Annotated in this window: 89 protein-coding genes and 1 pseudogene (1 of these 90 running past the window's edge); 31 read left to right on the forward strand and 59 right to left on the reverse strand. The window is 72.6% G+C overall.

Annotated elements, in window-relative coordinates; all coding sequences use genetic code 11:
- Positions 1–232 precede the first annotated feature (232 nt).
- From bfr to HD595_RS10075, 7 genes are all read right to left on the reverse strand, one after another.
- Complete coding sequence (gene bfr / locus HD595_RS10045) at positions 233–712, reverse strand: bacterioferritin (RefSeq protein WP_253767847.1); 480 nt, start codon at positions 710–712, stop codon at positions 233–235.
- A 16-nt stretch (positions 713–728) separates the two neighbouring features.
- Positions 729–905, reverse strand: coding sequence for a (2Fe-2S)-binding protein (locus HD595_RS10050; protein ID WP_175587630.1), 177 nt, complete (start codon positions 903–905; stop codon positions 729–731).
- 110 nt (positions 906–1015) lie between these two features.
- Positions 1016–1636, reverse strand: a complete 621-nt coding sequence (locus HD595_RS10055; RefSeq protein ID WP_253767849.1) for an MBL fold metallo-hydrolase — start codon at positions 1634–1636, stop codon at positions 1016–1018.
- A gap of 65 nt (positions 1637–1701) precedes the next feature.
- The gene (locus HD595_RS10060; RefSeq protein ID WP_253767851.1) at positions 1702–2787 is read right to left on the reverse strand and encodes an S-(hydroxymethyl)mycothiol dehydrogenase; all 1086 of its coding nucleotides are present in this window, start codon (positions 2785–2787) and stop codon (positions 1702–1704) included.
- Between the two features lie 15 nt (positions 2788–2802).
- Positions 2803–3858, reverse strand: a complete 1056-nt coding sequence (locus HD595_RS10065; protein WP_253767853.1) for an adenylate/guanylate cyclase domain-containing protein — start codon at positions 3856–3858, stop codon at positions 2803–2805.
- Positions 3855–4367, reverse strand: coding sequence for a PH domain-containing protein (locus HD595_RS10070; protein WP_253767855.1), 513 nt, complete (start codon positions 4365–4367; stop codon positions 3855–3857). Before HD595_RS10070 ends, HD595_RS10065 begins: the two co-directional genes overlap by 4 nt.
- 121 nt (positions 4368–4488) lie before the next feature.
- Positions 4489–5310, reverse strand: coding sequence for a biotin--[acetyl-CoA-carboxylase] ligase (locus tag HD595_RS10075; protein ID WP_253767857.1), 822 nt, complete (start codon positions 5308–5310; stop codon positions 4489–4491).
- Positions 5311–5390: 80 nt separating this feature from the next.
- Between HD595_RS10075 and HD595_RS10080 the strand changes: the two genes are divergently transcribed.
- The 3 genes from HD595_RS10080 to HD595_RS10090 all read left to right on the forward strand — a co-directional run bounded on the left by HD595_RS10080 (position 5391) and on the right by HD595_RS10090 (position 9643).
- Positions 5391–7595 carry an FdhF/YdeP family oxidoreductase gene (locus tag HD595_RS10080; RefSeq protein WP_253767859.1) on the forward strand — a complete coding sequence of 735 codons (2205 nt, stop codon included), beginning with the start codon at positions 5391–5393 and terminating at the stop codon, positions 7593–7595.
- A complete protein-coding gene (gene fdhD, locus HD595_RS10085) occupies positions 7592–8431 on the forward strand; it encodes a formate dehydrogenase accessory sulfurtransferase FdhD (protein ID WP_253767860.1) in 840 nt (279 codons plus the stop codon). The genes HD595_RS10080 and fdhD overlap by 4 nt, the downstream gene beginning before the upstream one ends.
- A gap of 102 nt (positions 8432–8533) precedes the next feature.
- Positions 8534–9643, forward strand: a complete 1110-nt coding sequence (locus HD595_RS10090) for an epoxide hydrolase family protein (RefSeq protein WP_253767861.1) — start codon at positions 8534–8536, stop codon at positions 9641–9643.
- A gap of 69 nt (positions 9644–9712) precedes the next feature.
- On the opposite strand, the gene HD595_RS10095 is transcribed toward HD595_RS10090, so the two are convergent.
- The 3 genes from HD595_RS10095 to HD595_RS10105 form a co-directional block, all read right to left on the reverse strand.
- On the reverse strand, positions 9713–12334 hold the full coding sequence (locus tag HD595_RS10095) for a phosphoenolpyruvate carboxylase (protein ID WP_253767862.1): 2622 nt from the start codon (positions 12332–12334) through the stop codon (positions 9713–9715).
- A 68-nt stretch (positions 12335–12402) separates the two neighbouring features.
- A complete protein-coding gene (locus HD595_RS10100; RefSeq protein WP_253767863.1) occupies positions 12403–13971 on the reverse strand; it encodes a hypothetical protein in 1569 nt (522 codons plus the stop codon).
- A complete protein-coding gene (locus HD595_RS10105) occupies positions 13968–14762 on the reverse strand; it encodes an ABC transporter ATP-binding protein (RefSeq protein WP_253767864.1) in 795 nt (264 codons plus the stop codon). The genes HD595_RS10100 and HD595_RS10105 overlap by 4 nt, the downstream gene beginning before the upstream one ends.
- A 36-nt stretch (positions 14763–14798) precedes the next feature.
- Between HD595_RS10105 and HD595_RS10110 the strand changes: the two genes are divergently transcribed.
- The 3 genes from HD595_RS10110 to HD595_RS10120 all read left to right on the forward strand — a co-directional run bounded on the left by HD595_RS10110 (position 14799) and on the right by HD595_RS10120 (position 17629).
- On the forward strand, positions 14799–16382 hold the full coding sequence (locus tag HD595_RS10110) for an acyl-CoA carboxylase subunit beta (protein WP_253767865.1): 1584 nt from the start codon (positions 14799–14801) through the stop codon (positions 16380–16382).
- Complete coding sequence (locus HD595_RS10115) at positions 16379–16579, forward strand: acyl-CoA carboxylase subunit epsilon (RefSeq protein WP_253767867.1); 201 nt, start codon at positions 16379–16381, stop codon at positions 16577–16579. Before HD595_RS10110 ends, HD595_RS10115 begins: the two co-directional genes overlap by 4 nt.
- A gap of 108 nt (positions 16580–16687) precedes the next feature.
- Entirely contained in the window at positions 16688–17629 is a 942-nt protein-coding gene (locus HD595_RS10120; RefSeq protein WP_253767869.1) for an NYN domain-containing protein, read from the forward strand.
- On the opposite strand, the gene HD595_RS10125 is transcribed toward HD595_RS10120, so the two are convergent.
- The 4 genes from HD595_RS10125 to HD595_RS10140 form a co-directional block, all read right to left on the reverse strand.
- On the reverse strand, positions 17587–19839 hold the full coding sequence (locus HD595_RS10125; RefSeq protein WP_253767871.1) for an MMPL family transporter: 2253 nt from the start codon (positions 19837–19839) through the stop codon (positions 17587–17589). The two genes, HD595_RS10120 and HD595_RS10125, sit on opposite strands and share 43 nt — an antisense overlap.
- 120 nt (positions 19840–19959) lie before the next feature.
- The gene (locus HD595_RS10130; RefSeq protein WP_253767873.1) at positions 19960–20229 is read right to left on the reverse strand and encodes a hypothetical protein; all 270 of its coding nucleotides are present in this window, start codon (positions 20227–20229) and stop codon (positions 19960–19962) included.
- Positions 20226–20555, reverse strand: a complete 330-nt coding sequence (locus HD595_RS10135) for an ArsR/SmtB family transcription factor (protein ID WP_253767875.1) — start codon at positions 20553–20555, stop codon at positions 20226–20228. The genes HD595_RS10130 and HD595_RS10135 overlap by 4 nt, the downstream gene beginning before the upstream one ends.
- A 44-nt stretch (positions 20556–20599) precedes the next feature.
- A complete protein-coding gene (locus tag HD595_RS10140; RefSeq protein ID WP_253767877.1) occupies positions 20600–21571 on the reverse strand; it encodes an ArsR/SmtB family transcription factor in 972 nt (323 codons plus the stop codon).
- A gap of 61 nt (positions 21572–21632) precedes the next feature.
- Here HD595_RS10140 and HD595_RS10145 point away from each other — a divergent pair, with 61 nt between their 5' ends.
- From HD595_RS10145 to HD595_RS10155, 3 genes are all read left to right on the forward strand, one after another.
- Entirely contained in the window at positions 21633–22925 is a 1293-nt protein-coding gene (locus HD595_RS10145) for an MFS transporter (protein WP_253767879.1), read from the forward strand.
- Positions 22926–23048: 123 nt separating this feature from the next.
- A complete protein-coding gene (locus HD595_RS10150) occupies positions 23049–24563 on the forward strand; it encodes a DNA-3-methyladenine glycosylase 2 family protein (protein WP_253767881.1) in 1515 nt (504 codons plus the stop codon).
- Positions 24560–25066, forward strand: a complete 507-nt coding sequence (locus HD595_RS10155; RefSeq protein ID WP_175587652.1) for a methylated-DNA--[protein]-cysteine S-methyltransferase — start codon at positions 24560–24562, stop codon at positions 25064–25066. Before HD595_RS10150 ends, HD595_RS10155 begins: the two co-directional genes overlap by 4 nt.
- Here the strand turns inward: HD595_RS10155 and HD595_RS10160 are convergent.
- Positions 25006–26217: an MFS transporter gene (locus tag HD595_RS10160; RefSeq protein WP_253767883.1), complete on the reverse strand. Its 1212-nt coding sequence runs from the start codon at positions 26215–26217 to the stop codon at positions 25006–25008. The genes HD595_RS10155 and HD595_RS10160 overlap by 61 nt on opposite strands.
- 89 nt (positions 26218–26306) lie before the next feature.
- Between HD595_RS10160 and HD595_RS10165 the strand changes: the two genes are divergently transcribed.
- Positions 26307–26738 (forward strand): MarR family winged helix-turn-helix transcriptional regulator, encoded by a 432-nt coding sequence (locus HD595_RS10165; RefSeq protein WP_175600560.1) that lies wholly within the window; start codon positions 26307–26309, stop codon positions 26736–26738.
- Between the two features lie 180 nt (positions 26739–26918).
- Here HD595_RS10165 and HD595_RS10170 read toward each other — a convergent pair whose 3' ends face one another.
- The 12 genes from HD595_RS10170 to HD595_RS10225 all read right to left on the reverse strand — a co-directional run bounded on the left by HD595_RS10170 (position 26919) and on the right by HD595_RS10225 (position 39761).
- Positions 26919–28052, reverse strand: a complete 1134-nt coding sequence (locus HD595_RS10170; RefSeq protein WP_253767885.1) for a hypothetical protein — start codon at positions 28050–28052, stop codon at positions 26919–26921.
- A complete protein-coding gene (locus HD595_RS10175; RefSeq protein ID WP_253767887.1) occupies positions 28049–28732 on the reverse strand; it encodes a hypothetical protein in 684 nt (227 codons plus the stop codon). Before HD595_RS10175 ends, HD595_RS10170 begins: the two co-directional genes overlap by 4 nt.
- A 230-nt stretch (positions 28733–28962) precedes the next feature.
- Positions 28963–31737, reverse strand: a complete 2775-nt coding sequence (locus HD595_RS10180; protein ID WP_253767889.1) for a hypothetical protein — start codon at positions 31735–31737, stop codon at positions 28963–28965.
- Between the two features lie 1109 nt (positions 31738–32846).
- Entirely contained in the window at positions 32847–33338 is a 492-nt protein-coding gene (locus tag HD595_RS10185) for an Rv3654c family TadE-like protein (RefSeq protein WP_253767891.1), read from the reverse strand.
- A 125-nt stretch (positions 33339–33463) separates the two neighbouring features.
- Complete coding sequence (locus HD595_RS10190) at positions 33464–33832, reverse strand: TadE/TadG family type IV pilus assembly protein (RefSeq protein WP_253767893.1); 369 nt, start codon at positions 33830–33832, stop codon at positions 33464–33466.
- Positions 33833–34071: 239 nt separating this feature from the next.
- The gene (locus tag HD595_RS10195; RefSeq protein ID WP_253767895.1) at positions 34072–34464 is read right to left on the reverse strand and encodes a TadE/TadG family type IV pilus assembly protein; all 393 of its coding nucleotides are present in this window, start codon (positions 34462–34464) and stop codon (positions 34072–34074) included.
- Between the two features lie 317 nt (positions 34465–34781).
- Positions 34782–35003, reverse strand: a complete 222-nt coding sequence (locus tag HD595_RS10200) for a Flp family type IVb pilin (protein WP_253767897.1) — start codon at positions 35001–35003, stop codon at positions 34782–34784.
- Positions 35003–35923 (reverse strand): type II secretion system F family protein, encoded by a 921-nt coding sequence (locus tag HD595_RS10205; protein WP_253767899.1) that lies wholly within the window; start codon positions 35921–35923, stop codon positions 35003–35005. The genes HD595_RS10200 and HD595_RS10205 overlap by 1 nt, the downstream gene beginning before the upstream one ends.
- A 320-nt stretch (positions 35924–36243) precedes the next feature.
- Positions 36244–37086: a type II secretion system F family protein gene (locus HD595_RS10210; RefSeq protein ID WP_253767901.1), complete on the reverse strand. Its 843-nt coding sequence runs from the start codon at positions 37084–37086 to the stop codon at positions 36244–36246.
- Positions 37086–38381, reverse strand: a complete 1296-nt coding sequence (locus HD595_RS10215; RefSeq protein WP_253767903.1) for a TadA family conjugal transfer-associated ATPase — start codon at positions 38379–38381, stop codon at positions 37086–37088. Before HD595_RS10215 ends, HD595_RS10210 begins: the two co-directional genes overlap by 1 nt.
- The gene (locus tag HD595_RS10220; RefSeq protein ID WP_175600551.1) at positions 38378–39094 is read right to left on the reverse strand and encodes a CpaE/TadZ family protein; all 717 of its coding nucleotides are present in this window, start codon (positions 39092–39094) and stop codon (positions 38378–38380) included. The genes HD595_RS10215 and HD595_RS10220 overlap by 4 nt, the downstream gene beginning before the upstream one ends.
- A gap of 1 nt (position 39095) precedes the next feature.
- Positions 39096–39761, reverse strand: coding sequence for a hypothetical protein (locus HD595_RS10225; RefSeq protein ID WP_253767904.1), 666 nt, complete (start codon positions 39759–39761; stop codon positions 39096–39098).
- 611 nt (positions 39762–40372) lie between these two features.
- On the opposite strand from HD595_RS10225, the gene HD595_RS10230 reads away from it, so the two are divergent.
- Positions 40373–46861 (forward strand): FtsK/SpoIIIE domain-containing protein, encoded by a 6489-nt coding sequence (locus HD595_RS10230; RefSeq protein ID WP_253767906.1) that lies wholly within the window; start codon positions 40373–40375, stop codon positions 46859–46861.
- A 72-nt stretch (positions 46862–46933) separates the two neighbouring features.
- On the opposite strand, the gene HD595_RS10235 is transcribed toward HD595_RS10230, so the two are convergent.
- Both HD595_RS10235 and HD595_RS10240 read right to left on the reverse strand, forming a co-directional pair.
- The gene (locus HD595_RS10235; RefSeq protein WP_253767908.1) at positions 46934–47854 is read right to left on the reverse strand and encodes a DUF418 domain-containing protein; all 921 of its coding nucleotides are present in this window, start codon (positions 47852–47854) and stop codon (positions 46934–46936) included.
- Positions 47855–48357: 503 nt separating this feature from the next.
- Positions 48358–49209: a TetR/AcrR family transcriptional regulator gene (locus HD595_RS10240; RefSeq protein ID WP_301309484.1), complete on the reverse strand. Its 852-nt coding sequence runs from the start codon at positions 49207–49209 to the stop codon at positions 48358–48360.
- Positions 49210–49647: 438 nt separating this feature from the next.
- Here HD595_RS10240 and HD595_RS10245 point away from each other — a divergent pair, with 438 nt between their 5' ends.
- Both HD595_RS10245 and HD595_RS10250 read left to right on the forward strand, forming a co-directional pair.
- Entirely contained in the window at positions 49648–50562 is a 915-nt protein-coding gene (locus HD595_RS10245; protein ID WP_308211116.1) for an ABC transporter ATP-binding protein, read from the forward strand.
- The gene (locus HD595_RS10250) at positions 50559–51893 is read left to right on the forward strand and encodes an FtsX-like permease family protein (RefSeq protein WP_253767912.1); all 1335 of its coding nucleotides are present in this window, start codon (positions 50559–50561) and stop codon (positions 51891–51893) included. The genes HD595_RS10245 and HD595_RS10250 overlap by 4 nt, the downstream gene beginning before the upstream one ends.
- 92 nt (positions 51894–51985) lie before the next feature.
- Here HD595_RS10250 and HD595_RS10255 read toward each other — a convergent pair whose 3' ends face one another.
- Together HD595_RS10255 and HD595_RS10260 are read right to left on the reverse strand one after the other, a co-directional pair.
- Entirely contained in the window at positions 51986–53419 is a 1434-nt protein-coding gene (locus HD595_RS10255) for a WXG100 family type VII secretion target (RefSeq protein ID WP_253767920.1), read from the reverse strand.
- A 6-nt stretch (positions 53420–53425) separates the two neighbouring features.
- Positions 53426–53818 (reverse strand): hypothetical protein, encoded by a 393-nt coding sequence (locus HD595_RS10260; protein ID WP_253767921.1) that lies wholly within the window; start codon positions 53816–53818, stop codon positions 53426–53428.
- A 128-nt stretch (positions 53819–53946) separates the two neighbouring features.
- Between HD595_RS10260 and eccB the strand changes: the two genes are divergently transcribed.
- From eccB to HD595_RS10275, 3 genes are all read left to right on the forward strand, one after another.
- On the forward strand, positions 53947–55371 hold the full coding sequence (eccB, locus tag HD595_RS10265) for a type VII secretion protein EccB (protein ID WP_253767923.1): 1425 nt from the start codon (positions 53947–53949) through the stop codon (positions 55369–55371).
- Between the two features lie 82 nt (positions 55372–55453).
- Positions 55454–55798 (forward strand): hypothetical protein, encoded by a 345-nt coding sequence (locus tag HD595_RS10270; protein WP_253767925.1) that lies wholly within the window; start codon positions 55454–55456, stop codon positions 55796–55798.
- Positions 55795–57267 (forward strand): LysM peptidoglycan-binding domain-containing protein, encoded by a 1473-nt coding sequence (locus tag HD595_RS10275; RefSeq protein ID WP_253767927.1) that lies wholly within the window; start codon positions 55795–55797, stop codon positions 57265–57267. Before HD595_RS10270 ends, HD595_RS10275 begins: the two co-directional genes overlap by 4 nt.
- Before the next feature lie 44 nt (positions 57268–57311).
- Here HD595_RS10275 and HD595_RS10280 read toward each other — a convergent pair whose 3' ends face one another.
- From HD595_RS10280 to HD595_RS10305, 6 genes are all read right to left on the reverse strand, one after another.
- The gene (locus HD595_RS10280) at positions 57312–58070 is read right to left on the reverse strand and encodes a hypothetical protein (protein WP_253767929.1); all 759 of its coding nucleotides are present in this window, start codon (positions 58068–58070) and stop codon (positions 57312–57314) included.
- Entirely contained in the window at positions 58071–59285 is a 1215-nt protein-coding gene (locus HD595_RS10285; RefSeq protein WP_253767931.1) for a hypothetical protein, read from the reverse strand.
- Between the two features lie 5 nt (positions 59286–59290).
- The gene (locus HD595_RS10290) at positions 59291–60766 is read right to left on the reverse strand and encodes a WXG100 family type VII secretion target (protein ID WP_253767933.1); all 1476 of its coding nucleotides are present in this window, start codon (positions 60764–60766) and stop codon (positions 59291–59293) included.
- Positions 60766–61170 carry a hypothetical protein gene (locus HD595_RS10295; RefSeq protein WP_253767935.1) on the reverse strand — a complete coding sequence of 135 codons (405 nt, stop codon included), beginning with the start codon at positions 61168–61170 and terminating at the stop codon, positions 60766–60768. The genes HD595_RS10290 and HD595_RS10295 overlap by 1 nt, the downstream gene beginning before the upstream one ends.
- A 75-nt stretch (positions 61171–61245) precedes the next feature.
- On the reverse strand, positions 61246–61572 hold the full coding sequence (locus tag HD595_RS10300; protein ID WP_253767937.1) for a WXG100 family type VII secretion target: 327 nt from the start codon (positions 61570–61572) through the stop codon (positions 61246–61248).
- Positions 61573–61598: 26 nt separating this feature from the next.
- Positions 61599–61979, reverse strand: coding sequence for a WXG100 family type VII secretion target (locus HD595_RS10305; RefSeq protein ID WP_253767939.1), 381 nt, complete (start codon positions 61977–61979; stop codon positions 61599–61601).
- A gap of 319 nt (positions 61980–62298) precedes the next feature.
- On the opposite strand from HD595_RS10305, the gene HD595_RS10310 reads away from it, so the two are divergent.
- Positions 62299–64020 (forward strand): hypothetical protein, encoded by a 1722-nt coding sequence (locus tag HD595_RS10310; protein WP_253781473.1) that lies wholly within the window; start codon positions 62299–62301, stop codon positions 64018–64020.
- 12 nt (positions 64021–64032) lie between these two features.
- Positions 64033–64755 (forward strand): hypothetical protein, encoded by a 723-nt coding sequence (locus HD595_RS10315; RefSeq protein WP_253767941.1) that lies wholly within the window; start codon positions 64033–64035, stop codon positions 64753–64755.
- Between the two features lie 45 nt (positions 64756–64800).
- Here the strand turns inward: HD595_RS10315 and HD595_RS10320 are convergent, their stop codons facing one another.
- Entirely contained in the window at positions 64801–65244 is a 444-nt protein-coding gene (locus HD595_RS10320; protein ID WP_253767943.1) for a YbaB/EbfC family nucleoid-associated protein, read from the reverse strand.
- Positions 65245–65305: 61 nt separating this feature from the next.
- Complete coding sequence (gene eccD, locus HD595_RS10325; RefSeq protein WP_253767944.1) at positions 65306–66691, reverse strand: type VII secretion integral membrane protein EccD; 1386 nt, start codon at positions 66689–66691, stop codon at positions 65306–65308.
- Positions 66692–66958: 267 nt separating this feature from the next.
- On the opposite strand from eccD, the gene eccCa reads away from it, so the two are divergent.
- Positions 66959–70939 (forward strand): type VII secretion protein EccCa, encoded by a 3981-nt coding sequence (eccCa, locus tag HD595_RS10330; RefSeq protein WP_253767945.1) that lies wholly within the window; start codon positions 66959–66961, stop codon positions 70937–70939.
- 10 nt (positions 70940–70949) lie between these two features.
- Complete coding sequence (locus tag HD595_RS10335) at positions 70950–73463, forward strand: WD40 repeat domain-containing protein (protein WP_253767946.1); 2514 nt, start codon at positions 70950–70952, stop codon at positions 73461–73463.
- Here HD595_RS10335 and HD595_RS10340 read toward each other — a convergent pair.
- Together HD595_RS10340 and HD595_RS10345 are read right to left on the reverse strand one after the other, a co-directional pair.
- Positions 73433–79288 (reverse strand): WXG100-like domain-containing protein, encoded by a 5856-nt coding sequence (locus HD595_RS10340; RefSeq protein ID WP_253767947.1) that lies wholly within the window; start codon positions 79286–79288, stop codon positions 73433–73435. The two genes, HD595_RS10335 and HD595_RS10340, sit on opposite strands and share 31 nt — an antisense overlap.
- Before the next feature lie 6 nt (positions 79289–79294).
- Entirely contained in the window at positions 79295–79600 is a 306-nt protein-coding gene (locus HD595_RS10345) for a hypothetical protein (RefSeq protein ID WP_253767948.1), read from the reverse strand.
- 86 nt (positions 79601–79686) lie between these two features.
- Here HD595_RS10345 and HD595_RS10350 point away from each other — a divergent pair, with 86 nt between their 5' ends.
- Together HD595_RS10350 and HD595_RS10355 are read left to right on the forward strand one after the other, a co-directional pair.
- Positions 79687–79998, forward strand: a complete 312-nt coding sequence (locus tag HD595_RS10350; protein WP_253767950.1) for a hypothetical protein — start codon at positions 79687–79689, stop codon at positions 79996–79998.
- Positions 79995–81185: a WXG100 family type VII secretion target gene (locus HD595_RS10355; protein ID WP_253767952.1), complete on the forward strand. Its 1191-nt coding sequence runs from the start codon at positions 79995–79997 to the stop codon at positions 81183–81185. The genes HD595_RS10350 and HD595_RS10355 overlap by 4 nt, the downstream gene beginning before the upstream one ends.
- 25 nt (positions 81186–81210) lie before the next feature.
- On the opposite strand, the gene HD595_RS10360 is transcribed toward HD595_RS10355, so the two are convergent.
- Positions 81211–82032, reverse strand: coding sequence for a WXG100 family type VII secretion target (locus HD595_RS10360; protein ID WP_253767954.1), 822 nt, complete (start codon positions 82030–82032; stop codon positions 81211–81213).
- Between the two features lies 1 nt (position 82033).
- Positions 82034–82357, reverse strand: a complete 324-nt coding sequence (locus HD595_RS10365) for a hypothetical protein (RefSeq protein ID WP_253767956.1) — start codon at positions 82355–82357, stop codon at positions 82034–82036.
- A gap of 123 nt (positions 82358–82480) precedes the next feature.
- Between HD595_RS10365 and HD595_RS10370 the strand changes: the two genes are divergently transcribed.
- The gene (locus HD595_RS10370; protein WP_253767959.1) at positions 82481–82903 is read left to right on the forward strand and encodes a YbaB/EbfC family nucleoid-associated protein; all 423 of its coding nucleotides are present in this window, start codon (positions 82481–82483) and stop codon (positions 82901–82903) included.
- 91 nt (positions 82904–82994) lie between these two features.
- Here HD595_RS10370 and HD595_RS10375 read toward each other — a convergent pair whose 3' ends face one another.
- From HD595_RS10375 to HD595_RS10385, 3 genes are all read right to left on the reverse strand, one after another.
- On the reverse strand, positions 82995–85211 hold the full coding sequence (locus HD595_RS10375) for a protein kinase domain-containing protein (RefSeq protein WP_253767961.1): 2217 nt from the start codon (positions 85209–85211) through the stop codon (positions 82995–82997).
- A 147-nt stretch (positions 85212–85358) separates the two neighbouring features.
- The gene (locus HD595_RS10380) at positions 85359–86525 is read right to left on the reverse strand and encodes a S8 family serine peptidase (protein ID WP_253767963.1); all 1167 of its coding nucleotides are present in this window, start codon (positions 86523–86525) and stop codon (positions 85359–85361) included.
- A gap of 119 nt (positions 86526–86644) precedes the next feature.
- Positions 86645–86917 (reverse strand): WXG100 family type VII secretion target, encoded by a 273-nt coding sequence (locus HD595_RS10385; RefSeq protein WP_175587694.1) that lies wholly within the window; start codon positions 86915–86917, stop codon positions 86645–86647.
- Between the two features lie 195 nt (positions 86918–87112).
- On the opposite strand from HD595_RS10385, the gene HD595_RS10390 reads away from it, so the two are divergent.
- Positions 87113–88867, forward strand: coding sequence for an acetyl/propionyl/methylcrotonyl-CoA carboxylase subunit alpha (locus tag HD595_RS10390; RefSeq protein WP_253767965.1), 1755 nt, complete (start codon positions 87113–87115; stop codon positions 88865–88867).
- Positions 88868–89058: 191 nt separating this feature from the next.
- Entirely contained in the window at positions 89059–90516 is a 1458-nt protein-coding gene (locus HD595_RS10395) for a hypothetical protein (protein WP_253767967.1), read from the forward strand.
- 219 nt (positions 90517–90735) lie between these two features.
- Here HD595_RS10395 and HD595_RS10400 read toward each other — a convergent pair whose 3' ends face one another.
- Positions 90736–92124 (reverse strand): alpha/beta fold hydrolase, encoded by a 1389-nt coding sequence (locus tag HD595_RS10400; protein ID WP_253767969.1) that lies wholly within the window; start codon positions 92122–92124, stop codon positions 90736–90738.
- On the opposite strand from HD595_RS10400, the gene HD595_RS10405 reads away from it, so the two are divergent.
- The gene (locus HD595_RS10405) at positions 92065–92505 is read left to right on the forward strand and encodes a MarR family winged helix-turn-helix transcriptional regulator (RefSeq protein WP_253767971.1); all 441 of its coding nucleotides are present in this window, start codon (positions 92065–92067) and stop codon (positions 92503–92505) included. The two genes, HD595_RS10400 and HD595_RS10405, sit on opposite strands and share 60 nt — an antisense overlap.
- Positions 92506–92726: 221 nt before the next feature.
- Here the strand turns inward: HD595_RS10405 and HD595_RS10410 are convergent, their stop codons facing one another.
- Complete coding sequence (locus HD595_RS10410) at positions 92727–94622, reverse strand: sensor histidine kinase (RefSeq protein WP_253767973.1); 1896 nt, start codon at positions 94620–94622, stop codon at positions 92727–92729.
- Positions 94623–94953: 331 nt separating this feature from the next.
- Positions 94954–95730, reverse strand: coding sequence for a CPBP family intramembrane glutamic endopeptidase (locus tag HD595_RS10415; RefSeq protein ID WP_253767975.1), 777 nt, complete (start codon positions 95728–95730; stop codon positions 94954–94956).
- 123 nt (positions 95731–95853) lie between these two features.
- Here HD595_RS10415 and HD595_RS10420 point away from each other — a divergent pair, with 123 nt between their 5' ends.
- Positions 95854–96939: a sensor histidine kinase gene (locus tag HD595_RS10420; protein WP_253767977.1), complete on the forward strand. Its 1086-nt coding sequence runs from the start codon at positions 95854–95856 to the stop codon at positions 96937–96939.
- Complete coding sequence (locus HD595_RS10425; protein ID WP_253767979.1) at positions 96936–97592, forward strand: response regulator; 657 nt, start codon at positions 96936–96938, stop codon at positions 97590–97592. Before HD595_RS10420 ends, HD595_RS10425 begins: the two co-directional genes overlap by 4 nt.
- Before the next feature lie 41 nt (positions 97593–97633).
- Here HD595_RS10425 and HD595_RS10430 read toward each other — a convergent pair whose 3' ends face one another.
- The 7 genes from HD595_RS10430 to HD595_RS10460 form a co-directional block, all read right to left on the reverse strand.
- Entirely contained in the window at positions 97634–98929 is a 1296-nt protein-coding gene (locus HD595_RS10430; protein ID WP_253767981.1) for a hypothetical protein, read from the reverse strand.
- Between the two features lie 173 nt (positions 98930–99102).
- Positions 99103–99738, reverse strand: coding sequence for a response regulator (locus HD595_RS10435; protein ID WP_253767982.1), 636 nt, complete (start codon positions 99736–99738; stop codon positions 99103–99105).
- Positions 99735–100847: a sensor histidine kinase gene (locus HD595_RS10440; RefSeq protein ID WP_253767984.1), complete on the reverse strand. Its 1113-nt coding sequence runs from the start codon at positions 100845–100847 to the stop codon at positions 99735–99737. The genes HD595_RS10435 and HD595_RS10440 overlap by 4 nt, the downstream gene beginning before the upstream one ends.
- A gap of 3 nt (positions 100848–100850) precedes the next feature.
- Entirely contained in the window at positions 100851–101045 is a 195-nt protein-coding gene (locus HD595_RS10445; protein WP_253767987.1) for a hypothetical protein, read from the reverse strand.
- Between the two features lie 67 nt (positions 101046–101112).
- Complete coding sequence (locus HD595_RS10450; RefSeq protein ID WP_253767988.1) at positions 101113–102117, reverse strand: LacI family DNA-binding transcriptional regulator; 1005 nt, start codon at positions 102115–102117, stop codon at positions 101113–101115.
- Complete coding sequence (locus HD595_RS10455) at positions 102114–105191, reverse strand: glycoside hydrolase family 3 protein (protein WP_253767990.1); 3078 nt, start codon at positions 105189–105191, stop codon at positions 102114–102116. Before HD595_RS10455 ends, HD595_RS10450 begins: the two co-directional genes overlap by 4 nt.
- Positions 105192–105321: 130 nt before the next feature.
- The gene (locus tag HD595_RS10460) at positions 105322–106533 is read right to left on the reverse strand and encodes an ROK family transcriptional regulator (protein WP_253767992.1); all 1212 of its coding nucleotides are present in this window, start codon (positions 106531–106533) and stop codon (positions 105322–105324) included.
- A 181-nt stretch (positions 106534–106714) separates the two neighbouring features.
- On the opposite strand from HD595_RS10460, the gene HD595_RS10465 reads away from it, so the two are divergent.
- Complete coding sequence (locus HD595_RS10465) at positions 106715–108409, forward strand: extracellular solute-binding protein (protein WP_253767994.1); 1695 nt, start codon at positions 106715–106717, stop codon at positions 108407–108409.
- Positions 108402–109406, forward strand: a complete 1005-nt coding sequence (locus HD595_RS10470; protein ID WP_420540699.1) for an ABC transporter permease — start codon at positions 108402–108404, stop codon at positions 109404–109406. The genes HD595_RS10465 and HD595_RS10470 overlap by 8 nt, the downstream gene beginning before the upstream one ends.
- Positions 109407–109440: 34 nt before the next feature.
- On the opposite strand, the pseudogene HD595_RS10475 reads toward HD595_RS10470, so the two are convergent.
- A pseudogene (locus HD595_RS10475) lies at positions 109441–110633 on the reverse strand (RNA-guided endonuclease InsQ/TnpB family protein); the annotation flags it as partial.
- Positions 110634–110781: 148 nt separating this feature from the next.
- Between HD595_RS10475 and HD595_RS10480 the strand changes: the two are divergent.
- A complete protein-coding gene (locus HD595_RS10480; RefSeq protein ID WP_253767995.1) occupies positions 110782–111678 on the forward strand; it encodes a carbohydrate ABC transporter permease in 897 nt (298 codons plus the stop codon).
- A gap of 30 nt (positions 111679–111708) precedes the next feature.
- On the opposite strand, the gene HD595_RS10485 is transcribed toward HD595_RS10480, so the two are convergent.
- Both HD595_RS10485 and HD595_RS10490 read right to left on the reverse strand, forming a co-directional pair.
- Positions 111709–114357, reverse strand: coding sequence for a cellulose binding domain-containing protein (locus HD595_RS10485; protein WP_253767997.1), 2649 nt, complete (start codon positions 114355–114357; stop codon positions 111709–111711).
- A gap of 172 nt (positions 114358–114529) precedes the next feature.
- Positions 114530–115343 carry the end of a glycoside hydrolase family 3 C-terminal domain-containing protein gene (locus tag HD595_RS10490; protein ID WP_253767999.1) on the reverse strand. The gene runs 2078 nt beyond the window's last position, so the window shows 814 of its 2892 coding nt (coding positions 2079–2892); its start codon lies beyond the right edge, outside the window; its stop codon occupies positions 114530–114532.

A 115343-nucleotide genomic window follows, 5' to 3' on the forward strand; every position in this document is an offset into this window, starting at 1 on the left:
GAGGCGGCCGGAAATGCCGCGTGGCGCGCGGGTTTCACGCCCGGGCGTGTCGCGGAGAAAAAACCGCGAAGAATGTACGGCCTTGTTCTTTCCATCCCGCCACGCTGTCCCCAGGAATCGCGTGAGCCGCTTCCGGAAACGGCGACGCCCGCCGGAGGAGCCCCGGCGGGCGCGGCGGACGACGGCGTGTCGCGTCGTGGGTACAGAGTCGTGGATACAGGGGAGTCGCGGGTCAGACGGTCGGCGGCTCGGTGTAGCGGGCGAGGTAGAGCTGCTCGCCCAGGCTGTGGATGAGCGCCAGCTCGGTCTCGAGGTAGTCGATGTGGTGCTCCTCGTCGGCCAGGATCTCCTCGAAGATGCGGGCCGAGGTGACGTCGCCCTTCTCACGCATGAGCGTGATGGCGGGACGCAGCCGCTGCACCACCGACAGCTCGACCTCCAGGTCGGCCTTGAGCTGCTCCTCGACGGTCTGGCCGATGTGCAGCGTGCCGAGCCGCTGGTAGTTGGGCAGCCCTTCGAGGAAGAGGATGCGGTCGGTCAGCCGCTCGGCGTGCCGCATCTCGTCGATCGACTCGTCGCGGGTGTGCTTGGCCAGCTTCGTGTAGCCCCAGTTCTCCTGCATCTTGGCGTGCAGGAAGTACTGGTTGATGGCGGTGAGCTCGGCCGTCAGCTGCTCGTTGAGCAGCTCGATGATCTGCTTGTCGCCCTGCATGTACGAGCCCCTCGTGCTATGCGGTCGTCAGTTCCTCAGACCGTTTCAGCATCGCACAGATTTTCCGGACACAAGAGGCACAGTCCCCACCGGCACCAGTGGTGTCGCGAACCTGGCGAGCCGTCCGCGCGCCGGCGGCGATGCAGTCGTGCACCTCGTTCTCGGTGACGGCACGACAGACACACACGTACATGCGGAGGACAGCCTCTCACTCTCTGGGCAGCCGGTAGGTTAGGCAAACCTAAATGTAGCCCACTTTGGTAAGGCTTGCCTACGTTACCTCCGCCACATCGAGGTAAGGGTTCAGTGTCCTCTGAGCAGCCATTCCTCCAGGTGAGGCGCCTCGGCGCGGATGGAGGTGGACTCGCCGTGGCCGGTGTGGACGACGGTCTCGGGCGGCAGCGTGAGCAGCCGGTCGCGGATCGAGGCGATGATGGTGTCGAACGACGAATAGGACCGGCCGGTCGCGCCGGGGCCGCCCTTGAACAGCGTGTCGCCGCTGAAGAGCACGCCGAGGTCGGGCGCGTGCAGGCAGACCGCGCCCGGCGAGTGGCCGGGGGTGTGGAGCACCTCCAGCGTGACGCCGCCCGCCTCCAGCTTCTCGCCGTCGGCCAGCGGCTCGTACGGCACCGCGTCGCCGTACACCTGCTCCCACAGCACCTGGTCGGCCGGGTGCAGCCGGATCGGCGCGCCGGTCAGGCCGGCCAGCTCCCGGGCGGCGTTGATGTGGTCGTTGTGCGCGTGCGTGCACACGATGGCCCGGACGGCGCGCCCGCCGACACGCTCGGCGATGGCCCGCGCGTCGTGGGCGGCGTCGATGACGACGACCTCGCGCGCGTCACCGGCCAGCCAGACGTTGTTGTCGACGTCCCAGGTGCCGCCGTCGAGCGAGAACGTCCCGGAAGTCACCACTTTGTCCAACACCTTGCCTCCTCTGCCGGGCTCCGCCCGGCGCCTCTGATGGATGTCCTCGCTTCGCTGCGGATCCATCAGAGGACCACCACCGATCGCAGCACCTCACCGCGTCCCATCTTGGCGAACGACTCCTCGACGTCGTCCAGCCCGATGGTCTCGGTGACGAACTTGTCGAGCGGGAGTCGCCCCTGCAGGTAGAGGTCGATGAGCATGGGGAAGTCGCGGCTCGGCAGGCAGTCGCCGTACCAGGACGACTTCAGCGCCCCGCCCCGGCCGAAGACGTCCAGCAGCGGCAGCTCCAGCTTCATCTCCGGGGTGGGCACCCCGACGAGCACCACCGTGCCCGCCAGGTCGCGGGCGTAGAACGCCTGCCGGTACGTCTCCGGGCGGCCGACCGCGTCGATGACCACGTCGGCGCCGAACCCGCCGGTGAGGTCGCGCACCGCGTCGACCGGGTCGTTCTCGCGGGAGTTGACCGTGTGGGTGGCGCCGAAGTCGCGGGCCCAGGCGAGCTTGCGGTCGTCCACGTCGATCGCGATGATCGTCGAGGCGCCGGCGAGCTGGGCGCCCAGGACGGCCGCGTCGCCGACGCCGCCGCAGCCGATGACCGCGACCGAGTCGCCGCGCGTGACGGCTCCGGTGTTGAGCGCGGCGCCGAGACCCGCCATGACGCCGCAGCCCAGCAGGCCCGCGACGGCCGCCGGGGCCTCGGGCGAGACCTTGGTGCACTGCCCGGCCGCCACCAGGGTATGGCCGAGGAACGCGCCGATGCCGAGCGCGGGCGACAGCTCGGTGCCGTCCTCCAGCGTCATCTTCTGAGTGGCGTTGTGGGTGGCGAAGCAGTACCACGGCCGGCCGCGCAGGCAGGCCCGGCACTGGCCGCACACGGCCCGCCAGTTGAGGATCACGAAGTCGCCCGGCTCGATGCCGGTGACGCCCTCGCCGACGGCCTCCACGACGCCCGCCGCCTCGTGGCCGAGCAGGAACGGGAAGTCGTCGCTGATGCCGCCCTCGCGGTAGTGGAGGTCGGTGTGGCACACTCCGCACGCCTGCACGGCGACGACGGCCTCGCCCGGCCCCGGGTCGGGCACGAGCACGTTCTCGACGGAGACTTCCCTGCCTTCACCCCGGGCGATGACGCCCCGCACTTCGTACGGCATGGCAGCCATCCTGCGTCAGGAGGATGATCGCCGCAAGAGATGGGGCCGCACCACGCCGAGACCCCGCAGGCTCCGGCGCCGCATCGGGCGCACCTCGAAGCCCGCCTCGCCCGCCGGGCCACCGGCGAGGCCCTCCGCGAGGCCCTCCGCCATGCCGGAGTCCACGACGATCGTGCCCGGCCGGGCGGCGGCGGTCAGCCGGGCGGCCAGGTTGACCGTGGTGCCGTACACGTCGCCCATCATCGGCACCACCGGCCCGTACGCCAGGCCGATGCGCAGCTCGGCCGTGCCGGCCAGGTCGAGGGCGATGGCGGCGGCCCCCGCCGGGGTGGGCGCGGTGAAGAGCACCTCGTCGCCGAGGGTCTTGACCAGCCGGGCGCCGTGGGCCGCCACGATGTCGGCCGCCCGCGCCTCGAACCCCTCCACCAGGTCGGCCAGTTCCCGCTCGTCCAGCTCCCTGGCCCGCCGGGTGAAGGCCACCAGGTCGGCGAACCCCACGGCCAGTGACACGCGGCCAAGGGCGGCATCGGGCCGCAGGTCGGCCAGGGCGAGCAGGCGGGTGCCCGCGGCGGCGAGCTGGGCCCGCCAGACGTGGACGAGGAGCTGCTCGAAGTCGGGCAGCAGCTCGCGGGCCGTGGCGACCACGCGTTCCAGGTCCTCGTCGGAGGGCTCGCCCTCCGCGGGCAGCAGGTGGCCGATGATGATCTCGGCCTGCCACTGGGCGAGCCGCGCCGTGGTCTGGCCGAGGGCGCGGGCCATGCGGATGGCCGTGGGCTCGTCCAGCAGGCCGCGGTCGAGCATCTCCCGCACCCGTCGCAGAGCGCCCACGTCGGCCTCGGAGAACGCGACCGCGTCGTCGGCGAACGTGGGGAACCCGAGCGCGCGCCAGATCCGCTCGGCCAGCCGCTGGGACACGCCGGCGTCGTGCGCGACCTGCGTGCGCGTGAGGCGGGCGGGCATCCCGGCCAGCAGCACCCCGATCTCCTCGGCCGTCGGCCGCCCGGGCCTGTCCCCGGCGGCGGGCGGCTCGTCAGCGGTCCCCGGCCTGCCGGGCCTGTCCTCGGCGGTCAACGGCCGTCGAGGTCGCCGTCGGTGGCGTCCTCCAGGAGCCGGAACAGGTCGGCCCGGACCTCCTGGATGTGCGGGATGTCGCGCAGCACGATCTGCCCCCGGTCGCCCGCGGACTCCACGGTGAGCGTGCCGCAGCCGAGCAGCCGCTCGACGAACGTCTGGTCGGAGCTGACCGTGTTGACCTTGGCCATCGGGATCTCGTCGGTCGACTTGTTGAGCACCCCGGAGCTGATCGTGAAGCGGTGCGTGGTCAGCACGTAGCCGGTGTTCTTCCACTGGAGGTACGGGACGAACGACCAGACGACCAGCAGGACGAGCGCGATCGCGCAGACGGCGATCCTGGCGTAGAAGGCGTACTCCCAGCCGCCGGGGACGAGGAGCAGCGCCGCGCCCGAGGCCGCGGCGACGAACACGAGCGCGGCGGCGGGGCCGACGAGGCGCTTCCAGTGGGGGTGGAAGGACCTGACGCGGCGTTCACCCTGCGTGAGGTGGTGGTCCGGGATGGTCATGCGCAAATCGTGCCACCTCACGGGACGCGCGGCTACGCCGTCGCGCGCGGGAGCTCCCGGCGCCAGGCGGACGGGCGTCGGAGATCCCGGCGCCAGGCGGACGGGCGTCGGAGATCCGGCGCTAGGCGGACGGGCGCAGGTGGACGACGTCGCCGGCGCTGAGCGCGTGGCTCTCGCCCCCGGCCGACAGCTCCAGCCGGCCGCTCCCGTCGACGCCGGTGGCCCGGCCGGTCAGGAAGCGGTCGCCGGGCAGCTCGACCCGCACCTCGCGGCCGATCGTGGCGCTGGACGCCTGGTAGGCGGCGCGCAGCCCGGCCTGGTCGGCGTCGCCGCCGGCCTCGGTCCAGTCGGCGTAGTGGCTCTCGACCTCGCGCAGCACGGCCCGCAGCAGCGGGTCGCGGTCGAGGCAGGCGGACTCCTGCAGGGCCAGCGACGTGGCCGTCGTCACCGGCAGCTCGTCGGCCCGCAGCGACACGTTCAGGCCCATGCCGACGACCACCGCGCCCTCCACGCGCTCGGCCAGCACCCCGGCCAGCTTGCGGTCGCCGATGAGCAGGTCGTTGGGCCACTTGAGGCGCACGTCCACCTCGCCCAGCCGGCGCACGGCCGAGGCGGCGGCCACGCCGAACAGCAGCGGCAGCCAGCCCTGCGCGGTGATCGGCGGCTGCGGCCGCAGCAGCACCGACACGATCAGGCTCGAACGGGCGGGGGCGCTCCAGGCGCGGCCGAGCCGGCCCCGGCCGGCCCGTTGTTCCTCGGCCACCAGCACCGTGCCCTCAGCCGCCCCCTGCTGGGCCAGGGCGGCGAGGTCGGCGTTGGTGGAGCCGGTGCTCTCGACGACGGTGACGCCCGTCCACAGGCTGCCCGGCCGGACGAGGGCGCGGTTGAGCGCCGCCTCCGACAGGGGCGGGCGGTCGAGATCGGAGTAGCGCGAGTCCGGCACGTGTCCATCTTCGCCGACCCGGCACCCCGCCCTGACCACCGGGGTTCCCTCCGGCGGAGGAGGAGCAAGAAGATGGAGGGGTGAGCAAGCTTCTCGATCCACGCAACTGGGCGTCCTGGCGGCCGTTCGGCCTGGGCCTGCGCAAGCCGAACAACTACCTGGAGCTGCTGAAGGCGTTCCGCGCGGTCAAGGGGCGCAGGAGGTACGCCTGGCGCATCCTGACCCAGGGCACGTGCGACGGCTGCGCGCTCGGCACCAAGGGCATGCGCGACTGGACCATGGACGAGATCCACCTGTGCAACATCAGGCTCCGCCTCCTGCCGCTCAACACCATGCCCGCCCTGGACGTCTCGCTGCTGCGCGACGTGTCGGCGCTGGCCGGGCGGCGCAGCGCGGAGCTGCGCGAGCTGGGACGCCTGCCGTATCCGATGCTGCGCCGCGCGGGCGAGCCGGGCTTCGCGCGCGTGTCGTGGGACGAGGCGCTGGCGGTCGCGGCGGCCGGGCTGCGCGACGCGCGCTTCGGCGTGTACCTGACCAGCAGGGGCGTGCCGAACGAGAACTACTACGCCGCGCAGAAGGCCGTGCGGGCGCTCGGCGGCAACAACATCGACAACGCGGCGCGCATCTGCCACTCGCCCTCGACGGTGGCGCTCAAGCAGACGGTCGGCGCGGCGGCCACCACCTGCTCCTACACCGACTGGATCGGCTCCGACCTGATCGTCTTCATCGGCTCCAACCCGTCGAACAACCAGCCGGTGGCGATGAAGTACCTCTACCACGCCAAGAAGGCCGGCACCCGGGTGGCCATGGTCAACGCCTACCGCGAGCCGGGCATGGAGCGGTACTGGGTGCCCTCCAACGCGGAGTCGGCCGTGTTCGGCACGCGGGTCACCGACGAGTTCTTCGGCGTGAACGTGGGCGGCGACATCGGCTTCCTCAACGGGGTGCTCAAGCACCTCGTCGAGCGGGGCTGGGTGGACGAGACGTTCGTGGCGGAGCGTACGACGGGGTTCGAGCGGGCGCGCGAGGCGGTCGCCGGGCAGTCGTGGGAGGAGCTGGAGGCGCTGTCGGGCGCCTCGCGCGAGGAGATGCTGCGGCTGGCCCGGCTGCTGGCCGGGGCGAGATCGGCGGTGCTGGTGTGGTCGATGGGCGTCACCCAGCACACGTTCGGCGAGGACAACGTGCGGGCCGTCGTCAATCTGGCGCTCGCCCGGGGGTTCGTGGGGCGTGAGCACTGCGGGCTGATGCCGATCCGGGGGCACAGCGGGGTGCAGGGCGGCGCCGAGATGGGCGCGTACGCCACCGGGCTGCCGGGCGGGCTGCCCGTCACCCCCGAGAACGCGGCGCGGTTCACCGAGCTGTGGGGCTTCGAGGTGCCCTCGACGCCCGGCCTGACCGCGACCGACATGATCGACGCGGCCCACGCGGGCGAGCTCGACGTGCTGGTCTCCAGCGGCGGCAACTTCCTGGAGGTGCTGCCCGACCCCGGCTACTGCCGCGAGGCGCTGCGCCGGCCGCGCCTGCGCGTCCACGTCGACATCGTGCTGTCGTCCCAGATGCTCGTGCCGTCCGAGGGCGACGTGCTGCTGCTGCCCGCGCAGACGCGGTACGAGATGACGGGTGGCGTGACCGAGACCTCGACCGAGCGCCGGATCATCTTCTCGCCGGAGGTGGAGGGGCCGCGGATCGGCGAGGCGTGGCCGGAGTGGAAGATCTTCACCGAGCTGGCGGCCCGCGCCCGGCCCGCGCTCGCGTCGAAGGTCCGCTTCACGGGCACGCCCGCGATCCGTGAGGAGATCGAGCGGGCGGTGCCGTTCTACGCGGGCATCGCGGGGCTGGGGGCGTTCGGCGACAACGTCCAGTACGGCGGGCGGCGCCTGTTCGCCGACGGCCGGTTCCAGACGCCGGACGGGCTGGCGCGGTTCTCGGCCGTGCCGCTGCCCGCGCTGGAACGTCCGGACGGCGCGTTCATGGTGGCCACCCGGCGGGGCAAGCAGTTCAACAGCATGGTCCACGAGCGGATCGACGGCTTCAACGGCGCCGCCCGCGAGGCGGTGCTGATGAGCGCCTACGACGCCGACCGGCTCGGCCTGCCCGACGGCACCCCGGTCGAGCTGCGCTCCGGCGAGCGCTCCTACCGGGGCCGGGTGCTGCGCGCGCCGATCGTGCCGGGCAATCTGCAGATCCACTGGCCGGAGGGCAACGTGCTGCTCGACGAGTCGCGGCGCTCCCCCGACGCCCGGATCCCCGACTACAACGCGATGGTGACGGTGAGCCGGGCATGAGCGAGCGCCCCGGGCCCACGGCCCGTGTCCGCGTCCGGGAGCTGACCGGCGCGAGCGCCCGCGAGCGCCGCGACGACCTGGCCACCGAGGAGCCGCTGGAGATCCGGCTGACCTCGCTCGACGGCGCCCGCCGCACGGTGGCGATCACCATGCGGACTCCGGGCCACGACTTCGAGCTGGCGGCCGGGTTCCTGCACGCGGAGGGCCTGGTGGAGCCGGGCCGCATCGCGGCCATCGGCTACTGCACCGACGAGGACGTGCCGCCCGAGGCCCGCTACAACACGGTGACGGTGCGGGTGCGCGGCCCGATCCCCGACCTGCCTACGCTGGATCGCCACTTCCTGACCTCCAGCGCGTGCGGCGTGTGCGGTTCGGCCAGCCTGGACGCGCTGCGCGACCGCTGCCGTCCCGTGCCGTCCGGTGACGTCGTGCTGACGCCCGAGGTGCTGTACGGGCTGCCGGACCGGCTGCGGGCGGCGCAGGGCGTCTTCGGCAAGACGGGCGGGCTGCACGCGGCCGGCCTGTTCACCCCGCGGGGCGAGGCGCTGGCCGTGCGGGAGGACGTGGGCCGGCACAACGCCGTGGACAAGCTGACCGGCTGGGCGGCGCTCGCCGGCCGGCTGCCGCTGGCCGGGCACGTGCTCATGGTCAGCGGCCGGGCCAGCTACGAGATCATGCAGAAGGCGCTGGCGGCGGGCGTGCCGGTGGTGTGCGCGGTGTCCGCGCCGTCGTCGCTGGCCGTGGACGTGGCCAGGGAGTTCGGGATGACGCTGGTGGGCTTCCTGCGTGGGGAGCGCTGCAACGTCTACTCGGGGCACGAACGCGTCCGCGTCTGAAGGTCCGTCGGACCGGTCTCGGAAACTAGTGGAACAAACCATTCCGTTCTGCTAATCTAGAGACAGAACAAAGCGTTCCGTTCCTTTCCGAGGAGTGACAGCATGACCGCCATCAGCGCCGAGATCCGCCCCTCCCGCGTCGAGATCCCCCAGGCCGACCTCGACGACCTGCAGACCCGCCTCGCGCTGACCCGCTTCGCCGACGAGATCCCCGGGGTCGACCAGGGTGTCGGCGTCGAGCGTGTGCGGCGGCTGGTCACCCGCTGGCGCACCGGCTTCGACTGGCGCGCCCAGGAGGCCCGCCTCAACGCCCTCCCGCAGTTCACCACCGAGATCGACGGCCAGCGGATCCACTTCCTGCACGTCCGCTCCGCGAACCCGGACGCCCTGCCGCTGATCCTCACCCACGGCTGGCCCGGCTCGATCGCCGAGTACCTCGACGCCGTCGAGCCGCTGTCGCGCCACCACCACCTGGTCATCCCGTCGCTGCCCGGCTTCGGCTTCTCCGGCCCGACCACCGAGACCGGCTGGGACAACGTCCGCGTCGCCCGCGCGTGGGCGGAGCTCATGGGCCGCCTCGGCTACGACCGCTACGGCGCGGTCGGCAACGACGCCGGCTCCATGATCTCCCCCGAGCTGGCCCGCCTCGCCCCGGACCACGTCGTGGGCGTGCACGTGACGCAGATCTTCTCCTTCCCCTCGGGCGACCCGGCCGAGTTCGCCGGGCTGAGCGAGGAGGACCAGCAGGGGCTGGCCGTGCTCGACTGGTTCTGGAAGGAGAAGGGCGCCTTCAACGTGCTGCACTCGCAGCAGCCGCAGACGCTCGCCCACGCCATCGCCGACTCGCCCGCCGGCCTGGTCGGCTGGCTGGCCCAGCTCTTCGACGAGGACCTCGACGACGACTTCGTGTTGCTGAACGCCGCCATCCACTGGTTCACCGGCACGGCCGGCTCGGCGCTGCGCCTGTACTGGGAGAACGCCCGGGCCCAGCAGAGCGGCGAGCAGGCAGCCAAGGAGCCGACGACGGTGCCGATGGCGCTGGCCATGGCCGAGGGCGACTTCAAGTCGATCCGCGCCTTCGCCGAGCGCGACCACGCCGGGATCGTCTCGTGGAAGACGCTCCCGGCCCCGGCCCACGGCCACTACACCGCCCACACCGCCACGGACGCCCTCACCTCCGACATCCACGCCTTCTTCGCCGGCCTGAGCTAGAGCGCGCGGCCTTCGAGGGCCCGGTCGCCTCGCGACCGGGCCCTCGGCGTGCCGGAGACGGTGTCGTGCTCAGCCGGTGTTCTGGAGGCCGGCGGCGACGCCGTTGACCGAGAGCAGGAGGAGCGTGGACAGGCGCTCGCGCTCGTGCTCCGACGGCGCGCCCGTGCGCAGGGCGCGCAGCGCGCGCAGTTGCAGGTGCGACAGCGCGTCCACGTACGGGTCGCGGAGCTGGACGGCCCGCGAGAGGACCTTGCGGTTCTCCAGCAGCCGCGTGTGCCCCGTCACCTCCAGCACCAGGCGCCGCGTCAGGTCGTACTCCTCCAGCACCTGGCGGGCGAAGTCGGGCCGGCCGCCCAGCTCCAGGTAGTGCTCGGCGATCGAGCGGTCGGTCTTGGCCAGCGACATCTCGGCGTTGTCGAGCAGGGCGTTGAACAGCGGCCACTCCTGGTAGGCGGCCCGCAGCTCCTCCAGCGAGCCGACCGAGGCGAGGCCGGTGCCCAGGCCGTACCAGCCGGGCAGGTTGACCCGGGTCTGCGCCCAGGCGAACACCCATGGGATGGCGCGCAGGTCGTCCAGGGAGCGCGGCGCGCCGAGCCCGCGGCGGGCCGGGCGCGAGCCGAGCCGCAGTGAGCCCAGCTCCTCCAGTGGGCTGACCAGGCTGAACCACTCGGGGAAGCCCGGCGCCTCGGTGAGCGCCCGGTACGCGGCCTCCGAGGTCGTCGCCACCCGCTCGGCCAGCGGGCGGAACCGCTCGGCGGCGGCGGCCGTGCGGGCGCCGACCACCGGCGAGGAGGCCAGCAGCACGGCGTTGGCCACCTGCTCCATGTGCCGCCGGGCGATCGCCATGTGGCCGTAGCGGGCGAAGATGACCTCGCCCTGCTCGGTGACCTTGAACCGGCCCGCGACCGAGCCGGGCGCCTGGGCGAGCACGGCCCGGTTGGCGGGCCCGCCACCGCGGCCCAGTGCGCCGCCGCGGCCGTGGAACATGCGCAGCCGCACGTCGTGCTCCGCCGCCCAGGCGGTCAGCCGCTCCTGGGCCTCGTACAGCCGGAGCGTGGCGGCGGCGGGGCCGAGCTCCTTGGCCGAGTCGGAGTAGCCGAGCATGACCTCCATGCGCCGGCCGGTGGCGGCGAGCCGGTCGCGCACCTGCGGGATGTCGAGCATGCCGGACAGCACGTCGGGCGAGTTGGCGAGGTCCTGGCCCGACTCGAACAGCGGCACCACGTCGAGCACCGGCGCCCGCGAGCCGAGCGCGTGCTCGGCCAGCTCGTGGACGGCGGCGATGTCGTCGGCGCCCCGGGTGAAGGAGACCACGTAGCGGGAGCAGGCGCGCACGCCGAACCGCTCCTGGATCCAGCCGATCACCCGGATCGTGGACAGCACCTCCTCGGTGCGCTCCGACAGCTCGCCGCCCGCCCGGATCTCCTCCAGGGCCGCGGCGTGGACCTGGGAGTGCTGGCGCACCTCCAGCTCGGCCAGGTGGAAGCCGAACGTCTCGACCTGCCAGATGAGGTGCTGCAACTCCCCGTACGCCTGGCGGGCGGCGTGGCGGGCCAGCGACTCCTGGGCCAGCCGCAGGTCGGCGAGCAGGTCGCCGGGCGACAGGTAGGCGAGATCGAGGTCGCGGCGCCGGGTGGCGGCGATGCGGGCGGCCACGAACAGCAGCCACTGCCGGTGCGGCTCGCGCGGCGAGCGGGTGGCCAGCTCGGAGACCAGCTCGGGATGGGCGTCCTCGGCCGCGGCGATGGCGCCCTTCAGCTCGGGCGAGGGCGGCGCGAACTGCGCGGTGGCGGTGAGGGTGCGGCCGATGCGGGTGGTGGCGTTCTCCAGCGCGGTCAGCACGTGCTCGGCCTGGATCTGCACGGCCTCGCGGGTGACCTTGGCGGTGACGTTGGGGTTGCCGTCGCGGTCGCCGCCGATCCAGCTCCCGTAGCGGATGAACGGCCGGGCGAGCGGCGCCCGGGTGCCCGTGCCGTCGGCCAGCGCCGCGTCGAGTGAGCGGTAGACCTGGGGCACGACGCGGAACAGCGTCTCGTCGAAGGCGGCCATGGCGGTGCGCACCTCGTCGAGCGGGTCGAGCTTGCTCGGGCGCAGGTGGGCGGTGCGCCAGAGCAGGTCGATCTCCTCCAGCAGCCGCCGCCGGCTCTCCGCGCGGTCGGAGGCGCCGCGGCCGGGGGCGTTGTACTCGGTGAGCTGGCCGCTGATGCGCTGGATCGCGGTGACGACGGCCCGCCTGCGCGCCTCCGTCGGGTGGGCGGTGAGCACCGGGTGCAGCTCCAGGCTCTCCACCAGCTCGGCGACGCGGTCGGCGCCCAGCTCGTGGACGGCCTGCGCCAGCGACTCGCGCTGGACGCCGCCCTCGGTGTCGCGCTCGCGCAGCGTGCGGATGCGGTAGTGCTCCTCGGCGAGGTTGGCCAGATGGAAGTAACAGGTGAACGCGCGGGCGATCTGGACCGCCCGCTCGATCTCCCATGCCTCGACCATGGCGGTGATCTCGTCGGCCGACACCTCGCCGCGGCGCGCGGCGATGACCGCCTTGCGCAGGCGTTCGACATCGGCCAGGAGGTCCTCGCCACCCTGCTCGGCGATGACCTGACCGAGCAGCTTGCCGAGCAGCCGCACATCGTGCCGCAGCTCGTCGGGCATCTCGGTGACGGCGGCGCTGCGACGCTCAATCCCCTGGTCAATCATGTCTCGAAGGGTATCCAGTCGCCGTCGGCGGCCGTAGTCCGGTCTCACCTAATGGACTAGACCACTGCTCACGTGGGCTTGGACACGGCGGCCACCAGCTCGGGCATCCGGGCGAACCCGATGGTCGCGCCCAGCCGGCGGCCGAGCGTCTCGACCAGCAGGCCGTACACCGGGGCGACGGCGCACAGCCAGCCGAGCCCGAGCGCGATCGGGATCGCGAGCGGCAGCGACAGGGCGAAGATCCCGGCGAACGCCCCCATGGCGGAGGCGAACGCCTGGCCGCCCTGACCGGGCGCGGCGCCGGTGAAGGCGTTCATGCGCTCGGGCACCGTGTACGGGATGACGACGCTGGTGACCGCGCCGACGCCGAGCCCGACGCCGAGCGCGCCCCACGCGGCGAGGAAGGCCAGGGGGATCGCTCCGGGATGCCCGGTGAACAGCGACGCCGCCACGGAGACGACGAGGAGCAGCGGCGTGGCGACGATGGCACCGGCCAGGTGGCGGCCGGCCAGGTCGGTGCGGAAGCCCTCCTCGGAGCCGATGGCCATGACGTTCATCCAGAGGGACGGGCCGTCGATGCCGAAGAGGTTGCCGGACTGGAGCGCGATCATGACGGCGGCCATCGAGGTGACCGCGACCGGCAGCCACGGCCCGGCCCCGCCCGGGGTGTTGCTGCTGAGCGAGAACGCGATCACGCCGCTCACGGCGATCGCGCTGAACCACAGCACCCGGAAGCGCGGCTCGCGCCGCAGGTACTTGAGCTCCTTGGCGACCACGGCCGCCAGCGGCCCGTCGGGCAGGAACCGGTCGGCCAGCCCGCCGCCCTCGCGCACGGAGGCGGCCTGGGTGGAGGCGTCGGGGGTGACCAGCGCCCGGTTCAGCGCCTTGATCCACAGCCAGGCGGCCAGCACGACGAGCAGCGCCACGACGGCCACCTCGGCCAGGCCGGTGAGCCCGCCGTCGGCCATCGCGTGGGCCAGCAGGCCCGGCGGCGTCCACCTCAGGACGCCCGCCGCGCCGCGCAGCATGGCGCCGGGGTCGCCGAGGCCGGCGTTGAGGAGCAGGTTGGGCAGTTGCGCGAGCAGCACCACGAACAGCGCGGCCACGGCCAGCAGGTCGCGACCGCGCCGGGTGCGCAGCGCGCCCGACAGCGAGGTGGTGACCAGCCGGGACAGCACCAGGCAGAGCGCGAACTGCAGGAGCACGGCCACCAGCCCGACCAGCGCGCCGCCCGGGCCGTCGGCCAGGCCGGCCAGCGCGCCCGCGACGACGGCCAGCGTGGCGACCGGCCAGGCCCCGGTGGCCGACGCGGCGAGCAGGCCGGTCGCGAGGTCGCGCGTGCGCAGCGGGAACAGCGCCAGCCGCGCCGGGTCGAGCGTGTCGTCGAGCCCGAACGCGAGCAGCGGCACCACCATCCAGCCCACCAGGATGGCGGTGTAGGCGACGATGACGACGTCGGTGGCGACGTCGCGCGGCGCGAGGCGCACGAGCGTCATGAGGCCGAAGCCGAGCACGGCGACGCCGGCGGCCATGACGAGGGTGAGGACGAAGCCGAGCTTGCGCTGGAGGTCGCCGCGCAGGGCCCCGGCGATGAGGCGGAGCTTGAGCTGCGCGAACAGCGCGGCCGTGCCGATCACCCCTCCTCCCCGGAAGCCGGTGGGCTGGCGGGCTGGGCGCCGAGCCAGGACAGGCCCGCGTCGCCGCCGGTGCGCGGGCCGCCGACGAGCCGCAGGAACGCCTCGTTGAGGCTGTGCCCGCCACGCACCTCGCCGATCGGGCCCTGGGCCACGATGCGCCCGCCGCTCATGACCGACACCCAGTCGCACAGCCGCTCGACGAGGTCCATGACGTGGCTGGAGAAGATGACGGTGGACCCGGAGGCGGTGTAGCGGCGCAGCACCTCGGTGAGCGTGCTGGCGCTGACCGGGTCGACGCCCTCGAACGGCTCGTCCAGGAAGAGCACGGCCGGGTTGTGCAGCAGCGCCGCGGCCAGGCCGATCTTCTTGCGCATGCCGGTGGAGTAGTCGACGACGAGCTTGCCCGCCGCGTCCTCCAGGTCCATGACCCGCAGCAGCTCGGCGGCGCGCCGCTCGACGTCGGCCCTGGGGATGCCGCGCAGCCGGCCGCAGTAGAGCAGCAGCTCGCGGCCGGAGAGCCGTTCGAACAGCCGCAGGCCCTCGGGCAGCACGCCGATGCGCGCCTTGACCTGGAGCTGGTCGCGCCACACGTCGAGGCCGCCCACCTCGGCTCGGCCGCCGTCGGGGCGCAGCAGCCCGGTGACCATGCTCAGGGTGGTGGTCTTGCCGGCGCCGTTGGGACCGACGAGCCCGGCGAAGCTGCCCGCCGGGACGACCAGGTCGACGCCCGCCACCGCGACCTGCGGTCCGTAGCGCTTGAGGAGAGCGTGCGTGCGAACCGCGTCCGTCATGGATCCACTCTAGGAGGAGGGATTACCCTTGCGCGCATGACTGCGGACGCCATACCAGAACTGCCGGACATCCACACCACGGCTGGGAAGATCGCCGATCTGGAGCGGCGGCTGGACGAGGCGGTGCACGCCGGTTCGGCCGCGGCGGTGGACAAGCAGCACGCGCGGGGCAAGATGACGGCCCGGGAGCGGGTGCTGGCGCTGCTGGACGAGGGCTCGTTCGTGGAGTTCGACGAGTTCGCCCGGCACCGCTCGACGATGTTCGGGCTGGAGCGGCGCAGGCCGTACGGCGACGGCGTGATCACCGGCCACGGCACCGTGGACGGGCGCCAGGTCTGCGTGTTCTCGCAGGACGTGACCGTGTTCGGCGGCTCGCTCGGCGAGGTGTACGGCGAGAAGATCGTCAAGGTGCTGGACATGGCGCTGAAGACCGGTTGCCCGATCATCGGCATCAACGAGGGCGGCGGCGCGCGCATCCAGGAGGGCGTGGTCGCGCTCGGCCTGTACGCGGAGATCTTCAAGCGGAACGTGCACGCCTCGGGCGTGATCCCGCAGATCTCGCTCATCATGGGCGCCGCGGCGGGCGGGCACGTGTACTCCCCCGCGCTGACGGACTTCATCGTGATGGTGGACCAGACCTCGCAGATGTTCATCACCGGCCCGGACGTGATCAAGACGGTGACGGGCGAGGAGGTCACGTTCGAGGAGCTGGGCGGGGCGCACACGCACAACACCAAGTCGGGCGTGGCCCACTACCAGGCCGCCGACGAGGACGACGCGCTGGAGTACGTCAAGGCGCTGCTGTCCTACCTGCCCTCGAACAACCTGGACGAGGCTCCGGCGTTCGAGGCGGCGGCCGACCTGGAGCCCGATCCGGAGCTCGACACGCTCATCCCCGACTCGGCCAACCAGCCGTACGACATGCACCGGGTGATCGAGCACGTGCTGGACGACGGGGAGTTCCTGGAGGTCCAGGCGCTGTTCGCGCCGAACATCGTCGTCGGGTACGGCCGGCTGGACGGGCAGTCGGTGGGCGTGGTGGCCAACCAGCCCATGCATTTCGCCGGATGTCTGGATATCGACGCTTCCGAGAAGGCTGCCCGTTTCATACGAACATGTGATGCATTCAATATCCCAATCCTGACATTTGTTGATGTTCCGGGATTCCTCCCGGGTACAGATCAGGAATGGAACGGAATCATCCGGCGTGGGGCGAAGCTCCTCTACGCCTACGCCGAGGCGACCGTCCCGCTCGTCACCGTGATCACCCGCAAGGCGTACGGCGGCGCGTACGACGTCATGGGCTCCAAGCACCTCGGCGCGGACATCAACCTGGCCTGGCCGACCGCGCAGATCGCGGTGATGGGCGCCCAGGGCGCGGTCAACATCCTCTACCGGCGCGAGCTGGCGGCGGCCGAGGACCCCGACTCCGAGCGTGCCCGGCTGGTCACGGAGTACGAGGACACGCTGGCCAACCCCTACATCGCGGCCGAGCGCGGTTACGTGGACGCCGTGATCAAGCCGTCGGAGACCCGCGCCCAGGTGGTGCGGGCGCTGCGGGCGCTGCGCAACAAGCGCGCCTCGCTCCCCGCCAAGAAGCATGGGAACATCCCGCTATGAAGCCGCACCTCAGGATCGTCCGGGGCGACGCCACGCCCGAGGAGATCGCCGCGCTCGTGGCCGTTCTGGCCACCCGGGCGGCGCCCGCGCGGCCGGCCGCCACGCCCGCTCCGCGATTGTGGCGAAACCCAGCTCGAAGCATGCGTAAGCCTCTGTCTCCGGGGAAGGCGGCTTGGCGGATGAGCGCCCTGCCCTAGCGAGATCCCAGGAAACGGGTGTCAACTCCCCAGGGACTTGGGACTATCTAGAAAAAAGCAGGAGTATATAGTCGGCCGATCAACTAACGCTGCGGCCTGGAGGACATCATGGCCATCCCAGACCTCATGCCGCATCCTGTGGCGGCCAAGTACGCCGTCCTCGTGGATGTCGGATATCTGTACGCCGCCGCGGGTGAAGTCCTGCTGGGGGCCAAGGAACGCAAAGAATACCGGGTGGCCGCGGACGAGCTGATCCAGAGCTTGCAGAAACACGCGATGGCCCGTATTTCCGGTGAGCTGCTGCGGATCTATTGGTATGACGCCGCCCGTGACCGCGTGCCCACCGTCGACCAGCGGGTCATCGCCCAGCTTCCCTGGGTCAAGGTACGGCTTGGCAACCTCAACGCCCGCGGCCAGCAGAAGGGCGTCGACGCGCAGATCAGGAGCGACCTGGAGGCGCTGGCCCGCCACCACGCGGTGACCGACACGATCCTGCTGGCCGGTGACGAGGACATGGTGCCCGCCGTGGAGGCCGCCCAGGCGTACGGCGTGCGCATCCACCTGTGGGGCGTCGAGCCGCCGTACGGCACCAACCAGGCCGAGCGGCTGGTCTGGGAGTCCGACACCGTCGAAGTGATCTCCGCTGATTTCCTGAGGCCGTTTTTCAGCCGCGCTCCGCAGCCCGTCCCGGTCGCCCCGCCGGTGGCCGCGCCGTCGCCCGCGCAGGTGTTCGCCGGACGGGCGCCCAGCAAGCCGCACGTCAAGCCCGGCCAGGTCGCCAAGCTGGGGCCCAGCCGGCCGCGGGTGGAGGACGTCGGCGAGCACGTGGCGCAGAAGTGGATCCTCACGCGGGGCCGCGACAACATCCGCGACCTGCTGCCCGGGCCGATCCTGCCCACGGTCATCGACACGGAGCTGCTGATCGAGGCCGAGAAGGAGCTGGGCCACTCGCTGCGGCCCTTCCCCGAGGCCCGGGTGTGGCTGCGCGACGGGTTCTGGGCCCGGGTCTACCGGGAGTTCGACCTGGGGGTCGGCGTCTCGTCGAAGTGAGCGCCGGGGAGCGGGCCGCGCCACGCCCGCTCCCCCAGCAGCGACATCGCGGCCGGCAGCAGGACACCGCGCACCACGGTGGCGTCGAGCAGGATGGCCAGGGCCATGCCGAGACCCAGCATCTTGTACTCGATGGCGGACAGGGTCACGAACACGGTGAAGACGCCCGTCATGATCAGGGCCGCGCCGCTGACGACGCCGGCGCTCGCCGCGATGCCCCCGGCCACCGCCTCCCGGGCGGAGGCGCCGCCGAACCGGCGTTCCCTGATCCGGCTGAGCACGAAGATGTGGTAGTCCATGCTCAGCCCGAACAGCACGATGAACATGAACATCGGCAGCCAGCTCACCACCCCGCCGTACGAGGTGAACCCGAGCAGCGACTCCAGGTGGCCGTCCTGGAAGACCCAGACGAGCACCCCGTACGAGGCCCCGATCGACAGCAGGTTGAGCCCGATCGAGACCAGCGAGACGGCCCAGGACCGGAACGTCACCGTCAGCAGCGCGAACGCCAGCACGAGCACGAACCCGAAGACGGCCGGGGTGCGGCCGTTGACCTGCTCGGCGAAGTCGTGCGGCATGGCGGTCTTGCCGCCGACGGCGTAGGCGACGCCGTCCACCGCGCCGAACGTCGCGGGCAGGGCGCGCTCACGCAACGCGGCCAGCGCGCGGTCGGCCACGGGGTCCGTGACCGCGCCGGCCAGCGGCACCCGCACCTCCACCGCCCGGCCGACCGGCACGGCGGTGATCGGCTCCAGGAGGAGCCCGCCGCTCGCGGCGGCCTGACGGTGCAGCCCGCCGATCGCCCGGCGCGCGGCGGCTGCGTCCACGGGCCCGCCGTCCGTACGGGCGACGACCACCCGCGCCGCGGTCGCCGCGCCCGGGAACGCGCGCTGCATGGCCGAGGCGGCGTCCACGGCGGCCGACGCGCCGGGCGGCAGGCTGGCCGTCACCGCCGCGTCCTGCAGCCGGATCCCCAGCACGGGCAGGGCCATGGCGAGCAGGACCGCGACCGTCGCCGCGCCCGTCACCACGGGCCGGCGGACGACCGTCCGCGCGATCCGCCCCCACAGGCGCGACTCCACGGCGGCGATCCGGCGCCGGCCCAGCCAGGGGACGCGGGCCAGGTCCACCCGGTCGCCGAGCACGGCGAGCAGCGCCGGGAGCACGGTCACGGAGCCGAGCACGGACAGGCCGACGACCAGCAGCGTCCCCATGGTGAGTCCCTTGAGGACGTCCACCCCGGTCAGCAGGAGCCCCAGCGCGCACACCATCACGGTGACGCCGGACGCCACGATGGCATGTCCCGAGGTGTGCGCCGTGATCCGCAGCGCCTCGCGCGCCCCTCTCCCCAGGGCCCGCTCCTCGCGGAGCCGGCGCAGGTAGAACAGCGAGTAGTCGACGCCCACGGCCATCCCGATCAGCAGCACGATGGCCGAGGCGGCGCTGTTGAACGGCACCCACAGGCTGACGACCCGCAGCAGCCCGAACGCGCCCGCCAGCGCGGTCGCCGCCAGCAGCAGCGGGATGCCCGCGGCGACCAGTGAGCCGAAGACGCCCAGCAGCACGAGCACGGTGAGCGGCAGCGAGGTCCGCTCCGCCCGCCCGAAGTCGTCCTTGATCCCCTCGTTGACGGCCGCGGACAGGCTGCGGTCGCCCGCCTGGAGGAAGCGCACGCCCGGATGCCGGGCCCCGGCCTCCGCCACGGCCCGCACGGCGGCCGCGTAGTTGTCCTCGAAGCGTTCGTCCGGACCGGCCACCTCGAAGGTGACCAGCGCCGATCCGCCGTCCCGCGAGATCCAGCGCTCGCCGTCGGCGCTCTTCGGCGAGCCGATGTCGCGCACAGCGGCCCCCGTCCGCCGCAGCCGGCTCACCAGGTCCGCCGCGGCCTCGCGCAGCTCCGGGTCGTGCGCGAACCGCCGGCCGCCCGCCTCCTTCGGCTGGATCAGCACGTTCTCCCGTACGGAGCCTTCCACCCGCTGCTCGTCGATCATGAGCTGGGCGCGGCCGGCCTCCCCCGGATCGACGGCCCGCGCGGCTTGGCCGCCGGTCAGCGCCCCCGCCAGGACCGCGAGCGCGACCAGCGCGAGCCAGCCGCCGATCGCGAGGGCGCGGTGGCGCGCCGACCAGTTCGCGACGGTCTCGACGAGGCCGGGGCGGGGCCCTGACCGCGCGGGCGGGAGAGGATGGATGGATTTGCTTTCGGGCAGCATCGGCTGCTCTCCTGTCCTTGGTGGAACGTGCCTGTGGAAACTCGCCCTGGGCGAGGTGGTTCGTCTCCCCGTGCCTGGGCCGCCGAGTTGCCGCTCGGCGGCCCAGGGTTGTTCACGGGGTCATTCGACGTCTTTGAGGATCCGCTCGATCGCGTCGGTACGGCTGCTCACTTCGGCGACCTGCCGCCCCATCTCCTCCAGCCGCCGCTCGACGGCCTGCTGCGCCGCGACCGCGCTCTCGGCCAGCGCGCGGTACTCGCTCTCGCGCGCGAGCCGCGCCTTGGCCCGCCAGGTGACGGCCACCTGGCAGAGCACTGTGATGATCACGGCGGTGAGCAGGACGAAGATGCCGATGGTGCCGATGACCTCCTGCCACTCGTGTTCGTTCACCGGGACGATCCCTTCTCGTCGGTCAGTGTCTCCACGGCCTCCGCGACGGAGTCCGGCGTCAGGTGGATCGAGAAAGGTCTCGTCTCGTAGAACTTCATCGCTTTTCCGTCTTCCGACAGTTCGAGCTGGGAGCTGACCAGGCCGGCCGCCTCCAGCTTCTTCAGGTGGACCTGGAGGAGTGCCCGGCTGATGTCCAGTTCGCGCGCGAGCCGGCTGACGTAGTTGCGCCCGCGGGTGAGTGCCGCGACGACGCGCAACCGGTGCGGGTTGGAGAGGGTGGCCAGCATCCGCACCAGGTCGTCTCCCGTCGGCGCGGGATCGGTCATGTCAACGCCCAGTGGCACATGCCAACAAAACTTAGCACGTGTTGCTACGCGCGGTGGGCGAGGAGCGCCTCGGCCACCGCGGTGCGCGCGTACAGGACGTATCTGCCGGTGCGGTGCGCCGTGCACAGCCCCGCGGCGCGCAGCGCGACGAGGTGCCGGCTCACGCCGGGCTCGGTCAGCGCGGTGCGCCGGGCGAGGTCCTGCGTGGAGGCGGGCTGGTCGAGCTCGGCCAGCAGCCGCGCCCGGGTGCGGCCGAGCACCGTGGCCAGCGCCTCCGGGGCGTCCACGGCGTTCCGCTCCCAGAGCGTGGCCACGCCGCGGGGCGGGTAGCGGACCGTCGGCTGGTACGGCGGCGTCGTGACGGAGAAGACCCTGGGCCAGGCGAACACGCACGGCACCAGCAGCAGCCCGAGCCCGCGCAGCGAGCGCACCCCGGAGACGTGGCGGTGCCGGAGGTGCAGCCGCCCGTCCTGCCAGGTGACCGAGTCGTCGAGGTCGGCCAGCATGCGGTCCGCGCCGCCCTCGGCCAGCAGCCGGGCCCGGCGCAGGACCTCGCCGTCCAGCAGCGACCTGATCCGCGGCCAGTACGGGGCGATGGCCGCCTCCCAGTAGGCGCCGACCTCCTCGGCGAGGCGTTCGAGGCCCCGGTCCGGGTCGTCGTACAGAGCTTGGACGCGCGCGGTGCGGGGGCCGCCCACGCTGTCGAGGTCGGAGCGGACGCGGTCGCCGGCGGCCCGCATCGTGGCCAGTTCCACCTCCAGGTCGGGCGTCGAGGTGGCCGGCGGGGTGCAGGTGAACCCGGCGATCGAGACGGTCGGCACGGGCACGAGGTCCGACAGCAGCCGCCAGTCGACGCCGGCCAGGCGGCGGCGCACCTGATCGGCCCAGGGGCGCAGCGCCGGGTGCGCGGCGGGGTCCTTGACCACGCGCACGCTGGCCACGACCTCGCCGATGGGCGAGACGGCGAAGCGGATGTTGGCCATGTCCTGGGCGGTGAAGGACAGCGTGAGGGGCATTGGATGAACGCCTCGCTTCATTGATAGCGCTATGCCCCGATATTTCAGCATCGTCGGAGCTATGACCTCTACCTCCTCTCGTGCTCCCGTCGCGCCCGCCGAGACGGCCTTACTGCGGCAACGCGGCTTTCGCAACCTCTACACCGCCGGCGCGGTCAGCGGGCTCGGCAGCCAGATCAGCCAGGTCGCGCTCCCCCTGCTCGCGGTCACCGCGCTCGGCGCCGGCCCCGGCGAGGTGGGGCTGCTCAGCGCGCTCGGCACGCTCACGGTGCTCGTGCTCGGGCTGCCCGCCGGCGTCTGGGTGGACCGCGCCCGGCGGCGGCGTCTCATGGTGGCCATGGACCTGACCCGGGCGGCCGTGCTGCTGTCCGTGCCGGTCGCCTGGTGGGCGGGCCTGCTCGGCATGGGCCAGCTCTACGCGGTGGCGATGCTCGTGGGGGCCGGGACGCTGGTGTTCGACCTGGCGGCCGTGAGCGTGCTGCCGGCGCTCGTCGGGCGCGACCGGCTGACGGCGGCCAACGCGCTGCTCGTGGGCACCTCGGCCGGCATGGACGTCACCGGCAAGAGCGTGGGCGGGATCCTGACGCAGGCGGTGGGCGCGCCGCTGGCGCTGCTGCTGGACGCCTTCAGCTACCTGTGGTCGGCGGCCTGGCTGCGCCACGTCCCCGAGCCGCCGTCCGGCCGGACCGCGCCGACCGGCGGCTCGGACGGCTCGGACGGTCGCGCCGCGGCGGCCGGTCGCGTCGAGGGCGTGGGCCGGCAGATCGCCGAAGGCGTGCGCTTCCTGGTCGGCAGCCCCGTCCTCGTCGGGATGTCGGTGATGGGAGCCATGGCGAACTTCGCCTTCCCCCTGTGCTCGGTGCTGCTGCCCGTCCTCCTGGTCCGGCAGCTCGGCTATCCGGAGTGGGTGCTCGGGGCGTACCTCGCGACGGGCGGCCTGGGCGGGCTGGCCGGGTCGTTCTCGGCGCACCTGTTCGGCCGCCGCCTCGGCCCCGGGCGGGCGACGCTGCTCGTCAGCCTCGCCGCCGTGCCGGCCGCGCTGGTGGTCCCGTTCCTGGACCGCGGCCCGTGGCTGTGGGCCGCGGCGGGGGCGTGGTTCGTGCTGGCGTTCCGCACGGGGGTCAACAACGTGCTGCTGGTCAGCGTGCGGCAGCGGATGATCCCCGACGGCATGCTCGGCCGGGTGAACGCCACGCTGCGCCTCGTCCTCACCGGCGCCGTCGGCCTCGGCGGGCTGCTCGCCGGGGTGCTGGGCGAGGTGTGGGGCGTGCGGGCGGCGCTCTGGACGGGCGCGGTGATCATGGCGTTGAGCTGGCTGCCGGTCGTCCTCTCGCCGCTGCGCCACCAGCGTTGATCTCGCCCCGCGGTCGGGTCCGATTCCCGCCAGTCACCCCGTACGACCTGCTGACCTGCGCTTTCACGCTGAGGTCCGATTTCCGCCAGCCGCCGGTCGGCGCCTGCGCATAACGTCGTAGGCATGTCACCACTTGAGCTCGACTTCGACTCCTGTTACCGGGCGGTCTCCGCCCGGGACGCCCGGTTCGACGGGCGTTTCTACACGGCGGTGACGACCACGCGCATCTACTGCCGGCCGATCTGCCCGGCGCGCACCCCCGCGTCCAGGAACGTCCGGTTCTACCGGCACGCCGCCTCCGCGGAGGCCGCCGGCTTCCGGCCGTGCAAGCGGTGCCGGCCCGAGCTGTCCCCCGGCGACCCCGGCTGGGACGTGCGGGGCGACCTCGTCGGCCGGGCGCTGCGCCTGATCGACGACGGCGCGGCCGACGAGCGGGGCGTGGCCGGGCTGGCCGGGCGGCTGCACATCACCGAGCGCCACCTGCACCGGCTGTTCGTCGCCGAGCTGGGCGTCGGGCCGCTGGCCGTGGCCAGGACCAAGCGGCTGCTGCTGGCCAAGCAGCTCCTCACGGAGACGGACCTGCCGGTCACGGACGTGGCGTTCGCCTCCGGGTTCGGCAGCGTGCGGCAGTTCAACGCGGCCATGCGCGAGACGTACGGGTTCACGCCGAGCGAGCTGCGCGCCACGGCCGGCGGCCCCACCCGGAGCGCCGGCCGGGCCACCGACCGGACCGCCGACCGGACCGCCGACCGGACCGCCGGCCGGACCGCCGAGTCACGGACGGACGAGGCGAGGCCGGCGCCGGTCGGGTCGCCGCTGCGGCTGCGGCTGCACCGGCGCGAGCCGTACGACGTGGAGGGCGTCTTCTCGTTCCTCACCTCGCGCGCGATCCCGGGCCTGGAGACGGTCACGTCCGGCTCCTACAGCCGGGCCGTGCCCGGCGGCGTCATCACGCTCACCCCGCGACCCGGGCACATCGCCCTTGACGTGGCGGTGGACGACACGCGGCAGCTCGCCCGGATCGTGGCCCGCTGCCGCCGCCTGCTCGACCTCGACGCCGACCCCGGCGCGATCGCCGACGCGCTCGGGCAGACCTCGCTGAAGCCCCTGGTCGAGGCCCGGCCGGGGCTGCGGGTGCCGGGGGCGTTCGACGGGTTCGAGCTGGCGGTGCGGGCCGTGGTGGGGCAGCAGATCTCCGTCGCGGGCGCCCGTACGCTGCTCGGCCGCATCGTCGCCCGCGCCGGCCGCCCGGCGGGCGGCGCGAACCCCGACGCGCCCGGCGTGCTGTTCCCCTCGGCCGGGGAGCTGCTGGAGGCCGACCTGCAAGGACTCGGCCTGACCGGGCGCCGCATCGTCACCCTCAAGGAACTGGCCACCCGCGTGGCCGACGGCTCGCTCGACCTCGACGGCGGCCAGGAGCCCGCCGAGGCCGTCACGGCCCTGCTCGACGTCCCGGGCATCGGCCCGTGGACCGCCAGCTACATCGCGCTGCGCGCGCTGCGCGATCCCGACGCCTGGCCCACCGGCGACCTGGTGCTCACCAAGCGCATGGCCGCCCTGGGCATCCCGCACGACCACATCGAGCGGTGGCGGCCCTGGCGGGCCTACGCCGCCCTGCACCTCTGGAGTTCATCATGATCGAAGCACAGGTCCTGCCCACCCCGATCGGCTCCCTCTCCCTGCTCGTACGGCAGGGCGTGCTGGTCGCGGCCGGCTTCACCGGCGAGCCCGGCGAGATGCTGGCCCGGCTCACGCCGGAGCTCCAGGCCGAGGGCATGAAGGTCGTGGACGACCTCGGCCCCATCAGCCAGGCGGTGCGCGACTACTTCGACGGCGACCTCGACGCGCTCGACGAGATCCCGGTCGAGCAGCCGGGCAGCGCGACCCGCAAGCGGCTCCACCAGGCGCTGCGCGAGGTCCGGGCGGGCACCACGGTGTCGTACGCGGAGCTGGCCGAGCGGGCCGGCCTGCCGCGGACGGCGGCCCGGGTGGCGGGCTCGGCCTGCTCCCAGAACCTCATCGCGCCGTTCGTGCCGTGCCACCGCGTCTTGCCCAGCAGCGGCGGCTACGGCGGCTACCTCTACGGCGTGCCGGTCAAGGAGTGGCTGCTCGCGCACGAGTCGGCGAACCGCGCGTCCTGACCCCGGGTCCGTACGCGCAGGGCGTGGAATCCCGCCACGGCCGCCACCGCCAGCCCGGCGACGCCGAGCAGGCCGGCGGTCCAGGCGGGAGCCACGTACCCGAGCCCGGCCTCGATCGTGAGGCCGGCCGCGAACGAGCCGATGGCGTTGCCCACGTTGAAGGCGCCGATGTTGGCGGCCGAGGCCAGCGTGGGCGCGCCGGCCGCGGCGTCCAGCACGCGGGTCTGCAGCGGCGGCACCGTGGCGAACCCCGCCACCCCGAACAGCGTGATCACCACCATGAACGCGATCTGGTTGCGCGCGACCAGCGCGATCACGACGGCCAGCACCGTGAGCAGCCCCACCGAGCCGTAGATGGCCGGCATGACGGCCCGGTCGGCGAGCCGCCCGCCGAGCAGGTTGCCCACGACGAGCCCGACCCCGAACAGCGCCATCACCACGGGCACCGCGCCGGCGGAGAACCCGCCCACATCGGTCATCATGGGCGCCACGAACGTGATCACCGCGAACACCGGGGCGAACCCGAACACGGTCATCGCCAGCGCCAGCCACACCGCGCCCGAACGGAACGTGGCCAGCTCGCGCAGCACGCCGCCCTCCGGGCGCGGCCGGCGCGGCACCAGGGCCAGCACGCCGGCGAAGCCCACCACGCCGATCACGACGACCAGCCAGAACGTGGCCCGCCAGCCGAGACTCTGGCCGACCCAGGTGCCGACCGGCACGCCGGCCACGTTGGCCAGGGTCAGGCCGGTGAACATGAGCGCGATGGCGCTGGCCCGCTTCTGCGGCGCGACGAGGTCGGCGGCCACCACGGAGCCGACGCCGAAGTAGGCGCCGTGCGCGAAGGCGGCCAGCACCCGGCCCACCATGAGCACGCCGTACGAGGGGGCGAGCGCGGAGAGCAGGTTGCCGGCGATGAACAGCACCATGAGCGCCAGCAGCATGGTCTTGCGGGGCAGCCGCCCGCCGAGCATGGTCAGCGGCGGGCCGCCGACGGCCACGCCCAGGGCGTATCCCGAGACCAGCAGACCGGCGGTCGGGATGGTGACGCCGAAGTCCGCCGCCAACTCGGGCAGCAGCCCGTTGATGATGAACTCCGTGGTCCCGATGCCGAAGGCGCTGATCGCGAGGGCGAACAGAGCGAGAGGCATAGAATACTCCTCAGACGACGTTAGTAAGCGTGGACATTATTTGCACACGCCGACTAACTCACCATACAACGATGCCTGGGAGGTGTCACATGCCGCTGCCCGACGACGCCGCCGAGGCCCGCGCCCAGGGCTGGCGCCGGCTCGCCGCGCTGCACGCGCGGATCGAGGACCGGCTGGAGAAGGCCCTGCAGAAGGAGCACGAGCTGAGTGTGAGCGAATACACCGTGCTCGACGTGCTCGCCCGGCAGGACGGCTGGCACATGCGCATGCAGCAGCTCGCCCGCGCGGTCGTGCTCAGCCAGAGCGCCACCACCAGGCTCGTCACCCGGCTGGAGAACCGCGGCCTGCTCCGCAGGTACCTGTGCGAGGACGACCGGCGCGGCATCTACTCCGAGGTGACGCCGGAGGGGCGGGAACTGCTCGCCGCGGCCGGGCCCACGCACGACACGGTGCTGAAGGAGGTGCTGGCGGAGGCGGCCGAGGTGCCCGAGCTGGCTCCCCTTGCCGCCGTCATCGCCTGACCCCGCTGATCGGAGGTGCTGCTCTGCGTGCCGCCCGAGGCCGCGCCAGGGGCCGCCCGCTCAGCGGGTGGCACCGTTGCGCGGCTCCCGGGTCGCCCGCTCAACCGGTGGAACCGTTGCGCGGCTCCCAGGTCACCCGCTCAACCGGTGGCACCCTTGCGCGGCCTTCAGGTCGCCCGCTCAGCCGGTGGCGCCGTCGTCGCGGACGCTGCTCTGCACCTCACCGACCGGCACGTCGCGCGTGACGCCGACTCGCACCGGCTGGTACTGCACGTTCACGCCCGGGTCGGCCACCTGCACCGGCCAGACCGTCGTCACCGTGAGCTGGTACACCTCGCGCGGCTGGTCGAGCGACGCGCGCAGGTAGCTCACGCCGCAGGTGTACGTGCCACCCTTGACGTACGGCTTGCCCGCCGGCCCGCAGTCCTCCGCCACCTTCGCCCGGTCGCCGGAGGTGCCCGGGTCGATGTCGATGCTCTTGAGCGTGGCCACCACGGTCGCGCTCATGACACCGGGCAGGGTCGCCGTGGCCGTTCGCCTCGTCTCGCCGACGCCGTCCAGCCACACCCAGGTGGGCAGGTTCACGAAGCTCTTCGCGTCGGGGTTCAGCCGGACCTTGGGCTCGGGCACCGTCAGCGCGGCCCGCGCGATGTCGGTCAGCTCGCGGATCGTGATGCCCTGGGGCGGCGTGGTGTTGGGCGGCACGAAGACGAACATCTCCAGGCCCGTCCAGCACGAGATACCGCGCGGGTCGTCCTCGTTGTAGGCGGGTGTCCACCAGCGCCCGGGTTTGCCGATCTTGTCCTTGAACTGCTCCAGGAAGCGCAGGAAGCTCTCCTCGCCGGCCTTGATCCGGTTGAAGTGGGTGGCCGAGTCGGACTGCTGCTTGAGCATCTCCTCCGGGGTCGGGCCCGGCTCGTACCAGCAGGGGCTGGTCAGCCGGTAGCCGTCGCGCCGGCCGGCCCTGACGCCGTTGCCGCTGAGGACGATCCGTGAGTTCTTGAGGTTGATGACACTGGTGCGGCCCTTCTGCGCGCCCGTCACCTCGGGGGAACCGCCGCCGGGGTCACGCGCGGGCGCCTTTCCGCGTACGGGTGCGGCGACGCCGTGAACACCCGCGGCGGCGACCTCGACACTGCGGACACCCGCAGTGGCGACCTGAACGTTGCGGAAACCCGTGGCGGCGACCGAGGCAGCCCCAGCACCTCGGGCGTCCGCGGCGACGGCGCCGTCGATCGCCGGGGGATTCGCGTGGGCGCCCGCTGCGGCGGTCGCCAGCAGTCCGGCGACCAGCGTCGCGATCAGTGGCTTCATCGGGTGCACCCTTCCTCACCGGTCACGAAGGTCCGGATGCGCCACACACCGCCGTCGTAGCGGTGCGCGGCGACGCCCTGCATGTACGGGGCACGCGTCCAGGCGGGCTGCCGCGGGACCGCCTTGCCGGTGCGCGTGGACACCAGGCGCACTCCTGTCTCGTCGACGCACGCGTTGACCTGCGCGCCCTTCCCCATGACGGACGCGACGCGCAGGTTGTACAGGCGGGCGACGCCGCGCAGGGTCCGCTCCTGGTCGGCGAACTCGTCCACCCACCGTCCGGCGATGTCCACGGCGTCGTACTCCAGGTTGTCGAGGTAACCGTCGTCACCGGTGACCACGGCTCGCCGCGAGGCCACGTAGTAGTCGGCGACGAGCCGCACCAGCGGGTCGGCATCGGACGGCCACTCGATGCGGACCCGCAGCGCGTCACCGATCCGCACCGTCTGGGTGCCACGCGGCACCGCCGGACTGCTCGCCGACGGCTCGCCCGAGCCTTCCGCAGTCGGCGGGGTGCTGGCGGTGTCGCTGCTGCTCGGGGCGCCCGGCTCGCCGGTCGCGGCGACGGAAGGCGCGCCCGTGCCCTCCCCCGGCGTGTACGGGCGCGCCGCCTCACCGCACCCGGCCAGCACGACGGACGCGGCCACCACCAGCGCCACGCCCCACCCGGAACGTCTCACCCACAGCACACCCGCGGCCCTCTCACCGAGCCGCGACCCCCGCCCGATCCGCGCCCCGCCAACCGTCGCGCTCAACCGGAACCCTGGCACAGCCGACGCGCCGCCAACCATCCCGATCAACCGAGACCCCCGCACGATCGGCGCGCGGCCAACCATCCCGAGCAGCCAGAACCCCAACACAGCCGCCGCGCCGCCAACCATCCCCCTCAGACGGAACCCTCCTGCGGATGTCATGCCGTCGACTCCCTCACCATGTGGATGCGCCAGGCGGGCAGCAGCTCGTCGATCAGCGCCTCGGTCTCCGGCGCCAGCCCGCCGGTGTAGGCGTACGCCCCCGATCTCCTGGTCAGCGCGTCGACCACCGCACGCAACCGCACGAAGTCGCGCGTCGCGTGCGTCGCGCGCAGCAGGTCGCGCCACAACCCCTCGTCGTCGGCGGCGAGCAGCAACGCCGCCCGTACGGCCGCCACCGCCGCCTCCGGATCCCGCTGCGCGAGCCGCAGCTCGCACAGCCGATGGGCCGCGTCGGCCACGGCGGCCGACACGTCGTACTCCAGGTCGTCGGCCGCCAGCCAGGCGTACCGGCCCGGCGGCCGCCCGCTCAGCAACGGCCCGCGCACCAGCCCGAGCGCCCGTTCGAGCAGGATGGCCCGCGCCGCCGTGTCCCGGTGCGACCGGCGCACCAGCTCGCGGAACAGCGCCCAGTCCGTACGCACCCCCGGCCCGAGGCTCAACCGGCCGGCCTCGTCCACCCGCAGGTGCGCCGCGCCCAGCCAGTCGGCCACCCGCGCGATCGTGGCGTCGCGGACCATGGCCTGCACGCCACGCGGCCACAGCACACCGCCCAGCACGACCGGGTGGACACCGCCGGGATGCGTGGCCAGATACACCAGCATCTCCGCGGCCAGCGCCATCCGGCCCTCCTCCAGCGGGCGGAGCCCGGCGATCTCGATCGGGCCGAGCATCCGCACCTCCACGTCCGGGGGCTGGAGGTCCTCCAGCGGCTCGGCGTCGGTGATCGGCTCGCCGTCGTACCGGCCGGCCGTACGGAACAGCTCGACGAGTGCCTGGTAGTGGCGGCGCGGCAGGAGCTGGGCGGTCACCTCGAACCCCAGCTCGGCGATCCTGGCCTTGCCCTCCGGGGTGATCTCCAGGGTCCAGGTGGCGTGGGGGACGTCGCCGGTCACCACGTAGCCGGCCGTGTCGTTGCGGGCCAGCAGCGCGAGCCGGCGGGCCTCCTCCTGGGTGGGGGTGACGGCCGACAGCAGGAAGTGGGCGTCGCGCCGGCGACCCGTGACGCGGCCGGTCAGCACCTCCTGGCGGGGGGCGGCGGACGCCTCCAGCTCCGGCAGCACCTCGGCCAGGCTGCCCACCGACCTCACCCGGTCGGGCGCGATCGCGGTCAGCTCCTCACCGAACCCGACGAGCGTGATCCTCATGCCGTCGGACCAGCGGTTGGTCGCCAGCTCGACGGCCAGCGCGGCGAGCGCCGCGGTGGTCTGCGGGCCGCGAATGTTGATCAGGCCCTGTGCCGCCTCCAGGTCGACGAGCACCCTGCCGCCCGCGTCAGTGCCCAGCGACACCAGCCCGGGGTACGGCGCGCCCCCCGGCCTGCCACCCACCGGACCGAATCCACCACCCGCATTGGCGACACCACCCGCCGAGCCGAGCCCGCCACCCGCATACGGCACACCACCCGATCCGCCGCTCACCGGACCCGACTCACCAGCCGCATACGGGACATGACCTGACGCACCCCGCATGGGACTCGACCCGCCAGCCGCATACGGGGCATCGCCGGACCTGCCACCCGCCGAGCCGACCCCACCGACCTCACCGACCTCCCCGGTGGCAGCGGCGACGGCCCGGGCTTTGGCTGCGGCAGAGGCGGTGACTACCGGTGCGGCTGTGGCTGCGGCTGCGGCGTCCCAGCGCTCGGCCAGCAGGCGTCCCTCGTGCGCGGCCAGCCGCCACACCTGGCCACCGTCCTGCACGGTCCACGGGGCGGGGGCGTCGCCGTCCGGAGGGTGGATCCACAGGTCGAGGTTGCGGGCGGACAGGTGCGCCGCGTACACGGTCGGCGGTGTGCGCCCCTGCGCGGCCAGTTCGGCGCCCAGCACCCGAAGACCGATGTCCAGCAGGCGCGTGCCGGGGGCGTCGGCGCCGATGCGCAGCGCGACCTCGGCGCTGGCGGCGTCGCCACGCGGGCGCGCGATGCGACGGCCGAACGCGCGCCGCCACAGCTGCTCGCGGCGCCGCCGGCCGAGCAGCGCCAGCAGCCCGGCGGCGGCCAGCGAGGCGCCGGCCAGATAGTCGACGAGGTCGAGACCCTGCTCTTCCTGCCGCTGCTGTTGTTCCGGGGCTTGGTGGTGGTGCTCGGGGCTTTGCCGCTGGGGAGCGTGGTGCTTCGGGGTCTGGTGCGTGGCCTCCTGGCGGACCTCGTCGGCGGCGCGACCCGGGCCGGTGGAGACCCGACCCGGGTGCTCGCGCAAGATCTGCGCCCGCGCCTGGTCGGCGGGGACGACGTGGGCGTGGTGGGCGTCGTCCGGCATGTCGAGGACCCAGCCCGGCCTGATCAGGTCGGCCATCCGCAGGCGGGCGCCGTCGGGCTGTTCCTTGTGCTGGTTGAGCCGGAAGATCTCGGGGTAGCGGCGGCCGTCGCCGAGGCACTTCTCGGCGATCTCCCAGAGGCTCTCGTGGTGGCGGCCGTGGGGTGGCTGCACGACGTACACCTTCTTCACGCGCGCCGTGTGCGGCTGCTCCTCGTGCTGGTCGGCGATCGGCGCGGTGAAGGCGACGACAGCCACGGGCGGCGCGGCGGGCGGCGTCATGCCGAGGCGCGCGATGGGCACGGCCACGGCTCCGGCGGTGAACAGCAGCAGGACCGCCGAGACCAGCCGGTTGGCCAACGCCTGGGTCGTCCCGGAGAACGGCACACGGGCTGGCATTCCGACCCGGCGCACCCCCGCGTACACCTCGACCATGACGCACGCGACGAGCTGCAACCAAGCAATCCACACGAACAAGACAAGAACGGCCACAATCGTCGACGGCCCGACACTGCTGGTGAGCAGGTCCAGGTCGAGCAGTTCAGGGGCGATGGGCGGCCCGGCAAACCTCAGCAGCGCGTACGGCACACCACCGACGAGCGCAACCAGAACGACCAGGGCCCCGAGCCCGGCAGCCACGTCCCCAGGGCCTCGACGGGGGGAGACCCGCGCATGCCCGGGCCCCTGACCACGCCCCTGCCCGAAGCCACGCTCCCGCCCGGACCCCTGGCTGCGCCCCTGCCCTAAGCCGCGCTCCCGCTCAAGACCCGGCTGCCTGGACTCTCCTCGCCCACTCCCGAAGCCACGCCCCTGCCCGGACCCCTGGCTGCGTTCCTGCCCGAAGCCGCGCTCCTGCTCGGGACCCAGCTGCCTAGGCCCGCCTCGTTCATGCCCTGCCGCCCCTCGCTCCTCCAGCCTTCGCGCCGCCGCCCCTTGCTCCGCTGGCCGTTCGTCCCGCTCAGCGCCTCGCCTGCCTCCGCGCGCGACCCGCCCTTCGCGGTCCCGCCGGTCGGCCTGCCGTTCCCGCTCGCGTTCGCGGCTCTCCCAAGCTTCCCGAACCCGTTCCTGCGCGGACATCCACTCCCGCGCCTCATCACCGCCGGATCCCCGAGCCTGCCTCAAGCCGCTGTCACGCGCACCCGCCCGTCCACGCGGATCCGCCACGGCCCGTTCGCCCTCGGAAAGCTCATCCGCGGAGAGCTCACCATCGGAGACCTCATCCGCGGAACGTTCCTTTCCGGGCCGCCCCCGCCCCGTTCCCCCGGAACGCCAGTCCCCCGAGTACTCGGAGGGACGCGGAGCCCGCCACGGCCCCGCGGCAGGCCGGTCACCCGCGGAGGGCTCAAAGGAGTCCCCCGATCGCCGCGAGCCAGAAGCACCCGGCGAATCACCCACCCCCCGCGCAGAGGGAGGAACCGGACCGCCGGGGAGGCGTGGCCGGTCGCCGGTGGGGTCGCGCCATGGCGGTCCGGGTGGCTCTGGCGTCGGCATCGCCTCTCCTTTCTCCGTTCAAGCGTGGGTGCTCGTCGCTCCCGCATCCATCGACCGGCGGGAATCGGTCTGGCTCATCTCGCCTCGGGCCCGGCCGACGCCTCCCCGCGCATCTCGCCGCCCTGGAACCCGAGCGCGCCCAGGAAGAACGCCCGCCAGGCGACGTTCACCCCGACCGTGACCACGGCCTGGTCGCCGCCCACCTCACACGAGGCTGAGCCCACCCCGTCACCGCCCTGGGCGGTGATCAGTTCGTCGGCGCGGGCGCAGACCTGGCCCTGGTCGAGCAGCCGCGTCTCGCCGGTCGCGCGCAGGTGGTCGATGTCGATCTTGTCCGCTCCGGCGCGGGCGGCCTGTTCGGCGATGTCGGCCGCCCGAAGCCGCGCGTTGATGGCCGCTCCCCCGTCGACCAGCAGCCCGGCGAGCATGAACACCACAACGGAGAACAGCACGGTGAACACCGACATGGACCCGCGCTCCCACCCGCCCCTCGCGGCCAGCGCTTCCGCCTGCCCGCACGGGTGACCGGTGCTCAGGTCCAGCGGTACGACGCCAAGACCCGACACACCCACCCTCCACCGCGGCAGTACGGCGCCCCCGCTTGGCACAATCGCCCACCAGCCCGACGATTCCGCTGTCGTCGGGTGGGCGGGCGCCCCCCGGCTCAGCTTCCGGCTGCGTCGAAGCGTGTTCACTCGACCCTCCTGAGCTGCTCCAGAGGCACCACGGCGGTCCCCGTCATCCGCCGCGTGGCCCCGAACCCGAGGAAGCCGAGGTCGAGCTCGCAGGTGACCTCGGCCGACACCTGGCCGCCCGCCTCGAAGCGGGACTTGCCGAGCGAGACCGCGGGCTGCGTGCAACTCCCCTGGAGCGCCGCGGTGGTGGCCTCCTCGGCCGCCCGTCCCGCCGCGTCGAGATCACGCTGCACGGAGGCGGCGCGGGCCGCGTCGCGGGCGGCGCCGTTGACCTCGCCCTGCGCCTCCACCACCCGCCCGGCCCCGGCCAGGAACATGAGGAACAGCAGGAAGACGGGCGCGAGCATGACGGTCTCCACCGCCATGGACCCGCGATCCCCCCGCCACCTCGACCTACGACCGAGCGCCCCACGTACTGGCCTACGACCTGCCGCCCCATGCACCGGCTTACAACCAGCCGCCTCATGCACCGGCTTACAACCGACCGCCCCGTGTACCGGCTCACGACCAACCGCCTCACCCCGGGCCGGGCCACCGCCGACGGCACCGCACATTCCGGCCCGGCAGCATCCCGCCGCGCCGTACGCTCCCGCCCCGTTCCCCGTCATTGGCAGTCGTCGCCCCCGTTGTCGGGACGGAAGCACTCGACCGGCCCACCCGACGTGGCCGTGATCGTGAACGTGAGCTGCGGCAGCAGCGGGATGACCTGCACCGCGTTGCCGGTCACGGTGACCCACCGCTGGTCGGGTTCGCGTTCGGACGTCGTCGCCGTCGCGCCGGCCAGCAGCCGCGGCCCGATGGCGCGTATGACGTCCGTGGCCTTGGTCGTGGCCGCCGTCTCCCAGTCGCCCGAGTCGAAGGGCGCCGAGCGCGCCACACGGGCGCCCTCGCGGGCCGCCGCCTCGGCCACCTGGCGACCGTGGAACCACAGCGCCACCTGCACGATGAGCAGCACGACGGCGAGCACGACCGGCATCAGCAGCGCCAGCTCGATCACGGTGGCACCATGCTCGCGCCCGGACCGCTTACCGAAGCGCCCGGGAGCAGCCCCGAAGCCCGGACGAGCCCTCTGGGTGCACGGGCGAGCGCCCAGGAAACGAGCACGAGTCCTCTGGGAGTACAGGCGTACGCCCCCGGAGCGCGAAAGAGCCCTCTCCGAGCCCGGGCGTTCACCCCCGGAGCACGCAGCCTGCGACTCCGGATGAGCGTCCCCGGAGCGCGGACGAAGACCCTGCGAGCCCCAGCGGGCGCCCGAAACCCGCGCACCGGCCTTACGCCAGCGCGGTCGGGAGCGGAGACGGGGGCGGGCGGCGATCATGTGTTGCCGTTGCCGCCACCGAAGCTGTTCTGGATGTCGCCCTGCTTCTGCTCCACGAGCGTCCGGATGAGCGTGGCCAGGCCGAGCGCGACGCCGGCGATGATCGCGGTGATGATCACCCATTCGACGGCCGAGGCGCCGCGGCTGGGCGCGTTGCGGGCGCGGTGGATGCGTACGCCGAGGTACGCGCGCAGGTAGACGATCCAGGGATGGTTCATCAGGACCCCAACATCTTCATAGCGGCCGGAAAACTGAGAAAGATCACGAACCCGGCGCAGAGCAGAAGCTGCGCCACGAGCATCGACTGGGAGCGCTCGCCCGCCCGGCCCTCGACCTCGGCCAGTTCGCGGCGGCGCAGAGTGGCGGCCCTGGCCGTCAGCGAGGCGCGCACCTTGGCCCCGTCGTCGGCGACCAGGCCGAGCGCGGCGGACAGGTCGCGCAGCTCGTCCACGTTGATCTCCTCGCCGAGCTGGCCGAGCGCCTGCCACGGCGTGATGCCGACGATCCGCGCGCCGCTCAGCGCCTCGCGGATGCGGGACATCGCCCAGTTGGGCTGGTCGCCGCTGATGGTGACGGCCATCATGAGCGCCTCGGGGACGCCGCGCCCGCCGGCGAGGTTCATGGAGACGAGGTCCAGGAACGCGCTGACGACGTGCCGGAAGTCGCGCCGTTTGGCCGCCGCATCGCGTTTGACCTGAAGATCGGGCAGGAAGAAGAAGACGGCTGCCGCCGCCACGGCCACCCAGAACGGGATCGTCAGCGACATCCCCCAGCCCATGAGGAACAGCCAGGCGATCAGCACGGGGAAGGCCAGCAGCCCGGCCGCGGCGAGCAGCGCCTTGGTGGCCAGGAACCCTTCGAACGACCGTCCCACCAGCGCCAGGTCGGACTTGGTGGAGCGGACCTCCCAGCCGCGCGCCCGGTACAGACGTGCCAGTCGTACGCCGAGACCCCGCCGGAAGGCGCTGACCTCCTCCTCGGCGGTCACGAGCTGAACGCGCGGCGCGCCCGTGTCCTCGCGCACGGCCTCGATCGCCAGCAGCCGCGCCACCAGGCCGGGACGGGCCGGAAACAACGCCCGTACCAGCAGGAACAGCCCGAGGCCGAACACACCGCCCGCCAGCACTCCCTCAACCACGGCCGCCTCCCGGACAACCCGACGCCACCACGGGCGCGCTCCTGACCGCGGCAACCCCCGGAGGACCCGACGTCATCACGGACACGTTCCGGACTGCGGGAACTCCCCGACGACGCGACGCCGCCACAGGCACGCTCCTGACCGCGGGAGCGTCCGGACGACCCGACGCCATCACCACCGCGCCCTCAGCCACCACCGCCAGCAGGCCCTGCGGCGCCATCACAGCCCCACCCTCCGTCACAGCAAGGCCGCCCTCCGTCACAACCGGGCCGCCCTCCGTCGCAGCCGGGCCGGCCTCCCGCCTCCCTCCGGTCAGTACGTCATCCACGGCCGCCTCCGACGAGCAGCCGCGTGGGCTTGTCGAAGCGGGCCAAGCGCCGCATCCAGGCGAACCCGGCCCCGAACAGCCCCGCCACGACCACCAGCACGGCCTGGCCCAGCAGACCGGTGTACTCGCTGACGTACGACGGGTTGAACACGACCAGCAGCCCCGCGAACACCAGCGCGGTGATCACCACGATCTGCACGCTGCGGCGGGTGGCCCGGCGCTCGGCCTCGACGCGGCGGCGCATGTCGAGCTCCTCGCGCGCCGACACCGCGAGAGCGCCCAGCACGTCGCGCAGGCCGGGGCCGCGCAGCCGCGCGTTGAGCATGAGCGCCGCCACCACCAGGTCGGCGGACGGGTCGTCGAGCTCGTCGGCGAAGAGGGCGAGCGCGTCGGGCAGGGCCATCCTGGTGTGCAGGCGGTCGATGAGGGCGCGCAGGTGGGGCCGGAGCATGGGCGCGGCGGCCCTGATGGACGACGGGATGGCCTGTTCGAGACCGGCGGCGCCGGCGATGGTGTCGCGCAGCGACTCGGTCCAGGCGGCCAGCCCTTCGAGGCGGCGCATGGCGGCGCGTTCCTCGGCGGCGCCCCCGGACAGGCCGCGCCAGGCGAACACCAGCAGCACCGTGCCCGCGGCGAACACCGGCCAGCGGGTCACCGCGAGGACCACGGCCGCGGCCACGGCGGCGATCGCGCCGCGCGTGGTCAGCATCCTGACCAGGTCGCGCCGCTGCCGGGCGGGCCGGGGCCGCATGCCGTACAGGGAGAGGACGAGCAGGTAGAGGCCGCCGCCGACGGCGGCGCCGGTGAGCAGGGCGAGCGGGTCGAGGCCGGTCATCACCACACCCCCGGGGTGTAGCCGTGGGCGATGAGCTCCTGCAGGCAGGCGATCGGGGCGTGTGGCGCCGCCGGACCGTCCGGCCCGGGGGCGAACACCTCGCTGGACAGCACGCGGCCGTCGCAGCCGTTGACCTCGCGGATGCTGGAGACGTACCGGCGCAGAGTGCCGCCGCGCTGGTAGTCGTTGCGCTTCTCCACGAACACCACGAAGTCGATGGCTCCGGCGATGAGCATGTGCGTGGCGTCGATGGGCAGGCGCTCGCTGGCCTGCAGCGCGTAGGTGGCGATGCGGTTGAACACCTCCATGCTGGAGTTGGCGTGGATGGTGGACAGGGAGCCGTCGTTGCCCTGCGTCATGGCGTTGAGCATGGTGACGATCTCGTCGCCGAGGACCTCTCCGACGATCACGCGGCTGGGGTTCATGCGCAGGGAACGGCGGACCAGCTCGGCCATGGTGATCTCGCCCTGTCCCTCGGAGTTGGGCAGGCGCTGCTCGAAGGCCACCACGTTGGGATGCAGCTCGGGGAACTGGTCGAGGCCGAGCTCCAGGGCGCGTTCGACGGTGATGAGCCGCTCCGTCGGCGGGATCTCGTTGGCCAGGGCGCGCAGCAGCGTCGTCTTGCCGGCGTTGGTCGAACCGGCGATCATGATGTTCTTGCGCGCGGCGACGGCGGCCGTGAGGAACCTGCCGATCTCGGGACTGATGGTGCCGTTGCCGACCAGGTCGCCGAGCAGCACCTTGCCCAGACGGGCGCGGCGGATCGACACGGCGGGCCTGATCGTGACGTCCATGACGGCGCTCAACCGGGAGCCGTCGGGCAGCCGCAGGTCGAGCTGCGGGTTGGCGGTGTCGAACGGCCTGCTGGACAGGCCGGAGTAGGCCGCCAGGATCTGGATCAGCTCGATGAGCTCGTCGTCGGAGTCGGCGACCGGCTCGTGCATGAGCTCCTGGCCGTCGGCGTAGCTCACGAAGACGCGGTCGCAGCCGTTGATGTCGATGTTCTCGACGTCGGGGTCGTCGAGCAGCGGCTGGAGGCGGCCGACGCCGAAGAGCGCGGCGTGGATGCCCGCCGCCAGCCCTTCCTCCTCCTCGACCGTGGGCGGCGTGCGGCCGAGGCCGATCTCGCTGCGCGCGTGCTCCTCCAGCACCTGGGAGATGAGCGCGCGGGCGAACTGGCGCTCGTCCTCGCCGGTCATCGCGGCCAGGCCGTTGGCCTGGTCGAGCCGGCGCTGGTGGGCCAGGCGGTCGCCGACCTCCTGCCGGAACCGCTTGACGAGGCTGTGGTCGATCACGGGTGGCTCACCAGCCGTCCCGCGAGGTCGCGTGCCGTACGGATGAGCAGGGAGCGGTCGAGGCGGCCGCCCCACTGGCCGCGCAGCAGCTCGGCGCCCTTGGGGTCGTGGGCGAGGCCGTGGACGAACGCCACGCTCGGCCCGACGATGCGGCGGACGTCGTCGATCGAGGAGCGGTAGTTGCGCGGGTCGGCGATCACGACGACGCCGTGGGCCTTGGTGATGGACAGGCGTTCGCGCAGGTGGGCGACGTGGTCGAGGGTGGCTCTGGTCAGCAGGAGCACGGTCTCGGCCTCGGCGAGCAGGTCGCCGAGCTGGGGATGGGCGCCGAGGCGGCCGCAGTCGGCGATCACGTCGGCGTTGGGGATGGCGGCCAGCGCCCGGCCCAGCGGGCCCCACAGCCAGGTCAGGCCGGCGGCCTGCTCACCGTGGGTGAGCCCGGCCAGGACGTCCAGCCCGCCGACGATCTTCTGGGTGTGCTGGTGGATCTGGCCCGGCTCCAGGCCGCGCCGCGCGCCGGCGGCGAGGGTGAGCAGGCCCTTGCCGGGGTTGAGCACGCCGCCGTCGGCCGCGGGGAGCCGGTAGGCGATGTCACCGCCGGCCGGGTCGCACTCGGCCAGCAGCACGGGCCGCGGCCAGACGGCGGCCAGGGCCGTGGCGGCGGTGGTGACTCCGGGCGCGCCCTTGTCGGCGGCCAGCACGATGAGCGCCACGTCAGCGCGCTCCCGGCAGCTCGGCCACGGCGATCTCGCCGCTGGAGGCGTAGCGGAGGATCTCCGGCGAGGCGGTGGCGTCGACGACGACGGTGATCAGGCCGGTGCCGCCGGTGCGGCCGGGGGTGCCGACGCTGAAGACGAGCGCCTTGTCGGCCAGCACCCGGCTCTCGGCCTGGCTCGTACGGGCGGGAACGTAGACGACCTGCACCCGGTCGCCCTGCCGCAGCCCGGCCGGCGCCTGCCCGGCCTTGAGCGCGAGCCCCACCTTGGCCTTGCCAGGGACGAGTTCGGAGCTGGCCCGCACGCCCATGGTGTTGGTGAGCAGCGTGCCCGGGAGGATGGTCACCGCGGCGAAGCTGTCGAGCACCTGCTGCCGCTGCGCCCAGCTCACGTAGTCGAGGCCGGTGTCGGCGATCTGCACCTCCTGGAGGGCGTCCGCCGTGAACCGCTGACCAGCGCCGATCTGCTGGGTGACGCGGATCGCGGAGATCCGGTCGCCGCTGCGCATGACGAGCAGCGTCGTCGCGAGCGCCCCGCCGAGGATCAGGAGCACCGCGAGGGCGGCCAGCGCAGGCTTCCGCTCACGTGGCGGGACGGGCAGCTTGCGCGAGGCCGGGCCGGACAGCCCCGCCGCGTCGACGGCGGGCTTTTCGCTGGTCCTCATGGGTGGGGGGCTCCCATTAAGTGGAATTTTCGGAATTCACGCCATTATGTGCAGCCCGGCCGCGAGGCGGGGCGGGAATGCGAGGAACCATGCTCGTTTCGCAGGTGGGGACCTGTCAACTCAACGTATTCAATGCTTATTGTTTCTACCAAGTTGACGGCCTTGGCATTTTGGGGCTATGTGTCACAACTGTCACATCAGTCCCTATATGTTCGGGCCTTTATGTCACTTTTCAGCGGGCCGCACCGAACCACCGCATCATCGTCGCTCGCTCCATCGTCGCCGCGCACACGCGACCAGGACGGGCACGCCGTGGCCGGAGACGCGTGCAGCCAGACTCGTTCGCTGCTTCTGCTTGGCTGCAAAACAGAGATGTCACCCACCGCAGGAGAAAGCAGAACCGTTCACCGGAAACCGGGGGTGAACAGCCGGCTGCGCCACCACAACACTACGCTCGGCGGCGAGAACCCCGGGCGTGTCATCCACAGGCCATTCTCCGGGGTGCCCGGTTATCCACAGCCGGCCGTTTCCATGCCATTGGCGTCAACCCAGGAGCCTAATCTCACCGCGGGCGCTACCTTGGCGCCGAGATCCGACTGAGGAGACGGCACATGCGGATCATGCTCACCGTGCTCGGCGAGCGGGGCGACCGTGACATCGTTCTCGACGGCGACGACGGAGCCACCGTCGCCGCGGTGAGCGAGGCACTCGACCAGCGGGAGCCGCTCACCAACGTGGTCCGCCTGCCCCGTTCGCGCTCCCCCTACGATCCCTCCGCTGACGCTTCTCCGTCATGGGCCGCCGAACCGGGCGGGCGAAGGACCGAGCGTGGCGCGCGCAGGGCCGACCCGGGCGCGCGCGGCTCCGTTCGCGGCACGCAGCGGCCGGAGCCCGGCGGACGGAACGCCGCGCCGGGCGGCACGCTGTGGCGCGACGGCCGGGCCCTCGACCCCCGCGCCCCCGCCATGGCCGTGCTGCGTGACGGCGACAAGGTGACGCTCGACCCCCGCCTGGCGCACGCGACCGTCATCGAGGAGCCGGGCGGGGTGGCCGAGGTGCGCGTGGTGGGCGGTCCCGCCGCCGGCGCCGTCCACCGGCTGGGCCTCGGCGTCCATGTCATCGGCTCCGACCCCATGTGCGCGCTCACCGTGGCCGACCCCTTGCTCGCGCCCGAGGCCGTCGTCCTGCGCGTGACCCCCGGCGCGATCACCGCCGAGCCGGTCCGCCGGGCCGTCCCCGACGCTCCCGCGCTCAAGCTCAAGGGCCGGTGGGCCGACGAGGTGGCCGAGATGACCGCGCGGGTCGCGCAGCGGCAGGCCGCCGAGGCCGCGTCGCAGTCGTGGCAGCCGCCCGAGCTCGACGGCCGCCCGCTCGACGGACCGGCCGACTGGCCGGAGCACGCGGTGCTGACCTGCGGGTCGTCCGTGTTCGCACTCACGGCGATCGAGCCCCAGGACGCGCATCTCGCCCCGAGACCCGAAGGCGGGGTGGCCTACAACCGGCCGCCACGGCTGCGGCGCTCCGCCGGGGAGCGCGCGTTCGAGCGGCCCGCCGAGCCGCGCCGTTCCGAGGGCATGCGGCTGCAACTGCTCGCCGCGTTCCTGCCGGCGGTCCTCGGCTGCACGCTGGCGTACGTCATGCACCAGTGGTACTTCCTGCTCATGGCCCTGATGACGCCCGTCATCATGATCGGCCAGTGGTGGAGCGACCGGCGGCACGGCCGCAAGCAGCATCGCAAGGCGCTCAAGGAGTTCCACGAGCGACTCAGGGCGTACGAGCGGGCGGTGGAGCAGGCCAGGGCCCGCGACGAGGTGACGCGCCGGTCCGACGCCCCCGACCCCGCCGAGGTGCTGCTCACGGCGACCGGCCCGCGCAGGCGGCTGTGGGAGCGCCGCATCCACGACCCCGACGCGCTCCGCCTCCGGGTCGGTCTGGCCGATCTGCCCGCCGACCTCGACCTGACCGAGGAGCAGGGCGGGCCGATCGACCCGCCGCTCTGCCGGGCCGTCCCCGTGGCGCTGGCCATGCGCCGGCTGGGCGTCGCCGGCATCACGGGCCCGCGCGACGCCGCGACGGGCCTCGCGGCCTGGCTGGTGGGCCAGGCCGCCACCCTGCACAGTCCGCGTGACCTGGCCATCGTGGTGCTGTCGGCGCGCGGCGACGGCGAACGGCGCTGGGGCTGGGTGCGCTGGCTCCCGCACTGCGCGCCCCGCGCCGGAGAGGACTGCGTGGCCCTGGTCGGCACCGACCCGGAGTCCGCCGCGCGACGCGTCGCCGAGCTGGCCGCGCTCATCGACGAGCGCCAGAACACCGCCATCCCCGAACTGGGCAAGATCCCCACCGGCTGGGACGATCTCGGCGGGCCAGAAAGACCCGTCTTCTCCACGTACGACGACCGCCCGTACGACGTGCTGGTCCTGCTCGACGGCGCCCAGGCCCTGCGCGTCCTGCCCGGCATGCCGCAGGTGCTGCGCCAGGGCCCGCGGGCCGGCGTCTACACCCTCGCCATCGACGACGACCAGCGGCTGCTGCCCGAGGAGTGCGCGACGGCGGCCGCTTGCGGCACCGACGGTTACGTACGGCTGCGCGGCGGCGGCCTCGACGTCATCGGCCCGGTCCTGGCCGACCTCGTCTCGCCCACCTGGTGCGACCGGCTGGCCCGCGCCCTGGCCCCCATCCGCGACGTGAGCCGGGACGACCCGGCCGGCAACCTGCCCGCCGCGGCACGCCTGCTCGACCTGCTCGGCCTCGCCATGCCCACCGGCCGGACCGTCGCCGCCCGCTGGCGTGGACGCGGCTCCACCAGGGCGACGATCGGCATCGGCCCGGAGGGGCCGTTCGCGGTCGACCTCGCCCTCGACGGCCCGCACGGGCTCATCGCCGGCACGACGGGCGCGGGAAAGTCCGAGCTGCTCCAGACGCTGATCTGCTCACTGGCCGTGGTCAACCGTCCCGACCAGCTGACGTTCGTGCTCATCGACTACAAGGGCGGGGCCGCGTTCAAGGAGTGCGTCCGGCTGCCGCACACGGTGGGCATGGTCAGCGACCTCGACGGCCACCTGACCCAGCGGGCGCTCGACTCGCTCGCCGCCGAGCTGCGGCGCCGCGAGCGCCTGTTCCGGGACGCCGGCGTCAACGACATCAAGGACTACACGGGCGATCCGCTGCCGCGGCTGGTGCTGATCATCGACGAGTTCGCGGCACTGGTGGCCGAGCTGCCCGACTTCGTCGACGGCCTGGTGGCCATCGCCCGCAAAGGCCGTTCGCTGGGCATCCACCTCATCCTCGCGACCCAACGCCCCGCCGGCGTCGTCACGGCCGAGATCCAGGCCAACACCTCGCTCCGCATCGCCCTCCGGGTCACGGAACCCATGGAGTCGTCGGACGTCATCGAGATGCCGGACGCCGCACACATCTCGAAGACGACACCCGGACGCTGCTACGTGAAGTCGGGGACGGGCGCGGCGACGGCCGTCCAGACAGCCAGGGTGGGCGGCCGCAGCCCCCTCCCCCGCTCTCACGCCGCTCGCCCTCTCCTCTCGGCCCCACTCCCCGAAGACGACGGCTCCTTCCTGGCGCCACCTCGCGGAAGCGACGACTTGCTCCCGGCGCCGTCCCCTGGAAGTGACGACTTGCTCTCAGCGCCGTCCCCTGGAAGTGACGACTTGCTCTCAGCGCCGCCCGCTGGAAGTGACGACTTCCTCCCAGCGTCACCGCATGCTGCAAGTGACGGCACAGGCAGGAGCGACGACAGCGGCACCGGCGCCGGCCGCACCGATGGTGGTGGCAGCACGGGCCCCGGAGGCTTCGATCCCGGCCGGGACACAGGTGGGCAGCCCGCCCCGCGCCACTCGCGTCCTCGCCCCGACGGCCATCCTTACGGCCCCCGCCCCCAGCCCGGCAACGTCGCCAACGCTCCGCAGGCCGGCCGAAGGTCGGACGGCCGTCACCACGCCCCCTACACCCACCGGTCGTACGACGCCCTCCCCGGGGAGGCTCCTGGCCTCCCCGCCGCAGATGAGAACCTCACGCAACGGCGTGGTACGGCGGATGCTGCCGGTCGCGTCATGCCCCATGGATCACCGACCGCTGACAGCCCGGCAGACCGGCGCCCGCACACCATGCCCCCGAGCACCACGCGATCAGGCGGTTCTGCTCCCGACCCGAGAGGGGCGGCATGGGGCACGTCTTCGGCTGACCAGACCATCGGCGACGCTCGCCATGGTGCGACACCGGGCATGAGGGACGCCCATGACACGTCCCCAGGATGGACACGGGACACGTCGCTTGGGTGGACGTCAGAAGACGCGTCTCCTGGCGGACGCGCACCGGAAGACATGCCCACCACGGCAGCCTCGGACGATCTTCCTGACGACCCGGCTCGCGCAGGCGGCGCATCACCCGGCTTGTCCGGCCGAGGCAACCACCCTCCGGGCGACCGGTTTCCCGGTGTCACTCCGCTGCCCCGTACGGATGGCCTGTCAGTGCGCGGCAGGGCACCGGAGCAGGGCGGCATGCCTGGACAACGCACGGCAGCAGGCGCTGACGGCGCATCAGCGCACGGCAGGGCACCAGGAGAGGAGGGCGTGCCTGCGTTCCGCAACGCACCGGGCAGAGGTGACGTAGTGGCGCGTAGCAACGCTTCCGGTACGGATGACACGCCAGAGCGTCACAGCGCGCCGGGTATGGGTGGCGCGCCGCCAAGGCGTGGCAACGCAGCAGGCAGAGATAACGCAGCAGGCAGAGATGAGGTGCCAGGGCCACGCCGGGCCGGGCATCATGAAGCTGAGGTGCCAGGGCCACGCCAGGCCGGGCATCGTGAAGCCCTGAACGCTCTCGGCCCCGCCGACCCTCGGGCACCGGGCGGAGGCAGTGGTCCGTTCGAGATGGGCGACGAGGCTCCGGGGAGCGTACGGGTCGTAGATGTGGACTGGCGCTCTCTGGGCAGGCCCTTGCCCGCGCCGCCGGAGCCTCCCGAGGAGTCGACCGTCACCGACCTGTCCATCCTGGCGGACGCCATCGTGGAGGCGACCCGGCTGATCGGGGTACGGCGGCAGCCCAGTCCATGGCTGGAGCCGTTGCCGACGCATCTGGTTCTCGACCAGGTCCGTGCCATGACCGGGCACCCTCAGGCGTACGCGGGAATGGGCACGCCGACCGGCGATCCGACCGCGCACCAGGGACGGCTGGAACGTCCAGGAGCACACACCGGACCGACCCCCCAGATCGGCCATGTGGGGATGCGCCCCCATCCGTCCGACGAGCCCGATGTGCGCACCGGACCGATCACTCAGATCGACCGTTCAGGGACACACCGGCATCCGGTCGAACATCCTGAGGCGTACGCCGGGCCGCCTGCCCGATCTGACTCCACAGGACCACGCCGAGGCCCCAATGGAGACCCCGAGGCGCACACAGACCGGGATCGCCAGACCAGTGCCATGGGGACGCATCGCGGCCCGGCAGAACATCCGGATATGTACATCGAGCCGGATTCTCGGATCGGGCATATGGGGATGCGTGCCGGATGGGGTTCGTCCGGGTTCGTGGAGGTGGAGCCGATCGCGTTCGGCGTCATCGACCGGCCATGGGCGCAGGATCGGCGGCCTCTCGCGCTCGACCTGCGTCACGGTGGTCACCTGCTCATCGCGGGGTCGGCACGTACCGGACGATCCACGGCGCTCCGGACGGTCGCGGGCGCGATCGCAGCGCAGGCGTCCCCGGCCGATGTCCACGTGCACGCGATCGACTGCGGCTCCGGGGCGCTGCTGCCGCTCGTGGCGATGCCGCACTGCGGTGCCGTGGTGACCCGCGACCAGCTCGACCGTGTCGAACGCCTTCTCGGCCGTCTCCGCGCCGAGGTCGGCCGTCGCCAGCAACTGCTCGCGGAGGCGGGGCACGCGTCCTTGGCGGAGTACCGGGCGGCGGGGCACCGGCTTCCGTGGCTGGTGTTCATGCTGGACCGCTGGGAGGGGTACGTCGCCGCGTTCGAGAGCTACGACTACGGGCGGCTGATCGACGCGGTGCTGCAGCTGCTGCGGGAAGGGCCGGCGGTGGGGTTGCGGGCGGTGGTGACGGGCGACAGGTCGTGCCTCATGGGACAGGTCTCGACGGTGTTCGACGACCGGCTGATCCTGCGGCTGGCCGATCCCGCCGACTACGGGCTCGCGGGGCTGCCGCTCAAGGGTCTCCCCTCGTCCATGCCGCCCGGGCGGGCGCTGTCGATCGGCGAGCACGGCGTCGTCGAGAGCCAGATCGCTCTTCTGACGGCCGATCCCTCCGGCCCGGCCCAGGTGGGAGCCTTGCAGGACCTCGCGCGATCGGCCTCCGGCGACGGAAGGGGCCGGGATGTGGTGACCGCCAAGCCAGGCGGTGCCGGTCGAGGGGCGTGGCTGTGGGAGGGTGAGCCTCCGCTCCGGGTGGACGCGCTGCCCATGCGCATCACCGCCGGCGAGGCCGAGGCCCTGGCTCCCGGATTCAGCCGGCCGTCGCCGCTGTGGGCGCTGGTCGGAGCGGGCGGGGACGCTCTGGCGCCGCTCGGCATCGACCTGTACGCCCAGGGGCCCGGCGCGGTGATCGCCGGACCGCCTCGCTCCGGCCGGTCCACGGTGCTGCTGACGGCCGCTCACTCGCTCATCGCGCACGGCACGCCGGTGGTCGCGATCGCGCCCAGACGCAGCCCGTTGCGCGACCTGCGGAGTGCGGTGGCGGTCCTGGACGGAAACGCCACCGATCTCCAGGAGCTGCTGGCCGCGCATGAGGAATACGTGGTGCTGGTGGACGACGCGGAGCTGATCAGCCCGGACAGCCCTCTGGGCATGGCGCTGGAGGAAGTGCTGCGGTCAGGACGCGACGGCGACCACGGGCTGATCATCGCGGGGTCCACCGGTGATCTGACGCAGGCCTATCGGGGGTTCGTGGCGGAGACCCGTAAGTCGCGGACCGGAGTGCTGTTGTCGGTGCAGAGTCCGGCGGACGGGGATCTGTTGTCGGTGCGGCTTCCGCGTGGTGCTGTGGGGGGTCCGCCGGGGCGAGGGCTTCTCGTCACGATGGGCACCATGACCCCCATCCAGGCAGCCCTCCCGGAGGGCGATGGGTGAGGCAGGGCATCCCAGGTCGGTACGGCGCCCTCCCGTCTGCTGCGGGGGCAGCATGGGCGGTGGGATTCGACGTCATCGCAGGGGTGGGCGGTGGGCCCAGGTGGCCCAGCGCCATAGCCATTCCAGGGGGCCTTGGCGGTATCTGCGTAGCCAGAGTGTGGACCACAGCCATTGGACCGTGAGGATGCCGGCGGCGATCGACACAACCCTTGCCGAGGTCCAGCCGTCAGCCGAGCCGCCGAGGAGACGGGCGGTCACCAGGACGAGGAGCGTGGCGGTCAGGTAGTTGGTCAGCGCCATGCGGCCCAGCGGTGCGAAGACCCTCTGGAGCAACGGCCGGAGCGGGGTTTTGAGCAGGAGCAGTACGCCGCACACGTACGCGCCGGCCGTCAGCAGTCCGGCGATGCCGAACCAGGGGTTGAAATGCGTGTCGTCGGCCGAGGTTTCCGTCTGCAGCCAGGCGGCGGGCACCGCTCCGGCCACGAAACCCAGGAAAAGCGCGGCCGGCCCCCACGTGGCACGCTCGATCCTGCCGATCACGCAGTACCGGGTCAGCGCCGAGCCCAGCAGGAACAGTCCGGGCACCTCCGGCACGCCGTTGTTGCCGAGGATCGGGGGCAACGCGATGAGGACGGCGGCGAGCCCCGCGACGGCCCAGCGCGGTAGCCAGGTCGAGGGCAGGAGCACCACCAGGCCGACGACGGCGTAGATGGTCAGGATGTCGCCCCGCCACAGCAGGAACATGTGGACCAGGCCGATGGCGAGCAGCGCCAGGAGGCGGCGCAGCAGGAGCACCCGCGGGCGCGGGACTGTTCGGCTCGCGGAGTCGAGCAGCAGGGAGAAGCCGACACCGAACAGGAGAGAGAAGATCGGGAAGAAGCGTTGGTCGACGAACAGACCCGGCCATTCTTCGCCGCCTGGTCCCTTCGTCGCCGCGGCCTGCGTGACCGATACGGCGTCGATCATGTGGGCGATCGGCTTGACGTTGGCCATGAGGATTCCGCACAAGGCGAACCCGCGGATGACGTCGAGTGCGGCGATGCGAGGGCGGGGCGGTGCTGGTGCGGGGTTGGGAGAGTGGCCAGGTGTCGGGGTGGCCGCGCGAGGGTGATCGGGTCGCGGGGTGGTGGCCTGAGGGTGCGACGGTGCCGGAGTGCCCGTCCCAGGGTGACCGGATCCCAGGGCGGTGGCCTGAGGGTGCGACGGTGCCGGAGTGCCCGTCCCAGGGTGACCGGATCCCAGGGCGGTGGTGCGAGGGTGCGACGGTGCCGGGGTGGCCGTCCCAGGGTGACCGGGCGCTGATCCGGGATTGGGCGAGTGGGTGGGTGAGGGGGAGGTGGCGCCGTCGGGTTCCGGTGAGAGGGGCCGAGGGGGAGGTTGCTGTGCTGAAGGGAACTCTTCGTGGGGCATGAGGACACATCCTGCGGATGTGGGCTCGGGAGCGGCACGGGTCGAAAGCAGGGTTCGCGGCGAGGAACACCGTACTTTCGGCTGGTTCAGGGACGCTCCGCCGCTGTCCCGCTGGTGTGGTCGAGGAGGACGGCGATGCCGTCGAGCATGCGGTGCAGTCCGAACTCGAAGATGTTGTCCGGTTCGGCCGCCTCGAACGCCTCCGGTCCGAATTCCGACACCATGGGCAGTCGCGCCTCCCGTATGGAGCGGTCGAAGCTCTCGCGACGGGCCGCCGTCCACTGTTCGCGGGTGTGGCGGCTTCTGCGGGCCGCCTGCGTTTCGTAGGCGAGCGGCGCGGCGGCGCTCTGCAGGTAGGTGCCGATCATGATGGCGATCTTGGTCAGCGTGGCGAAGTCCAGGTCGTGGCCGGCCAGGGCGCGCATGCGCCAGTCGGTGTACGCCATGAGGTGCGGGGCGTTGGGCGGCCGGGTGGTGGCGACGACGAGCTGCGACAGCCAGGGGTGTCGCCGGTGCAGCGCCCATTCCTGGCGCGCGGACAGCTCCAGCTTGGCGCGCCATCCGTCGGGCCCGGGCTCGGGCAGAGGGTGGTCGGCGAAGACCGTGTCCACCATGAGGTCGTTGAGCTCCTCCCGGCCGGCCACGTACCGGTAGAGCGACATCACGCCCACCCCGAGGTCGGCGGCGATGCGCCGCATCGAGACGGCGGCGACGCCCTCGCGGTGGGCGCAGGCGAGCGCTGCCCGGACGATGACGTCCCGGTCCAGGACGGCGTCGGCATTGGCGGGGGGCTGCCGGCGGGCCTCGACCGTGGCCGGGCGTTCGGCCATCCGGGCCCGATAGGCCCGCGTCCGGCAGGCGCGCGAGCAGTAGCGCCGGGGTCGCCCGCGCTCGGCGGGCCGCAGGGCCCTCCCGCACATCTCACACGTCGTCGACATGATCACCTCAGTCTCCATCACGCGGCGCCTTCCGCCGCACCCCACTCGCCACCGCACGGCGCCACCTTCCGCCGCACCGCGCTCTCCATCCGACGATGTCCTCCGCCGCACCGCGCTCGCCACCCGACGATGTCCTCCGCCGCACCGCGCTCGCCACCCGACGATGTCCTCCGCCGCACCGCGCTCTCCACCCGACGATGTCCTCCGCCGCACCCCGCTCCCGACCTGACGGTGCCCTCCGCCGCACCCCTCCTCAGCGCAGGCGACCCTTCGACGCACGGTGATTTCCGTCGCAGGCCGCTCCTCCAGTACATCGTCCCAGCTCGTATTTCGTCACAGCGCATAATCGTGACGAAATTATAGTTCATCCCTTTTCAAATGCGTCAATCGCGAATGCAGTACGGTGTATTTATGACTCGTGCAGCGTACGCACAACAAGTGACGAACAAGACCACCCACGCCCTGGAGCTCCACGACGTGACGAAACGTCACGGCGCCGGCGACACGGCCGTGACCGCGCTGGACCGGGTGTCGCTGTCGATCCCGCACGGCACCTTCACCGCCGTCATGGGACCGTCGGGATCGGGGAAGAGCACCCTGCTCCACTGCGCGGCCGGGCTCGACCGGCCCGACTCCGGGTCCGTGGTCCTCGACGGTTACGAGCTGACCGACGCCGACGAGACGGCGCTGACCCGCTTGCGGCGCGAGCGCATGGGGTTCGTCTTCCAGTCGTTCAACCTGGTGCCTACTTTGACGGTTGCGCAGAACGTGGCCCTGCCCTTGGAGTTCGCCGGCCGCCGGGTCGACGAGCGGGAGGTGCGGGGGCTGCTGTCGCGGCTCGGGCTCGGCGACCGGCTCGACCACCGGCCCGCCGAGCTGTCCGGGGGGCAGCAGCAGCGGGTGGCCATCGCGCGCGCCATGCTGTCCCGGCCGGCCGTGGTGTTCGCCGACGAGCCCACCGGAGCGCTCGACACCCAGGCCGCGCGGGACGTGCTCCACATCCTGCGCGAGGCGGTCGACGCGAGCGGGCAGACGATCGTGATGGTGACGCACGACCCGGTCGCCGGCGCCTACGCCGACGCGGTCGTGTTCTTCAGCGACGGCCGCATCGTGGACAGCATGACCCGGCCCGACCCCGCCTCGGTGGCGGCGCGCATGGCCCGCCTGTCCGCGCCCGTGCGGCCAAGCGGGCACGCCCCGCCCTCGGCCGTGCGGCCAAGCGGGCACGTCCCGTCCTCGGCCGTACGGCAGAGCGGGCAGGCCCCGTCGTCGTCCGTACGGACGAGCGGGCACGCCCCCTCCGCGCCCGCCCCGCAGAACGGGCGCGCCCGGCACGGGGGTGACGGCCGATGAGGTGGCGGCTGGCCTGGGCCACGGTACGCGCGCATCGCACCTCCTCGCTCGCCTCGGCCGCCGTCATGGCGGCCGGCACCGCCCTGCTCACCGCGTTCGCGAGCCTGCTGGAGACCGGCCTGGCGACCGGCCGGGACAGCGGGTTCCTCATCATGCTGCCGGCGATCCTGGGCGGCTGGACGGTGGCGATCGTGGCGTTCGGGGTGGTCTCCACCGTGTCGCTGACGATCCAGCATCGCGAGCAGGAGCTGGCGTTGCTGCGGTCGATCGCGGCGAGCCCCCGGCAGATCCGGCAGAACGTGGTCGTGGAGACGCTCATCACGGCCGTGCCGGCGGCCGTGGCGGGCCTGCTGCCCGGGTTCGGGCTGGGGGCCGTCGTCCTCGGCCGGCTGGTGGGCAGCGGGCTGGTGGGCCCCGGGACGCGCCTGGCGACGGGCTGGCTGTGCGTGGTGACGGGCACGGGCGCCTCCCTGCTGGCGGCGCTCGCGGGGGCGCTGATCTCCAGCCGGCGCGCCGCCTCGATCCCGCCCGTGCGGGCGCTGGCCGCGGCGGCTCCCACCGAATCCGGCCGGGCGCTGGCCAGGGGCCGGGTGGTGGCCGGGATCGTCCTGCTCGCGACCGGGCTGAGCCTGTCGGCGGGGACGCTGTTCATGGACGACGGGCCGCTGCTGTCGAGCACCGCGGGCCCGGCGGGAGTCGCGGTCGCGGTCGGGCTGGCGCTGCTCAGCCCGGCGGCGCTGCGGCCGGTCCGCCGGTTGTCGGACGCCCGGCTCGGGGCGACCGCGCGGCTGGCCGCGCGCAACGTCCATGCCCGCGCCAAACAGAGCGGCAGCGTGGCCTCCCCACTGATCCTCCTCGTCGGCATCGCCGGCGGAACCCTGTACATGCAGACCACCGAGGACAGCGTCCCCCACGCCGCCGGGGACGTGAGCCCGCAGCTCGCCTCGGTGAACTACCTGGTCGTCGCCATGATCATCGCCTTCTCGGCGATCGTGGTGGTGAACACGCTGATCGCGGCCACCCGGCGGCGCGGCCGCGAGTTCGGGCTGCTGCGGCTGTCGGCCGCCACCCGTGGGCAGGTGCTGGCCATGGTCGCGGTCGAGGCGGCGATGACGGCGGCGCCGGCCGTCGTGCTCGGCACGGCCGCCGCCGCGGCGACCACCGTCCCCTACAGCCTGGTCAAGACCGGCTCCCCGCTCCCCTCCGGGCCGCCCTGGATGTACGCCGTCATCGTCGCGGGAGCGTTGCTGCTCGTCATGGTGGCGGTGATCCCGACCGCCGTGGCGGCGCTGCGCACCCGGCCGGTCGACGCCCTGACCGCGGCTGCTTGAGCACGCCACCGGAGGCAGCCGAGCCGATCACCCATGGAGGAAACGGAAGAAGGCGTGGGGACGGTCCGCAGTCCCCACGCCGGGCCCCTGGGCTACGCCAGGGTGCTGTCGACCGCCCCGTCGTAGGCTCCGCCCGTCCAGTTGTCGTCGTCGATGTTGATCCAGTACTCGCTCTGCCGGTCCGTGCCCTGCTCGCCTCCGCCACCGCCCATGTGCGGGGCGATGGGGACGCCCGACGACATGCCCGTCGCGCTGGAACCCCGGGCGGAGAGCTGCTGGGCGTTGCCGGCCATCGAGCCCTCGCCGCGGCCCGTCGTGGAGACGCCGTCCGCCGTCGAGCCTCCGTGGCTGTTGTACACGCCGTACGGGGTCGAGGTGCCGTTCGGGTTGGTGGTGCTGTGCGGGCTGGACGTGGTGGGCGAGGTGTAGTTGGTGGGGTTCCAGCCGGAGGTGGTGGCGTCGGGGACGGTGGGCCGGTGGTAGTCGGCGAGCTGCGTCGCCGTGGAGCCGCCCGGCATGGTGATGCCCTTGCTCGGGTCCGTGATGCCCTTGCTGGGGTCGGTCATGTGGGTTCCCGGCGTGCTGCCGCCCTGCGAGGGGTCCGTGACACCGCCGCCGGGCATGTTGACGCCGCCGGAGGTGTCGCTCCCGCCGCCGGGCATGTTGACGCCGCCCGTGCCGCCGGGACCGCCCGTGCCGTCACCCGACGTGGAACCGCCGGGACCGCCCGGCATGCCGGGGACCTTGACGTCGCCGGAGCCGCCGTCGCGCTTGCTCGGGTCGTCCCAGTTCGTGCCGCCCGTGCCGCCCGTGTCGTAGCCGTTGACGCCGCTGCCGGGGAAGTTCCCGCCGGTGTAATCGGTGGGCACGGCGTGGTTGTTCTTGAACGGGTTGTCGAAGTTGACGTCCTTGATCCCGTCGGCGCCCGGCGGCGTCGGGTCCTTGATGTCAGGCAGGTCCTTCTGGACGAAGTCCGGGAAGCGGGCGTACGCCTCGTACAGGTCCTTGTTGAAGGCGGCGAGGTGCTTGCCGGCCAGCTCGTCCTGCGAGCCGCCCTCCCACCCCTTGTCGATCGTGCGGTACACACCGCCGACGGAGTCGTCCCAGCTGCCCATGTCGCCGACCGGGTTGCTCCAGGTAGCGGTCCCGTTCTCGACGAAGTCCTTGTGCTCGCGGACGCGGTCGGCGAGGGTCTGCATCGGCTTGGCCATGCCCTCCATGCCGCCGGAGAGGTTCACGATGGTGTCGTGGAGCTGGCGCAGCGCCTTCTGCGCGTCCACGGACGCCTTGCCCTTCCAGATCCTGGCCAGCTCGGCGCTGACCTCGTCGATCACGTCCAGTGTCTGCGTCAGCCGCTCCGCGGCGTCGCTGTACGCGGTGGCGGCGCCCTGGAAGTCCTCGGTCATGAGCGACGAGATGAAGTTCTTGACCTCGGCGACGCTCCTGCCGTCGTCGTCGACGCTGAAGTTGTCGCACTGGGTCTTGATCCAGTGGGTCGCCTTGGGGCTCTTCGTGGGGTCAGCCATGTGCGATCACGCGTTCCATGAGCTCAGGTCGTTGGCCTTGTCGTAGATCCCGCCGCCGACCTTGATGAGGTCGATGGCGATGCGGAGCTTCTCGTTGACCTGCCCGTAGATGTCGGTGAGCTGCTCCTGGCCCCTCTGCGCCGTCTCGACGAACACCTTGCCGCCGTCCCAGCGCTTGATCCCCTGGACCTGCGAGCGCAGGTTCTCCAGGCTGGCCTTGGCCTGCACGTCCTGCACGCCGCCGTGCTTCATGCCGGTCAGTGCGGTGAGTTCGGCGGTGAGCTGGTCGGCGAGTTCCTGGAACTTCTTCTTGGGATCCTCGGGATGCTCGAGAAGCTCGTGATCGGCATCAAGTCCGGGCCACTTCTGGCCGCAATGCCGGTGATCCCTTGCAGGCACGACACCCTCCCCAATGGCTCTTGATCCGCAACTTTACTCGCATGGCTATCGTGCCGTACAGAAGTTGACATATCCCCCATGCCGCTCAGCCGTAACATTACGCGGGAGCCGGACCGGAACGGAGTGGCATGCAGACCCGCAAGGATCTCTACCAGGCGCATCGGTTCATGACCCAGCGCCTCGGAATGGCCCTGTTGCAGGGCGAGCCCGACCTGCCCGAATCACCCATGCGGCGGCACAACGTCGCGACGTTCGCGGGCGTGCTCATCGCGATCCTCATCGCGGCGGGCTTCGGCATCTACGGCATGCTGAAGCCGGGTGGGGCCACCAAGCTCACCGATCCCGGGCAGCTCCTCGTCGAGGAGGAGACCGGCGCGACCTACGTCTACAGCCAGCAGGAGGGCCGACTGCTGCCGGTGGCCAACTACGCCTCGGCGCGCCTGCTGCTGGACAGCGACCAGATCAAGGTGCGCAACGTGTCGTCGGAGTCGCTGGCGGGCTTCTCGCGCGGGCCGATGGTGGGCATCGCGGAGGCGCCGGACTCGCTGCCCAAGCCGCAGCGGATGGTCAAGACGCCGTGGTCGGCCTGCGTGACCGAGGGACAGGACGCCGCCGGGACCCGCCGGTCGTACGTGACGCTGGTGGGTGGCACCGAGGTCGGCGGCGTGTCACCCGACGCCACCGACGCCCTGCTCGTCAACGACGGCAGGCAGAACTGGGTGCTGTGGGCCAACCAGCGGATGGCGGTCGACAACGTCGACCGGCTCACCGACCAGGCGCCCCGCCGGGTCCCCCTCTCGTGGATCAACGCCATCCCCGAGGGCAGCCGGTTCGCCCCGCCCGTCATCACCGGACGCGGCAAGCGGCTCCCCGGCACGAACTTCCGGGTCGGGCAGGTCCTGAAGGTGGACGCCCTGGCGGGCACCCCGGCCCGCTGGTACGTGCTGCTCTCGGACGGCCTCGCGCCCATCACCCAGACCCAGGCGACCCTGCTCATCCAGGACCCCGCCAGCCATGCCGCGTACGGCCGCAACCGCGTGCGGGAGATCCCGATCGACGCGGCGAGCGCCAACGCCACCAAGCAGTCCGCCCAGACCATCAGGGGCGGCGGCATGCCGGAGACCATGCCGCGCTTCCAGGCGCCGGCGGCGTCGGCCCCGCTGTGCATGGTGTACGCCGACCTGCTCAAGGGCTCGGTCAAGGGCCGGCTGACGGTCGGCAGCACGGTGCAGATCAGGGCGCCGAAGTCGGCCGGCGCCGCCGACAAGTTCGACCAGGTGGTGCTGCCGCCGGGCGGCGCCGCGGTGGCCGGTCTGCTGCCGGGCGAGGGCCAGCTCCCGTCGGTCACCCAGTTCTACCTGATCAGCGATCAGGGCAGGAAGTTCCGGCTGGTGACGCCCGACGTCGTGACGAAACTGGGCTACAGCGCGGCGGATGTCGCCCCCCTGCCGCCCCATCTGCTGCGGCTGATCCCGGACGGGCCGGCGCTGGACCCGGCCGCCGCCGGCACTCCGCTGACCGGAACCCCGGGGCTGCGCTCCTCGGGGCCGTGAACTGCGCATTTCATGGACGGTAAATACAGGTAAACGCTAGTATTCGAGGGTTTGGTGTTCCTTTAAGTGGTTTGGGGGGCATATGGGGGACGCTGCCAACGGGTACGACGTCATACCGACAAATCTGACCAAGGCCGTGCAGTCCTGCGCCGACCAGAGGCAGCCCGTCAAGGACTGCATCGCCGGCTTCGGGCCCGCGAGGCTCACCAAGAGAGACTTCTCCCAAGCCCCACAGGCTGACGAGCTGGCCGCCTCCTACGTGGACGGCACGCAGGAGATGAATTTCGAGGACAAGCGGTACGACTCCGTCGTCGCCTACCTGAACGACCTGCATGACGCGCTGCAGTGGCTGGCCGACTCCCTGGACGCGTCGGCGTACAACTACACGTTCGCCGACCTGGCCAACCAGGGCAAGGCGACGCCATGACCGAAGGTCACATCAACCCGCTGCAGTGGAACTGGACGAGGTGGCCGTTCGACTTCGACCTGGGCTCGGTCCTCAACCCCGAGCCGCTGGTCGCCACGATCAAGGCGATGTGGTTCTCCATCCCCTCGCTGGTCGGCGCCGACGACGCCGAGGGGCGGCTGCGGCACGCGGCCGAGGCGCACGAGCTCATGGCCGAGCGGCTCCGCAAGATCTTCGAGGTCCTCGACACCCGGGCCCAGGGCCAGAGCGACGGCTACATGGACCGGATCATCAAGGAGTGGAAGGGCAAGGCCGCCGACGAGTTCCGCAAGGTCTGGGGCGAGGTCGTCAAGCAGGAGAACCGGCAGGCGGTCGCGACCAGCGCGACCGGCATCGCGAAGATCCTGCGGGCGGTCGCCGACTCCTCGGCGATGACCAGGACGGCCCTGATCGAGCTGCTCAAGGCCGCGGCCATCTGGGCCGGCGCGTTCATGGCCCTCAGGTGGCTCGCCCGCACGTGGGGCCCCGCCCTCGCCGCTCAGTTCGCCGTCTACGCCGCGTACCTGCGCACCACCCGCCTGGTCGGCATGGCCCTCCAGGTGCTGATCAGGTTCCTGACGATGCTGCGCACCTGCGCGCTGGCGCTGCGCAACCTGCCCGTCGTGGGCCGGCTGCTCCTGCGCATCACGCCGGGAGCGGCCCGGCTGCGCTCGCTGAAGGCCGCGGCCGCGTTGACCAGGGTCGAGGTGGAGGCCGCCAAGTTCGGGAAGTACGCGGGCTACGCCGAGAAGGCCGGCAAGACCAGCTTCGCCAGCTTCGCGAAGACGTCCGGCTGGGTCTACACCGGCGTCATCGGCTCCCAGATGCTCTCCCAGGGCATGCAGGGCAACAGCATCTTCAACCTCGACCCGTTGACGTTCGCCCAGGCCGCCCGCATCACGACGGGCGCCACCCTGGCCGCCACCTTCGCGCCCCTCTCGGGCCTCAGCACCAAGGGCCTCGCCAGCGGTGGCACGGCCGGCTCCTTCACGGCGCCCCTGACCAAGTCGGGCCAGGCCGTGGTCGAGTCCGGCGAGGCGTTCGGCGGCTTCGTCTCGTTGCGCAACCCGGCGTACGAGGCGCTCAAGAAGAGGCTGCCGACGATCGGCGGCGGCCGGGGCAACGCGCACAAGACGTTCTACCAGGCCATCCCGACGGCAGTCTTCCGCGTGTGGCGGCCTCTGCACACCACGGAGAAGCCCGAGGAGCTGCCGCAGTGGCAGCAGCCGAGCACCGGCGAGCACACGTTGCAGGCGCCCCCGCGGGTGCACATGACGACGGCGAAGGTCGGCTACTGGCCGGTCAACGGCACCCTGGCCGAGATCTCGCAGAAGGTGTACGGCGACCCGGGGCGCTGGCGTGAGATCTACGACGCCAACAAGGACATCATCGGGCCGGACCCGCAGAAGCTGCGGGCGGGCCAGGTCCTGCGCATCCCGCTGGACGACTGACCCCGGCGGGGCGGCCGTGATCGTCGGCCGCCCCGGCGCGGTTGCTAGATCTGCATGGACTTGCTCGGGTCGTCCATCTTCTGGGTGAGGCCGAGGTTCTTGTCGTACTGGAGCTCGGTGCCGGAGAACGGCGGCAGGCCGTTGCCCGACTTCAGGGCGCTCATCTCCGTCGGCAGGCCCTTGTCCATCAGGGGGAAGAACTTGCCGGTCATCTCGGTCTGCTTGATGGCCATGTAGAGGACACCGGCGAAGATGCCGAGGATCTTGACCAGCTTCCAGACGGAGGCCCTCGTCGTGCTGGTCGCCGTGGAACCCGCCGAGTTGGACAGCAGCACGGCGGCGACGCGGCCGGCCGGGTGCAGCCTGGCCCACACCATGGCGATGCCGACAGCCAGCATGACCCCCGCGACGACGTTGAACAGGATCGCGAGGACCTTGAACGCCTTCTGGGTCGCCTCCACCCCCGCGCCGTTGAGGTTGCGCAGCTCGGCGAGGGCGTCGACGCCCTGGCGGAACTTGTCATAGGCGTCCTCGAAGGTGTCCCAGGCGCCGCCCTCCCACTTGCCCTCGTCCTTGAGTCGCTTCTTGAAGGCGGCCATCTCCGTCTTCAGATCGTCGAGCTCTTCGATCAGGCCGTGAGCTTCCTTGGTCCTCCACAGGTTGGTCGCGTTCCCCATCCCGGTGATGTGGCCGTAGCACGTGCCCATGAGGGCCACCACGTACCAGGGCCACTTGCCGCCGATGAGACCCGCCGCCACCGTCGTCGTGGCGATGGCCCCCAGCATGACTTTCTCGTCGGCCACTTAGACGTCCACCCCGATCGTGCTGGGCGCCGTGGGATCGTCGCCGCCCCAGACGCTCTCCTCCGCGCGCAGCCCGTACTTGTCGTCGCCGTCGCGCGACTGGTCCTGGCCGGGTTGCGGGCTCATCGGCATCATCGGCATCATCGGCATGCCGCTGCCCGACAGGCCCGCCGTCGCGGAACGCAGCCCCGCCTGCAGGGCGCCCGCGTTCGCCCCTCCACCGCTGAACGTGCCACCGCCGGTGTTCGGGCTGGTGGAGGTCTGGACCGGGTTCACGCTCCTCGCGACGCTGTTCGGGTCGGCGTTGAGGGCGCTCATGTCGGGCGTCCTCATCTGGGGCTGCTGGTAGTCGGAGAGCTCCGTGCCCGTCGGGACCTTGGCGTTGATGCCGGACATGTCGGGCATCCGCTGGCCGTTGAGCGCCGACTCGATGTCGGGCACCTTGGTGTTGACCCCGCCGAGACCGTTCGGCAGGTCGGCGCTGGGCATCTTCGGCAGGTCGGTGCTCGGCATCTTGGGCAGGTCGGTGCTCGGCATCTTCGGGATGTCCTGCTTCGGCAGGTCCGTCTTCGGCAGGTCCGGCTTCCCGTCGCCGTTCAGGTCGACGTCGGGGATGCCGTCGCCGTTCAGGTCCTTGTCCGGGATGCCGTCGCCGTTGACGTCGACGTCGGGGATGCCGTCGCCGTTCCGGTCGATGTCCGGGATGCCGTCGCCGTTGAGGTCGGGCAGCCCCTTGCCACCCAGGTCGGGCAGCCCCTTGCCGCCGAGGTCGGGCAGCCCTCCCGGGCCAGGGGGGGTCTTCAGGCCGCCCAGGTCACCGAGGCCGCCCAGGTCGCCCAGGCCGGTTTTGACTTGCTGCATGGTGTCGCTGCCGGCGCCGGTGTAGTTGGTGTCGGAGTCGTGCAGCGCCTGCTTGTAGCTGTCCAGGGACGCCTGGGCCAGCTTCGCCGCCTCGCGATGTTTCTCGATGGCCTTGTCGTGCAGGCTGTTCACGCCCATGCCCACCACGGCGAAGTGCGGATAGGGCACCCCCAGGCCGTTGTCCCTGTCGTCCAGCGCCTGGAGGGTGTCCTTCTGCTGGTCGAGGCCCTTGCCGGCGTTCTTGAGCTTCCCCTCGGTGAACGAGACGCGCGACACCGCGCCGGCCGTCAGTCCGTTGAGAGCGCCGTTCTGGCCGAGGGCGCCGAACGCGTCGTTCGATCCGTTCGCCGGCATCTTTCCTACACCTGCTCCTGTCCTCCGAGAACCCCACCGGGCAAGCCATGCGTGCCCGCGACGTCCCAATCCTGCGCGAGGTAGTAGGTCCGCGGAAGCTCCTCGCCGTCCTCGGCGCCCGGGCCGCCGCCGAGGAGCGGCGCGACGGGCATGCCGGTCGAGCCGCCGCCGGACCCGCGCACGGAGCCGGCCGGGAGCGCCTCTCCCGCCATCGAGCCCACGCCGCCGCCGTGCGGGTTGCCCAGCACCGACGGCACGTACGGCGTGCCGCCCGTGGGGCTGAGCTGGTTCAGCGGCGTGACCATCGTGGTGGTGGGGGTGGTGAACGGGTTGGAGTACGTCGTGGTCGTCGGCGACCAACCGGTGGTGGTGGGCGTGGTCAGCGTGTTGGGCGGCTGGTAGCTCTCCATCTCGGTCCGGTGCGACGGGGTGTCGTCGCGGCCGAGGACCGGCGGGGCGGTGCCGTCCCTGCTGCCGGACGTGGAGCCCGGGTCGTGCGAACCGGGGGTCTGCCCGTCCGGGCCGCCCGGGGTCTGGCCGTTCGGGTCGCCGGGGCCGCCGGGGTTCTGCCCGTCGGTGGAGCCGTCGCCGGTGCCCGTCCCCGTGCCGCCGTCGGAGCCGCCCGGGTGGCCGCTGCCGCCCGTGCCGCCGGTCCCGCCCGTGCCGTCGGAGCCGCCCGAGTGGCCGTTGCCGCCGCCGGTCGAGCCGCCGTGGTCGCCGGAGCCGCCCGTGTGGCCCGTGCCACCCGTGCCGCCCGAACCGCCCGTGTGACCGATGCCGCCGCTGCCGGTGAAGCCGCCGGTCCCAGTGTCGTAACCGCCGCCCGCGCCGCCGTTGCCGCCGCCGTCGATGCCGCCGACGCTCTTCGGGTACGGGGTCGAGCTGTAGGTGCCCGTGCCGCCCGGGACGGAGACGGCCGGCAGCTCGTAGGAGACGTCGTGCGGCACCTGGAGGGTGTACAGGTCGACGATCTTCTTGTTGAGTTCCCGCATGGCCTGCTGGGCCTCGCGATCCTCGGCCGCCTTCTTGGCCGCCGCGTCGGCCGCGGTCTTGGTCTCCGCGTCGCCGTACGTGCCGCCGCCGCTGTTCTCCTCCTGGGCCTTGATGCCCTCGACCTTGGAGATCGTCTCGGGGATGTAGCCGGCGTACTGGCGCAGCGCCGAGCCCATCATCTCCAGCTTGGTGGCCAGCTCGCCGCCGGTGGCGTGCATCATCTGGATGGCGTGCCTGGCCTTGCTGGCGTCGGCGCCCTTCCAGACCTGGAGGATCTTGCCGGCGTGCTCCTCCAGCGTCTTCATGCTGCTCTCGACGGCGCTGGCCGCCTTCTCGTAGGCGAAACCCGCGTCCTGGATCTGCGACGGCTGCGTCTTGTTCAGCAGGTGCAGGATCTCGTCCTTGGACGCGTTGACCGTGCCGCCCTCCGGCATCTTGTCGAAGGACAGGATGACGACGACCTGCCGGCCCGTCTTCCGCTCGGCCATCACGCACCGCCTTCCGTCGCGGTGTCGGCGGCGCCATGGTTGGCGGCGTTCGCCTCGATGGCCGCGACGACGTCCTTGAGGGCCTGGATGTACTGCTTGTACACCTCAGCGAACTTGTGCGCGCCGCTGTTCTTGCCGACCGTGGACGCGAAGGCGCTGGCGTCGTGCCAGGTGCCGATCTGCGCCTCGGTGAGCTGGCAGTGGTCGAGGATGGCGTTGACCGAGCCGGTCGTGTACCCCTCGGCCGAGCCGGAGCCCTCCAGGGCGCCGATGGCGGTCTTCAGCTCCTCGGCGATCTTCCGCATCGCGGAGGGCGAGTGCTCCCGCGCCCCGCCGCCATCGAAGAGATCAGGATCGATGTACAGGGGATCGGTGCCCCCGTCAATCGCGTCCTTCTGGGTCATCCCAACCCCCTAGACGAGCGAACTCGGCCACCGCGTCACGCGATGACCGAGAGAGAACGGCTGCCGCGTGCGGCGTCAGTCGGACCAGATCGCGATGTTGCGCTTCTCAGCGGCACGGTAGTTGCCGTTCGCGATCTGAACGACCTGGGCCGCGTTGAAGAGCTGCTCGCCCATGCGGACCTCGTGCTCGTTCCACTCGCGCTTCTTCTCCTCGAACCACGTGCGGGCGCCGCCGACCCAGATCTCGTTGAGCTCGTTGTGGAGGTCCTTGTAGAGGTCGTCCGTGGCCTTGTCGAGCTCGGTGATGACTTTCTTCAGGTCCTCGTACGCGAGGTCCATGTTGTCGAAATGGATGCGTACGCGGTCGTCGAGGTAGTCGTTCGGGTTCTTCGGGTTCGCCATGATGATCCTCCGTGTTGTTCAGGCGCTCAGCGGGCGGACGGGGCGGAGGGCGTGTGCGCGTTGATGAGCGAGTCGATTCCGCCGGTCTGGCCCGCGTGCATGAGGCCGTGGACGAGGTCCATGTCGTGGTCGGCAGCGTTGGCGTACACGCCCGCGCCGATGTTGAGCTTGTCGTAGATTCCCTCAAGAATCTTGCGGACCTCGATGAACTCCAAGTCCCACTGGTCGAGCGCCCGGCCGAAGGCCCGGGCGGCGTTGGCCTCCCAGTTGGCCATGATGAAGGCCTTGATCTCCTGGACACGCCGGCGCTGGCCTTCGATGTATTGGGCAGTGCTCTGGCAGTAGCCCGCCGCCTTCTTGAGGGACGTCGGGCTGGTTGCCGCCAGAGCGGCGTCGATGTCCGCCATTGGACCTCCATGTCAGCAGGGCTTGATCTGGCTCGCGGCGCCCCGGGTCGCGCGACCCGATGATCCCCGCAAAACATCATCAAAGGGCATGTTAGCTACCACGCGCCCCATAAATAACAGAGACTTAACATAACAGAAAGATCACGAGAAGGCGACTTTTCGGGAAACGCCCTGGTGGGAGCGATGCGTTTTCCTGACACATCCGAAGAGGCTTTGGTGGCCCTACGCGGTAAAAGTTGTTGTCTGTACGGTTCGGTGATCACGGGGCTAGGCTTTTCCAGGGTTTCGCCGTTTGACCAGCGTGGTTGGAGGGGCATCGGTGACTGAGGTCACGGGCGGGGAGAGGCCGAGCATCGAGAGCCTGCTCAACTGGAGCAGCCCGCCCCCGGGCGCGGCCGGGATCGCGGTCGGCGAGCCCGATCCGCACGGGCGGCCCGGCGGTCCGGGTGAGCCCGGCGGCCCCCGCGAGCCCGGACACCACGACTGGCCCGGCGGCCATGACGGCCCCGGCGGCCCCGGCGGCCCCGGCGGCGACCACGGTGGCCATGAGGGGCACGGCGGTCACGGTGGTGACCATGGCGGCTCCGGAGGCGACGACGGCAGGTACGGCGTGCCGGGAGGCGAGGCCGGCACGGGTGACGCGGGCACGGGCGACGACGGGATCGGCTGGGGCGTCAACGGGCCGGACGCGAACCTGGAGGTCATCTTCACCAGCGACGGGACCTCCAACCGCGACCACACCGGCGGCCAGGACAGCACCGGCCGCGACGACACCGGCGGCCAGGGCGACTCCCGGGACGGCGGCGACGAGCCGGTGGACACGGAGCCCGGCATGGTGGACCCGCAGGCTGCGGTGGGCGACCCGCAGTGGGAGCCGTCCGACGCCCAGCAGGACGACCCGGACCTCGGGACGGACGACAACGAGGCCGTGGACCCGCTGGACCCCGAGGGTCCGGACGCGCCCGTGGAGGAGGCCACCGACCCCGAGTCCGACGGCAAGGACGGCGACGGCCAGGGCGACCCGAACGGACAGGACGACGGCTCCCAGGGCGACGGCTCAGGCGACGACAACCAGGGCGAGTCGGGGCAGGACGGCACCGGCGGCACGGGTGACCAGGGAACCGGCGATCCCGGAAACGGCGACCAGGGCACCGGGACCGGCGACGGAACGGGCACTGGGGACGGAACCGGTACCGGGACGGGTGACGGCACAGGAACCGGCACCGGGGACGGGAGCGGTACGGGTACTGGGGACGGAACCGGCACGGGTACAGGTGACGGCACAGGTACCGGCACAGGAACCGGTGACGGCACGGGAACCGGCACCGGCACCGGAGACGGCACCGGGACAGGGACCGGCACCGGAACTGGAGACGGCACCGGGACAGGGACCGGCACCGGAACCGGAACGGGCGACGGCACCGGTACGACCCCGGGCGCCGAAGACCCCACCGGCGGCGGCCTGGGCGGCCTTCCCACCGGCACCGGCGGCGGAGGCGGAGGCGGCACCGACGGCAAGGGCACTGACGGCAAGGACGCCGACGGCAAGGACACCGGCGACAAGGACGCCGGCCTTGGGGGTGGCGGCGACGGCACCGGCGGTGCTGGGACCGGCGGGGGCGACGGCACCGGCGGCGCCGGTGGCAAAGACGGCAAGGACCAGGGCAAGGAGAAGGAGCCCAAGAAGACCCGGGAGCAGATCCTCGCCGACGGCAACGTCGGCGGGGGCTGGCGCAACGCCGACCCCGAGGGCATGACGAACCTCGGCAAGGCGGTGGCGCCCACCGACGGCGGCAAAGGCGGCACACCCGGCGACCATATGGGCGAGGCCGAGCGCAAGGCACGCGACGGCGGTCTCACCTTCGGGCTGGGCGTGGTGGGGCTCGTCACGTTCGTCCCGTCCTACAGCCAAGCCCGGACCGCGGCCGCCGACTACCTGAAGAACGCCAAGACGCAGCTCGGCGTCTGGCAGCAGCAGCTCGACGCCGGCGCCAAGACCGTGACCCAGGCCAACGACGCCAGCAACGTGAACCACAAGTGAGCGGGGACTGAGATGGACAACTACGACGCCGGTCTGGCGCTCTACATCGAGGGCATCGCCGCGAGCATCGGGGCGTCGTACTTCGCTGTCAATCCCATGTTGAAGTTCATCGCCAAGTACATCGGCACGTCGATCGGCACCATCCTCTCCAGCCCCGGCGCCATCAATGACGAAGGGAACAGGTCCGGTGACCTGGGCGAGACGGTGGGGAAGGCCGCGATCATGCTGAAGGAGGCGTTCGACAAAGTCACCGATGAGCAGTGGGAGAAGATGGGCCGTGAGGCGGCAGAGCAGGCGAAGGAGAAGTTCGGCGTGGAGGCCACCGACGCCAAGGAGGTTTTCGACGGGATGAAGGACCTCCTGCACTCACTCGCCAACCTGTCCCTGGCCGGTGCGGTCGTGAGCGGCGTGGTCGGAGCGACCATTGTGTCCCTCGTCCTGCTCAGCAATGCGACCAAGGTCCTCGGCCCGCTCAGCGCGAGCACGGACATCGCCACCGTCGGCGCCGGCAACAGCCTCATGAACCTCGTCAGATACGTCGTGGGCAGGAACCGCCTGGCCTTCGTCACGGCGGCCTCACTGACCAGCGGGATGGCGGCGATCTTCATGATGCGGGCCAACAGCACCGCGGCCAAGGTCACGCACCCCACGGGCACGAAGGCGCCCGACTTCAAGCAGGTCTACCTCCCGGACCTGCCCCGGCAGGACGCGAAGGGCAGGCGCTTCGACGGCTGAGGTCCGGCCGGCGGCCACACCGCCGGCGGCGCCTCGGGGTCGCGGTCAGAGGTCGAGGCGGCGGCGGATGCGGTCGAGCTCGCCCATGACGTCCTCGAACGTCCGGTTGTACGCCGCCTCCGCCTCCTTGATCTTGTTGAGCGCCTCGTCGGGGTTCTCGACGAACTTCATCGGGTTGTCGTCCTCACCGAACGCCTCCGACATGGCGCCGCTGACCTGGACCTGCAGGTCGGCGGCGGCGTCCCGCAGCACGACCTTGATGAGGTCGGCCAGCTCCCCCGAGGACAGCCGCATCGCCTTGGGGTGGAGCTGGAGCTGGCGCACTCCCTCGCTGCCGTACTCCACCGTCACCAGGCCGTCCTCGTCCTGCGCGCGGCCGACGATGTCGGTCATGGACTTCTGGAGCTCCTCGATCCGGGCGAACTGCTCGTCAGCCCCCTTGAGCAGCTTGTCGATGTCGATGTTCGCGAAGTCTCCGAATTCCTGCATTACCGCTCCACCTTCGCATCACAGTTAAATCGCGCAGCAACCTACCAGCCGGACAACCTCTTCAGCCGGACAATCCGCGCACCCACGAATAGACCTCAAGCACCCCGAGCGCGAGCGGGAAGAGCTCCACGATGAGCACGACGTCCAGGATGTCGCCCGCGCGCCCCCAGAACGGCGACGGCTTGCCCGAGGGCAGGAACAGGCCGATCCCGACCGCCATCAGCCCCAGCCACAGCGCGCCGACCGCCACGGCCACGGCCCCGATCACGCCCGAGCCGGAGCCGAGGGAGAAGGCCAGCACGCCGAAGGCCGTCAGCCCCGACATGATGAGCCACAGCCGCTGCCGGACGCCGCGGAAGACCCGGCCCCGCATGATGAGCGTCAGCCCGAGCGTGCCGATCATCAGGTCGGCGATCCAGCCGTCGTCCGTGGACAGCAGCGCCATCGTGACGAGCGACGCCAGCGCGATGGCGATGATCATACCGGTCGTGTAGCGCTGGGCGATCGCGGTCCGCTCCTGGATCGCCGCGCTGTCCAGCCGCTGGTTGTCGCTGCGCAGCTCCTCGGCCGTCGTGGGCATGTTCGGCAGCGGCACCTTGGCCAGGCGGAACGACAGCGTCGGCACGAGCGGGCTGAGCGCCAGCAGCACCGAGATCTCCACCGCGGCGACGCCGGCGGGCGGCGCGGCGAACACCATGATCACAGCCGCGCCGATCGCCCCCGCGGCCGAGGCGATGGACGTGCCGAGGAAGCCCGGCACCCCGTCCGAGATGAGCACGCCGCCGATCGTCGCGACCAGCGCGGTGCAGGCGAACGCGGCCAGCGCGTGCGGCGCCCCGATGCTCGCCAGCACGCCGCCGCTCGCCGGGGCGAACAGCCCGGCCAGGAAGCCGTACGGCAGCGCGGCGTGGCCGATGAGCGCGCCCGCGAGCGAGTCGCCGACCGCCCTGGACAGCACCGCGCCCGTCGCCAGCAGCACGACGGAGAGCACCCCGGCGACCACCGTGACGACCAGCGCCGGCGCGCCCGAGGTCATGAGCGCGACCGCGCCGGCGACCAGCACGCCGAGGGCGCCGACGGCGCCGGTGAGCCTGGTGTGCCGGTTGGACCACGGGCTGGACGCGTTCTTCACGCCGGTCGCGACCACGTCGGCCACGTCGTCGAACAGCGCGGGAGGCAGGATCGCCTCGCGCGGGCGCAGGTAGAGCACCTCGCCGTCGAGGATGCCGAGCTCTCCGAGGCTCTGGCCGAGGTCGAGGGGGGCGCCGCCGAGCCGCTGGAGGGTCCAGCCGGGGGCCGCGGCCGCGTCGCCGCCCACCTCGTCGAGCGCGCGCAGCAGGTTCGGCAGCACGTGCGGGAGGGGGATGTCGGCGGGCAGCGCCAGGTCGGCCTTCTTCCTCGGCCCCACGATCGTCACGTGGCACAGCGCGGGCAGCGGCACGGGCACCTGCGCGAGCGCGCCCTGCCGGATCGGCCCCTGGAAGGGCCCCTGCGGCGGTCCCGGCAGGTGCGGGGGCCCAGGGGGGTACGGCGGCCCGGGTGGGCCGGGAGGCCCCGCCGGAGGGCCGTGCGGGATCGGCCCCGATACGGCCGGTCCATGGACCATAGGTCCCATGTGTCGTCACTCCGTCCCACGAACGCCATGGACAACAGAGAACATACTGGGTCCCTTCTGGTAAGAAGGGCACCAACCGATACGGAGGACCGTCTCACGGTGAGCATCGTCGTAGTCAGGCGTCCCGAGCGGCGCCCAAGCCCCAAACCACCCCGCGGAGAGATCCTGCTGGAGTCGCCACCGGAGATCCCGGAGGTGCAGGGGCAGGGGTTCATGATGGTGCTCACGTACCTGCCCATGGTGGCGGGCGGCGCGGCGATGGCGCTGATGTTCACGGCGGGCGGCAACTCCAACCCCATCATGTACGTGGCCAGCGGCATGTTCGCGGTGTCCATGGTCGGCATGACGATCGGCCAGATGGGCCGGCAGGCCGGCGAGCGCAGGTACCGGCTCAACGGCGCCCGCCGCGACTTCTTCCGCTACCTGTCGCAGGTGCGCCAGAAGGTCAGGCGGGCCGCCAAGCAGCAGCGCGAGGCGCTGGAGTGGAGCGGCCCCGAGCCCGACGCGCTGTGGTGGATCGCGATGGGCCCGCGCCTGTGGGAGCGTCGCCCGCGCGACGACGACTTCAGCACGGTACGGCTCGGCACGGGCGTGCAGAAGCTGGCCATCCAGCTCATCCCGCCGGACTCCAAGCCCGTCGAGGACCTCGACGCGCTGTCGGCCGGCGCGCTGCGCCGGTTCGTGCGGGCGCACGCCACGGTGTCGCGGCTGCCCGTGGCCGTCGCCCTCGGCTCGTTCGCCCGGATCAGGATCACCGGCGACCCGGTGGCCGTGCGCGACATGGTGCGGGCCATGGTCGGCCAGATGGCGGTGTTCCACTCACCGGACGACCTCCGCGTCATGGTGTGCGCCGACCAGGAGTGGATGGCCCACTGGGACTGGATCAAGTGGCTGCCGCACGCGCTGCACCCCGACGAGATGGACGGCGCCGGTCAGGTCCGGCTCATGGCCGAGAACCTAGGCGAGCTTGACCGCCTCGTGGGCAACGAGCTGAAGGAGCGCGCCCGGTTCCGGCCCGGCTCGGCCGGCGACTCGCTGCCGTACCACGTGCTCATCGTGGACGGCGGGCACGTGCCGCACGACTCGCAGCTCGGCACCGACGCCATCCAGGGCGTCACGGTGCTGGACCTGTCCGGCAACACCGGCGCCGTGGAGGAGAAGAGCACCCTGCGGCTGGACGTGCAGCCCGACGGGTTCCACATGGTCAAGATCGACCACACCGGCAAGGAGACCAAGACCCGGCTCGGCGACGCCGACCAGCTCGACTACCTGCGCGCCGAGGGCCTGGCCAGGCAGCTCGCCCCGCTGCGCGCCTCGGCCAACAACGCCGGCGAGCCGGAGGACGTGCTCGCGGCCAACACCACGCTGACCGACCTGCTCGGCATCGGCGACCCCCTGCGCCTCGACCCGGCGGTGAGCTGGCGCCCTCGGGCCGGCCGCAACCGCCTGCGCGTGCCCATCGGCCTCGGCGCCGACGGCCGCGTCGTCGAGCTGGACATCAAGGAGTCGGCGCAGGGCGGCATGGGCCCGCACGGCCTGGTCATCGGCGCCACCGGTTCCGGCAAGAGCGAGCTGCTGCGCACGCTGGTGCTCGGCCTGGCCGTCACCCACTCCTCCGAGATCCTCAACTTCGTCCTCGTCGACTTCAAGGGCGGCGCCACGTTCCTCGGGCTGGAGTCGCTCTCCCACGTCTCCGCGGTCATCACCAACCTGGAGGACGAGCTCCCCCTGGTCGACCGCATGCACGACGCGCTGCACGGCGAGATGGTCCGCCGCCAGGAGCTGCTGCGGGCGGCCGGCAACTACGCCTCGCTGCGCGACTACGAGCGGGCCCGCGAGCAGGGCGCCGAGCTGGCGCCGCTGCCGACGCTGTTCGTGGTGCTGGACGAGTTCAGCGAGCTGCTGACGGCCAAGCCGGAGTTCATCGAGCTGTTCGTGATGATCGGCCGGCTCGGCCGCTCGCTCGGCGTGCACCTGCTGCTCGCCTCGCAGCGGCTGGAGGAGGGCCGCCTGCGCGGCCTCGACACCCACCTGTCGTACCGCATCGGCCTGCGCACGTTCTCCGCGATGGAGAGCCGCGTCGTGCTGGGCGTGGCCGACGCCTACGAGCTGCCGTCGGCCCCCGGCAACGGCTTCCTCAAGTTCGACACGACCGGCATGACCCGGTTCAAGGCCGCGTACGTGTCCGGCCCCTACCAGGCCGACCCCCGCCACGTCCCGGCCGACGCCGGCTCCGCGTTGCAGACCCAGATCGTCGAGTACGGCCCCGGCCACGTGCCGGTCCCCGTAGTCGAGCAGCCCGCGAAGGAGGTGGCGCCGGCCGAGGAGAAGGGGCCGCAGCGCAGCCTGCTCGACATCGTCGTGGAGCGGCTGTCCGGTCAGGGCCCGGCCGCCCACCCGATCTGGCTGCCGCCGCTCGGCGAGCCGCCCACCCTCGCGCACCTGCTGCCGCCGCTGTCCGTCACCCCCGAGCTGGGCCTGTCCACGCCGGGCTGGGACGGCCGGGGCCGCCTGCACGCCGTCGTCGGCATCATCGACAAGCCGTTCGAGCAGCGGCGCGACCCGTACTGGCTGGACCTGTCGGGCGCGGCCGGCCATGTCGGCGTCGCCGGCGGCACCCAGAGCGGCAAGAGCAACGCGATCCGCACCCTGATCACCAGCATGGCGCTCACCCACACGCCGCGCGAGGTGCAGTTCTACTGCCTCGACTTCGGCGGTGGCACGCTCGGCCCGCTGGAGGGGCTGCCGCACGTCGGCGGCGTGGCCAGCCGCCTCGACGCCGAGCGGGTCCGCCGGACCGTCGCCGAGGTCTCCGGCCTGCTCCAGCGGCGCGAGCGCGACTTCACCGAGCGGGGCATCGACTCGATGGCCACCTACCGGCGGCAGGTCGCCGACGGCACCCTCGAAGGCGACGGCTGGGGCGACGTCTTCCTGGTGGTCGACGGCTGGCTGACGATCCGTCAGGAGTTCGAGGGCCTGGAGGGCGTCATCACCGACCTGGCCGCCCGCGGCCTCGGCTACGGCATCCACGTGGTCGCCTCCACCAACAAGTGGTCGGAGTTCCGGGCCAGCATCCGCGACCTGTTCGGCACGCGGCTGGAGTTCAAGCTCGGTGACGCGTACGAGTCGGAGGTCAACCGCAAGGCCGCGCTGGCCGTGCCCGAGGGCACACCGGGCCGCGGCCTGACCAAGGAGGGCATGCACTTCCTGTCGGCGCTGCCCCGCATCGACGGCGTCCGCGGCACCGAGGACCTGGCCGACGGCGTGCGGTCGCTGGTGGACATCACCAGCGCCTCCTGGCAGGGCCCGAAGGCCCCGCCGGTGCGCCTGCTGCCGTCGCTGCTGCCCGCCGCGTCCCTGCCCGGACCGGACGAGACCGGGCCGAGCCGGATCGCGCTCGGCATCGACGAGGCGTCGCTGTCGCCGGTGCTGCTCGACTTCGACGTCGATCCGCACTTCGTGGTGTTCGGCGACACCGAGTGCGGCAAGAGCAACGTGCTGAAGCTGATCATGGAGGGCCTGGTGGCGCGCAAGACGCCCAGGGAGGCCATGATGATCGTGATCGACTACCGCCGGGCGCTGCTCGACACGGCGGTCACCGACCACCGCATCGGCTACGCCGCCTCGAGCAAGGCCGCGACGGACCTCGTCAACGACGCCCGCAGCGCCCTGCTCAAGCGGCTGCCGCCCGCCGACCTGACGCCCGAGCAGCTCCGCTCCCGGAGCTGGTGGGAGGGGTCCGACCTGTACATCGTCGTCGACGACTACGACCTCGTGGCGACCTCGTCGGCCAGCCCGCTGCAGGGGCTGGCCGAGCTGCTGCCGCAGGCCCGCGACATCGGCCTGCACCTGATCCTCGCCCGTCAGATGGGCGGCGCCAGCCGGGCTCTGTACGACTCGGCGGTGCAGCGGATGAAGGAGATGGCCTCACCGGCGCTGATCATGTCGGGCAACAAGGACGAGGGAGCGCTGTTCGGCAACGTCCGGCCGCAGCCGCTGCCGCAGGGCCGCGGCTTCTACGTGGACCGCCGGTTCGGCGCGCGGCTCGTCCAGACCGCTTACCTGGAGCCGTCCGAGTAGGTTGGCCGACGTGTCCGAGGTGCGTTACCGGGTGGCGGGGCCGTCGTTCCCGGGTCTGGCCGAGCTGACGGCCGGGCCGGAGGGCGTCGTCCGGCTCCGGCACGAGACGGCCGCCGGGGTGCGGGGCTGGATCGCCGAGCCGGACCCGGCGGTGTGGCCGTGGCTGCTGGAGGCCCTGCGTGAGGCGGGCTTCCCGGACGCGGCGCCGGAGCCGCCGGTGCCGGGCGGGCCGCTGTGCGAGATCACGGTCACGGGTACGGAGCCGGCGGGGACGCTGGTCGTGGCGTGGCCGGGCGGCGGGGCTGCCGGGCCGGGAGGCGAGCCCGGCGGAACCGGAGCCGAGTCCGGCGGGCCGGGAGGCGGGTCCGGCGGGCCGGGAGGCGAGTCTCGCGGGCCGGGAGGTTCCCGCGGGCCGGGAGACGAGTCCCGCGGGCCCGGAGGGCCCCGGGGTGGGCTCGGAGCCGCGCTGCGGATTCTGGACGCGCTGATGCGGCAGGTGGGCGGCGACGCGCTGGGCGAGCGAGGGGCGGACGTCCCGGACGAGCTGCCCCCGTTGGCCCGCCGCCGCGCCCCGGACCCCGCTGTCTCGCCGCCGGCCGGGCCGGGTTCCGGCTCGGCCCACGGCGAGGCCGGGGAGACGCCGGGCGGCCCGGTGAGCGTGCGCTTCGGCGCGCCGGGCGCCGCCGCGTTCGGCGTTGCCGGTGGGCGGCCCGCGTACGCCGTGTCCCGTCCGGGCGTCACCTTCGCCCTGTACGGCCTGCCGGATGAGGAGCCGCTGGGCGGCGCCACCGTGACGGACACGCCCGCCCACGCCCTCGCGCTGGGCACGGCGGGCGGTCGCGACCTGGTTGCCGCCGGCGGCGACGACGGCGCCATCCGGGTCTGGGACACCGCGGACGGGCGGCGGCTGCACGCCGCGACCGGCCACGGCGGGCCGATCAGGGCGCTGGCGGCGAGCGGCGGCCTCGTCTACACGGGCGGCGACGACGGCCGGGTGCGGGTCTGGGACGCCGGCGGGTCCCTGGGCGCCATGCCGGACGGCCACGAGGGCGCGCTCACCGCCGCCTGCGCCCACGGCGGGCTGCTGGTCACGGGCGGGGAGGACGGGGCGGTCCACCTCCTGGACGCGGCGGACGGCCGTCTGCTGCGGGTCCTGGGCGGCCACGACGGCTGGGTGAACGCGGTCGCCGCCCGGGAGGGGCTCGTCGCCTCGGCGGGCTCGGACCGGGTCGTCCGGCTCTGGGACCCGGTGACCGGCGAGCCCGCGGGCCGCCTGGACGGGCATGGGGCGAGCGTGACCGGGCTGGCGTTCCTCACGGTGGCGGGACGGGCGGCGCTGGCCTCGTGCGGCCTGGACGGCGAGGTGGTGGTCTGGGACCTCGCGACCGGGGGGCCGGCGGCGCGCTGGCGTGCGGGCGCGTGGGCGGCCGGCCTCACGGCGGTGGGTGACCGGCTGGTGAGTGCGGGTGACGGCGTGCGGGTCTGGGCGGCGGACGGAACGCCCCTGGCGGTCCTCGCGACGGCCCCGGCGACGGCGGTCGCCGCGAGCGCCGGGCCGCGCGGAGAACGCGTCGTGGCGGGGTTCCCGGACGGAGTGGCGCGGGTCTGGCGGCTCGCAGGCGGCGAGCCCACCGTCGAGGAGGTGCACAGGCCGGACGGCGAGCCCGCCGTCGACGAGATGCACAGGCCGGACGGCGAGCCCGCCGTCGACGAGATGCACGGCCCGGACGGCGACCTCACGAAGGCGCCGTCCCAGGAGGACGCGCTGGAGATGTCCCGGACCGACGGCGGCGTCACGGCTCTGGCGCTGGACGGGACGACGATCGTCTGCGGCACCGCCTCCGGCGCCGTACGCCTCCACGGCGCGCCAGGCGACGGCGCGGTGGCGCCCACCCCGAACCACGGCGCGCCCGGCGGCGTCACGGTGGTGCCCACCCCGCACTCCGGGCCCGTGACGGGGCTCGCGCTCGACGGCGGCCTGCTGGTGTCCGGCGGCCTGGACGGGACCGTGCGGACCTGGGACGCGCTCTCCGGACGGCCGCTGCGCCGCCTGATCGGTCACCCGGCGGGAGTCACCGCCGTCGTCACCGGCCGGGTGGGCGGCCGGCGGGTCATCGCCTCCAGCGGGTACGACCGGGCCGTCCGGGTCTGGGACCTGGAGACGGGCGAGCCGCTGCTGGTCGTCCACGGGCATCCCTTCCCCGTGTACGCGCTGGCGTTCGGCGAGACCCCCGACGGCCGCACGGTCCTCGCCTCGGGCAGCTACGACGGCCGCATCCCCGTGCGCGACCCGGTGACCGGCGAGGACGTGGCCGTGCTCGGCGGCGCACCGGGCGCGGTCCGGTGCCTGAGCTTCCTCGGCCCCGGGGTCCTGGCGGCGGGCGCGGGCGACGGCGTCGTCCGGGTGTGGCGCCTGCCCGGGGAGGCGCCGGTCGCCGAGACCCGGCTGGCGGAGACGCCGCTGGCCCTGTCCCCCGGCCCGTACGCGGTCACTCAGGGCGGGTCGAGCGGCTTGAGCACGTAGAACTGCGGATAACGGATCTCGCTGACGCCCACGGCGATGTAGGCGTCGTCCAGCGTCCGGCTCCACCGCGTCCACGCCATCCTGACGCGCTGGACGTCGACCGGCCGCGCGGACGGCGCGAGCGAGGGCGCGAAGTGCGCGGCCACCAGCCGCCCGTCCGCCGTCTCCGTCACGACGTACTGGGCCATGGCGAGGGGGAGGCCCCGCGACCCCTGACCGTCCACGGAACGGTAGTAGAGGGAGAAGCTGAGCCGCCCGTCCACCAGGCTCCACTCGCCCAGCTCGGCCCGGACGCCGGCTCCCGGGTACTCGACCTCGGCGACCCGGCGCAGCCACGCCTCCAGCGCGCCGGGGTCGGCGGTGCCGGAACGCAGCACGTCCCGCAGGGTCTCCCCCGCCGGTAGCTCGCGCGGCGCCGCCTCGACGATCTCCTCGCCCCGGTCGCCCCACCGGGCCGCCTCGCGCTCCAGCGGCGTGGCGGCGTCGTCCAGCGCGACCCGGACGGTCAGCGGCGCCCGGTCGAGCTCCTGCCTGGCCCGCTCCAGCAGCGCGGCGGGCGAGCGCTCCTCCCGCACGTGGAAGGGCGTCCGGTCGTGACGGCTGGCGAGCCCGCCCAGGAAGTGGACGTCCTTCTCGGTCAGCGGCCGGTCGGCCGGCCGGCCCAGCAGGTCGTTCACGGCGTCCCGCAGCCAGCCGCCGTCGGGCAGCGCCTCGTACGGCCCCCGCCCCAGCCACACCGTCAGCCCGTGCAGGCGGATCAGCTCCTCGGCGTTGAACGAGTGGTCCCGGTGCGTGCCGTACACCTCGGCGGCGAGGTCGCTGAGCGCTCCGGTGTACCGGAGGTGCTCGTGGGTGACTGCGTTGAAGCCGAGTCTGTCGCCGACGCGGTCGTTGCCGAAGAGGGTCACGACGCGGTCCAGCAGCCGGACGTGCTCCAGCCAGGAGCCTTCCACGGGAAAACGCTTCAGCAGGATCCGGATGTGGTTCGGCACCACGCCGCGCTCCGGGTCCGTCCTGGCCCAGGGCGTCGGCTGGACGGGCTCGCCGGCCGGCACCCGGTCGAGGGGCACCACCGGCTCGGGCACGTCCTCGCGGATGAGGTGCTCGTTCAGCGTCCACAGGTGGCGGTCGCGCAGTCCGGCTATCTCGGGCACGGCGAGCCGCTGGAGGTCGTGCACGCCCGCCCATCCCCGGTCCGGGCGGGTCGCCCACTGCACGACGGCCGCGCCCATGAGGCTGCCGTCGCGAGCCGGGCCCTCCACGTCCACGACCCGGGCGGTCTTGCGCATGACCTGGTCGAGCGACTCCAGCTCCAGGCCGAGCAGCTGACCGATCTTCTGGGCGTGGAGGTTGAGCGGGGCCATCTCGCCCAGCACCGGCTGCTTCGCCCACACCTGCCACTTGCTGGGGACCCAGCGCGTGAGCTCCACCCGCTCCCCCTTGCCGGCGCCGGCCGGCGCCTGCTCGAACCGCACGCGCACGTGCAGCTGCGAGCCGTCCACCGGGAGCCGGTGCTGGTGGTTGAAGTGCAGGTCGACGGCGTCGCGCACGTCGGAGAAGATCTTGAGCACAGCTTGGGGCGCCAGGTCTTTCGCCACGCCGTACCGCAGGGTCAACGTGAACTCGGTGACCCGCCGGAGCGTCCCGTCCGCGCCGCGCGCCTGCATTCTGCGCGCCTCCACCGTGTACGCCTCCGTGCTGGTGACGACGTGGGCCTCGGCGCCCTGCCGCGCCGCCGCGAGGGAATCCTCGCCCACCGTCTTGCGCGGGTCGAGGGCGTAGGCGTGCTCCTGCCGGAGGGCCTCCCGCATCTCCCCGCCCGCGACCAGCGGGGCACGGGATCCGGCGTCGGCCGACGAGGTGTGTGCCTCGGAAGGCGAGCCGTCTCCGGCGTCGGCGCGCGCGGTCTCCGTGTCGTGCCGGACGAGGTCGGCCCCGTCCGCCCATCTCGAGTCGAGCCAGGCGGGCTTCTGCGGCACCTCCATGCCGAGCTGGCGGACGACCTGCCGTACCAGGTTCAGGGTGGGCGCTTCGGTGCGGAAGTCCAGCGGCCCCCGCGCCTGGGTGTGGTCCCCGTGGGCGACCGTGGCCCCGCCACCGCCGGCTCGTTCGAGCTGGACGCGCACGTGGAGCTGGTCCCCGTCAGCCGTGCGGTGCCTGCCGTTGACGTACTCGTCGAGTCCCTTCTGGAGACGGGCGTTGAAGGCCCCGAGCTCCGACGTCGACAACGGCGAGGAGACCTTGATCCGGACGGTGTACTCGGTGATGTGCCTGCGCTCCCCCGCGGCGTCGTAGCCCTCGAAGCGGCGCTGCTCGACGCGGGCCACCCCTGGGTCGGCCGCCCGGAGCGTCAGGACGTCGGCGTGGGCGCGCTGGGCCTCGGACCTCGCCGTTGTCACGGCGTCTTCGGGGTCGAGCGCGAACGGGCGCGCCCCCCAGTCGTCGAGCATGACCCCGACGGCCCATCGCTCGGCCGGCGGTATGCGGTGGTTGGGCGGGAAGCGGCGCGGCCCGCCCGGACCGGCCTCGCGGGCGGGGGACGCCGTGGAGCCGCCCGGCTGGGTGTCGACGCCGTAGAGCCGGTCCACCATCTGGGCGAAGTCCTTGCCGTCGGCCACTCGGCCCCACCCCGGGCCGTTCCGCAGCCGGATGAGCTCGTTCGTGATCGTGATGTGGTCGACCCAGCCCTTGGCCAGGGTCTTGGAGTGTTCGGCCGCCGAGGCGAACAGCTCGGTCACCCGCCGGGTGAGCCCCGCGTCGCCGGGCTTGCCGAAGAACTCCCCCGCCGCCCTGTGCAGCGCCTTCGGGCCGGCCTCGTACGGTTCCGGCGGGCCGTACATGGGGGTGTTCCACTCCGCCAGACGGGACAGGCCTTCGATCTCGCGCGGCGTGACGGGCGCACCGTCCCCCAGCGCGGCGGCGGCGCGCTCCAGGATCCAGCGGCTGTCGGGGACGTCGCGTACCGGACTGCCGCCGAGGTAGCGCACGAGGTGGTGGAGGCGCTGGACATCCTTGACGTCCAGGTTGGACGGGAGGGCTCCGTAGATCGCGCGCATGGAGTCGTGCAGCGCCTTGACGTACTTGACGCGATGCCCGGTGACGTCGCCTTCGTAGATCCAGTCGGCATGGTCGAGCGCCCGCAGGTGGTCGAGGAGGTCGCCGCTCTCGTGGGGGTACCGGTGAAGCAGGTCGGCCAGATGGGGCGGCATCGAGAGGTTCCCGGCCACGTGGTTCGCCCGGGAGAGCTCGTCGGCCCGCAACCGGATCCCGGCCTCGCCGACGCCCTCGCCCGCGCCCTCGCCCTCGCCCTCGCCACGCCCGGGCGTGTCCACCCGCCGGTCCTCCGCCTCGGCCCGGTGCAACAGCCGCTCGATGCTCTGCAGGTGGTGGTCCATCAGGCCGGCCAGCGGGGGCACCTCGTGACCGTGATGATCGAGCATCAGCTCGTTGGTGCTCAAGTGGGGGCGGTGCGCGTCGCCCATGAGGTTGGCGCCGAACACGCGCCCGCCGTCGGTCAGCGTCCGGCGTCCGGCGTAGTCGGGATCGTGGTACTCGTCCCGCAGGCCGAGGTGGTGCCCCAGCTCGTGCGCGTGGATGTGCGGCCCGTCACTGACGTACCAGGTGACCTGGTCGGCGCGGCCCCGTCCCGGCTTGAAGGTGACCACCTCGTTGGCGCCCACCTTCATGCCGTCGGCCTCCTCGAACGTGAGCCTGACGTGGAGCTGGCTGCCGTCCGAGAGCCGGTGCTGGTGGTTGAAGTAGAGGTCGACGCCGTCCATCGCGCTCGCCTGCAGTTGCAGGGCCTTGCCCGCCGTGACCCCGAGGTCCGCCACCCAGCGGATCTTGACCTCGATCTCGGTGACCCATCGCGTCCCACCGCCGGTGCGCACCCCGATGCGGCGGACCGTCACGTCGGCGGACCGGTCGAGCTCCGCCTTCTTCCGCGCGGTCGCCTCCGCGTCGACCGGGCCGTCGTGGTGGTTCACGCCCGAACGGCCCTCCACCCTGTACGCGGGGGCGTCCTCGCGCAGGTGGGCCCATTCGCTCGCGCGCAGGGCCTCGCGCGGGTCGATGCGGTTCGCCTGGTCGCCCTGGAGCCGGGCCAGGTCCTCGGCGGTGTGGATGGGCAGGAGCGGAGCGCGCCGATCCGCGTTCAGCATGACCTGGTGCACGGCGGGACGGACGATCGGATGCGGGACGCCGTCACCGGCGGGGGACGGAGAGGCCGGGACGCTCGTGGTTTCCCGCTGAGGATTCGTCCCGGCCGGGTTGTCGCCCCGGGCGGTCCAGCCGGGCTCGCCGGGGTGGGGATGGTCCGGCGCTTCGGCGCGGCGGCCGGTGAACGTGGTGCCGGAATCCTCGAAGCGCACCGGGGCCGCGGGCGGCGCGCCGTCCCCTTGCCGGGCGGCGGGGTGCGGAGGGGGAGCGTCCGGGGAGGAGGCGTGCGGACGGGCGCCCATGTGCTGCTGTTCGGGCGCGGCGGCCTGGTGCGTGGGCTGCCGTTCGGGCGCGGCGGCCTGCTGGTGGGTGGGCTGCCGTTCGGGCGCGGCGGCGGGCTGGTGGGTGGGCTGGTGGGTGGGCGGGTCGCCGTGCTGGTGGGCGGGTCGCGGGTCCTGGGGGACGGCGCGGTTGATCATCGCGTCCACGGTGCCGCGGTCGGCCGTCCCGGGCCGGGGCGCGTCATGGCCCGGCCTGACCTCCGGCGAGGCGGCGAGAGTCGTGTGCCGGGCGTGCTCCCCGGCGGGACCGGGTTCACGGCCGATCAGGGGAGCGGAGGGCCCGGGTTCGCGGTCGGACAGGTGCGGGAGCGCGCCGGCGTCCGGCCGCGGCCGCGCTCCCCCCGCCTCCGCGTCGGCGGGATGGCCGTCGAACCGGAGGGGATCCCCCTTGGCCCCGTGATGGGCCGGCTCAGGGCCGGGTTCCGCCTTCGTCCGGGGGGACGGGGACGTGTCGAGGTCCGCGCCGAACGCCTTCGCGGCGCCCCCCAGGTGCTTCACCCCGCCCCCCGGGCTCCAGGTCCCCCAGTGGGCGTCGGCGCCTCCGACGGCGCCCGAGGTCATGCCCTTCAGGACGAGCGTCCAGTCGACGCCGTCCTTGCCGTCGAGCAGTTCGGAGACCAGCGTCGCCCCGCCACCGGCCACCGCGGAGTGCGCCATCAGCGTCCACAGCGACCGTACGGGCATCGCCCACGCCAGGCCGGTCATCAGCCCGCCGGTCAGCGCGCCCATGCCCGCGGACGCGCCGGTCTGCTTCCAGTCCACGCCGTCGCGCCGCGACTGCGTCGCCTGGACCAGGAGGTCCATGCCGCCCATCAGCCCGCCGAACAGCGCGATGTTGAGCAGCAGCCGCCTGGCGAACACCTTGATCGTCCACCGGGCGACCTGGGCGCGTCCTTTCATCAGCCGCAGCGCCAGGCGCCCCGCCGGGGTCATCAGGGCCAGCGACAGGGCCACGAGCTGCACCACCAGCATCAGCACCGTGAGCCGCATCAGCCGTCGGGTGAACTGGATCTGCACCCCGAGGTCGTTGCACGCGACGGCCAGCCCGACCAGCCGGGACACGAGCGCGGCCCGCCGGCCGCCCACCTCCCGCTCGACGCGCGTGACGAAGGCGCGCAGCGCGGCGCCGTCCCAGGAGTCGCCGATGCCGCGCAACAGCTCGGCGCCGTCGCCGTCGACCCCCCGCGCGACGCCCTCGGCAGTGGCGAGCAGCGCGTCGGCCAGCCGGAACAGGCCGTTCTCGTCGCCCTTCGGCCAGTCGTTCCCCAGCACCCACCCGACCCACGGGCGGATCCAGACCGGCACCGGGATGCCGTCGATCCACATGCGCGCTCAGTGCTCCGACTGCCGCCGGGCCGTGTCGTAGTGCTTGGCGCTGGTGCGCATGCCCTCGTGGGTGGCCTCCAGCTCGGCGATGTAGGAGTGGAACTCCTCCAGGATCGCGTCGCGCCGCTTGGGGAACGACTTGTCGAGCTCGGCCCCGTAGAGGTCGTCACCCATGGGTCGGCCTTCTCGGGCGAACACGCCGGCCAGCTCGTCACGCAGGGCGCGCGCGTAGGCGGCCTCCTCGTGGGCCTTCTCGGCCCGGCGGCGGATGCCGGACGCGCTCGCGTCGTAGCCGTCGGACGGCTGCCCCAACAGTTTCTCCTTCACCACGGACATCAAGATTGTTGTCCACTATGCTCGGTTTTTGCTCGCTTCGTAGCAAGAAGGCGGTTAGTTCCATGAGTGAATGGGTGGACGTCCACTTCCAGGCTCTCGAAACGTGCGGCAAGAGGGCCCGCACCGCGGCGAACATGCTGACCATGGAGGACGTCTTCCAGGACTCCTCGGCGAAGCAGCCCGCCGACGCCGCGCAGGCGAGCATGTTCGGCGACCTGAGCCATTCGGGGGCACTGGCCGGCAAGGTCAACGACGTCTGGTCGGCCCTCAAGGAGGAACTGGGCACGGGCCGCAGCCGCCTCAAGGGCGTGGAGCAGTCGATCGACCAGGTGGAGAGGAACTTGCGCAAGGCGACCAGGGCGGCCACGGTATGAGCGGCGGGAGCATGGCGACGCTGGCCGGGATCGCCGCGCTGCGGGCCAAGGTCAAGGGCGACCCGCAGGCCATCCGCGACCACGCGGCCGCGCTGCGGGTGGCCGCCGGCCACGTCGCGAGCGCCACCGGCAAGCTCCCCTCGGCCGTCAAGGCGGTCAACGCGGCGTGGGAGGGCGCCTCGGCCGACGCCTTCTCCGGCTACATGAGCGCCTACCCGAAGGCCGGCACCGGCCTCAAGGAGGCGCTCAACGCCTGCGCCGACGCCCTCGACCGGGCCGCGGGCACCCTGGAGGACGCGCACTCCAAGATCGGCACCCTGTACGACGACGCGGTGTCCCGCTCCAACACGTACAAGCGGCAGTATCTCCTGCAGAACCCGGGGACCACGGAGAGCGACGCCGAGACGGCGCTGGCCGCCACGACGATCGTCAGCGGCAACCTCACCCGGGCCCAGGAGATCGTGGACAAGGCCGACTCGGTGCTCGGCGAGGTGAAGAAGGCCCTGGACGGCCAGGTCGGCTCGGACAAGGAGTTCGGCTACTTCAGCGCGATCAGGGTCGCGGGCGGCGCCGACTTCGAGCCGGGCACCAAGCAGGTGGAGTGGGTCAGGACGTCCTCCACGGAGCGCACGGCGCTCCAGGCCGCCGCCACCGACGAGTCCGGCGTGACGATGGGCGTGAGCGGCAGTGGAAGCGTCGCGGGTGGGGGTGGCGGAGGCGGGTACGCCTACGCCGGCGGCACCTCGTCGGCGGGCAGCGTCCCCCTGCCCCGGGCCGACATCGTCGCGTACATCAAGGAGGCGATCCGGGTCATCAAGTCGCCGGAGATGGCCTCCGCGATCGAGGCCAAGCAGCGGGGCCTGCTGAACAAGCTCAAGGACCTCGACCCGGACGACCCCAGGGACATCCAGCGGATCTGGACGATCATCTACCACGAGTCCGGCGGCAACCCCAGCGCCATCAACAACTGGGACATCAACGCCAGGAACGGCATCCCGTCGCAGGGCCTGATGCAGACGATCCCGCCCACGTTCCAGTCGAACGCGCTGCCGGGCCACGGCAAGATCCTGGAGCCGGTGGACAACATCATCGCCGGCGTCCTCTACACCTACCGCCGCTACGGCTCGCTGGCCGGCCATCCCGGCATCAGCTCGCTGGAGAGCGGCGGCGGGTACCGGCCCTACTGAGCCGGCCCCTACCGAGCCGGCGCCGTCAGGGGGTCCGCGGCTCGCCCTTCTTCTGCAGGGGCTCGACCCAGTCGAACTGGTTGTAGCCGGGCGGCAGGTCGCCGGGCTTGGCCGGGGCGCGGAACGACGGGTAGCGGCTGACGTCCATGGTGGCCTGGGTGAAGTTTACGGCCGCCGCGCCGCTCGGCAGCACGTAGCCGAACTGGTGCTGCCGGCGGACCATGGTCATGACGTTGTCCAGGGCGCCCTGCAGGGAGGAGCCGAGGATCAGCGTCATGGCGGCCACGCCGCCGTTGGCCCCGGCCGCGATGGCCGCCTCCAGCATGCCGCCCCAGAACTTGGTGTGCGGGAACGCCTTGAGCCGCTTGGCGAAGACCAGCAGGCCCACCGTGATGGAGGCGAGCACGGCGAGCCGCACCCAGTAGCTCCGGTAGCCGGCGGCGACCTCGTCCAGCACCGCCGCGATCTCGCCGAGGGCGCCGCGCAGCGCGCCGACCTCCCGGCTGAAGAGCGCCACCACGCGCTCGAACTCCTGCTGGTCCGCCGCGATCCAGCCGTTCTGCGAGGCCCGGGTGATCTGCGGCAGGAGCTGCTTGATGCCGTCGTCGAGGCGGGCCGACACGCCGTACTTCCAGTTGGCGGCGGCCTGCGCCATGGCCGGCTCGTTGGCGATGGCCATGCTGGCGATGACGCCCGCGGGCACCAGCCAGAGCGACATCTTGCCGAGCCGCTTGAGCTGCGGCAGCACCTTGGGCCCGAGCGGCTCGGGGGGCGGGGTCCGCGGGTACGGGCTGTACGGTCCGAGGATGGGCAGGGGGCCGTACGCGGAGGGACCGAAGGGTCCCATGTCAGCGGTACTTCACGATGCTGTGGTCCTCGGCGGCCCGCCAGTTGCGCTGGCACTGGTCGAGGGTCCGCACCCAGCTCTCGACCGCCTCCTGGGCGCCGCCGAGCAGGCCGTCGGCCTCGCGGCAGATGGCGTCGTACGTCCCTCCGATGACGTGATCTCCCACGATGCCGAAGCCGGGCGGGCCGATGGTCAGCGTGGCGACGATCTGCCGGAGGTGGACGAGCCACTCCTTCAGCTCGTCGTCGCACCGGTCGCGGACGTGCCCGATCGTGTGGGACGTGACGTAGATTTCCTGCCCGGGCGTGGCTGCCAATGTGCTCACATGTACGGATTTTGCATGATTCACCGGGGCGCGAATCGCGATCCGGCCAGCTTTAATGATCAGTTGGTCGGCCCGTCAGGCACTGATCAGCATGCGTTCACCTGCCGCCGGTGGCGTGGACGCATGGACTTCACGGACCCCCGCCTCGGCGACCTCGACCGGATCCTGCGGGACAGCGAGCGCACGATGCGTGAGCTGGAGCAGGCCATGCAGGAGATGAGCCGGCTGACCGGCACGGGCGAGAGCCGCGCGGGAACGGTGACGGCGCGGGTGGACTCCGAGAGCCGGCCGATCGAGGTGCGGATCAGCGCCCGGGCCATGCGCCTCGACCCGGACGAGCTGGGACAGCACGTGGTGGAGGCCGTGCGCGCCGCCCAGGAGGACCACGAGCGCCAGGCCCGCGAGCTGATGGCCTTCGCCCCGGCCCCCGACTCCTCCGCGCTGGGCACGTTCAGGCGCGACGTGGAGGAGATGCAGGACGCGTTCAGGCGCGAGATGGGCGAGCGCATGGACGGCGCGCGCAGGCGCCGCCAGGACGACTTCTGAACTCCGCGACTTCTGAACACCCCACGGGCACGGAAACGGCGGCCGGGAGGATCATCCTCCCGGCCGCCGCCGTGTCAGGGATCGGTCGGGGTCAGCCGCAGTTGCCCCAGCCCTCACCGCCGCTGCCGCTGGCGGTGCTGCCGGAGAACTTCACGCACTTGCCCTTGGCCGGAAGCTTGACCGGGCCGGCGTAGTAGTCGTAGCTGCCGCTGTCGGTCTTGCTGCCGCCGCCCTGCACGTCCAGGGTGGCGCTGACGGACGTCTTCTTGCCGATGTCCGTGGTCTTGAGGGTGACCACGCAGTTCTCACCGGTGCCGTTGTTGTAGAGCAGGTACGAGGTACCGCCCCCGAACGAGCTCTGCCGCTGGACACCGAAACCGGATCCGCACACCTGGGTCGGGCTGTACGGGTTGGTCCGCGGGGCCTCGGTGGTCTTGGTCGGCGTGGGCGTCGGCTTCGGCGCCTCGGTCGTCTTCGTCGGCGTCGGCTTCGGGGCCTCGGTCGTCTTCGTGGGCGTGGGCGTCGGCTTCGGAGACTGCGTGGTCCTCGTCGGCGTCGGCTTGGGCGCCTCGGTCGTCCTGGTCGCCGTCGGCTCCGGCTGCCTGGTCGGCTCCCGGGTGGGCTCCGGCTGCCTCGTCGGCTCCCGGGTGGGCTCCGGCTCCCTGGTCGGCTCCCTCGTCGGCTCCTGCGTCGGGGTCGGCGTCGGGGTCGGGGTCTGCTCCGGCGCCTTGGTCTCGGTCGGGGCCGGCGACGGGTCCTCCTGCGGCTTCTTCGTCGGCTTCCGGGTGTGCCGCTCCGCCGGCGTCTCCGTGGGCTGCTGCGCCGGAGTCGTCACCGTCGGCTGGACCGGGACGGTCGGCTGCCCGGTCGGCTGCGTCAGCACCGGCTGGGTGGGGATCGCGGCCGGGGTCGGCACCGTGCTGAACTCCGGCGGCGTCGGCCCCTGCGTGGTCGGCCACTCGGTCGGCAGCACGATCGGCGCCACCTCCGTCGGGTCCGGGCTGGCGGAGGCCGCCCAGGGCACCGTCAGCTCCGGCTGCGTCTGCTGCGCGGCCGGCTGGCCGGGCTGGCCGGGCTCGCCGGGCTGGGCCGGCTGCTGGCCCACGGGGGCGTCGCCGCCGGAGCCGCCGATCGCGGCCACGCCGCCGCTCGGGGTGGCCGTGCCCTGCGCGGCGACCGGTGTGAGGGTCTGCGTGTCCGCGTACCGGCCGGCGCCCCACAGGCCCACGGCCGAGAGCACCACGGCGGCGCTGACGGCGGCGACCAGCCCGACCGGGAACGACCGGCGCGGGGAGCCGCCCTGCTGCTGGCCGCCGGCGGACATCTGGTAGACCTGCTGCGGTCCGTTGGGCCCCTGCGGGCCGTTCGGGCCGTTGGGGCCGTTGGGGCCGTCCCAGCCGGTGGCGGGCTGGGGCACCGGCGGCGGGCCCCACGCGGGCTGCGGGTTCGGGACCGGCACGCCCTCCAGCGGGGGCAGGTACTCGGTCATCTCCTGCGACGGCTGGTGGAGGTGCTCGGCGGGCTGCATCGGGACCGGGACGGGCGCGATGACGCCGGCGGGAACCGGCCCGCCGGGGACGGAGCCGTCCGCGGCGCCGATCGCGCCCTTGTCGCCGAGGAGCTGGAGCAGCGCGGTGTACGTGGTGGGGCGCTGGGCGACGTCCTTGGACAGGGCCGAGAGGACGACGCGGCGCATCGGGTCGGCGAGCGTGCCGACCTCGGGCTCGGCGTTCAGCACCGCCTGCTCGTCCTGGCCGAACGGCGCGTGGCCGGTCGCCGCGAAGGCGATCACGGCGCCCCAGGCGAAGACGTCGGCGTACGGGCCGTAGCGCAGGCCGCCGATCTGCTCCGGCGAGCGGTAGCCGACCTCGCCGACGGCCTCGCCGAGGTCGATGTCGGTGACGCGCGGCCCGTCGGGGCCGAGGATGACGTTGTGCGGGGTGAGGCCGCGGTGCGTGACCCCGGCCAGATGGATCGCGGTCAGCGCGGTCAGCACGCCGACCGCGACGCGCTCCAGTGTGTCGCCGTCGAGCGGGCCGTCGGCGGCCACGGTCTCGGCGAGGCTGCGGCCCTCGATGTGCTCGCGGACGACGTACGGCTGCTCGCCGTGCATGCCCGCCTCGATCGTGCGGGCCACGTAGACGCTGGAGATGCGCTGGACGCCGGTGAGACGCTCGGCTTCCTCGGGGCCGGCGTCCGGGACGGCCGGCAGTAACTTGATGACTCGCGTGGGCGCGTCGTCGGCCTCACGGCCGAGGAAGGCGGCGCCGCGCGCCCCTTCATCGAGCCGTCCGAAAATCGCGTACACGCCCAACCGCTCAGGATCCCCCGGCCGCAGAGGGTGCATTGTGGTCCCTTCAGGTCAAAGCATGAACTGAGGCATATTCAACCAAAGTCGCCACTTTTGTATCAGGAGTTTCGGGCGGTCACCTGACAGTTCACGGTCAGGACATGTTCACGACGGACGGCCCGCGCGCCACCGCCGGCGCCTGCCCAGCGGCAGCACCCACGTCCCAGCAGCGGCGATGCCCGCCAGCGCCATCGCGCCGCCCATGACACCCAGCGCCACGTTGACGGTTTTGTGATCAGGCGGCGGCACCTTCGTTATGGCCCCGGCGGGCAGCGGGGACGCCGCGGGCTGCGCCACCACGGGGGCGTCCGCCGGCTCGTACGGCATCACCGCCGTCACGGCCAGCGTCGGATTGACCATCCCGGTCCCGGTGGCCTTGCCGACGGTTCCGTCGGCGGTCGCGATGATGCGCTGCCGTACCTGCTGCTGGTCGAGCTTGGGGAAGCGCGAGCGCACCAGCGCGGCCACGCCCGCCACGAACGGCGTCGCGAAGCTCGTGCCCTCCAGGTTCACCTGGTACCCGCCGCCGGGCCACGGCGCGGTGATGCCCACGCCCGGCGCGAGGACGCTGATCGGCGTCGCCGTGCTGGAGGAGTCGGCGCGCCGCCCGTCCGGCGCGGCCGAGCCGACCGACAGCACGCCCTCGTAGGAGGCCGGGTAGGCGGGCTCGGCGACCCCCTCGTCGTTGTCGACGTTGCCGGCCGCGGCCACGATCACGATGTCGTGGGCCAGCGCCTCCTGGACGGCCGCCCGGAGGTCCGGGTGGTCCGAGGCCTTGATGGACACGTTGATGACGTCGGCCTTGACGTCGATCGCCTGCCTGATGCCCTTGGCGAGGTCGCGGACGTCGCCCTCCTTGCTGTTGCTCTGCTTGATGGAGATGATCTGCGCCTCGGGCGCGACGCCGTGGAAGGGCACCCCCGTGACGTACCTGCCGCCCACGATGCCCGCGATGGCCGTGCCGTGCCCCACGCAGTCGCGGTAGCCGGTGTGGGTGACGTCGATGAACTTGGAGACGCGCAGCTGCGGGTGCCGGTAGTCGACGCCGCTGTCGATGATGGCCACGGTCACGCCGGCGCCCCTGGTGAGGCGCCAGGCGTTCTTGATCTCAAGCCGCTTCTGCCCCCACGGCTCCTGGGCGGAGAGCTTGACCGTGCCCTTCCCGGGGTCGCACTCCTGGGGCGCCGCCACGGCCCGCGCCGGAGGCGCGGCCACGGGGGCGAGCACAGGTTGCAGAGCCAGCAGGCTTGCCAGGACGACGCGACCCATCATGGCGGAAAAGCGTAGCTTGCCGGATTCAGCGGCACGATGTCGTCGCCCGTTCCGGCCCATCAGCCGTTGTCAGGCATGACGGAGCCCCGGCGGGCGGGCGCCGGGGCTCCGGGCGGTGCTCAGCGGGTCGCGGACTCGATGTTGCCGCGGTAGGTGTTGATGACCCGGGCGGCCTCCTGCAGCTCCTCCGTCATCCGCTGGAACGCGGTCCGGTAGTTCTGCCAGGCACCCTGGAAACGCTCGGCCCCGGGGCCGGTCCAGGCAGTGCCGACCTTCGACGCCTCGCGGTCGAGGGCGGTCATCGTGGTGCGCACCGCCTCCGACTGCTGGGTGAACTGCGTCGCCATCGACTGCATTTCCGCGGGGTCGCCACCAAGCAGGCTCTGGCCCATGCATACCTCCTGGATCGTCGTGACAGCGCACTCACCATAGGCTCGGGGCGGGGGCCCATCGCTCCCGTTATGCCGAGCGGCTATGGTCGTCCAGAGGATCATTCGGTTTCTCCCGCGTGGACCGGGGCGCCCGGGGGAAGGCGAAAGCCGGCACCTAGACTCCGTTGAGTGCCCGTCGAGGAAGGACGAACGTCGGTGCAGAAGGTTCTCATCGCCAACCGGGGCGAGATCGCCGTGCGCGTCGCCCGCGCCTGCAAGGACGCCGGCATCGCCAGCGTCGCCGTCTACGCCGACCAGGACCTCGACGCCCTGCACGTCAGGACGGCCGACGAGGCGTACGCGCTGGGCGGCCAGTCCCCCGCCGAGACCTACCTCGACATCGCCAAGCTGCTGGACGTCGCCCGCCGCTCCGGCGCCGACGCCGTCCACCCCGGCTACGGCTTCCTCTCCGAGAACGCCGGCTTCGCACAGGCCGTGATCGACGCCGGCCTCATCTGGATCGGGCCGCCGCCCGCCGCCATCGCCGCGCTCGGCGACAAGGTGCGCGCCCGGCACATCGCCCAGAAGGTCGGCGCGCCGCTGGTGGCCGGCACCAAGGACCCCGTCTCCGGCGCCGACGAGGTCGTCGCCTTCGCCGAGGAGCACGGCCTGCCGATCGCCATCAAGGCCGCGTACGGCGGCGGCGGGCGCGGCATCAAGGTGGCCCGCCGCATCGAGGAGGTCGCCGAGCTGTACGAGTCGGCGGTGCGCGAGGCCGTCGCCGCCTTCGGACGCGGCGAGTGCTTCGTCGAGCGCTACCTCGACCGCCCCCGCCACGTCGAGACCCAGTGCCTGGCCGACCGGCACGGCGGCGTGGTCGTCGTCAGCACCCGCGACTGCTCCCTGCAGCGCCGCCACCAGAAGCTCGTGGAGGAGGCGCCCGCGCCGTTCCTGAGCGACGAGCAGCGGGAGATCCTCTACTCCAGCTCCAAGGCCATCCTGCGCGAGGCCGGCTACGTCGGCGCCGGCACCTGCGAGTTCCTCGTCGGCCAGGACGGCACGATCTCCTTCCTGGAGGTCAACACCCGGCTCCAGGTCGAGCACCCGGTCACCGAGGAGGTGTCGGGCATCGACCTGGTGCGCGAGATGTTCCGCATCGCCGACGGCGAGCCGCTCGGCTACGACGACCCGGCGCTGCGCGGCCACTCCATCGAGTTCCGGATCAACGCCGAGGACGCCGGACGCAGCTTCCTGCCCGCGCCGGGCACCCTGACCGAGCTGCGCCCCCCGGCCGGGCCGGGCGTCCGGCTCGACTCCGGTTACGAGGCCGGCATGACCGTGCCGGGCACGTTCGACTCGCTGATCGCCAAGCTCGTCGTCACCGGGCGCACGCGGCGGGAGGCGCTGGAGCGCAGCCGCCGGGCGCTGGCCGAGTTCGAGATCGCCGGCATGCCGACCGTGCTGCCGTTCCACCGGGCGATCGTGTCCGACCCGGCCTTCACCGCCGAGCCGTTCTCCGTCCACACGCGGTGGATCGAGACCGAGTTCGACAACACGATCCCGCCGTACGACGGCGAGCAGGCCGCGGCCGAGCCCGCCGCCCGCGAGAGCGTCACCGTCGAGGTCGGCGGCAAGCGCCTGGAGGTCGTGCTGCCGGCCGGCCTCGGCGCGACGGCCGGCGCCGCGCCCGCCCCGGCGGCGGGCAGACGGTCCAGGCGGGGCGGTGGCGGCGCGCAGAAGACGGCCGCGGGCGGCGACGCCCTCGTCAGCCCCATGCAGGGCACGATCGTCAAGGTCGTGGCGAGCGACGGTGACACGGTGTCCGAGGGCGACACCGTGGTCGTGCTGGAGGCCATGAAGATGGAGCAGCCGCTGGCCGCCCACAAGTCCGGCACGATCACCGGGCTCAGCGCGGCCGTGGGGCAGAGCGTCACCGCGGGCGCCACGATCTGCGAGATCAAGGACGCCTGACCGGCGACACCCGCGCCCTCCCGTCGCCCGACCGGCGACCTCCGCACCATCCCGTTGCCCGACCCGCGACATCCGCGCCATCGAGGACGCCTGACCCCGGGGCCGCCGGGGTAGGACACGTGGCTCCGGCGGCCCCACGGGGGGCCGTCACGCGCCGCGTCCACTCCATACGAAACGAGTAACGTGCCACAGTGAGGAACTTCGCCGACCGCCCGTTCGTCCTCAAGGACGAAGGAGGCATGCTGCCCATGACCCATTCGCTGCGCCGAGCCGGGGCCGCGACCGCGGCTCTGTTCGCCGGTCTGCTCGTCGTCCTCGCGCTGTCCCCCGCCGCCACGGCGGCCACGGCGCCGCCCGACGCCCAGTCCATCGTGTCCTACTGGAAGGACAAGAAGGACCGCCTCTACGTGGAGCCGGGCTCACCGCTCACGTCGGACCAGCAGTCGGCCATCCGCGACACGCTGAAGGACTCCAAGAGCAACGTCTACGTCGCCGCGCTGCCCGACGGCACGGTGACCGACCCGAAGACCTACGTCAGCGGGCTCGGCAAGGCCACGGTGCAGGCCAAGGGCGGCGGCCCGGTGACCGTGGCCGTGCTCGACGGCACCTCGCTGTTCGCCATGTCCAACTTCGGCCGTCCGGGCATGACCGACCAGCTCTCCAAGCTGGCCGTCCGCAACCACAAGGACGACCTGGCCGCGGGCATCGACGAGTTCGTCTCCCGGGTCAACCTGATGGCCGAGGGCAAGCGGGCCGCGCTCGACTCCGGCCCGGTGGGCGGCGACGGCGGCGGCGCCGGCGTGCTCGTCGGCCTCGGCGCGCTCGCGCTGGTCGGCGGTGGCGGCTACTTCCTGTACTCCAAGAACAAGAAGAAGAAGCAGGCCATCCAGGACGCCAAGGACCTGGCCGCGGTCAAGCAGACCGTCGAGGAGGACGTCACCAAGTTCGGTGAGGAGATCACCGCGCTCGACACCGACGTCACCCTGGCCGGTCAGGGCGGCTCCAACATCCAGGAGTGGCAGCAGGCGCTCGACGCCTACGAGAAGGCCAAGACGCAGCTCGCCGCCATCCAGCGGGCCGACCAGGTGCGCGAGGTCACCCAGACCCTGGAGGACGGCCGCTACGCGCTGGCCGTCGTAAAGGCGAAGGTCAACAACCAGCCCGTGCCCGAGCGGCGCGCCCCCTGCTTCTTCAACCCGCAGCACGGCCCGTCGGTGCGCGACGTGCGCTGGGCGCCGCCCGGCGGCGCGGTGCGCGACGTGCCCGCCTGCGCGGCCGACGCCGAGGCCGTCGAGCGCGGCTTCGACCCGCAGACCCGCGAGGTCATGATCAACGGTGAGCGCCGGCCCTACTACGACGCCGGTCCCGCCTACCAGCCGTACGCCTACGGCTACTACGGCGGCTTCGGCGACGTCATGACCGGCATGTTCATCGGCACCATGATGGGCAGCATGTTCCACGGCGGCTGGGGCGGCTACGGCGCCGGCTACGCCGAGGGCTACTCCGACGCCGGGGGCGACTTCGGCGGTGGCGGCGGAGACTTCGGCGGCGGTGGAGGCGACTTCGGCGGCGGCGGTGGCGGCGGCTGGGGCGACTTCGGCGGCGGAGACTTCGGTGGCGGCGACTTCGGCGGCGGCGGCGACTGGTAGGCCGTCACGTCCGCACGACACGATCGGGCGCGTCCCTGCGGGGGCGCGCCCGTCGCGTTTCCAGGGCGTCCTCCTGGTGTCTCCACGAGGCGACGGCCACGCCCTCAGGGCCCCCGGCAAAGGCGCTGACATCACCCTTCACAAGACGCGCCGCTTCCGCATCCCCGCGTCTACGCCAAGACCGGCCTCCGCTCCCGCGTGGAACTCGCCGTCGCCTACCTACGAACGCGGCGAGGGGTGATCTGCGAGAAAGCGTGTGATCAGGCCGGTGACCTGGTCGGAGGCCTCCAGCGGCAGATGGTGGGCGGCGTCCGGCACCAGCCGCAGGCGGGCGGCCGGGATGAGTTCCGCGATCTCGTTCGACAGTTCGACGGGCATGGCCCGGTCGTTCGCGCCGGCCACGACCAGGGTCGGCGCCTGGATGCCGGGCAGCAGGTGGCGGATGTCGGGGCGATGCAGCACCGCGGCGTCGAGCGCGAGCGCCATCGCGGCCGGGTCATGGCCGACCATCACGTTCAGTTCGGCGGCGGCCGTGGCGGGGTTCGCCGTGCGCCACCGCGGATCGGTGGCGGCCTCCTGCACCTCGCGCATCACCGCGTGCCGCTGTTCGGCCGTGCCGGTGTCGAGCACCGACCGGCGTCGCCGCCACAGGTCGTGACGTTCGGCGGGCTCTGGACGGGCACTGGTGCCCGTCAGCACCAGGGACCGCACCAGATCCGGGCGGCGGGCCGCCAACCGCATGGCGATCATTCCGCCCTGCGACTGGCCGACGACCACCACCGGGCCCCAGTGGCTCTCCTGGATGAGCAGGGCGATGTCGGCGGCGATGTCGTCCAGGGTCCAGCCACCGGCAGGCCAGGTGCTGGCACCGTGACCGGGCAGGTCCACCCCGATGCAGCGATGGGTGTCGCTCAAGGCCCGGATCTGGGCGGCGAACATCGAGCGGTCGGCGAACAGACCGTGCAGGAACACCACCACCGGACCGGATCCGGTGTCGTCATAGCCGTAAACGGTGTCGTTGACTCGCACCTGCCGCGCCTGGGGCGGCGCGGTGAACGCCGCCGTGCCGGTGTCGAAGGCGGCGGCCAGGGCGAGCGAGTCCTCGAAGATCTGGTAGCGGCCGATCTTCCCGTCACGCACGGTGAAACGGATCGCGTAGTCGCCCTCGACGGTGCGTCCGGTCGCCCTGACCAGGAGATGGAAGCGGCCGCACACCACCGCCTCGTCGCCGTGACCGGTGACGGTGAAGATCTGTCCGCCGCGTGGTTCGAAGGTGGACGGGAAGTCCGCGATCCACTGCGCGACACGGTCCCGGCCCTGCCGCAGACCGACGGTGGGCACGCCGGGCGCGCCGTCCACGTGCCAGATCACGTCCTGGGAGAGCAGGCCGAGGGCGCTGTCCACGTCGCCGTCGCCGAACGCGTCGAGGTAAGCCAGGGCAACGTCGGCAGGGGTGGTCGAAGGGCTCATCAGGCTTTCCTTCCGAGTAGCAGGGCGCCGATGTGATATCAGGTTACCTGATAAAGAGCAGGAGTTTATAATTTGCTCATGGATCCTGATTTCCTGCCCCGGCGCCGCCTCCTGACGGCGATCAAGAACGCCGAGCACGCCACCCAGCAGGTAAAGGACGCCGCGGTCCGGGCGGCGGGGCTCACCATGGCGCAGTACAACGTGATGATCCTTCTCACCGAGACCCCCGGCATCACCAGCGCCGAACTGGCCCGCCGCTGTTTCGTCAGCCCGCAGTCGATGAACGAAACGGTGGCCAAGCTGGAGAAGGCCGGCCTGATCGAACGCACCCCGCATCCCTTGCACCGGCACGTCCGCGAAACCGTGGTCACCCCGGCCGGCCGGATACTCCTGGACGAGGCGGACGATCGCGTGCTGGAACTCGAACGCCTGCTGCGCGACCACATCCCGCGCGAGCAGCAAGAAGTGCTCCGCGACCTGCTCGCCACCATCGAAGCACTCGCCCACGGGCGGGAGTGACCACTGGTGTCGCCGCCTTCCGCTCGTCGCACCGGTCCCCACATCCGCGGGGCGCGACGGCGAGAAGACATGCCGCTCCCCCATCCTCCGAGGACGCGCGAGCCCGTCTCCGCCTACGCGCGACCGTCACGGGTCAGGAGTCCGCGACGGACGCTCGCCTCCATCGGCGCGGGCTCCGACCTCCCATGACGACGCGACGACGGCGATGCCCTCGGGCGCGATCATCTACGTGCCCCCACCACGGACTTCGAAGCAAGCCGGTCGCCGGCGAAACACAGCCGGTAGGCGCCGTCGTCGAACGCCCGCACGGTGTAGTACACACAGTCCTGACCGGCGGGGGCGGGTGGGGCTCCGTCGGGCGGGCCGTCACCGGGCAACGCCGGCAGCCGTGCCTCCACCTCGGCGCGCGGAGCCCCTACCGTCAGCCCGTCGTACGTGCCGCGCGGCAGCACCGACAGCGACGTGCTGAGCAGCCAGACCGGGACCATCAGCAGCAGGATCCCGGTCAGGACCGCCAGCGGCACGAGCACGGTCTGGGCCAGCCCTCGGCGCACCTCCCGCTCGGCCCGGGCCAGCTCCCGGGCCGAGGTGCTCAGGCTGCCTCCGGTCGGCGGGCGGGCGGCCGCGTTCGCCCGGGTGGGCAGCTCGGCCACGACCTCGAACCCGCCTCCGGAGACGGGGCCCGCGCGCAGGGTGCCGCCCGCCAGCCGTACCCGCTCGTCGAGGCCCGCCAGCCCGGCGCCGCCCGAGACCGCGTTCACGGCGGACGCAGCGGGCGGGGCGTTGGCGACGCTCACGCGCAGCGCGTCGTCCTCGCGGGTGACACGGACGCGCACGGGCGCGCCCGGGGCGTGCTTGGCGGCGTTGGTCAGCCCCTCCTGCACGACGCGCCCCACGGCCAGGGCCGTCATCGAAGGGATGCCGGTGAGATCGTCCAGGCGTTCCAGGGTCACGGCCATCCCGGCGGCGCGGGCCCGGTCGACCAGCGGGCCAGGACCGTCGGCGGCCGACCGCCGTTCGCCCGGCGGAAGAAAAGTGCCGAAGGCGCGGGCGCCAACCGCGTGAGCGCCGACCGCGTGAACGCCGGTGGGCGGTGGGAGGGCTCCGCTTGCGGCGTGGACTCCGTCATCCGGCGAAGGACCATCGTCGGCGGCACGCACCCCGCCACCCGGCGAAAGACGACCGTCGAGGGCGCGGGCGCCTTCGGACGACGAGTGAGACGGGTGGGGGGCGTTCATGTCGCCGGGCCGTTCTCCCAGGGCGGAGGGACGCTCCGGCAGGACGGAGGGAGACTCCAGCGAGGCGAAGGGCGGCTCCGGCAGGGGGGAGGGAGACTCCGGCGGGGCGAAGGGTGGCTCGGGCTGGGTCTCGTCGTCGTCGGTGCGCAGGACGCCGACGATGTCGCGCAGCCGCTCGGTCGCCTCGGCGGCGGCCTCCCGCAGCTCGGCCACCACGGCCTGGTGACGGGGGTCGAGCGTGGGGTCGAGCTGGAGCGCGGCGGCCCGCATCGCCATGAGCGTCAGGTCGTGGCCGAGCGAGTCGTGCATGTCGCCCGCGATGCGCGCCCGTTCGCGGATGCGGGCCCGGTCGGCGACGATCCGCTGCTCGCGTTCCATGCGGTCGGCCAGGCGCCACCCGGCGCGGGTGAGGACGGCGTACCGGCGTCGGTAGCGGCCGAGCTGCCACGGCAGCACCACGACGATCAGCAGGGTGAGCAGCAGCGACGACCACCCCCACAGCCGGTCGGGCGACAGGAGCACGCACAGGGGCAGCCCCGCGACCGCCACCGCGGCGAAGAACCACAGCCCGGGACGCGCCGCCGCGCGGGTCCCGGCCAGCCACGCGAAGGCGGCCAGCGCCGGCCAGTACGGTACGGCGAGCAGCTCCACGTCCAGCGCCAGCCCGAGCGCGACCGGGACGGCCAGCGCGACGAGCGGCCACCGCTCGCGCACGGCCACGGCGACGCCCAGCAGCGGCACCCCGGCCGCCGACACGAGCGCCTCGCGCCCGTGCAGGATGAGGGCGCCGGCGACGACCGGGGCGGCGAGCAGCAGCCACAGAGCCGTGCCGCCGTGCCGCTCGAAGCGGGCGGCGAGGCGGGCGGGCAGGTCACGCACGCTCCGCATGTTCGCAGCCAGGCGTCGTCCGCTCACCCCCCGCCCCCTTTCCGGCGCTGGTCCTGGCCTGAACTGTAGGGGGTGGGGCGGGTGGTCGGGACCCGCCTTTCGGCGCCCCTGCCCCCTGACGAAAGTAGGGGGGCAACCGCGGTCACCCGACGCCGGCACCTCCAAGCCCACCCTCAGGAGCAAGCAAGCCCGCCCTCTGTCGGCAGTCGTCGGCCACGGCCGTTCAGACTCGGGGGGCCAAAGCCGGGGGCGGGTCGAGTCGGATAGAGGCGGGTCGAGGCGGAGCGGGGTGGCCCCGTCGTGCCGGTGCCGCGCCGCGTGGTCACGCCCGCGCCTGCTCCGTGGTGCGTGGAGCGGGCGAGAGCAGGCCCTGGCCCTTCAGCAGGACGGCGCCCGCGAGCGCGAGCGTGACCGTCAGGAGCACGAGCTGCACCCCGTAGCGCACCTCCTGGAGCGGCAGCAGCCGCAGGCCGATGTGGAAGCCCCAGTGCACGCCGACCGCCATCCACAGCCCGCCCCCGCGCAGCCGCGCGGCCGTGCACGCGAACCCGAGCGCCACGGCCGAGATCGCGAAGAACGCCCGCTCCAGGACCGTGTCCGCCGGGCTCCGGGAGACGATGTGTATCGCGCCGAAGGCCACGGAGGAGATGACCACGACCGTCCGCGGCGACAGCCGTACCGACAGGGTGTCCACGAGGTGACCCCGCCACAGCAGCTCCTCGGGGAACGCCTGGCCGAGCAGGACGACGACGGCGACCAACGGCAGCCAGAGCAGGAAGGACGCGTCCACCGGCACCCACCTCATGGCGCCCACGGCGAGCGAGAGCCCGCCGGCGACGAGCACCGGCACCAGCCCGGCGACCACGCCGATGAGCACGTGCGACGGCCTGTGCCAGCCGAGCGCCGCCCACGGCCGCCGGTCGGCGAAGCGCCTGACGAGGTGGACCAGCAGCAGCGCGGCCAGCGCGATGCCGGCGGCCCCGAGCGGCTGGCGCAGCGGGCTGTCCCGGTCCAGGAGCAGCGACGCCGGAAGGCTGCCCAGCAGCGCCTGGACGAACGTGGTCACCATGACGATGAGGACGGACCAGATCGGTTTCATGCCACGAACCGTAGGAACGCGCCGCCTCCCGGTACATCGGGCTTGAGACCGATCCGGCCATGACCGGTGTCATGGTGCCTGAGGAGGATCACAACGCGGCCGGGGAGTCGTAGGGTCGGTCACATGTCGTGGCTGCGTGACCCCGATCGGCCGCTCCTGTTCAGCATGGTCTTCTGGCTGGTGCTCGGCGCCGTGGTCGCCGTCAACCTCCTGGACGAGAGCTACGCCCCGACCCGGTACGCCTTCGCCGTCAACCTCGCGCTCGTCCTCGGCCTCTGGCCGGTGCTCCCGTGGAACCCCGGGCACCGTGGTCGCCGCCTGGCCTCCCCCGCGTTCCTGGTGGTCACCTTCGCCCTCGGCTTCACCGGGTCGGCGGGGACGCACGCGCCGTTGACGCTGCTCGCCATCGCCAACCTGGCGTTCGTCTACGGCATGCGCATGGCGACCGTCATCCTCGCCGGGCAGGCGGCGCTGATGATCGCGCTCCCCTGGGCCGTGGGCAGGCCGATGGCCGGCGTGCTGATGGAGGTGGGGCTCCTCATGGTGTTCGCCGCGTTCGTCCTGGGCATGGCGTCGTCCGTGCTGAAGGCCCGGCAGCTCGCGGAGCGGGTCAGGGAGCTGACCGTCGCCCAGGAGCGCGGGCGGATGGCCGCCGAGATGCACGACTCGATCGGCCACCACCTCACCGTCATCAAGGTCGGCCTGGAGAACGCCGAGCGCTTCCGCGACCGCCGCCCGGAGGCCGCCTGGGACGAGGTGCGCCAGGCCAAGGAGCTCACGGTGGCGGCGCTCGCCGACGCCCGCCGGTGGGTGCGCGCCCTGCGCCCCCTCGCCCTCGACGGGCACCTCGGGAGCGCCGCGCTCGAACGGCTCGCCGGCTCCTTCACCGGCACCGGGGTCACGGTCAGCTTCGACGTGACGGGCACCGAACGCCTGCTCAAGCCCGACACCGAGCTGGTCCTGTACCGCGTGTTGCAGGAGGGGCTCACCAACGCGCTGCGCCATGCCGAGGCCGAGTCCGTACGCGGCTCCCTGGCGTTCGAGAAGGGCAGGGTGGTGTTGGTGGTCGCCGACGACGGCAAGGGCCGCGACCAGGGGCGGGGATTCGGGCTGAGCTCGCTGGCCGAGCGGGTGCAGGCGCTCGGCGGCACGCTGTCCAGCGGCAACGCGGCCCGGGGCTTCGAGCTGCGCGCGGAGCTGCCGGCATGATCCGTGTCCTGCTGGTGGACGACCAGGAGCTGATGCGGCGCGGGCTGCGCAAGATGCTGGAGATCGAAGAGGGCATCGAGGTCGTCGGCGAGGCCGCCGACGGGGTGCAGGCCCTGGCGCAGGTCCGCGAGACGCGCCCCGACGTGGCGCTCGTGGACGCCCGCATGCCGCACATGGACGGGGTCGAGCTGATCACGCGCCTGTCGGCCGAGTTCCCGTCGGTGGCGGCGATCGTGCTCACCACGTTCGACGAGGACGAGTACATCTTCGGCGCCCTGCGCGGCGGCGCCGTCGGCTACCTGCTCAAGGACTGCTCGCCGGACGACGTGGTCGAGGCCGTCCGCCGGACGAGCCGCGGCGAGACCGTGCTGGGAAGTCCCGCCGCCGCCCGGCTGGTCGCCCACGTGCGCCGGACGCCGGCGCCGTACGACGTCCCGCGCTCCCCCGACGCCCGTGGCGGCCGGGAGGCGGAGTCGCTGTCCGCCAGGGAGCTGGACGTGGCCCGGATGGTGGCGGCCGGCGCGAGCAACCGGGAGATCGCCGCCCGGCTGCTCATCTCGGAGGGCACGGTGCGCAACCACGTCTCCAGCGTCCTGCGCAAGTTGGGCCTGCGCGACCGCATCCAGCTCGCGCTGCACCTGACGAGACGTTAGCCCCGGCGGATCCGACGGTCCGGGAGGGGGCGCCCGTCCCGTCACTGCTGCCGAGCGGTGTACCCGAGCTGGAAGTTCGCGTGGTCCCACAGCGTCCCGGTGATGCGGTCGCCGCAGACGAACCGGATCTTCCGTGCGGGCGCGCCGGTCAGGGGGTCGGTCGAGTCGACGTCGTCGGCCACGCCGCACACCTTGTTCGCCGAGCTGTTGCCGAGCGGGACCACCGACACGGCGCCGAGGTGGCCGCGCTGGAGGTTCTGGTTCTCCAGGAAGACCTGGAAGTGCCCCTTGGCGAGCTTCTCGAAGGTGACGCGTCCGGGCACCCCCCGGAACACGTCGCGCTGCTGGGCGGCCGGGACGGCCACCGGCTGGTCGGCACCGTCACCCGCGCTGAACGGCGGCGGGGTCAGGTAGGCGTACGAGAGGGCGCCGGCCTTGCCCAGGGTGTTGACGTCCTCGGCGTACGAGAGGTTCAGTGGCGTGTCCACCGCGGTGCCGTTGTTGTTGTGACATGCGACCCGAACCTTCTCGATCTTGTCGTTCAGCGGGTCGGGGGCCGCGCCGGTGACGTTGCAGAGCACACCCGGGGTGCCGCCGGCGGCGCTGACGTCGATGGCGTGCGGCCGGGCGCCGGTGTCGCGCGGGATCGCGAGGTTGAAAAAACCGGGGTTCGCGTTCGGCGCCGGGTCCCGCCTGACCGTGATCGGGCCGCCGACGCTGAACTGCTCGGCGGGGGTGACCGTGGCGGTCGGCGCGGCGACGAGCTGGGCGATGTCGTCCTGTGACAGCCGTACGGTGCCGAGCCGGCCGGCCTCGGTGCCGCCGCGCGTGTACGCGACGGTGAACGAGAACGGGTCGGCGAGCTTGCCTGTGCCGTCGAAGCACTTGACGGTCAGCCACAGCACCCCGCTCACCAGGTTCGACGGCACGCCGGAGGGCACGCAGGCGGTGAGCCCGGACAGGGTGGAGTGGGCCTGGACGACGCCGGGCACCGCCACGCCCGGACTGAGGGCGGTGCCGAGGCCGGGGAACTGCACCTCGTAGACGCCCTGTCCGGACCGCTTGGCGGAGACGCCCTGCCCGGCGCTGCTGTACACGTCGCCGGCGGCGAGCGGGGTCCACGAACCGGTGGGCAGGGTGCCGCTGACGTTCGCGTAACCGGCGGCGACGGGCGCGGCGAGGGCCACCGGCGCCGATCCGGGGGCCGGGGCGGGAGCCAGGGTGGGAGTGGGGGCCGTGGCTCGCGCGGCGGCCGGTGACGTGATCCCGGCTAACGAGCAGACGACGCCGGCCAAGGCCAGCGCGGCGGCCGCGAGCCCTCCCTTGTCGAATCGCATGATCTCTCCTCCGTGATGGGTTGCGACTGTGGTGGGTCGCGACTGTGGTGGGTCGCGACTGTGGTGGGTCGCGACGTCCGGGTGACGGACGTCCACCATGATGGGAGTCACGCGACGTGGGCACCGCGTCCTTTTACGTGATCACGAAAAGGGTCCCGGACGAGGCGGTCGGCTCAGAGCAGCTTGTCGCGGGCGTAGGCGGCGGCCTCGGTGCGGTTGCGGACGCCGAGCTTGGCGAAGGCGTTGTTGATGTGCGTCTTGACCGTCGTCTCCGCGATGAAGAGCGCCGAGCCGATCTCCGCGTTGCTCAGTCCCCCGGCGACCAGCCGCAGCACCTCGACCTCGCGTACCGTCAGCCCGTCGGGGCAGGCCGGGACCGGCGGCGGCGGGGCGGACCGCGACAGCGCCTCGACCAGGCGGCGCGACACCGCGGCCGAGAACGTCGACTGGCCGGCGGCGGCCGAGCGCAGCGCGGCGGCGATCTCGGCGCGCCCGGCGTCCTTGGTGAGGTAGCCGCAGGCGCCGGCCAGCAGCGCGGAGTCCACGGACCGGTCGTCGTCGTAGGTCGTCAGCACCACGACCGCCACGTCCGGATGGTCGCGGGCGATGCGCCGGGTGGCCTCCACGCCGTCCATCACGGGCATGCGCAGGTCCATGAGCACGACGTCCGGACGCAGCTCGGCCACCAGCCGCAGGGCCTCCTCGCCGTCGCCGGCGTCGCCCGCCACCTCCACGTCGTCGACCAGGTCCAGCAGCGCCACCAGGCCCTCGCGCATGAGCTGCTGGTCGTCCACGACCACGACCCTCATTCCGGCACCTCCGCCCGCACCTCCCAGCAGCCGCCCACCGGCCCGGCGCCCAGGGTGCCGCCCGCGAGTGCCAGCCGCTCCCGCATGCCCTGCAGGCCGTGCCCCACCGGCATCCCCGCCGGCTCGCTCCCGAGCGCGTACGGGTTGCGCACCACCAGCCGCACCGCGGCGTCACCGTAGCCGATCTCGACCGTGACCGGCTCCCCCGGCGCGTGCTTGGCGGCGTTGGTGAGCGCCTCGCGCGCCGTGCGCAGCAGGCAGACCTCGGCCGCCGGGGTGATCGGCCGCCGCGTGCCCGTGGTGCGCAGCTCGGCGGCCACGTCGTGGTCCCTGCGGTGCTCGGCGACCATCAGGCTCAGCGCGTCCGGCAGCGGCGGCACGTCCTCGCGCAGGGCCGCCACCGCCGAGCGGGCCTCGACCAGCCCTTCCCTGGCCAGCGCCCGCGACCTGCGGATCCGGGTCACGGCCGCCTCCACGTCGCCCCGCTCGGTGAGCACGGCCTCGGCGACCTCAAGCTGCACGCCCAGTGCGCCGAGGGAGTGCGCGAGCACGTCGTGCAGCTCCCTGGCGATACGGGCCCGCTCGTCGAGCGCCATGGCCCGGGCCCGGTCCTGCTGGGCCCGGCGGTATTGGCGCCGGTGCAACGCGAACAGCACCGTGCACACCACGACCGCCCCGCGGACCACGATCGCCGAGCGCGGCTGCCCCCACCACACCATGCCGGCGGCCATGGCCGCCATGTCGGCCGCCGTGACCGCGGCGATCGCCCCCATGCCCGGTGTCCCGTGCGCCGCGAACAGCAGCAGCATCGCGAACACGAACACCGGAGGCCCCGCGTCGCCCGACCCCGACACCAGCGCCGCGATCACCGAACCGGCCCCGAGCAGGGCCACGGCCACGCGCGGGAACCGGCCGTCGAGCACGACGAAGGCCAGCCAGCACGCCATCGACGCGCCGAGCGCCGCCCACTCCAGGGCGGGCGCGCGCTCGGGCGACGTGGTGGCGAGCGACCAGGCGAGGACCAGGGTGATCAGCAGCCTGACCAGGCGGCCGGTCTCCGGGTCGTCGGCCGCCAGCAGCCGGACGACCCGTCCCCATACCTCCCGCATCGCCTAGTGCGAGTCCCGCAAGGACAGAATCATGTCCACCAAGATAAGCCGGAAGGCCACGAAGCCGGCGACCACCAGCAGCGCCACGACCACGACCGCGAGCAGGAACTTGCCGTTCATCTTCCCCCCGTTGGCGTCCAGGAGCCGGTGCAGCACGTCGAGCCAGAGCCGGCCCGACGGTCCAGAGCGTCTGTTCATGGCCTGGACGGTACGGATCGGCCGGGGTGGAACGGCACCTCCGAAGGGTGGAGAGCGGGGTGGAGCTCTAGGTGCTGGCGCGGACGGCCAGGTGGGGTGGGAGCAAGGTGGAGTCCGGGACCTCCAGGCCCTGCAGTTTCCGCATCACCAGGCGCACCGCCTCCCGGCCCACCTCCTCCGCCGGGATCAGCACCGACGTGAGCGGCGGGCCCGCGCGTTCGGCCACGTCGTCCGGGCAGATGGCCACCACCGCGACGTCCTGCGGCACCCGGCGGCCGAGCTGGCGCAGCGAGCCGAGGACGTGGTTGACGGCCGCCTCGTTGTGGACGACGAGGCCCGACAGCGCCGGGCGGGAGGTGAGCAGGCCGGCGACCGTCGCGTGGACCTCGTCGAACGTCTCCTCGCACGGCAGCGCCACCCCCTCCAGGCCGTGCACGGCGAGCGCCGCCGTGAAGCCCTCGCGGGTACGGCGGGCGAAGCCGGTCCCCCGCTCGTACACCACGGCCGGGGCGCCCAGCAGGGCGACCTGCCGGTGCCCGCGCTCGGCGAGGTGGGCGACGCAGCGGGCGCCGGCGGCGGCGAAGTCCAGATCGACGCAGGTCAGGCCGGCGGGCTCGGCGGGGAAGCCGATGAGCACGCTGGGCTCGGCCAGCTCACGCAGCAGGGGTACGCGGGGGTCGTGCAGCTCGACGTCCATGAGGACGAGGGCGTCCACGAGCGCGCTGGCCGCCACCCGCCGGATGCCCTCGGGGCCCTCGTCGGCCGTCAGCAGCAGCACGTCGTGGTCGAAGCGGCGGGCGGCGGTCACCACGGCGGTGGCGAAGCGCATGAGCACCGGCACGTGCATGCCGGCCCGCAGGGGCAGCACCAGGGCGATCACGTTGGACCGCTTGCTGGCCAGCGAACGGGCCCCGGCGTGCGGGTGGTAGCCGAGCGCGTTGATGCTGTCGAGCACGCGCCTGCGGGTGTCGGCCGAGATCGTCCGCTTGCCGCTGAGCACGTACGAGACCGTGCTGACCGCGACGCCGGCGTGCCGGGCGACCTCGGCGATGGTGACCGCGCGCCCGCTCAAGCGACCCCTCCCTCCGCGTGCGCGGTGACCGGGCACCAGGTGAGGTCGGCGAGCGTGACGCCGTCGTTCTCGAACACGACATAAACATCGTGGACCCCGCCGGAGCGCGCAAGCGGAGCCGTGAGGGTCTGGAGGGCGTGGCGGCCGGTGCGGGGCACGGGGAGGGCGGCCAGCGCCTCGCCGTGGAGCGGGTCGCCGAGCCGCACAGTGATCATCCCGCCGTCGGCCGACCCGGCCGTGACCGCGCACGAGGCGACGCCCGCCAGGTCCACCTCCCGGAACGCGATCCACGCGCCCTCGGCCTCCGAGCGGACGGCCTCGCCCGCCACCGGGCCGGCGTCCACGAACGCGACCGCGTCGTACTCGTCGTGGTCCATGGCCCGCAGCGGCCCGACGCGGGGCGGGATCGTCTCGCCGGGCACGTCGAAGCGGGCGCACAGCCGCAGGTCGGCGGCGCTGCGGCCGACCATGAGCTGGTGCGGGGCGCTCTCCACCACGAACCTGCCCCGCGTCACGTCCCAGAACGCCAGCTCCTCCACCGGCAGCCGGAGCGTGACGACGCGGCTCTCGCCGGGCGCGAGCCGCACCTTCTCGAAGCCGCGCAGCCGGCGCAGCGGCTGCTTGACGCGGGAGCGCCGCTGGTGCGTGTAGAACTGGACGACCTCGACGCCCTCGCGGGCGCCGGTGTTGGTGACCGTGACCTCGGCCGCCACCACGCCGTCCGCCGGCCGGACGCGCAGGCCGGCGAAATCGAACGTGGTGTAGCTGAGCCCGTGCCCGAACGGGAAGAGCGGCGTTCCCCGGAAGTACAGGTACGTGGCGTCGGCGGTGATGATGTCGTAGTCGAGCAGGTCGGGCAGCTCCTGGGCCGAGCGGTACCACGTCTGGGTGAGCCGCCCCTCGGGGTCGGCGTCGCCGAACAGCACCTCGGCCAGCGCGTGGCCGTACTCCTGGCCGCCGTGCGCCGACCAGAGCACGGCGGGCACGTCCGGGGTGCTCCAGGTGAGGGGGTAGCCGCTGGTGAGCACCATGACGGTACGCGGGTTGGCGGCGAGCACGGCGGCCACGACCGCGTCCTGGGCGGGGGCCAGGGCCAGTCCGGCGCGGTCCTCGGTCTCGCGGCCGTTGACCAGCGGGTGGTCGCCGACCACGACCACGGCGACGTCCACCTCCGCGGCCAGCTCGGCCGCCCGCGCGGCGCCGCTCCTGACGACCTCCATGGCCAGCCAGACGGCCCGGTCGGCGTCGTCCACGAGACGCAGGACGCCGTCGTCGCCGCGGCCGACGTAGCAGCCGGTGGAGATGTGCCGCAGGGCGATCAGGCCGCGGGGCCGGTCCTCGACGCGGAACGTCTGGCGCACCTCCCAGCCGTTCGGGCCGGGCTGGTCGTTGACGAGCACCCCGTCGTCCACCGACACGAAACGGCCGGTGGCGGCGGCCCGCAGCGCGTAGGCACCGCCACCCCAGTCGAACAGGTCGAACTGGCCGAGCTGGTCGAACTGGCCCGGGGAGCCCGCCGCGCCGTCCCCGTGCGGGGCGGACGGCCCGGCGCTCGCCAGGCCGGCGCTCAGTGGGCCGCCCGCCGGGTCGGCCGTCACGGGGCCGGCCTCCGCGGTGAGCGTCACCCGGTCCACGGCCTCGCAGAACACGGTCGCGCACCGCTCGGCCAGCCCCGCGCGGGCGGTGACGGCGTACGGCAGCGTGCCGCTGTACCAGTCCTCCATGAGCGTGTCGCCGAGCTGCCCGATGACCGCGACCTTGGCGACGGGGCCGAGCGGCAGCAGCCCGTCGTTGGCCAGCAGCACGATGGAGCGCCGCGCGGCCTCCCGGGCGAGGTCCTGGTGCGCGGGGCAGTTGACGACCTCCTCCGTGACGTCGTCGTACGGCGTCGCGGGGTCGAACTCCCCGAGCCGGAACCGGATCGACAGCACGTGCCGCACGGCCCGGTCCACGTCGGCCTCGGCGAGCAGCCCGCGGCGCAGCGCCTCGCGCAGGTGGCCGAGCGTGGCGTCGGGCCGGTCGTCGTCCTGGGTGAAGCTGTCGAGCCCGGCCTTGACGGCGTGCGCGTACGCCTCCGGCAGGGTGTCGTGGTAGCCCTGGACGCCGGTCAGGTTGGCGGGGGCGTAGGCGTCGCTGACGACGAGGAGGTCGCCGGGCGCCCAGGCGCGCAGCGCGCTCTCGATCAGCGGGCTGAGGTGGGCGGGCCGGCCGTTGACCAGGTTGTACGAGGGCATGACGGCGACGGCCGCGCCGCTCTCGACGGCGGGCCGGAAGGCGGGCAGCTCGTACTCGTGCAGGACGCGCGGCGGCAGGTTGCTGGAGGTGACGCAGCGGTCTGTCTCGTTGTTGTAGGCGAGGAAGTGCTTGAGCGTGGGGGCCGTGCGCAACACCGCGGGATCGCTCCCACGAAGCCCGCGGGCGTACGCCTCGCCCATGATCCCGGTCAGCCAGGGGTCCTCGGAGTAGCCCTCCTCGTTGCGTCCCCAGCGGGGGTCGCGCAGCGGGTTGACCACCGGCGCCCAGACGTTGCGGCCGGCGCCGGCCGGGTCCTTGCGGTGGAAGGCGAGCACCTCCTCGCCGGTGGCCTCGCCGACCCGGCGCACCAGCTCGGGGTCCCAGGTGGAGGCGAGGCCGACGGCCTGGGGGAAGACGGTGGCGGGGCCGAGCCAGGCGAGCCCGTGCAGCGCCTCGGTGCCGGTACGGAACGGGCCGACGCCGAGCCGGTCGACCGGCGCCTGGTACTGGTGCAGCAGGCCGAGCTTCTCGTCGAGGGTGAGCCTGCCCAGCAGGTCGGCGACCCGGCCGGCGAGCGGCGCGCCCGGGTCCAGGTAGCGAGCCGGTTCTCCGGAAGGAGCGGGCCGATGCGATGACGCGGGCCCATCCGAAGGAGCGGGCGCAGGGCGAGGAGCGGGCGCAGGGGAAGGAACGGGCGCAGTGGAGGGGGCGGGCGCAGGGCGAGGAGCGGGCGCGGTGGAGGGGGCGGGCGCCGTGGAGGGGGCGGGGGACGGATCACCGGTGGGCGGCTCGGGAGAGGGGGCGGGGTCCTGTGACGGGGGGCGGAACGGTACGGGCATGGCCATCCCTCTGGGACTCTGCGACTTTGCGACTGTCGAAGCGCTTCGACGACCGGCCGGGAGGTTACGCGGGGATTTCGATGGGTTCCCTGAAGGGTGCCCGTCCCGGTGAGCGAGGTCAAGAGTCAATTCACGAGATTCGCGATATTCCCCCCGGCAGCCGGCCCGAGTCGACGGAGTCGAGCACCCGGGCCGCCCCTCCCAGCGCCGCCGCGTCGAGGCCCAGGGTCGAGGCCACGACCTCGCAGCCGCCCCCCTCCGGCGCGATCGCCCGGTCCGCCACCTCCGCCCGCACCGCCGGCAGCAGCCACGGCGCGAGCGGCACGTAGTAGCCGCCCAGGACGACGACCGCCGGGTTGAGCAGGTTGGCCAGCACCGACACGCCCCGGCCGAGGCTGCGGCCCGCCGCGTCCAGAGTGGCCAGGACGGCCGCGTCGCCGGCGCGGGCGGCGCGCACGGTGTCCTCGATCTCGACCGGGATCTCGCCCGGCGACAGGTCGCGCCGCAGGATGGCCCCGATGCCGGCCACGGCCTCCAGGCAGCCGCGGCGCCCGCAGCGGCACGCGGGCCCGTCGGGGTCGAGCTGCACGTGGCCGATCTCCCCGCTGTAGCCGAGGGCGCCGCGCCGCAGCCGCCCGTCGAGGATGACGCCCGCGCCCACCCCGATCTCGCCGGTCAGGTAGACGAGGTCGGCGGCCCCGGCCCGGGCGCCGAAGCGCTGCTCGGCCAGGGCGGCGAGGTTGGCGTCGTTGTCCACCTGGACGGTGAAGCCGGGGTCGCGCAGCGCCTTGGCCAGGTCGCCGCCGATGTCGGCGTCGCGCCAGCCGAGGTTGGGCGCGATGCGCACGACGCCCTGCACGTCGACCAGGCCGGGCACGGCCACGGCCAGCCCGAGCACCTGCCGCTCGTCGCGGGCCATGCGGCCGACGACGCGCCGGACGATGGCGGCGACGGCGGCCACGTCCTGGCCGGCCGACCCTCCGGCGGAGAAGGCGCGCCGCCAGGTCAGCAGCCGCTCCCCCGCGAGCCCGGTGGCGACGGCGGAGACGTGGTCCACGTTGATCTCCACACCGATGGCCGCGTACGGGGAGCCGTCGAGGACGAGCATCGTGGCCGGGCGGCCGACGCGGTTCTCGGTGAGGCCGGTCTCGCGCACGAGCCGGCGGTCGATGAGATCGGCGACGAGGCTGGAGACGGTCGCCTTGTTCAGCCCGGTCGAGGCCGCGATGTCGGCGCGCGAGCACGGCGCGTGCTCGCGCACGAAGCGCAGCACCACCGCGAGGTTGGTGGCGCGCACATCGGCGAAGTCGGCCGGCTGCGGGCCGGTCGTGGATGTGATCAATGAAGCCCCGTTCCCGCCAAGGAGTGTCCCCAGCATGCCGCATCGCGGGCGCCCTTCACCAACCTGTGACCCGGACGGTCCCTTGTGGCCGCGGTCACCCTCCCTTAGTTTGTTTGGTTGGAAGCCGAACTAATTCTAACCGCGACGTCACCTGCCCCGACAACCCCCGAAGGAGCGCGCCGTGACACCTCCCCCGCAAGGCGCTTCGACCGCTCAGGCGACCACCCGGCGCGGATTCCTCGGGCTCGTGGGACTCACGGCGGCGGCCGGCGTGCTGTCGGGCTGCAGCCCGCCCGGAACCCCCCGCCCCGGCACGGGCGGCGCCACCGCCGCGGCCGGCGACCAGCTCAAGGCCCTCACGCCGACGTTCGTCCCGTTCGACGCGATCAAGCCCGACCTGCCCGGCACCAGGTCCACCCTTCCCGGCGTCCCGGACATCAGCGGCGGGTTCAGCTCCTACCCGGCCGACCCCGTCCCCGCGCTCACACGGAAGGCCGGCCGGGGCGGCAGCTACAAGGCCATGACCCCGCTCTGGGGCCCGCCGCCGCCCGGCCTGGCGGCCAACTCCTACTTCCAGGCGGTCAACGCCGACATCGGCGCCACCCTGGAGTTCCAGATCACCGACGGCGTCACGTACGTCGACAAGGCCGTCGCCCGGCTCGCGGCCCGCGACATCCCCGACCTCATGTGCATCCCGAACTGGGAGATCGACAAGATGGCCGACTTCAACAAGGCCGTCGACCAGGCGTTCGAGGACCTCACGCCGTACCTCCAGGGCGACCGGGTCAAGGCGTACCCGCTGCTGGCCAACATCCCCACCGCCGCCTGGCAGTGGTCGGTCTGGAACGGCAGGCTCATGGGCGTCCCGTACCCCACCGAGCCGTTCCCGTACGGGCTGCTCTACCGCAAGGACCTGTTCGACAGGCACGGCTGGAACCAGAACCCCAAGACCGCCGACGAGCTGTACCGGCTCGGCAAGGAGATCACCGACGCCAAGGCCAAGCGGTGGGCGTTCGGCGACATCCACGAGATGGCCTGGCCCATCTTCAAGGTGCCGCAGGAGTGGCGCTACGAGGGCGGCAAGCTGGTCCACAAGTACGAGACCCCCGAGTGGGAGCTCATGCTTGAGTGGATGCGCAAGCTGTTCGCCGAGGAGCTCATCCACCCGAGCGTCGCCGGCAGCAAGGGCGCCAACGAGAAGGAGCTGATCGGCGCCGGGCAGATCCTCGTCTACCGCGACGGCCTCGGCGGCTGGAAGGAGCTGCTCCAGCAGCACCGGCCGAAGAACCCCGGCTTCGCGCTGGGCGTCTTCCCCGTCTTCGCCCACGACGGCGGCACGCCGATCATGTACCACAACACCGCGGCCGGCCTGTTCACCTTCGTCCGCAAGGGCACGCCCAAGGCCCAGGTGGAGGAGCTGCTGTCGATCCTCGACTGGTGCGCGGCGCCGTACGGCACCAAGGAGTACGAGCTGTCCAACTACGGCGTCAAGGGCAGGCACTTCACGCTCGGCTCCGACGGCGTGCCCGAGCTCACCGACCTCGGCACCAAGGAGGTCGCCTACACCTACGGCTTCCTCGGCGGCCGGCCGCTGTACGTGGACTGGCCGTTCCCCGACGCCACCAAGGCCAACCTGGCCTGGCAGAACGCCACGTTCCCGTACATCGAGAAGACGCCGTTCGACGGGATCAGGATCCAGCGGCCCGGCAAGTACGCGGGGCTCCAGGTGCCGACCGAGGACAAGTTCACCGACATCATGCGCGGGCGGCGGCCCGTCAGCGACGCCAGGCAGATCGCGGCGGAGTGGCGGCGCGACGGCGGCGACGAGGCCCGCGCGTTCTACCTGAAGGTCCTGCGGGACAACGGCCGTGCCTGACGGCTCCGTAGGCTCCGGGGCGGCGGGTGACCTGACCGCGCCCGCCGCCCCGGACACCATCCAGGACACCGGCGGACGCGTCCGGCGCGCCACGCTGCGGGCCCGGCTGCGGCGCGACTGGCAGCTCCTGCTGATGACGGTGCCGGCGATCGGGCTGCTGCTGGTCTTCCACTACGTGCCGCTGCTCGGCAACGTGATCGCCTTCCAGGACTACTCGCCGTACGTGGGGATCAAGGACAGCCCGTGGGTGGGCGTCGCGAACTTCCAGTGGCTCATGCTGGACGAGAGCTTCTGGGACGCGACGCTGAACACGCTGACCATCACCGCGTTCCAGCTCGTCTTCTACTTCCCGGTGCCGATCGTGCTCGCCGTGCTGCTGGACAGCGTGATCCGGCCCCGGCTGCGGCTGCTGATCCAGAGCGTCGTCTACATGCCGCACTTCTTCTCGTGGGTGCTGGTCGTGACGCTGTTCCAGCAGATGTTCGGCGGGGCGGGGCTGCTGGCGCAGACGTTGCGCGACCACGGCTACGCCGGCCTCGACATCATGACAAATCCGGATACGTTCTTGCTGCTCGTGACCGGCGAGACGATCTGGAAGGACGCCGGCTGGGGCGCGATCATCTTCCTGGCCGCGCTCGCCGCGATCGACCAGAACCTCTACGAGGCGGCGGCCGTGGACGGCGCCGGCCGATGGCGCCGCCTGTGGCACGTCACGCTGCCCGGCCTGCGGCCGGTCGTCATCCTGCTGCTCATCCTGCGGCTGGGCGACGCGCTCAACGTCGGCTTCGAGCAGTTCTTCATCCAGCGCGACGCGGTCGGCCGCGACGCCGCCGAGGTGCTCGACACGTTCGTCTACTGGCGCACGCTGCTGACCGGCGAGTGGAGCTACGGCGCGGCGGCCGGCCTGGTCAAGGGCGTGGTCGGGCTCATCCTCATCCTGGTGGCCAACAAGGTCGCCCACCGGTTCGGCGAGCAGGGGATCTACAAGAGGTCTTGACATCCTCCCCCTCGTAAACGAGGGAGATTCCAACCGTCGCCGGTCGGCCTTCCTGGTTCACCGCCGGTCGCCCGCCCGAGAGGACTCTCGTTGGGGTCTTACACCAGCTCCGCAGGCGTTTCAGCTCTCCGCCAGCCCAGCGGCGAGCACGTTCTTCGCTGCGTTGACGTCCCGGTCGTGGACCGCGCCGCAGCCGCAGGTCCATTCCCGGACATTCAGCGGCATGGACTCTTGGAGGGCCCCACAGGCCGAGCACAGCTTGGAGGAGGGGAACCAGCGGTCCACCGCCACCAGCGTGCGCCCGTACCAGGCCGCCTTGTACTCCAGCATCATCCGCAGATCCCGCCAGGCCGCATCCGCGATGGCGCCGGCCAGCGAACGGTTCTTAACCATGTTGCGGACGACCAGGTCTTCCACGGCGATCACTTGATTCTCGCGAACAAGCCGTGTGGTGACCTTGTGCAAGAAGTCCCGGCGCCGGTCGGCGACCCGGGCGTACACCCTCGCCACGCGCAGCCGAGCCTTGGCCCGGCTGTTCGATCCCTTGTCCTTGCGAGCGAGCGCCCGCTGAGCACGAGCCAGCTTGCGCCGGTCGGCCCGCTCGAACTTCGGGTTGGCGATCTTCTCGCCGGTCGAGAGTGTGGCCAGCGCCGCGATCCCGGCATCCACGCCCACCGACCGCCCGGCCAGCGGCAGCGGCGAGATCTTTTCCTCGACCAGGATGGATACGAACCAGCGCCCGGCAGCGTCCCTCGACACCGTGACCGTGGACGGCTCCGAATTCTCCGGCAGCGGGCGCGACCACACGATGTCCAGCGGCGCGTCCATCTTCGCCAGGGTGAGCCGACCGTTCCGCCAGCGAAACGCGCTGCGGGTGTACTCCGCGCTCCCGCGGGACTTCTTGCGCGACTTGAAGATGGGGTACTTGGCGCGGCGCGAGAAGAAGTTCGCGAACGCCGCCTGAAGGTGGCGCAGCGCCTGCTGCAACGGCACCGACGACACCTCGCCCAGGAACGCCAGCTCCGGTGTCTTCTTCCACCGGGTGAGCGCCGCGGAGGTCTCCACGTAGGTGACGCGTTTGCCTTCCAGAGTGTAGGCGCGGGTGCGCTCTTCCAGAGCCTTGTTGTAGACCAGGCGCACGCAGCCGAACGTCCGGACAAGCTCGTCGGCCTGCTCGGGGGTGGGGTAGAAGCGGTACTTGTAGGCCCGCTTCACCAGCTGCGGCACGCCTCCTATTCTGCCGCGAGATCGGTTGGGCGGCGGCCTATTGCGGCTGACAGCGGCCCGCCCGGCGGCGAATCGCCGACCCGCGCCCTGCTCCGCAGGGATCCGATTCCTTCCTCGCCTGAGGGCGCGGTCTCCTCGGAGGTTTTCGATGAACGCGGCATCCTGGGCGGAGCGGCCCTCGCTGATCGGGCGCACGGGCAAGGCGGTCGCGCTGGCCGCGATCGTCGTCGCCGTCGTCTTCCCCGTGTACATGGTGGTGCTGACCAGCCTGTCGACGCAGGAGGCGGTCACCCGGGCGGGCGGGCTCGTCACGGTTCCGGGTGAGATGTCGCTGGCCGCCTACAGGGAGCTGTTCGCGGGCGGCGTGGTGACGCGGGCCGTGCTGGTGAGCCTGGGCGTGACCGTGGCGGGCACGCTCATCAGCCTGACCGTCACCACGCTCGCCGCGTACGGGCTGTCGCGGCCCGGCTCGCTGCTGCACCGGCCGCTGCTGTTCCTGGTGCTGCTGACGTTCCTGTTCGGGCCGGGGCTGATCCCGAAGTACCTGGTGGTGAGCGGGCTGGGGCTGATCGACTCGTACTGGTCGCTGATCCTGCCGGTGGCGGTCACCGCCTTCGACCTGGTGGTGATGCGGGCGTTCTTCATGGGCATCCCGGGCGAGGTCACCGACAGCGCGCGCATCGACGGGGCGAGCGAGGTCACGATCCTGCGGCGGATCGTCCTGCCGATGTCGCGGGGCGTGATCGCGGTGATCGGCCTGCTGTACGCCGTCGGGTACTGGAACGCGTTCTTCGACGCCGTGCTCTACCTGAACGACACGGCCAAGTGGCCGCTCCAGCTCGTGCTGCGGCAGTACGTCTACCAGGGCCAGTCGATGTTCGCGGGCCAGAGCGCGGACGCGGCGGCGGCCGGGCGGAGCCTGCCGCCCAACCTGGCGATCCAGATGTCGATCGTGGTGATCGCGCTGGTGCCGGTGCTGTTCGTCTACCCGTTCGTGCAGCGGCACTTCACCAAGGGCGTGCTCATCGGGGCGGTCAAGGGGTGACCGGAAGTCGCCCGGTCACCCCTTCTCAGGTCACGAGGCCGCGCAGGTCACCGTGGGGTTGGCGTTGGCGCCGGTGAAGGAGGCGTTGAAGCCGAACGAGGTGCTCGCGTTCGGCTGGAGGGCGCCGTTGTAGCCGGCGTCGGTCACGCTGACGGCGGCGCCGGTCTGGCTCAGGGTGCCGTTCCACAACTGGCTGATCTTCTGGTCGCCGCCGTACGTCCAGGTGACCTTCCAGCCGGTGGTGGCCGACGAGCCGGTGTTCCTGACCGTGACCTCGGCCCCGAAGCCGCCCGGCCACTGGTTGCCGACGGTGTAGGTCACGGCGCACGCCTTCCCCGTCGTGGGAGTGACGGTGGGAGTGGGGGTGGAGGTCGGGGTGATGGTCGGGGTCACGGTGGGCGTCGGGCCCGTGCGGTCGCCGTAGACGATGCCGCGGCCGTTGGTGCCGAGGTAGACCCGGCCGTAGATCCGCGGGTCGCCGGTCAGCGCCTCGCCCATGTTGCCGTACTGGTGCTTGTCGTCGTTGATCCGCACCCAGGTGGAGCCCGCGTCGTCCGACCGGAAGAGCCCGGCGACGCCGTCGATCGTGGCCACCGTGAAGACCGCCGGGTACGTGCCGCCGGGCGCCGCCTTGCCGAAGCCGGCGTTCACCGACGCGGTGACGCCCGGCAGCTTCGTGAAGGACGCGCCGCTGTCGGTGGAGTGCCACAGGCCGCCGTCACCGGCCAGCCACAGGTCGCCCTCCCTGCCGGGGACCGCCTTGACCTTGCCGCCGGCCGGCAGGCCCGTGGCGGCGGTGGCGGTGAAGGACGCGCCGCCGTTCGTGCTGACGTGGAGACGGCCGCCGCTGAAGCCGTAGAACTTCGACGCGTTGACCCGGTCCGACTCCACGATCGCGTCGGTGGGCAGGCCGGAGACCTGCTGCCAGGAGTTGCCGTACCCGACCGAGTAGACCGGCGTGGCGCCCTTCGGCGCCCAGACGAAGCGGGAGCCGTCGGCGGCCGCCGCAACCGTGCCGCCCTCGTCGATGCCGCCCGGCTCGGTGCCCTGGAACCAGTTCGCGCCACCGTCGGTGGAGAAGGCCACGTGGCTGTCGTTCGGCCGGTCGGAGTCCTTGAAGCTCCCCGCCCGGACCATGATCGACGGTGTCTTCTCCGCGTAGTCCAGGCTGGTGGTCGAGGTGAAGACCGGGGCGGTGAACATCGTCGACGGCACGGCGTCCAGGTTCGTGTGGCGGAAGCCGCCGACATCGCCCAGGGCGCTGATGAGGGGCGCGCCGCTCGGCGGGCTGATCAGGTCCAGGACGGCCGTCTCCTCCAGGCCCCTGGCCATGGGCTTGACGGTGAACTGGCGGCCCGAGTCCCACTTGGTGAGGTCCTCGGTGCCGTAGATCGTGGCGCCGGTGCCGTACATCATCCGGTTCGAGTCGAACGGGTCGATCTCCAGCGACTCCGTCATCCAGCCGAGCTTCGGCGTGACCTCAGGCGGCTGCGGGTTGGTGCCGAACGTCAGCCACGGGTTCTCCGAGATGTCCTGCTTGTAGCGGAAGCTGCGGTTCGGGTACGAGGTCCAGTCCCACACGCGGGTCCAGGTGGCGCCGGAGTCGGTGGACCTGAAGAAGATCACGTCCGGCCACCAGGAGATCTGCGTGGCCACCATGATCGTGCCCGGCTTCTGCCGGTCGACGGTCAGGCCGCTGTAGCCGAAGTAGTCGTCGGAGCCGGTCGACGGGACGGGGCTGATCCGGGTCCAGGCGCCGGTCGCGGTGGCGTAGCGCCACACGTCGCCCTTGGCCCCGTCGTACGGGCCGCCCGTGTCGCTCGTGGCGATGTAGAGGTAGCCGTTGACGGTGTCCAGCACACCTTTGTGGGCCAGGTAGCCGGTCGGCTGGCCGGCCACGCGCGACCAGGTGACGCCCGCGTCGGTGGTGCGGTAGACGCTGTTGTCCTTGTCGGCGACGCCCACATAGATGGTCTTGGTGGCGGCGCCCTTGGCCGACGAGCGCGGGTCGTAGGTCACCCAGACCACGCCCGGCTTGTGGCTCAGGTAGCCGTTGGGGTCGCTCGGGTCCTGGGCGTAGGTGCCGGCGTTGGGGAAGCTCGTCACCTTGGCCCAGGTGACGCCGTAGTCGGTGCTGCGCCACAGGCCGTTGCCGTTGGGGGTGCCGAGGTAGAGGACGCTGTTCCTGTTCGGGTCGACGGCCAGCGCCTCGCCCATGCCGCGGCCCGGCATGTTGCCGCCGAGCTTGAACGGCAGGGCGGTCACCTGCCAGGTCGCGCCCTTGTCGCCGGAACGCAGGACCGCGCCGTTGTTCGGGTCCCAGGAGTTGGTGTACATGCCGGCCGCGACGTACACGCGGTTGGTGTCCACGGGGTCGGTGGCGAGGCTGATCACGCCGTTGTAGCCCCACTTGTCCCAGCCGAACCCGTCGAGCAGCGGGGTCCAGGACTTCGTGGACTGGTTCCAGCGGTAGGCGCCGCCGATGTCGGTGCGGGCGTAGACGAGGTCGCGCTCGGTGGGGTTGAAGACGATGCCGGGGACGAAGCCGCCGCCGTCGATTCTGACGTTCTTGAACGCGTAGGGATCGGAGGCGACGGCGGAGACCGGCGCCATCCTGACGACGACCGCCGCGAGGGCGACGGCGGCGATCAGGAGCATGCTGAACAACCGTCTCGACATGGGGGGTAACCCTTTCCGGGCATGCGTGCCCAAAGGTGCCGCCCGCCCGGATGGCCTCCATGCACGACCAGGTCTCGGGGACCCTGACCGTCGCCTCACCCTCGCGCATGAGCCTCGACTCCGAGGCTCACACACGTCTCACGTCAGGTCAATAGTTGGGACGCGCAACCAATCACGGGGTGAGCCGCAGGTCCCTGAGCCGCAGGTCGCCCTTGAAGACGACGTACAGGTCGCCCTTCCCGGGCCGCACCGTGGCGCTCGCCGTCCCGTACCGGTAGACGCCGCCCGTGGCCGGCACCTGCGCGGTGCCGAGCAGCGCGCCGGTGGGCGAGCCGAGCCGCAGCTCGACCGAGCCGCCGCCGGCCGAGGCGACGCCCGCCGTGAGGCGGGAGCCCCACGAGGCGCCCGTGAACGAGATCCAGTCACCCGCCGACCCGGCCACGACGTCGCCGCGGACCTTGGTCTCGTCGGCGAACTCCACCCCGGAGTAGCCGTCGAAGTCCATGGCGCGGGTGGCCTCGGCGAGGTCGCGCACCGGGACGGTCTCGCCGGCGACCTGGAGCGTCGTCCGGGCCCGGACCTGGTCGGAGGAGGAGCCGACGAGCACGTCGTGCGTGGCGGTCTCCACCACCCACCTGCCCCGGGTGTGGTCCCACACGGCCAGGTCCGAGCGCCTGAGCGGGAACGTCACGGTTCTGCTCTGGCCCGGGTTCAGCGCGATCCGCTGGAAGCCGCGCAACTGCTTGACCGGCTGCTGGAAGCGGGAGCGCTGCTGGTGGGTGTAGAGCTGGACGACCTCCTCGCCCTTCACCTTGCCGGTGTTGGTGACCTTGACGCTGACCCGCTCGCCCTGGACGCGCAGGCCCTGGTAGCCGAAGGTCGTGTAGCTGAGGCCGTGGCCGAAGGCGTAGAGCGGCCGGCCCCGGTGGTACAGGTACGTCATGCCGGTTTTGACCAGGTCGTAGTCGAAGCGGCTGGGCAGGTCG

The sequence above is a fragment of the Nonomuraea roseoviolacea subsp. carminata genome (assembly GCF_024172185.1).
GTDB lineage: Bacteria > Actinomycetota > Actinomycetes > Streptosporangiales > Streptosporangiaceae > Nonomuraea > Nonomuraea roseoviolacea.

Coding starts and splice junctions, on each gene's coding strand:
- HD595_RS10150 (WP_253767881.1), top strand. CDS start 23,049: ATGTCACCACTTGAGCTCGACTTCGACTCCTGTTACCGGGCGGTCTCC.
- HD595_RS10115 (WP_253767867.1), top strand. CDS start 16,379: ATGAAGCCGCACCTCAGGATCGTCCGGGGCGACGCCACGCCCGAGGAG.
- HD595_RS10140 (WP_253767877.1), bottom strand. CDS start 21,571: ATGCCCCTCACGCTGTCCTTCACCGCCCAGGACATGGCCAACATCCGC.
- HD595_RS10455 (WP_253767990.1), bottom strand. CDS start 105,191: ATGCCCGTACCGTTCCGCCCCCCGTCACAGGACCCCGCCCCCTCTCCC.
- HD595_RS10300 (WP_253767937.1), bottom strand. CDS start 61,572: ATGGCGAACCCGAAGAACCCGAACGACTACCTCGACGACCGCGTACGC.
- HD595_RS10060 (WP_253767851.1), bottom strand. CDS start 2,787: ATGCCGTACGAAGTGCGGGGCGTCATCGCCCGGGGTGAAGGCAGGGAA.
- HD595_RS10425 (WP_253767979.1), top strand. CDS start 96,936: ATGATCCGTGTCCTGCTGGTGGACGACCAGGAGCTGATGCGGCGCGGG.
- HD595_RS10290 (WP_253767933.1), bottom strand. CDS start 60,766: ATGGCCGAGCGGAAGACGGGCCGGCAGGTCGTCGTCATCCTGTCCTTC.
- eccB (WP_253767923.1), top strand. CDS start 53,947: ATGCAGACCCGCAAGGATCTCTACCAGGCGCATCGGTTCATGACCCAG.
- HD595_RS10485 (WP_253767997.1), bottom strand. CDS start 114,357: ATGTCGAGACGGTTGTTCAGCATGCTCCTGATCGCCGCCGTCGCCCTC.
- HD595_RS10090 (WP_253767861.1), top strand. CDS start 8,534: ATGACCGCCATCAGCGCCGAGATCCGCCCCTCCCGCGTCGAGATCCCC.
- HD595_RS10155 (WP_175587652.1), top strand. CDS start 24,560: ATGATCGAAGCACAGGTCCTGCCCACCCCGATCGGCTCCCTCTCCCTG.
- HD595_RS10340 (WP_253767947.1), bottom strand. CDS start 79,288: ATGTGGATCGACGGCATCCCGGTGCCGGTCTGGATCCGCCCGTGGGTC.
- HD595_RS10285 (WP_253767931.1), bottom strand. CDS start 59,285: ATGCCGGCGAACGGATCGAACGACGCGTTCGGCGCCCTCGGCCAGAAC.
- fdhD (WP_253767860.1), top strand. CDS start 7,592: ATGAGCGAGCGCCCCGGGCCCACGGCCCGTGTCCGCGTCCGGGAGCTG.
- HD595_RS10160 (WP_253767883.1), bottom strand. CDS start 26,217: ATGCCTCTCGCTCTGTTCGCCCTCGCGATCAGCGCCTTCGGCATCGGG.
- HD595_RS10250 (WP_253767912.1), top strand. CDS start 50,559: ATGAGGTGGCGGCTGGCCTGGGCCACGGTACGCGCGCATCGCACCTCC.
- HD595_RS10170 (WP_253767885.1), bottom strand. CDS start 28,052: ATGAAGCCACTGATCGCGACGCTGGTCGCCGGACTGCTGGCGACCGCC.
- HD595_RS10095 (WP_253767862.1), bottom strand. CDS start 12,334: ATGATTGACCAGGGGATTGAGCGTCGCAGCGCCGCCGTCACCGAGATG.
- HD595_RS10270 (WP_253767925.1), top strand. CDS start 55,454: ATGGGGGACGCTGCCAACGGGTACGACGTCATACCGACAAATCTGACC.
- HD595_RS10370 (WP_253767959.1), top strand. CDS start 82,481: ATGGACTTCACGGACCCCCGCCTCGGCGACCTCGACCGGATCCTGCGG.
- HD595_RS10050 (WP_175587630.1), bottom strand. CDS start 905: ATGTACGTGTGTGTCTGTCGTGCCGTCACCGAGAACGAGGTGCACGAC.
- HD595_RS10240 (WP_301309484.1), bottom strand. CDS start 49,209: ATGTCGACGACGTGTGAGATGTGCGGGAGGGCCCTGCGGCCCGCCGAG.
- HD595_RS10480 (WP_253767995.1), top strand. CDS start 110,782: ATGAACGCGGCATCCTGGGCGGAGCGGCCCTCGCTGATCGGGCGCACG.
- HD595_RS10105 (WP_253767864.1), bottom strand. CDS start 14,762: ATGACGGACGCGGTTCGCACGCACGCTCTCCTCAAGCGCTACGGACCG.
- HD595_RS10420 (WP_253767977.1), top strand. CDS start 95,854: ATGTCGTGGCTGCGTGACCCCGATCGGCCGCTCCTGTTCAGCATGGTC.
- HD595_RS10360 (WP_253767954.1), bottom strand. CDS start 82,032: ATGGGACCCTTCGGTCCCTCCGCGTACGGCCCCCTGCCCATCCTCGGA.
- HD595_RS10190 (WP_253767893.1), bottom strand. CDS start 33,832: ATGGCGGTGGAGACCGTCATGCTCGCGCCCGTCTTCCTGCTGTTCCTC.
- HD595_RS10320 (WP_253767943.1), bottom strand. CDS start 65,244: ATGCAGGAATTCGGAGACTTCGCGAACATCGACATCGACAAGCTGCTC.
- HD595_RS10230 (WP_253767906.1), top strand. CDS start 40,373: ATGCGGATCATGCTCACCGTGCTCGGCGAGCGGGGCGACCGTGACATC.
- HD595_RS10070 (WP_253767855.1), bottom strand. CDS start 4,367: ATGACCATCCCGGACCACCACCTCACGCAGGGTGAACGCCGCGTCAGG.
- HD595_RS10295 (WP_253767935.1), bottom strand. CDS start 61,170: ATGACCCAGAAGGACGCGATTGACGGGGGCACCGATCCCCTGTACATC.
- HD595_RS10235 (WP_253767908.1), bottom strand. CDS start 47,854: ATGGCCAACGTCAAGCCGATCGCCCACATGATCGACGCCGTATCGGTC.
- HD595_RS10430 (WP_253767981.1), bottom strand. CDS start 98,929: ATGCGATTCGACAAGGGAGGGCTCGCGGCCGCCGCGCTGGCCTTGGCC.
- HD595_RS10210 (WP_253767901.1), bottom strand. CDS start 37,086: ATGACCGGCCTCGACCCGCTCGCCCTGCTCACCGGCGCCGCCGTCGGC.
- HD595_RS10145 (WP_253767879.1), top strand. CDS start 21,633: ATGACCTCTACCTCCTCTCGTGCTCCCGTCGCGCCCGCCGAGACGGCC.
- HD595_RS10275 (WP_253767927.1), top strand. CDS start 55,795: ATGACCGAAGGTCACATCAACCCGCTGCAGTGGAACTGGACGAGGTGG.
- HD595_RS10135 (WP_253767875.1), bottom strand. CDS start 20,555: ATGACCGATCCCGCGCCGACGGGAGACGACCTGGTGCGGATGCTGGCC.
- HD595_RS10350 (WP_253767950.1), top strand. CDS start 79,687: ATGAGTGAATGGGTGGACGTCCACTTCCAGGCTCTCGAAACGTGCGGC.
- HD595_RS10125 (WP_253767871.1), bottom strand. CDS start 19,839: ATGCTGCCCGAAAGCAAATCCATCCATCCTCTCCCGCCCGCGCGGTCA.
- HD595_RS10385 (WP_175587694.1), bottom strand. CDS start 86,917: ATGGGCCAGAGCCTGCTTGGTGGCGACCCCGCGGAAATGCAGTCGATG.
- HD595_RS10435 (WP_253767982.1), bottom strand. CDS start 99,738: ATGAGGGTCGTGGTCGTGGACGACCAGCAGCTCATGCGCGAGGGCCTG.
- HD595_RS10305 (WP_253767939.1), bottom strand. CDS start 61,979: ATGGCGGACATCGACGCCGCTCTGGCGGCAACCAGCCCGACGTCCCTC.
- HD595_RS10440 (WP_253767984.1), bottom strand. CDS start 100,847: ATGCGGGAGGTATGGGGACGGGTCGTCCGGCTGCTGGCGGCCGACGAC.
- HD595_RS10255 (WP_253767920.1), bottom strand. CDS start 53,419: ATGGCTGACCCCACGAAGAGCCCCAAGGCGACCCACTGGATCAAGACC.
- HD595_RS10315 (WP_253767941.1), top strand. CDS start 64,033: ATGGACAACTACGACGCCGGTCTGGCGCTCTACATCGAGGGCATCGCC.
- HD595_RS10405 (WP_253767971.1), top strand. CDS start 92,065: ATGGATCCTGATTTCCTGCCCCGGCGCCGCCTCCTGACGGCGATCAAG.
- bfr (WP_253767847.1), bottom strand. CDS start 712: ATGCAGGGCGACAAGCAGATCATCGAGCTGCTCAACGAGCAGCTGACG.
- HD595_RS10445 (WP_253767987.1), bottom strand. CDS start 101,045: ATGAACAGACGCTCTGGACCGTCGGGCCGGCTCTGGCTCGACGTGCTG.
- HD595_RS10380 (WP_253767963.1), bottom strand. CDS start 86,525: ATGATGGGTCGCGTCGTCCTGGCAAGCCTGCTGGCTCTGCAACCTGTG.
- HD595_RS10355 (WP_253767952.1), top strand. CDS start 79,995: ATGAGCGGCGGGAGCATGGCGACGCTGGCCGGGATCGCCGCGCTGCGG.
- HD595_RS10200 (WP_253767897.1), bottom strand. CDS start 35,003: ATGAACCATCCCTGGATCGTCTACCTGCGCGCGTACCTCGGCGTACGC.
- HD595_RS10415 (WP_253767975.1), bottom strand. CDS start 95,730: ATGAAACCGATCTGGTCCGTCCTCATCGTCATGGTGACCACGTTCGTC.
- HD595_RS10165 (WP_175600560.1), top strand. CDS start 26,307: ATGCCGCTGCCCGACGACGCCGCCGAGGCCCGCGCCCAGGGCTGGCGC.
- HD595_RS10120 (WP_253767869.1), top strand. CDS start 16,688: ATGGCCATCCCAGACCTCATGCCGCATCCTGTGGCGGCCAAGTACGCC.
- HD595_RS10225 (WP_253767904.1), bottom strand. CDS start 39,761: ATGAGGACCAGCGAAAAGCCCGCCGTCGACGCGGCGGGGCTGTCCGGC.
- HD595_RS10110 (WP_253767865.1), top strand. CDS start 14,799: ATGACTGCGGACGCCATACCAGAACTGCCGGACATCCACACCACGGCT.